The following is an 84027-nucleotide window of genomic DNA, read 5'->3' as shown; positions in this document are numbered from 1 at the left end:
ATGCTTCACTGGCCTCGGTAAACATTGCAAAGTTCATGCGGCAACAATACTATCCGTCGCTTTCCATCGGATTGCTAAAGGCCTATCTGAGTAATATTTATATGCTCAAAAGAATTTTTAGCAGGTCCGGTCTGAAACCGAACAGAACTTTTAATACTAAACTTATCAAAGAACTCTTTGGCATAGTGGCAGAAGCCGCTTAGCCGATATGGTGAATTTTTAACGGACTATTATAATTAACAACAAATCATCAATCATTTATGAATGAAGATCACAAAAAACGAGGACTAACACATAGCAAACTCCTCACAGCAGTGGCAATCAGCTCACTGTTATTAAGCAGCGGCAACGTGATGGCTGCACAAGCCAATCCTGATAATTCGCTTGGCGTAACAGAACAATTACAAGCTATCACTATCAGCGGTTTAGTTGTCGATGCAGCCGGCGAACCGATTATCGGTGCCAGCGTAGTAGAAAAAGGGACTACCAACGGCGGAATTACCGACTTAGACGGTAAGTTTACATTGACCATAACACCGGGAGCAACACTAAAAATATCATTTGTGGGCTATCAGACACAAGAAGTGAAGGCAGCCAAAACGATGAGAATAACTCTGAAAGAAGATACCGAGATGCTGGATGAAGTAGTAGTAGTAGGCTACGGTGTACAAAAGAAGGCTAACTTGACAGGAGCAGTTTCTACAGTGGACTTAAACAAGACAATGGCAGGTCGTCCACAACAAGATGTAGCCAAAGCATTGCAAGGGGCTGTTCCGGGACTAAGCATTCTCACCACAAGTGGTGCCATCGACGAGACAGCCTCCATGCGTATACGTGGTTTGGGGACATTGAGTAATGGAGAAGTCAGCAATCCACTCATTGTAGTGGACGGCGTTCCGATGGATGACATTTCTTTCCTCGATACGCAAGACATCGAAAATATTTCCGTACTGAAGGACGCTTCCGCTTCCTCCATTTATGGAACGCGCGCCGCTTTCGGTGTGATTCTAATCAATACCAAGAGCGCAAAGCCTAGCGAAAAGGTTACCATCAATTACAGCAACAATTTTGCATGGGATCAAGCTACTTACCTGCCGGACTATCCCGATGTACCCACACAATTAAAGATGGGTATCGAAGCCAGTATGAACGGTGGTGCCGGTATGCCTGAATTGTTCGGTATGTATTTCGACAAATTGTTACCTTACGCCGAAAAGTGGCAGCAACAGAACGGCGGCAAGACCGGCTACCGTCCTATGAACCTCTACCAAAGCGATAGTAACGTGGGTGACTATATCGTATTGGACGGCACTCCTTTTTATTATGCTGACTGGGATGTACAGGACATCTACTTCAACAAAGCTGCTCCTTCCATGAGCCACAATGTTTCTATACAAGGAACATCTGGTAAGACCAATTACTACCTATCTTTCGGCTACAACGAAAAGCAAGGACAGATGAAGATTCACCCGGACGAACTAAAAAAGTACAATGCCTCAGTCAATGTCACCACTAATGTTTACGACTGGCTACAGGTGGGTGCACGCATCAACTATAGTCGTAAGAACTATAAACGCCCGGACACATGGGCCAACACCTACCAATATTTGTGGCGTTGGGGTTCTTATTTCATTCCTTCGGGCACAATCGACGGCTATGACACACGCGTCATGGCCATGCAGAAGCAAGCTGCCGATCGTGAAGTGACAACAGACCTGACCCGTATGAACACCTTCTTGAAAGCTGAAATCGTTAAAGGACTGACCCTTAATGCAGACTTTACATATGCCATTCAGAATATGAACAGCGGTTCGCAGGACAACTCCGTTTACGGCATCAATTGGAGCGGGAAACCGGTACCCTCTTACATCGTCACTAAAGGCAATAGCGGCATCTGGAGAGACTTTTCCAAACAGAACACATGGACGGCCAACGCATACGTAAACTATACCAAAACATTTGCCAAAAAACACAACCTGAATGTAATGGCAGGTGTCAACGCAGAAGAAGAGGAATACAAATATCTGTATGGTACCCGCAATGTGATGTACGATCAAGAGGGATACCCCGAACTGAATATGGCTGGCAAGGATGGACAAGATTTGAGTTGGAATCATACATCCCGCGCTTCTGCCGGTTATTTCGGCCGTATCAATTATGACTACAAAGGCATTTATTTATTGGAACTGAACGGACGTTACGACGGTTCTTCCCGTTTCCCCCATACCGACCAGTGGGCCTTCTTCCCTTCTGCATCCATCGGCTACCGCTTCTCCGAAGAAGCCTACTTCGCCCCACTGAAACATATTGTCAGCAATGGTAAGTTGCGTGCTTCTTTTGGCGAAATCGGCAACGAGGCTGTGGGCGACTACATGTTCGAACAATTAATAAGCCAACGGTTGAACAATAAAAGTACCGGCTATATCTATTGGATTGAAAACAATAATGCCAACGCTAATCTCCTGACCATGTATAACATGCCGGATTTGGTATCAAGTACTTTGACCTGGGAGCGTATCCGCACCCTCAATATAGGTCTTGACCTGGGTCTCTTGAATGACGAACTGACTATAGGTTTCGACTGGTTCCAACGTGAGAATCGTGACATGCTGGCACCGGCACAAGTATTGCCGAACACTCTGGGTGCTTCTGCTCCTTATGAAAATGCCGGTACCTTACGTACACGTGGATGGGAGTTGAACTTGAACTGGCGCCATACCTTCGGCGACTTCGACGTATATGCCAACTTCAACATCGGTGACTCCAAGACTAAAGTAACAAAGTGGGACAATGATTCCAAACTGCTCAGCACCTATTACACCGGTAAAACCTACGGTGACATTTTCGGTTTTGAAACCGACCGTTACTTCGAGGAAAAAGACTTCACCAGCCAAAATGCAGACGGCTCATGGAATTATGCAAACGGCATTGCAAGCCAGGCAGGACTGGAATCCGGTAATTTCCATTACGGCCCGGGAGACGTCAAGTTCAAGGATTTAGACGGCAATGGCAAGATTGACGGTGGAAAAGGCACAGCAGACGACCACGGCGATTTGAAAGTCATCGGAAACTCTATGCCACGCTACGAATACAGCTTCCATTTAGGCGGAGCGTGGAAAGGTATCGACCTTGACCTCTACTTCCAAGGTGTAGGCAAACGTGAGGACTGGACGACTTCTTCCCTAAACCTTCCCGCCATGGTACATGCCGACGTAGCCATCTATTCCCACCAAACAAGCTATAACAAAGTGCTTTGGAATTCAGACTATACCGCCATTACCGGTTATGAGGTAAATCAAGGCAACCGTTATCCACGTCTTTATCGTGGTACAAATAATAGTGGAGGTACCGTATCCGGTATAGCTAACGGCTGCAACAACTACTATCCCCAATCCCGCTATTTGACAGACATGTCCTATCTTCGTCTGAAGAACGTAACTGTGGGATATACCCTTCCGAAAGAGTGGACACGCAAAGCCTACATTGAGAAAGCACGTATCTACTTCAGTGGCAGCAACCTCTTTCTGCTCCACAAAGGGAATGACCTTCCAGTCGACCCCGAAATCAGTACAGGCAATGGACTTACAGCTGGTGGATGGGGACGTATAGCTCCTATTACACGCACATTCTCATTTGGAGTCCAGGTAACATTATAACAACCTCAAAAACTTAAGAACAATGAAGAAATTATTTATATATGGGGTCACAGCGCTGGCGATGTTAACCGGTTGCAACGATTTGCTGGACAAATCCCCCTTGGATACCTTCACGAATACTCCGGCATACTGGAGCAACACCGATAATTTGGATAATCAGTGCAATACTTTTTATAACAACTTTACCGGCTTTGGCAACGGAGCCAGTGGAGGATGGTTCTACTTCAAAACAATAAGCGATGACCAGGTAGATGCAGAAAGCCATAACTGGACTTACACTAACGTGGTCGCATCTTCCACAAACTGGTCAGCCCCTTTCACAGAAATCCGACGCGCCAACTATATCATTGCCGGTGTACAGTCTTCCTCTCTTGATGAAGCAACAAAGGCCCACTATGAAGGTCTTGCACGCATGAACCGTGCGTGGGAATACTATCAGTTGGTCCGTATGTACGGCGATGTTCAATGGATAGACAAAGTTATCGACCCAGCCGACAACGAAGCCCTCTACGGACCACGCACCGACCGGGATGAAGTGATGGACCATGTGCTGGCAGACATCAATTATGCGTGCGAACACATTACCGCAAACAGCAATCGGCAACGTTTCAGCACCGACATGGCATATGCCATGAAAGCAGACATCACCTTATATGAAGGTACATACTGCAAATATCGCACTCAAGCAGAGAATGGCAAAGCCGCTGATGAGAGCCGCGCCAACAAATACTTGCAAGAATGTGTATCAGCCTGCGAATATCTTATGGCCAAAAACTACTCTCTAAGTAACAGTTACAAAGCCAACTATAATTCTGTCAGCCTGGCAAGCAATCCGGAAATGATTTTCTACAAGCCTTATGCACAAAGTTCGTTAAGGCACTCCACCATTGACTACACAATCAATACAAGTGGTACGCACGGCATTTCAAAGGACGCATTCGACAGTTTCCTTTTCCTTGATGGAAAACCGTTGGCAACAACCTCGAAAAACAAGGACGATGCAGCCGTATTGGATGCAGACAAAAATTACTCTATAAGAGAGGTTTTGGCCGTACGCGACAAGCGCCTGTCCGAAATTCTTGACCCGGTACTTTCTTTCAGAGGCCACGCCTACAGCCGTGCCGGTGTAGCAGCCTTCACCACATCGACCGGTTATGGCATCGCCAAGTATGATAACCCCGAAGAATTGAGTGTTAGCGACCGAAACAACATCGGCTACCAATACACCGACTGCCCGCTCTATTGGATTTCAGTTATTTATCTGAACTTTGCAGAAGCCAAAGCCGAAATGGGTTCTCTCACACAAGACGATCTCAACAACTCCATAAACAAGCTTCAGGCTCGTGCCGGCCTGCCGGCTATGACAACTACTCCAGATGCCGATCCTGCCAATAATATGGGAGTAAGCAATCTGATTTGGGAGATACGCCGCTGTCGCCGTTGCGAACTGATTATGGATAACTGGTACCGATATTGGGATTTAATCCGTTGGCACCAGCTCGACAAATTGGATTCAACCAAGTACCCGAACACCATGTTGGGCGCCAACGTAAGCAATGTGCCTGACTGTGAAGAAGCGACCAAGAACGGATATATAGATGCCTCCGATGCACAAATCCGTACTTATGAAGCCAAACATTATTTCTACCCGATTCCAACTACACAGTTGACCCTGAATAAAAACATGAAGCAGAATCCGGGTTGGTAATCAACTAAAAACAGCATATCGCGCTGTACCTCGTTTGGATTTAATTAAAGCGTTCATACATTCCATGTATCTAAATACAAATGTATGGACGCTTTTGTTATTCCCTTTAAAAGGTGTATAGAAACACGAATAGCACCTTCTAAAAGGAACCATAAATCAATATCATATACTTTCCCTTCGTTCATAACATACTAACAAGAAACATATCATGAAAAAGAAGAACATATTTTTCGTACTACTAATCTGCTTCATCAATAGTAGTTGCAACAAAGAAGAACAAACAGACGAGTTACAAGATAAGGATTTCTATTCTGATGTCACAACACGTGCTTCCTACATAAGCGGTACTATTACGGGCGAAATGAACCCCTATGTTAGTGATGGTTACTACACTTATGATTTAAGTATTCCTATACAAAAACAATCTGTAGGTATAAGAATTTCAGCAGTCGGTGGAGAAGCACGATTCAAAACAAACTACCAAGAACGATTCGAGAGTACATGGGTAACCCAAATTCCAGCAGGAAAAAACCATTTTCCAATAAATGTATTATGGACTAAAGCAGGTAGTAATTCTACCCTGATGGTACGTCCTGAAAAAAGTACAATCGAACTTACCGCAGATCTAAGAAACATCAATGTCAAAATGAAACCTATGCCAATCAATGCCCCTTCAACATTTGAATTGGGAGATACGATAACACTTTGGTGCAATTATTCCATAAACAAAGATACGGGCATAAAGTGGACTTACGATAAAAATCTATTCGCTGAAGTCTCTCAAAGTGCATCTGTCACACAAAGTAGATTCCAAATAAATTTGAAATCAAAGCAAGCCTTCAAGAACAGCGATGTCGGAGTAGAAGTCCATGATTTCTACATAAATTCTATCGGAGCAAAAGAGTATTTCATGGCTCGGAAAAGCAATATCAGTTTTCCCAATATGGGTCCTCAAATAGATGGCTACAGAAATATTGAACAATATAAAGAATACATATATTCCATCAATGACAGCAAGGCACATACATTTTATTGGACCGGGAAGAATATTAAGATAGTAAGTGGTCAGAACAGCTCTACGGTAACAATCGTACCGACACAACCCGGTAACGCAAGTGTCAAAGTGAGCTACAAATATAAAAATCAAACCGATAATTTTACCAATGAGCTACCTTTGAGTGTATCTAAGACATCAATGCAACTGATCGGCCCTGACGTAATCTGTGACAACGGGACATTCAGTATCAAGAATTTTCCCACAAAAGCAACAGTGGATTGGATTGTTGGCAACGATTTATATTCGCAATTAAATCAGGCATCACCTGCTATCACCCTGAATAATTTAGGGACACCCGGAGGCAGTTCCATTTATACGACCTTAACCGCAATAGTACACACAAAGGAATACACTGTTCAGTTTTCCAAACCAATTACTTTCAATGTATCAGGAATACAAGAAAATGACCATGACATTATATATGGCTATCTGTCACAAAGCGGAGGTGAATGCGGATTGAATCCTATTCCTGAAGGTGCGCATGATTTTCATTGGAGTGTTGACTGCGATTGGGAGGTAGACATGCAAGGATATTATTTCACTACTTTCAGCAGTCGGAACAGTCATGAAATTGAACGAGTTTGCGTAACGGTTGATTTCATAAATGCATGTGGAACCAGAACATACATATATAACTATTTCGACATCGGCTCAACAAATTCAGGAACTTATTCCACACCTAAAAACAGCCTTTCTCCAAAATAGCCCCAGACAGCTTTCACGAAAAAGCCCCCATCCATTTGCTCGTTACACAAAAGAAGCTTATATTTGCTTACTTAAAAACAGACAGCTATCATGGTACAGCAAGACATACGATGGATACAGCGTTTTGAATATACCCACGAACTGGCCTGGAAAGTGATGAAGGACTATGCAGAATATCAGGGGTATACCGACATCCGCAGCTCCCGTGATGCCATACGCAAAGCCCTTGAAATGGGATTGATTGATGACAAGCAATGGACGGAGACTATAGAAGCCCGAAATCTGACATCGCACAATCATGACAACGATGTAGTCTCTGAAGAGAAAATGCAATCCTTGAATACACCATCCTTATTCGATTGAGCTATGTACGGATTGACCGACAATGAACTGGAAAAGCTATGCAATCTCTTCCGGAAACATGAAGAAATAGAGCAGGCTGTTTTGTACGGCTCACGAGCCAAAGGAAATTTCAAGCCTTTTTCCGACATAGACATCACGCTGATGGGAGACAGACTTACGTATAATACTTTAAGTAGCCTTTCCGATGAAATAGACGACCTGCTTTTGCCTTACAGCGTAGACCTTTCCATCTATGGCAAATTAAAGAATGCCGACCTTTTGGAACATATACACCGTATGGGAATACCCATATTCAGCCGCCCATCAAACTAAACTAAATTTCACACATCCACCCTCACCACCCTCACCTTTCGCACGCATCGCCCTATTCATCGGCATTCAAGAGGTGGGTGAGAGCAAATTTAAAAAGTGAGGGCAAAATTTTCCCTCACCACAAGATTTCTTCGTTCAAAGTTATAAGTCACTCATTCTTACCATAATATCCAGGAGCAGGCACATAAATCGGCTGCTGTATTGTCCCTTCATTTTTCAACTTTCCTTCGGTACGCAGCCGACGGATATGCCGCATGGCGGTAGTACGCATCATGCCGCAAACGCTTTGAAAGTCATTCCGTGTCATAAAAGGGCGAGTGGCGAAATAGTTGGTCAGCCGACGGTCTATCTCTTTATCCGTCAGTTTAGCCGAATGCTCGTTTGCCTTCAAAGCCTTTGCCTTGATGGTACCAATTTCATTTTTCAGTTTTTGGTCGGCACGAAATTTCACACCCGCCATCTTCACCTTCGTCAACTTACGCTTGGTAGCAGCCACTACCGGTTCGATCGTGGTGAGCGACACGCGAAAGTAGCCGATGCCGTCGAGATGCACCTGCCTTCCTTCGGCAAGTTCCCTGCCCATGACGTGCGACACAGCATCAAGCACAGCCGTCACATCGGTTTCTGTCAATGAGCAACGTGCCTGGATGTCCCGCCGCAATTCATCGGTAGACCTGCTCCCATTTAGGCGGAGACGGGGATGAAGGATTTTATCTTCCGGAGATTTGTCGTACGAGTCCGGATTCTCGTACCAATCAAACAAAATAGCCATAGTTCAAACTGCGTTAAAGGGTTACATTATACGATAAAGCACTGCACGGAACACGTGCGAAGTACGTACGCAGTCTGTTGAAGTACCAAGGTTATATCACAGCCCAGCCCGTGAGCAGAACCGTTCACTGTAGTGAGCTGCTCCGTTCACTAATATGAACAAGAAAGACCACTTTAGTGGACTGTTCATAAACTCTGGTGTAAAAGTAGACAAAACTATGGGGATAAGCAAAGAAACGAACACCTTTTATAAAAGAAACATATAGACATTCCACCCCAAAAAAGAAGCCAATCGGAAAATAATCCTTGAAAAGCTTGTATCCACCCCTTTCCCGGCGTATCTTTACAAGAATATTACATACACGATAAAGAATGAAAATCACACTGATCAGAGAGGAACGCGAAAGCGGAAAAGAGGCCGTCAGCACACAAGAAACGGACATGTTGATGGAAAAGCTGAAAACCGAGAACAAGACCGGATACATTACGGAGCTGCGTAGCATCATCCCGCATTTGAAAGGGACCAACGCCCGATATGAGCATATCGACAGACTGCCGCGTCTCTATCCCGCCGTAGAAATGACCCGCACCAAAGCAGGAGAACACCGGATAAAGACTTACAACGGGCTGGTACTACTGGAAGTAAACAACCTGGCCGGGGTGGCCGAAGCCGAACTGGTGAAACAACAAGCCGCCCTGCTGCCGCAAACCTTTGCCGCCTTCTGTGGCTCCAGCGGACGAAGCGCCAAAATATGGGTACGCTTCACCCTGCCCGACGGAGGGCTTCCAAAGAATGAAGACGATATCGCCTTATTCCACGCCCACGCCTACCGCCTGGCAGTGAAGTGCTACCAACCCCTTCTCCCTTTCCCCATCACCCTCCGGGCTCCTTCACTCCTACAAAGCTGCCGGATGACCGTGGACGAACAGCCCTATTATAGCCCCACTGCCGTGGCCTTCTGCCTGGAACAGCCCTGCGCCCTGCCCTCGGAAGACAACTACCGCCAACGGAAACAGCAGGAAAGCAATCCGTTGCTGAGAATGACTCCCGGCTACGAAGTGGCGGACACATGCAACCTGCTCTTCGAGGCCGCCCTCGACCGCGCCTTCCGCGATTTGGACAACTGGCGACGGGGCGACGACCTGCGCCCGCTGCTGTCCCGCCTTGCCGAACATTGCTTCAAAGCCGGCATTCCTGAAGAAGAAGCGGTGCGCCAGACACTGATGCACTACTACCGGGAGGCAGACGAACCCCTTGTACGCCTGACGCTGCATAACCTTTACGGGGAATTGAAAGGCTTCGGCACCCGCAGCAGCCTGAACAAAGACCAGGAAACAGCTTTCCGGCTGGAAGAGTTCATGAAACGCCGCTACGAATTCCGCTACAACACCGTGCTTGGCGACTTGGAATACCGGCAGCGCGACTCCATCCACTTCTACTTCCAGCCTGCCGACCAGCGCGTACGCAGCAGCATCGCCATGAATGCGCTGAAAGAGGGGATACGCGTGTGGGACCGCGACATCACCCGCTTCCTCGCTTCGGACTACGTGCCGCTGTACAATCCCATCGAAGAATATCTTTACAACACCGGACGCTGGGACGGCAAAGACCGCATCCGCGCACTCGCCGACCTCGTGCCCTGCCACAACCCGCACTGGCGGGAACTGTTCTACCGGTGGTTTCTTGGCATGGTGGCACATTGGCGGGGAATCGACAAACAGCACGGCAACAATACCTCGCCCCTGCTCGTAGGTCCGCAAGGTTACCGCAAAAGTACTTTCTGCCGTATCCTATTGCCACCGGAACTGCGTTTCGGCTACACCGACAGTATCGACTTCAAGAGCAAGCAGGAAGCGGAGCGCAGCCTTGGCCGCTTTTTTCTGATTAACATCGACGAATTCGACCAGATAAACGCCAATCAGCAAGGCTTCTTGAAGCACCTCCTGCAAAAACCGGTTGCCAACCTGCGAAAGCCCTACGGTAGCACTATTCAGGAAATGCGCCGCTATGCCTCCTTCATCGGGACCAGCAACCAGAAAGACCTGCTGACCGACCCGTCGGGAAGTCGCCGTTTCATTTGCATCGAAGTGACCGGCCCTATCCAGACAAACGTCACTATCAATTATCGCCAGCTCTATGCCCAAGCCATGCACGACATCATGAAGGGTGAACGCTACTGGCTGGACGACACTGACGAAGCAATCGTAAAGGAGTACAACCGGGAATTCGAGCGGGTAGACCCATTGGAAGAACTTTTCCTTTGCCATTTCCGTGGCGCGGAGGAGAGCGAAGAAGGCGAATGGCTCACAGCCATGCAGATTTTCAACGACCTGCAACAGAAAACGAGGGATAAGTTGGCCATCAACCGGATAGCAGCTTTCGGGCGCACGCTCCGCAAGCTGGACATCCTCAACAAGAAATCGAACCGGGGAACACTTTATCATCTGGTAAGAATAGAAGAATGAACCGGCACTCCCGCCGATTGTACCAAAGTGAGGGCAAATTTTGCCCTCACTCTTTCTATTTGCCCTCACTCACCGCTCAAACACCGATGAATAAAGGGACAGAAGGGAAAAGTGAGGGCAGTGAGGGCTACATCAAGAAAATCGTATTAGTTTTGTCACTACCCTGACTGTTAAGGCGGCAACACGCTTTCTTCGCAAAAAGACAGTTCCATACAGAGTTTGGCAGGGAGCAGATGCAGTTCAGCCACTATTTAAATAAGGTGAGCCGTCGTTTATTTGCAAATTATGATTGATAATACTAAAAATACTCAAATAAGTGTTTTTGATATTAAAATAAAACGTATCTTTGTTGCAGACAACATCTTCCTTAACAATACTATTATGAAGAAACTGCTGCTTTTAGCCTTTGTGCTATGTAGTTCTTTACTGTGCCGGGCACAAGAAGAACGAGTTATTTTAGGTGATGAACAGACTTCCGAGTATTTTCCAATCCTAAAAGATAAACGGATTGCAATATTCTCCAATCATACAGGAATGATAGGAGACAAGCATCTGCTGGACATCCTGCTGGAAAACAAGTTCAACGTAGTAGCCATTTTCTCCCCTGAACACGGTTTCAGAGGAGATGCCGACGCAGGCGAACACGTGTCCAGCTCGGTAGACAAGAAGACCGGAGTACCTATCCTCTCGCTGTACGACGGGAAATCCGGGAAACCAAGCGAAGCATCCATGCGCAAGTTCGATATCCTTGTGGTAGACATCCAGGATGTAGGCCTGAGATTCTATACTTATTATGCCTCCATGTGCCGGCTGATGGACGCTTGTGCAGAATACAACCGAAAGGTGCTGATACTGGACCGCCCCAATCCGAACGGACACTACGTGGACGGCCCGATACTGGACATGAAATATAAATCCGGCGTAGGTTGGCTGCCGATTCCCGTGGTGCACGGCATGACGCTGGGCGAACTGGGCCTGATGGTAAACGGCGAACGCTGGTTGCCGGCGTCACGCACTTGCGACCTGACCGTCATTCCCTGCAAGAACTATACGCACCAGACCCTATACAAGCTGCCGATTCCCCCATCCCCCAATCTGCCGAACATGAAGTCCATCTATCTGTACCCCTCGACCTGCTACTTCGAGGCCACTCCGGTCAGCCTGGGAAGAGGAACCGACCTCCCCTTCCAGGTCTACGGGCATCCCAACATGACGGGCTACAGCTACAGCTTCACCCCGCGCAGTGTTCCCGGAGCCAAGAATCCGCCCCAGCTGGGCAAGCTTTGCCACGGTGTGAACCTGAGCAATATGAGCGACGAGGAAATCCGTAAACGCGGCATCGACCTGAGCTACGTGATAGACGCTTACCGCAATCTGAACATGGACGACCACTTCTTCCGTTCCTTCTTCGAGCTGTTGATAGGCACCGACTACGTGCGCAAAATGATAAAGGAAGGAAAGAGCGCCGAAGAAATCAAGGCAAGATGGAAAGACGACGTAGAGAAATTCAAGATACAGCGCAAGCCCTATCTGCTCTACGAAGAATAAAGGGATGTACGATTTGACGATTTACGATTTACGATTGAAAAATGAACGTGAATCGGAAGAGAACGTCAAAGCGTACATAGGATAATCAAAGTCGTACATATCATCAAAAGAAGTAATTTCAATCGTAAATCGTAAATCGTAAATCATAAAATCGTAAATATCCTCATGACTCCACTTTCCGTAATCATCACCATAGCCGCTTACTTCGCGATACTGTTCACGGTATCCTATATTGCAGGAAGAAAGGCTGACAACGCAGGATTCTTTGTCGGCAACCGCAAGTCATCCTGGTATGTCGTGGCGTTTGCCATGGTCGGTTCCGCCATTTCAGGTGTGACCTATGTATCCGTACCCGGCATGGTTGCCGCCAGCAGCTTCGGCTATCTGCAAATGGTGTTGGGCTTCATTGCCGGACAGCTCATCATAGCCTATCTGCTGGTACCGCTATTCTACAAAATGAACCTGGTATCCATCTATGAATACTTGGAGAACCGTTTCGGCATGTCTTCCTACCGCACGGGTGCCTGGTTCTTCTTCATCTCCAAAATGCTCGGTGCCGCTGTCCGTCTGTTCCTCGTATGCCTGACGTTGCAACTGCTGGTATTCGAACCTTTCGGACTGCCTTTCCTGCTGAACGTGGCCATCACGGTGGCACTGGTCTGGTTGTACACTTTCCAAGGTGGCGTGAAGTCCCTTATCTGGACAGACTCTCTGAAGACATTCTGCTTGGTGGTGTCGGTCGTACTCTGCATCTGGTACATCGCTTCCGACCTCAATCTGTCATTTACCGGTATGGTAAGCACCATTGCCGACAGTGACATGTCCCGCATCTTCTTCTTCGACGATGTGAACAGCAAGCAGTACTTCTTCAAGCAGTTCCTCGCCGGCGCCTTCACCATGATTGCCATGACCGGGCTAGACCAGGACATGATGCAGCGCAACCTGAGCTGCAAGAACTTCAAGGACTCGCAGAAGAACATGATTACCAGTGCCATTTCGCAGTTCTTCGTCATCCTGCTCTTCCTGATGCTGGGCGTGCTGCTCTACATCTTTGCCGCCAACCAGCAGATTTCGGTGGAGAAGAGTGACGAACTATTCCCGCTGATTGCCACCGGAAACTACTTCCCTGCCATTGTGGGCATATTGTTCATCATCGGCCTGATTTCTTCCGCCTATTCGGCCGCAGGCTCGGCACTCACCGCGCTGACCACTTCCTTCACCGTAGACATTCTGGGAACGAAAGGCAAGTCGGAAGAGACGGTTGTGAAGATGCGCAAGAAAGTGCACATCGGCATGGCGGTTGTCATGGGAATCACCATTTTCGTATTCAATCTTCTGAACAACACCAGTGTCATCGACGCTGTATATATTCTGGCAAGCTATACCTACGGTCCTATCCTGGGTCTGTTTGCTTTCGGCATTTTCATGAAACAACAAGTGCGTGACAAGTACATCCCGCTGGTTGCCATCGCCTCCCCGGTTCTCTGCTTCATTCTGCAGAAGAATTCCGAAGCCTGGTTCGGAGGTTATCAATTCAGCTACGAATTGCTGATTTTCAATGCACTGTTCACTTTCATCGGTCTCTGTCTATTGATTAAGAAAGATAAAAAGAACAATTAACTTAATACATCATCTATGAATGTAAGACGTCAGTTTTTACTTAGTCTGCTTGCCGCCTCCCTCTTCCCCCAATTGGGAGGTGCGCAAGGACTTCCGACAAATGTCTGCCAAGCAATCGAGAGATTCTTGGATGCCACTGCACGGAAAGAAATCTCAGTAGGTCGTATCAGCATCGACTCAGTAGTCGTGGAAGGAAATACGCTGCAACTGTTTGCCAACATGAACTGTGCCTATATTCCTTTCCGTGAGGACAATGTGGCCGAAATCTACCAAGGCGTAAGCGCCCTGCTGCCGGCGGAGTTTGCCAAATACAAGCTGCAAATCCGTACCAACAAGCGCAGCATCGAAGAACTGGTTCCCCAAGTCCTGCGTAGTAAAAAAGACAAAAAGACGAAGACATTCAATCCCGTCGCTTCCAAGCCTCTGGTTACCGACGTTTCCGCCCCCTACACCCCCACCAACGGCTTGCAGAACCGGCACATCGCCCTATGGCAAAGCCACGGCTGGTACTACGAACAAAAACTCGACCGCTGGGAATGGCAGCGTGCACGTATCTTCCAGACCGTGGAAGACCTCTACACCCAAAGCTACGTATTGCCTTTCCTCGTGCCGATGCTGGAAAATGCCGGTGCCAACGTGCTGCTTCCCCGCGAACGCGATTGCCAGACGGCAGAAGTCATCGTAGACAATGACGGTTGCCTGACCGGCCGTTCCGTCTATACAGAAAATTCCGGTGACAAGCTCTGGAGTCAGGGAGAAGGACAAGGCTTCGCCCACCTGCGCCCCCAATACATAGACTTTGAGAATCCTTTCAAGGAAGGCACCTACCGCGCCATAGAAACCATCAAGAAAGGAAACGCAAGCACCGCCGAATGGATTCCCGAAATCCCTTCGACCGGACAATACGCCGTATACGTCTCTTACCAAACCTTGCCAAACAGCGCGGACGATGCCCTTTACACCGTCTATCACAAAGGCGGCACCACGCAGTTCAAGGTAAACCAGCAAATGGGAGGCGGCACCTGGATTTATCTCGGCACCTTCGGCTTCAATGCCGGTCGGAACAATGAATGCAAAGTCGTTCTGAGCAACCTTTCCTCCAAAGTAGGAAGAATCATCACTGCCGACGCCGTGAAGATTGGCGGCGGTATGGGGAACATAGCCCGCTGCATCTCCAATGAGGGCGCTACGGAAAACCTGAAAAGCTCCGACAACCGTAACCTGCAAAATACCCATGCAGGCAACATCCAAGACCGTACAACCTCTACATTGTCCACTATCAACTATCAACCATCCAGCTATCCCCGCTTCTGCGAAGCCGCCCGCTACTGGTTGCAATGGGCAGGAATACCGGACAGTGTATATTCAGAAAGCAACGGCAGGAATGACTACACCGACGACTATAAATGCCGCGGCATCTGGGTGAACTACCTTTCCGGAGGTTCTGCCGTGAACCCTACGGAAAAAGGGCTGAACATCCCTGTCAACATGGCCTTTGCCTTCCACTCCGATGCAGGAACTACACTGAACGATTCCATCATCGGGACACTCGGCATCTACTATACCAACGCCTACAATGAGAAATTCGCCAACGGAGCATCACGCTATCTGAGCCACGACCTGACAGACTTGATTCAGTCCAACATCGTGCGCGACGTACGTACCCTCTACGAACCCCAATGGACACGCCGGGGCAAATGGAACCAATCCTACTACGAAGCCCGTGTGCCCCGCGTACCGACCATGCTGCTCGAACTGCTTTCCCATCAGAACTTTGCAGACATGCGCTACGGACTGGACCCGCGTTTCCGTTTCACCGTAAGCCGCGCCATCTACAAAGGCATGCTTCAGTTCCTCTGCTCGCAATACCACATGGATTATGTAGTGCAACCGCTACCGGTAGACCACATGGCCCTGCGCATGACCGGTGAAAATGAAGTGGAACTGACCTGGCAACCCGTGGCGGATGCGTTGGAACCGACTGCCGTAGCAGAGAAATACATTGTCTACACCCGCATCGGCGACGGAGATTTCGACAACGGAGTATTGGTGGACGGCAACAGTTACCGCACCACACTCCCCGCCGGCATGGTGTGCAGCTACAAGGTAACTGCTGTCAACAAGGGCGGTGAAAGTTTCCCTTCCGAAATTCTTTCTGCCGGACGGGCGTTCAATTCCAAAGGTACCGTATTGGTGATAAACGGATTCGACCGTATCAGTGCCCCTGCCGACTTTACGGCCCCCACCCCCGCCGACACCCTCCTTGCCGGATTTCTGGATGAGCAAGACCACGGGGTCCCCTATATCCGTGACATCAGCTACATCGGCAAGATGAAGGAATACCGCCGTTCCATTCCTTGGATGGACGACGATGCCTCCGGTTTCGGCGACAGTTATGGAAATTGCGAAACCCAAGTCATCGCAGGAAATACGTTCGATTATCCCGCCATACATGGTGCCGCTATCCTGAAAGCGGGATATTCGTTTGTATCGGTTAGCAACGAAAGCCTCTCCTCCGTAGGGAGGGGAGATAAAAATACCCCGGTGGATATGAGAGAGTATAGATATGTGGACTTGATACTGGGGAAGCAATGCCAAACCAAGATAGGACGGGGAGGCGTAAAACCGTTGGAGTTCAAGACTTTCAGCAAGCCCATGCAGGAAGCTATTGCCGCTTATTGCGAGCAAGGTGGAAACATCTTTGTTTCGGGCGCTTTTGTAGGAACGGATTTATGGGACAACCGCCTTGCAACCGCCGACGAAGCCGACAAGAAATTTGCGATGGAAGTACTGAAATATAAGTGGCGTGTGGGACAAGCGGCTACAATGGGTAAGGTGAAAAGCGTAGCTTCTCCGTTCCCCGCCCTTTCAGGAAACTATACCTATCACAATGAGCTGAATGCCGATTCGTATGTGGTGGAATCACCGGACGCCATTGAACCGGCAACCAAAGATGCACACACCGTGATGCGGTATTCTGAAAACAACCTGAGTGCCGGTGTGGCCTACCAAGGCGACTACAAGACTTTTGTATTGGGATTCCCTTTTGAATCCATACGTACTGACTCTGAAAGAGAGGCACTCATGAATGCTGTGCTGACATTCTTCAACGACAACAAATAATATCAACCAATCATCATCTATGAATAGAAAACAGTTAATAATCGTCCTGATGGCTTGCCTGCTCCCCCTAGGGGTACAGGCACAGCAAGGGACATTCCGTTTTGCCCAACTGACGGACATTCATCTGACCCCGAACAATCCGAACCCCACTGAGGACCTGCTGCGTTCCGTGGCACAGATTAATGCCACCGACAGTATCGACTTTGTCCTGGTGACAGGCGACCTGACCGAAGAAGGCGACCGTGCCACCATGGAAAAAGTGAAGTCGTGCCTTGACTTGCTGAGAGTTCCCTACCATGTAGCCCTGGGCAACCATGAAACAAAATGGAGCGACTCCGGCTGCACCGCTTTCGGAGAGATTTTTGGCGGCGAACGCTTCAAGTTCGAGCACAAGGGATTCCTTTTTCTCGGTTTCAACTCCGGTCCGCTGATGCGCATGGCCTACGGGCATGTAGTGCCGCAAGACATCCGTTGGATGACGGAAGAAATGGATAAAAACGGCAAAGACAAACCGGTGATACTTGTCACCCACTACCCACTGATGGAGGGGGATGTGGACAACTGGTATGAGGTGACGGATGCCGTCCGCCCCTACAACGTGCGTCTGTTTATCGGCGGGCATTATCACAGCAACCGGGATTTACGCTATGACGGCATTCCGGGCGTACTGATGCGCAGCAACCTGCGCGACAAAGAAGGGAAACCGGGATACGGCATCTATGAAGTAACCGGGGATTCCATCCGGGTATACACGCAACGTATCGGTGAACCCAAGAAGCAATGGACAACATTCTCGCTGACCGGACAGTATTACGACCGCAACGGAAAGGCAGAGAAATATCCCGACTTCTCGGTCAACAAAGAATATCCGCAAGTAAAGGAGCAATGGATGGTGCAGACGGGCGCAGGCATTTACTGCTCTCCCGCCGTAGAAAAAGATAAAGTGTTCGTAGGAGACGATATGGGACGGCTGACGGCCTACACCCTGAAAAACGGCAAAAAGCTATGGAGCTTTGAATCCGGCAAACGCATTGTCGGTACTCCGGCCGTAAGCGAAGGTGTCGTTGTATTCGGCTCTGCCGACCGCCACATCTACGGATTGAACGCCAAAGACGGCAACCTGCTCTGGACGGTAAGAGCTGCCGAACCGGTACTCGGAGCCGTGACCATCGCAGACGGTACCGCCTACATCGGTGCCAGCGACGCCACTTTCCGTGCCATAGACATCCATACGGGAAAAGTAATCTGGGCCTATACCAGCGTGAAGGGCTACATCGAAACCAAGCCGCTGGTGACGGAAGACAAAGTCATCTTCGGCGCATGGGACAATACACTGTATGCCCTGAACAAGGCAGACGGACGTGAACTATGGAAATGGACGGGCGGACTGACCCGCATGCACTTCTCTCCTGCCGCCGTATGGCCGGTGGCCGCCGACGGCAAAGTATTCATTACCGACCCGCAGCGCGCCATGACCGCCATAGACATCCATACGGGCAATACCGTGTGGCGCACCTTTCAGTCCATGGTGCGCGAGACCATCGGACTTTCCGAAGACGGTGAACGTATCTACAGCAAGACGATGAACGACAGCATTGTTTGCTATGCAGCCCGAGGAGATGCTCCGCGGGAGTTGTGGGCAACCCATGTAGGCTTCGGTTATGAGCATGCCCCCTCCATGCAAGTGGAAAAAGAGGGGGTAATGTTTGGCAGTACCAAAGAAGGACTTATCTTCGCACTGGAAGGAAAAACAGGCAAAGTACTGTGGAAACATAAAATAGGGAATTCACTCATCAGTACCGTAGTTCCGTTGAACGGTCACGAAGTTCTGTTCACGGCAACCAGCGGGGAAACGGGACTTCTGAGAATTAAAAATTGAGAATTAAAAATTAAAAGATATATCATGAATAAAATCAGTTGCTTTCTTCCCTACGCAGGAAAAGAACAAGTAGAAAAAACAGTAAACAGCCTACAGGCGACAGGACTTATAGAAGAAATCCGGTTAATTACGACCGATACCACTCTGGAATCGCTCCCGGGCTGCGAAATATTGTTTGTAGACATGCCCTACAGCAGTGCAACCCTCAAAGCTATTGCTAATGCAGCCAAGGGAGAATACACATTGCTTTATACCAAAGAAACTACCCTCGAAATGGGTATGTTTGCCCTGGAGCGTATGATACATATTCTTGAAGATTCAAGCGCCGGTATGGTATATGCCGACCACTACCAAATAGCAGACGGCAAGCAAAGCAATGCTCCGGTAATCGACTACCAATTCGGTTCCTTGAGGGATGACTTCAACTTTGGCTCCCTGCTTCTTTTCAACACCGAAAAACTAAAGGAAGCCGCTGGGCACATGAAGTCCGACTATAAATTTGCCGGCCTTTACGACCTGCGCCTGAAGTTAAGCCAGTATTCAGACCTGGTACACATCAACGAATATCTGTACAGCGAAGTGGAAAACGACACCCGCAAAAGCGGCGAAAAGATTTTCGACTATGTAGACCCCAAAAACCGTGACCGCCAGATTGAGATGGAGCAGGCATGCACCGAACATCTGAAAGAAATCGGGGGGTATCTGGCACCGGAATTCAAAAAGATTGAGTTCTCTGCCGGTAACTTCGAGTATGAAGCTTCGGTCATCATTCCGGTACGCAACCGCATCCGTACCATCCGTGACGCCATCAAATCTGTATTGATGCAGAAGGCAGACTTTAAATATAATCTTATCATCATCGACAACCATTCCACAGACGGCACAACGGAAGCCATCGACGATTTCAAGGACGACGAACGCGTCATCCATATCATCCCCGAACGCAGCGACCTCGGCATCGGCGGTTGCTGGAATATGGGTGTACACCACCCAAAGTGCGGCAAGTTTGCCGTGCAGCTGGACAGCGACGACGTATACAAAGACGAAAACACACTTGCCATCATGGTCCGCGCCTTCTACGAACAGAATTGCGCCATGGTGGTAGGCACCTATATGATGACGGACTTCAACATGAACATGATTGCTCCGGGCATCATCGACCACAAGGAATGGACTCCGGCAAACGGACGCAACAACGCCCTCCGCATCAACGGTCTGGGTGCCCCGCGCGCCTTCTACACTCCGGTGCTGCGCGAAGTGAAAGTACCCAATACCAGCTATGGCGAAGACTATGCGCTGGGACTGAACTTCTCTCGCCAGTACCAGATAGGACGCGTGTACGACGTGGTCTACCTCTGCCGCCGCTGGGACGACAATTCCGATGCGTCGCTGGATATTGTAAAGATGAACGGACACAACCTTTACAAAGACCGTATCCGTACTTGGGAACTCCAGGCACGCATAGAAATGAACAAAAAGAATGAAACAAAGCATTAAATGTCAACAGCTTGCACTCGCGCTTTTCAGGCATTGGTGTTTGACGTGACAGACACCGGTGTTTGACAGAACGCTTATAATCACTAATTTAAAAAATCAAATGAATCAAACGATACACAATCTTCTGACTGAACAACTGGCATCCTGGGAGACGGCACGCAACAACTATGCCGCCCTCTCCGGAGTGCGGGTGAAAGAGCTGAATGTAAACGGCATACCTTATAAGGTACAGTTCAACCCCGCACGCATCGTTTCCTCCGGTGCCAAGGTGGATACCAAGTCCATCCAGGCACGGAAATGCTTTCTGTGCCCGGCAAACCTGCCAACGGTACAGAAAGGCATCTCGTTTGGTGTACACTACCATATCCTGGTGAATCCGTTCCCCATCTTCCCCCGTCACCTGACGGTACCGGAACTGGCACATACCCCGCAACGCATAGCCACCCGCTTCACCGACATGCTGGAGCTGGCCGAGGCGCTGACGGATTACACCATCTTCTACAACGGTCCCAAATGTGGCGCTTCCGCCCCCGACCATGCCCATTTCCAAGCAGGAAACAAAGGCTTCATGCCCATTGAAAAGGACTGGCGCGGACAGACCGCCGGGAAAATAGCCGATTATAGGAAGGCAGTACTGTGGTATCTTGACGATGCCCCCAGAGCCACGCTTGTGATTGAGTCCGCCTCCAAGGAAGATGCGGCAGACCTGTTCGACATCGTTTACCGCTCTCTGGACACGAAACCCGAAGAAGACGAGCCGATGATGAACGTACTGGCCATGTACGAGGCCGACCGTTGGGTGGTCTTTGTCTTCCCGCGCGAGAAGCATCGTCCCACCTGCTACACCGCCGAGGGAGAAGCCAATCTGCTGAGCAGTCCGGCATCCGTCGACTTGGGAGGGGTCTTTATCACCCCCGTAGAAAAGGATTTCTTGAAAATCACTGCGGAAGATGTGGCACAGATATTAAGTGAGGTATGCCTCTCTGCCACAGACTTCCACAAGATACGGCAGCGTATCAGGGAAAAAATGTGACTTCTGAAATCCAAGAACTCTAATTTTAAAGAAATACCATTATGAAAGAGCCCAAAGTACAAGTAGGCATCCTGTTTGAACCGCAGATAGAATTCGTTTTGCTGAACCCGTATCGCATGGACGGAACGGAAGTCAGCGGCAAGCAGGTAGTGACCTATGACGAAGGAAAGATTCTTTGGAACGGACGCCGGTATGACGAACTGCTGTTCGAACCGCAACACGAGCAGACCGATGCCTTCGAACTATTGGACGTTACCATCGGCATCAATTTCCATTGGGAGCGCAAGGAAGACCAGCGTTTTCCGGGTGCCCTCAAAATCATCGTTGAGAATGGAAAGCTCACCGGCATCAACGTCATCCATGTAGAAGATTATCTGACCAGCGTCATCTCTTCTGAAATGAGTGCCACCGCTTCTCTGGAACTGCTCAAGGCACATGCTGTCATCTCCCGGAGCTGGCTACTGGCACAAATACAGAAGAATAAGGAAATCACCGAAGCCCAAGCCAACTACTCGGCCTTTACGCAGACCGACGAAGAGCTGATTCGCTGGTACGACCGAGAGGACCACACACGTTTCGATGTATGCGCTGACGACCATTGTCAGCGCTACCAAGGCATTACGCGTGCATCCACTGATATTGTGAAACAAGCCATCTCCGCTACCCGCGGCCAAGTGCTGACGTCCGACGGAAAGATTTGCGACGCCCGTTTTTCCAAATGCTGCGGCGGTGCTTTCGAGGAGTTCCAATACTGCTGGGAAGACATCAAATACCCCTATCTCACCCGACAGCAAGACAGCAAAACGCCCACCACGCTACCCGATTTGACGCAGGAAGCCGAAGCGAACCGCTGGATTCGCACCTCCCCCGAAGCATTCTGCAACACCACCAACAAGAAAATCCTCTCGCAGGTACTCAACAACTACGACCAGGAGACTACGGACTTCTATCGCTGGAAGGTGGAATACACCCAGGAAGAACTTTCAGCCTTCATTCTGAAACGTTCGGGCATTGACTACGGACAAATCATCGACCTTATCCCCATAGCCCGTGGAACCAGCGGACGCCTCTGGAAACTGAAAATTGTGGGAACCAAGCGCACGCTCACCATCGGCAAGGAGCTGGAAATTCGCCGTACGCTCTCTACTTCACACCTCTACAGCTCTGCCTTCGTGGTGGACAAGGAGGAGTTGTCCGCCGAAGGCATTCCCGGACGCTTCATCCTCACCGGTGCCGGTTGGGGACATGGTGTGGGGCTTTGCCAGATAGGTGCAGCCGTGATGGGTGAGCAAGGATATAAGTATGACGAGATACTGCTGCACTACTATATAGATGCAAGCATCGACAAACTGTATGAATAATCAGATAAAGCACAATAAATCAATATCATGAACTATACAAAAAACATATCACCATGGGCCTGGGTACCCACCTTGTACTTTGCACAAGGTATTCCGTATTTCATCGTAAACAACATCTCCGTGATGATGTTTACCAAAATGGGCGTACCGAACGGAGAAATGGCCTTGTTTACAAGCCTGCTCTATCTGCCCTGGACTATCAAACCCTTCTGGAGCCCGTTTGTCGACATCATCAAGACCAAAAGATGGTGGACTCTTTCCATGCAGATTCTGATGTCTGTGGCATTCATTCTGCTGACGCTCTCCATTCCACGACCGGACGAGGCGACTATGGCAGCCGGAACAACTCCCATCAGCATGTTCAGCATCACGCTGATGCTTTTCATCATTACGGCTTTTGCCTCTGCCACACACGACATCGCTGCCGACGGCTTCTACATGCTGGCACTGAAACAGAGTGACCAGGCAGCCTTCGTCGGCATCCGAAGTACGTTTTATCGGCTTGCCTCTATCTTCGGACAAGGCGTGCTCGTGGCCATTGCCGGTGCCATCGAACTGAAGACCGAGAACATTCCGCTGTCATGGACCATCACGATGCTGGTTACAGCCGTTCTGTTCAGCCTGGTGACGTTCTATCACCTCTTTGCAGTCCCTAAACCCGCCTCTGACAAGTCTACACTGGCAGCCGATGCCGCCACTGCAGGAGCCATATTCAGGGAATTCGGACGAACATTCGCCACCTACTTCACCAAACCGGGTGCATTGCTGGCCATCGTATTCATGTTGCTGTACCGCCTGCCTGAGGCATTCCTCATCAAAATGTGCATGCCCTTCCTGGTGGCCTCCAAAGAATCGGGAGGCCTGGAACTCTCGACTGCAGAAGTAGGTATCGTATACGGCACCATCGGAGTCATATTCCTCACCCTGGGCGGTATCCTGGGAGGGTTATTCGCGTCACGCATCGGATTGAAGAAATCCATCTGGTGGATGGCAGGATGCATGACTCTGCCATGCCTGACGTTTGTCTATCTTGCCATTGCCCAGCCCGACAATCTGTTTACCATCTCAACCGCCATCGCCATCGAGCAATTTGGCTACGGCTTTGGCTTCACGGCCTACATGCTCTACATGATGTACTTCTCCGAAGGCGAATTCAAAACTTCCCACTATGCCATCTGCACCGCATTCATGGCACTGAGCATGATGATTCCGGGTATGTTTGCGGGGTATATTCAGGAGGCTATCGGATATACCGACTTCTTCTGGTTGGTAATGATATGCTGTTTCGCCACGGTTGTGGTCACCCTCTTTGCAGACAGAAGAATAGACCCGGAATATGGGAAAAAATGATGAATGATGAATGTTTAATTATCAGTGATCAGTGATGAAAAAGATTATTGTAATATCCTTACTCTGCCTCCTCTGCGGAGGTGCGATGCAAGCACAGAAGATAAGAATAAAGACCGGTATCGAGGTACTGAAAGAACAGAATTTCCGATGCCTGGAAGGTAAGCGTGTAGGGTTGATTACCAACCCGACGGGAGTGGACAACCGGATGAAGTCCACCATCGACATACTGCACGAGGCGCCGAACGTAAATCTTGTGGCACTCTACGGCCCCGAACACGGCGTGCGCGGCGATGTGCACGCAGGCGACCATGTGACGGACATCAAAGACGCAACTACCGGACTGCCCGTCTACTCGCTTTATGGAAAGACCCGCAAAGCCACACCGGACATGCTGAAAGACGTGGATGTATTGGTATATGACATCCAGGACATCGGTTGCCGTTCCTTTACCTACATCAGTACCATGGGACTGGCTATGGAAGCCGCCGCCGAAAACGGCAAGGAATTCATCGTGCTGGACCGGCCCAATCCCGTAGGCGGACTGAAAATTGAAGGCAATCTGGTTGAAGATGATTGTATTTCTTTTGTAAGCCAGTTTAAAATTCCGTACCTTTACGCCCTCACTTGCGGTGAGCTGGCACTGATGCTCAATGGCGAGAAGATGTTGAAGGATGGGGAACAATGCAATCTCCACATAGTGGAGATGAAAGGCTGGAAACGCAAGATGGATTACACCCAAACCGGACTGCAATGGGTTCCTTCCTCTCCACACATTCCACATCCACATTCTGCATTCTTCTATCCCGTCAGTGGCATCTTGGGCGAGCTGGGATATATGTCCATTGGTGTGGGCTATACCATTCCGTTCCAGATGTTTGCCGCGCCGTGGGTGGAAGCGGAGAAGCTGGCCGGAAGCCTGAACCGTCTGAACGTACCGGGGGTTATCTTCAGACCGATGTACCTGAAACCGTTCTACAGTGTAGGCAAAGGCGAGTTGCTGCAAGGCGTGCAAGTGCACATTATGGATTTCGGCAAAGCACCGTTGAGCGACCTGCAATTCCTGGTCATGCAGGAAGTCGCCGCCCTCTATCCGGACCGTGCCGTGTTTGACCATGCCGACAAGGGACGTTTCTCGATGTTCGACAAGGTAAGCGGTTCGCGGCAGATACGCGAGCGCTTCTCAAAGCGGAACCGTTGGGAAGATATACGCGACTACTGGTATAAAGATGCCGAAGACTTCCGTAAGTTGTCGAAAAAGTATTATTTATATAAATAAATTTACAGATAAATAAGGAAGGGAAAAGAACCTGATACGAAGACTATTTCAGTCGTATACAGAACCACATTCAGTCGTATACTTAAATATACTCAGTATACGACTGAATGTACCCCCTCGTAAGACACGTTTACAGAGCACTTTGAAGCGAAGTGATGCAATAAAAAAAAGTGAACATGAAAGAGCATAGTTACATGGCTTTCCTGCAGGAAGCAAGCCAAATCATTCCGCAGGAAAGAATTTATACCGACGAACTTCGCCGACTGGCTTGGGGTACGGATGCCGGTTTCTACCGCCTGATTCCCCAGATTGTAATCCGTTCGAAAGACGAGGACGAAGTTTCACAACTGTTGAAACTGGCGAGCCGCCACAAACTGCCCGTCACCTTCCGAGCGGCAGGAACCAGTTTGTCGGGCCAAGCCATTAGTGACTCCATCCTCATCGTAGCCGGCAAGAATTGGGAAAAATACAGCATATCTGCCGACCATGAACAGATAACCCTCCAACCGGGCATCATCGGACAGCGTGTAAACGAGTTGCTGGCCCCCTACGGTCGCAAGTTTGCCCCCGATCCCGCCTCGGTGAAAAGCGCCATGGTGGGCGGCATCGTCATGAACAATGCTTCCGGCATGAATTGCGGCACGCATGCCAACAGCGACAAAGTGCTTGTTTCCGCCCGCATCATCCTGATGGACGGCACCCTGCTGGATACGGGAAATCCCGTCAGCCGCGCTTCCTTCGAAGTGACCCATCGCGACTTCATCCGCCGCATCTGCATACTGCGCGACGAAATACGCGCCAACGAAAAACTGGCCGAACGCATCCGTTACAAATACTCCATCAAAAACGTAACCGGGCTCAATCTGCTGCCTTTTGTCCGTTTCGACGACCCGTTCGAAATCATCGCCCACCTCATGGTAGGTTCCGAAGGTACTCTGGCGTTCCTTTCGGAAGTGACGATGAAGACCGAATATGACTATCCCTACAAGGCCAGCGCCATGCTCTACTTCAAGAGCATCAAAGAAGCGAGCCGCGCCGTGGTAGCCATGAAGAAGCTGGTCGACGAAACCGGCGAATGGACAGTAAAAGGGGCTGAAATGCTGGACTACAAGAGCCTTTCCTCCGTCAGCGACCCCGTATTCCTGAAATACAAAGGTGAAGTTGCCTCCTCTGCCCTCCCCGGCGTAGAGCCGGGTGACGAAACCGGACTGACCGCAGTGCTGACCGAAACCAAAGCCCGCACCCCGGAAGAACTACAACAGAACATATCTGCCATCGAAGCATGCCTGCAAGCCTTCACTACTTATATTCCGGTACGCTTCACCGACCGGCCGGAAGAATATTCCAAATACTGGGCCATCCGTTCCGGCATCTTCCCTTCGGTAGGAGGTACCCGCCGGCCGGGAACCACTTGCCTCATCGAGGACATAGCCTTCCACATTGAAGACCTTCCGGAAGCAACGGCAGAGTTGCAACAACTCATAGCCCGCCACGGATATGACGACGCCTGCATCTATGGCCATGCTCTTGAAGGAAACTACCACTTCATCATCAACCAATCCTTCAGTACCCAAGCTGAAGTGCGACGTTACGAAAACTTGATGAATGACATCAAGACCTTGGTAGTAGACAAATATGACGGTTCCCTGAAAGCCGAGCATGGTACGGGTCGGAATATGGCTCCCTTCGTCCGCCATGAATGGGGAGATGACGCCTACAAAGTCATGAAAGCCGTCAAAGAGCTGTTTGACCCGCAAGGATTGCTGAACCCCGGTGTCATATTCAATGATGACCCGCAATGCCATATCAAGAACTTCAAGCCGCTGCCCTTATTGATGGAAAATGGAAAAGGAAGAAATGACACAGTATCCCATTCCCAGCTATCCACTATCCACTCTCGGTTAAACAAGTGTATCGAGTGCGGTTTCTGCGAAGTCAACTGTCTCTCCTGCGGCTTTACCCTTTCCTCGCGCCAGCGCATCGTGTTGCAGCGCGAAATATCCCGGTTGAGACAAAGCGGTGAAGACCCGACACGCCTTGCACTGCTCGAAAAGCAATACCGCTATCCCGGCAACCAGACTTGCGCCGGAGACGGCCTCTGCTCCATGTCGTGTCCGATGGGTATCAATACGGGCGACCTTACCCATATAATCCGCCGGGAAGCATTGCCCAAAGGCAGCCTGGGATACAAAGCCGGAGACTTTGCCGCCAATCATTTCGCCGGTGTCAAGAGTGCACTGCGTCCCACATTATCCTTGGCCAACTTCAGCCACTCCCTATTAGGGACAAAGGCCATGAGTAGTATTACCAAAGGCCTGCACAATGCATTAGGCATACCTCTATGGACGCCGGCTATGCCAAAGCCCTTCCAGCCTCTCCCCCTTTATGATAAAGCAAAAGCATCTACTCACCCTCCCTACGGAGAAGGAGGCAAGGAGAGAGAGGCCGTAGTTTATTTCCCCAGCTGCATCAACCAGACCATGGGCCTGGCCAAGAAGTCTCCCGTAGAGCAGCCATTGGTAAATAAAATGGTGTCTTTGTTGCAAAAAGCCGGTTACGAAATCATCTTCCCGAAAGATATGGACAAGCTTTGCTGTGGCACCATTTGGGAAAGCAAAGGGATGCTGGACATCGCCGACCGCAAGACAGCCGAATTGGAGGCCGCACTTTGGGAAGCCAGCGAACAAGGCAAATACCCCATCCTCTGTGACCAAAGCCCTTGTCTGCACCGCATGCGCGAATGTATCAAGAAAATGAAACTGTATGAACCTGCAGAATTCATCTATGTCTTCTTACGTGACAAGCTGATTTTCACACCCATCAATCGCCCCGTAACAGTCCACATCACCTGCTCCATGCGGAAAATGGGACTGGCAGATACCATTATAGCCCTTGCACGCCTCTGTTCCAGCAAAGTCATCGTGCCGGAAGAAGTAGGCTGCTGCGGTTTTGCCGGAGACCGGGGATTCACCTATCCCGAGCTGAACTCGTACGCCCTACGCAAACTCCGTCCGCAAATAGAAGCGTCCGGAGTGAATATAGGCTACTCCAACAGCCGTACTTGTGAAATCGGATTGACAACAAACTCGGGTATCCCCTACGTCTCCATAGCCTATCTGGTAGACGAATGTACAAAGGCGGCTGATAGTTAGGATTAATAATTAACTTAACACACAAATATTACAATGAACAGTACCAAAGTAAGTAAACGCATCCTTGCACTCGACATTCTCCGTGGTATCACCATCGCAGGTATGATTATGGTAAACAACCCCGGTTCGTGGGGACATATCTATGCCCCCTTGCGGCATGCAGAGTGGAACGGCCTGACCCCCACCGACCTCGTCTTTCCTTTCTTCATGTTTATCATGGGAATTTCCACATACATTTCCCTGAAGAAATACAACTTCGAGTTCAGCTATGCCGCCGGTATGAAAATACTGAAACGTACCATCGTCATTTTCCTCATCGGCATGGCCATCGGCTGGTTCTCGCGTTTCTGCTATTATTGGGCTTCAGCTCCGGACGATCTCAGTTTCGGAGAAAAGCTATGGGCTTCCGTCTGGACATTCGAACGTACCCGTATCTTGGGTGTCATGCAACGGCTGGCGCTTTGCTACGGTGCAACCTCCATCATTGCGCTAACCATGAAGCATAAGCATATACCTTATCTGATAGCCGGCCTATTGGCAGGCTACTTCATCCTGTTGATGTGTGGCAACGGTTTCGCCTATGATGAGACGAACATTCTTTCCGTGGTAGACCGTGCCATCCTAACCCCTGCACACATGTACAAGGATAACGGCATAGACCCCGAAGGGCTGTTAAGCACAATCCCTGCCATTGCACACGTGTTGCTGGGCTTCTGTGTAGGACGGCTGATGCTGGATGGCAACAAGTCGGAAGACCGTGCTTCATTTCTCAATTCGCAGCTTATCACCTTGTTTCTGGCAGGTGTCATCCTTACTTTCTCCGGTTTCCTGCTGAGCTACGGTTGTCCTATCAACAAGAAAATATGGTCTCCTACCTACGTACTCGTCACTTGCGGACTGGCATCCAGTTTTCTGGCATTGCTTATCTGGATTATTGATGTGAAAGGCAATAAGAAGTGGAGCATGTTTTTCGAGGCATTCGGTGTGAATCCGCTGTTCATGTATGTATTGGGCGGCGTACTTAGCATACTTTTCGGCAGCATCAGTTTCTCGTGGGGAGACGGCAGCATCAGTGTACACAGATTCTTATATAATATAGTCCTCATGCCCGTTTTCGGTGAAACCGCCGGTTCCCTTGCCTTTGCCCTGCTGTTTATCGCCATTAACTGGTGTATCGGCTACCAGTTGTACAAACGAAAAATATATATCAAAATATAATGATTGAACATCCCCGTTAATCATTGAACATTAAACATCAATCATTGAACATTAAACATTATTTATATGATTCTAATAGCAGACAGTGGCTCTACAAAGACCGATTGGTGTGTTGTAGAGAATGGAGTACTTCTCCAACAGATATTCACGAAAGGGACGAACCCTTTCTTTCAGTCGGAAGAGGAAATCAGTAATGAAATAGCAACAGCGCTATTACCTCAGCTGAAGACAAGCGAACTGGATGCCGTATACTTTTATGGTGCAGGATGCGGATTTCCCGACAAGATAAGTATGGTGCACCGTGCCATTACCAAACACCTCAATGTGAAAAATGAAGTGGAAGTCAATACCGATATGCTGGCTGCCGCACGTGGCCTCTGCGGACATGACTCAGGCATTGCCTGCATCATGGGAACCGGCTCCAACTCATGTTGTTATGACGGGAAAAGCATTGTCACCAATGTATCTCCTCTGGGATTCATCTTGGGAGACGAAGGCAGCGGAGCCTGTTTGGGCAAACTGTTGGTAGGCGATATCTTGAAAAATCAGATGACACCCGAGCTTAAAGAGAAATTCCTCAAACAGTTCGACCTGACACCTGCCGATATCATCGACCGCGTCTACCGTAAACCTTTCCCCAACCGTTTCCTGGCAAGCTTGTCACCATTTCTTGCACAGAACCTGGGCGAACCTTGTGTACGCGCTCTGGTGCTGAACAGCTTTAAGGCATTCCTTAAACGCAACGTCATGCAATATGAAGACTATCAACATCAAAAAGTACATTTCATCGGTTCAGTAGCCTTCTATTACAAGGAAATTCTGGCAGAAGCTGCCCAAGAAATGGGTATCCAACTGGGTGCAATCATCAAGAGCCCCATGGAAGGACTCATCAAATATCACAACTGAAAGTGACAAATCGTAAATAGTAAATCGTCAAATAGCAAATAGACTATGTTCGTAAAAATCTCTGAGCAACCATCGCTCTACAATGACTTGGAAAAAAAATCAGTCCGTGAAATTCTGGAAGACATCAATACCGAAGACCAGAAAGTGGCGCTTGCCGTACAGAAGGCAATCCCTCAGATAGAGAAACTGGTAACCCAGATTGTGCCTCGCATGAAACAAGGCGGACGCATCTTCTACATGGGTGCGGGTACCAGTGGACGTCTTGGCGTACTCGACGCTTCGGAAATTCCACCGACTTTCGGTATGCCCCCCACACTGGTTATCGGCTTGATTGCCGGTGGCGACACTGCATTGAGAAATCCGGTAGAGAATGCCGAAGATGACATTCACCGCGGTTGGGAAGAGCTGACGGAACGCAATATTACAGACAAGGACACTGTCATCGGTATTGCTGCATCCGGCACCACCCCCTACGTAATCGGCGCCATGCACCAGGCACGTGAACACGGCATACTGACCGGCTGTATCACCAGTAACCCGGACTCGCCAATGGCGGCAGAAGCGGATGTAGCCATCGAAATGATTGTAGGGCCTGAATATGTGACGGGAAGCTCGCGCATGAAATCGGGAACAGGACAGAAAATGATACTGAACATGATTACCACTTCCGTCATGATACAGTTGGGACGCGTGAAAGGCAACAAGATGGTGAATATGCAGCTCAGTAACAAAAAGCTTGTAGACCGTGGTACCCGTATGATTGTAGAGGAACTCGGACTGGACTATGGCAAAGCCAAGGCACTGCTGCTGATGCACGGTTCGGTGAAGAAGGCAGTGGACGCATACAGAGCCCCTCGTGCCACTAAAGAGGAAGAAGAATAGTTTCAAGAACAATTAACCCGATTAATTATCCCCTTCCCCTTTCAAGAGTGTGTCAAAACCCCTTTCATAGGGGGGCGGGGCAAATCTTTTTATTATGAAAGCAATCTGTTTTTTTCTCTTTTCTTTTTGTCTGCAAGCTGCCACCGCGCAGCCTTTACAACGCGTAGCCCCCGAACAAGTGGGAATGGACTCCCGCAAGTTGATGTATGCCGACGAAGCGATTGAAACAGCCATCTCCAACAAGGACATTCCCGGTGCCGTACTTGCCGTAGTGCGCAATGGCAAGATGGCCTATCTGAAAGCATACGGCAACAAGCGTGTTTATCCCGATGCGGAGCCTATGACTGCCAATACGATTTTTGATATGGCGTCTTGTAGCAAATCCATGTCGACTGCCGTATGCACGATGATTCTGGCAGAACGTGGCAAGCTACGCATGCTGGACCCCGTCAGCCTCTACATACCCCATTTCAAGAATTGGGAAAGCGAAGACGGCAAAGAGAAGAAGGTAATCCGCATTGCCGACCTGATGACACACACTTCCGGACTGCCCCCCTATGCACCGGTAGCCGAGCTTGAAAAGCAATACGGTTCTCCCAATGCCGATGGCCTCATGGAGTATATCGCTACTTGCAAACGTGACTTCAAGCCACAGACAGATTTCCAATACAGCTGCCTCAACTTCATCACTCTGCAACATATCATCGAGACCATAAGCGGTCAGAGCCTGCGTGACTTTGCCCGTGAAAACATATTCGATGTACTCGGCATGGAGCATACCGACTATCTGCCCTGCCGACGTGACAAGAATGGCAAATGGATAAATACAACGGACGCAAACTGGGCAAGTATCACCGAAGGAGACTGGCACAATGCCATTGCGCCTACCGAAAAACAACCTGACGGGCAAGTCCTCTGCGGACAAGTGCACGACCCGCTGGCCCGTATCATGAACGGAGGCATCAGCGGCAATGCCGGAGTATTCTCCTGTGCCGAAGACATTGCCGTGCTCTGCGCAGCCCTGCAAAACGGAGGTGAATGGAACGGACACCGTATCCTGAGTCCGCTGGGTGTAAAAGCCATGCGTACCGTGCCACGCGCCACTGCCAGCTTGGGACGCACTCTCGGCTGGGACTGCTTTACAGCCTATGCTTCTAATAACGGAGACTTGTTCGGTCCCGGCACCTATAGCCATACCGGATATACGGGTACTTCCATCGTTATCGACCCGGACAATGACACTTCCGTCATATTGCTTATCAATGCCGTGCATCCGGAAGACGGGCATAGTGTGGTTCGTCTGCGTTCGTTGGTTGCCAACGCTGTGGCGGCTTCCATCTGCCCTATTCCACGTGTTTATACAGACCATTACTACAAACGTTTCCTGCAGTTTATGGACGAGCCTGCCATTACAAGCAAGGACATCGTCATGCTTGGCAACAGCCTGACTGAAGGCGGCGGTGACTGGTCGGCACGCCTCGGTAAGAAGAATGTACGCAATCGCGGCATCATCGGTGATGAAGTGATGGGTATTTATGACCGTCTGCACCAGATACTTCCCGGACACCCCGCCAAGCTGTTTCTGCTTATCGGAGTCAACGACATTTCCCACAATCTGACGCCGGACAGCATTGTAAGTATGATTCGCATGACGGTGGAACGCATCCGGAAAGAATCTCCCGATACGAAGCTATACCTTCAAAGCCTGCTTCCTTTCAATGAAAGTTTCGGACGGTACAAAAGTCTGACCGGAAAGACAGATATGGTTCCTGAAGTCAATCTTCGTCTGGAAGCACTTGCCAAAGAAAAAAATATTGCCTATATCAACCTCTTCCCCTTGTTTACAGAGAAGGGAACGAATGTACTGCGCAGCGAACTGACAACCGACGGACTGCATTTGAATGAGGACGGGTATAAAATCTGGGGAAAGGCCATCAGAAAGAAACTATAAAATCCCCGGCCTGTTTCTTATGAAGTATATAATAGGGACATTCAGTAAATAGCATAAAATTAGCCAACTGCGAATGAACTTCAGAATTAGTTGGCTTTTTTGTATCTTTAGGTATTCCCCCCGCAAATAAGGTTTAGCAGCCAAAACGGGGGAAATATCCGAACTAAGTAAGTGTAAGATACGAAATATTTCCGAAATCCACCCAACTTTGGGCTTTACAGAATTCGATATTCTGGAAAAATATCGCAAGAATTTTAATGAGAGTGAGCTTGGCAGGCTTCATTCCGTATTTCCATTTGATAGTATAGCAAAAGAAGCAGGTCTGTCAGAGCAACGGCTGGGACACAAGAACATTTTCAGTCCTTCTGCCAAGATTGCTCTTATGGTGCTGAAAGCCTACACCGGGATTCTCCGACAGGCAGTTGGTAGAACATCTTAACGGTAACATACACTATCAGATTTTCTGCGGAGTCATGATAGATCCTTTCAGCCCTATAACCAACGACAAGATAGTCAGTGCCATCCGTAATGAAATAGCATCCTGTCTTGACATTGATTCCCTTCAGAATATCCTTGCCTCATACTGGAAACCTTATCTTGAAAATCTTCAAGTGTGTATGACCGACGCCACATGCAATGAAAGCCATATGCGTTTTCCTACGGATATGAAGCTCCTTTGGGAAAGCACCGAATGGATCTACCGGCATATCTGCATGCATTGTAGGAAGCTCGGCATAAGGCGTCCCCGTAACAAATACACGGATATTGCGGAATCCTATCTTTCCTATTGCAAGAAAAGAAAGAGAAAAGTTTCAAGGACAAGGATGCTCAAGCATCGCATGATCAGACTCCTGGAGAAACTCATCATACAAAGAGATGACATTCACAGGAAATACGGAGCTTTACTCAAATATACACAGGATTATCAGAAACGACTTTCCATTATCAAGAAGATTCTTATACAGGAAAAGGCAATGTTTGAAGGTAGGAAGGTCAGTGACCGCATTGTCAGTACGCCCTATCGTAAGGGGTAAGGGGACAAAATCTGTCGAGTTCGGTACAAAGGCAGGCAACATACAGATAGATGGGATCTCGTTCATCGAACACATCTCTTTCAAGGCATTCAATAAGTGCATACGTCTGAAGGACTGTATCCGCATGCAGCAGAAGCCGATGAATGTGAGGGTAAGATGTGTTGCTGCCGATTCCATATACGCCAATAATGGCAACAGGAAGTTCTGTACAAATATGGGATATCGACATCCTTTGTACGCAAGGGAAGGGCTGCAAAGGACGAGCAGTTGAGAAAGGTTCTCAGAAGTGAACTATCAAAAGAGAGAGCCACCCGGCTTGAAGGCAGCTTCGGCACTCAAAAGCAACATTACTCACTCACTCTCAAGAATAAAAGCGCGGAACAGGAAGACGGAAATCCTCTGGATTTTCTTCGGAATACATACGGAAAGTGCCGTAATGATAATAGACAAGGGCAAAAAAGACTGAATAAAGCGGCATGACATGACTTTACAGACAAGATCAGAAGAGGTCATCAGACTTCTTCCGGAGCATCATCGCTTACCGGATAAGTTCACCTAATAAAATACCGAAAAATTACAACAAAAAAAATAGCATATGAAGGGATTATGGTCTATCATCTTCATATGCAATCTTATCTTTTAGGGACATTTACCGAATATCCCTCCCTTAATGTTTTCCAGAAACTTACTTTGTTTCAAAGGTTCCCTATCATCCATATCTCCAGAAGTAAGCATGAAATTGAGGATTTCACCTTTGATTATCAGATGTAACTTAAATCTGAAGAACCATCCCGCAGAACATTTTCCACACTCGGCAAGCCCCTCGAAAGTATTGTGAATCATTCTCTGGAGACGGCAAACACGTAAGGGAGTAGCACTTCCTTTTCCAATTCCACAAAACGGCTATAAGACACACATTGGGGAAACAAGTCTTTCAAATGTTTGCAGACATATTCCTTGTAATAATGCTCAAAACACCGAAAATCACCGGAATGAAACAGAATAAGAGTCACTATAATTTCAGCATCACTCATACCGGTTAGGTTTATTTCGCTGTTTAAACTTCTTATCTTCAATATTTCATCCTATCTCCGAATTGAGTTGTCAACTATCTAATAATCCACCCTAAATCAATCATTAGAAGAAAATTTATCATTCCAATGACTCGTTAGAATAAATTGTACATGAATATATCTTTCATTTTAATACTTATGGTGTTACACAAGCAGCATATACACGATAATATGGATTATCGTACAAAGTATATATACCATCAAGTTTATACCAACCAGTATAATCTCCTCCTCTAATATCAGGACCAGTATTTGAAAAATTTCCAATTGAAGGGCGCAAATAACGCACATAAAAATCTTGATAAGCATATGTTTTCGAACCTAAAGCGCTCTTTTCTGTTACCTTAAGGCCGATTCTCTTGATACCATCAATTATAAATGTATACTGTATTTTATCTCCCTTATCCCAAGGAGAGTAAATATCATTTAATTTCACCACGACCCCTCCAATAGTAGGATATCCTCTAATTAATCCTTCATAAATATCATTAAAATAGGTTTGATAAGATTCTGCTTTATCCATCACCCAATAAGAAAATCTACAATTAGAATAACCAAACATACGTAGCAAATAATAAACATCACAAACATATCTAGGTGGAACATTCACCCCATTTATTGAAGGATCTATTTCCAGTCCCAAAGTCATATATAAAGACCATAGCATTGTTGCTATTTCATTTGGTCTATCAAGTGAAGGTTGCATCTTACCTAAAGAAAGCAACATTTTATCATAATTATATCTCTCAGGATATCTATAATAATGCATATATTGCCCCATAGACACCAAAAACTCTGGCACTTCTGCTTTATGTGTTCCAAAGATTTGTTCTGTTACAACTGGCATTTCATAATGATATCCCCAACCAGTTCCCCATTGCGTCAAAACTAATGGTTCTACATTAACATAGTTAGTCTGCCTGCCTAAAGCATTGACATCAGTAACAAGTTCAAAAGATATCTCACTATTTGTCTTTTGTGCCAAAATTTTATCCCATAATTCTGAATAAGCATTATTGTTTTCTAAATGTTTAGTTCTCTTTTTACTCTCAATCATATTCTCAATCCATGCATTAGTTTTTGCATTTGAATCGAAACGTCCTTCATTATAAAAAGCTATGATTGGGAAAGTATTCCGTTCTGTAGATAAGACCAAATACCCCTGTCTATTTGAGTAATTAACAACCCACATTAGAGTATCATTATCATAAACAATAGGTGTAATTGTTTCAATATCTCTATGAGCACTTTCTTTTTTTTGAGTTGCACCAATTACAGACAGATTATCTGAAACACTATTCACAAACCTCATCAAATAATCAGGCATAGAATATGATACATTTTCATTTGAAGTCCTAGTTAATATAGGAACTGCTCCAACAGTAAAATCTTTTTCTTGTTCTGCTTCACATGATGTCAGAATAAGATACACTACTAACAGTACATATTTTCTCATTATATCAACATTTAGGGGCTATTCTATTACTTTATTTAAAACCACATCAAAGACTAAAGCTGAATATCCGGGAATAGTACCACTACCTTCAGAACCATATGCAGAATCCGTAGGAAGATATACTAACCAACGTTCGCCAACAGCCATATATTGCAAAAAGATTTTCCAACCCGTTCTCAATGTTGACTCTGTTATAAGAAAATCAGTAGACCAACTAAAAGGAGTCGGTTCTCGCCCAGGTGGATTTGGTATATTTTGATCCAATGCACCATAACCGTCAAAACCACCATCAAATTTCTCACCGGTAATAAGTGTACCGTAATAAAAAGCATTCACAGCTTCTGTCCATACAGGAATTTCACCCTCTGCATTCTTAACAAGTTTCTTACAATATATATACCGAGGATGCTTATCAGTGCTAACAAGATAGTCTTGAAGAATAAACATTTCACCGACTTCCACAGCCCTTATACCTTCTTCAGTAGCTACATATCTATCACCCGCAACATTTTTTATCGAATCAATGTATGCTTCGTTACGTGCCTGCCAATCATAATACTTTCCCTCATCTTCTACTTCTTCGCAAGACACTAATCCGCTTACAAGCAACAGCAGGAAAGGCAAAAACAAAAATCTTTTTCTCATTTTCATTAATTACAAATTATTCATTAATTACGAATTATAAATTACAAGAAACAAGTGGCATTCACTACGCACCCTCGTAATTTATAATTTGTAATTAATATTATTCTTATTGCAAGGTTTTCAGCAGTGATGTGATGCTTACGCGGTCTGCAATGATATTGTTCAGCTCGGAGATAGCCACGCGCTCTTGCTCCATGGTGTCACGATTACGCAGTGTCACACAGTTATCTTCCAAAGTCTGATGATCCACGGTGACACAGTACGGAGTACCGATGGCATCCTGACGGCGGTAACGTTTGCCGATGGAGTCTTTCTCGTCATACTGGCAATGGAAGTGGAACTTCAGGCTGTCGATAATCTCGCGTGCCTTTTCGGGCAGTCCGTCTTTCTTTACCAACGGCATCACAGCCAGCTTCACCGGAGCCAAGGCAGCGGGAAGTTTCAACACAACGCGCGTTTCGCCGTTCTCCAGCTTCTCTTCACAGTAGGAAGCAGACATGATGCTGAGGAACATACGGTCTACGCCTATCGAGGTTTCGATGACATACGGAGTATAGCTTTCGTTGGTTTCGGGGTCGAAATACTTGATGTTCTTGCCGGAGAACTTCTCATGCTGTGACAAGTCGAAATTTGTACGGCTGTGAATACCCTCTACTTCCTTGAAGCCGAAAGGCATCAGGAACTCGATGTCTGTAGCGGCATTGGCGTAGTGGGCCAGTTTGTCGTGGTCGTGATAACGGTAATGGTCGTCGCCGAAGCCCAGCGCCTTGTGCCATTTCAGGCGGGTAGCCTTCCAGGTCTTGAACCAGTCAAGCTCCGTACCCGGCTTTACGAAGAACTGCATTTCCATCTGCTCGAACTCGCGCATGCGGAAGATGAACTGGCGTGCCACGATTTCGTTACGGAAAGCCTTACCAATCTGGGCGATACCGAAAGGAATCTTCATGCGGCCGGTCTTCTGTACATTGAGGTAATTTACGAAGATGCCCTGTGCCGTTTCCGGACGGAGATATATCTTCATGGCACCGTCGGCAGTAGAACCCATTTCCGTAGAGAACATCAGATTGAACTGGCGCACTTCCGTCCAGTTCTTTGTACCGCTGATGGGACAAACGATTTCTTCGTCGAGGATAATCTGACGGAGTTCGTCCAGATTATTATCGTTCAAAGCCTTGGAAAAGCGTTCGTGCAAGGCATCACGCTTGGTCTGATATTCCAGCACACGTCCGTTGGTGCTACGGAACTGGGCCTCATCGAAAGCATCGCCAAAACGCTTGGCTGCCTTTGCCACTTCCTTGTTTATCTTGTCATCGTATTTGGCAAGCTGGTCCTCTATCAACACATCGGCACGATAGCGTTTCTTGGAATCGCGGTTGTCAATCAGAGGGTCATTGAAAGCGTCCACGTGTCCGCTGGCTTTCCAGATGGTGGGGTGCATAAAGATAGCCGAGTCGATACCGACAATATTTTCGTGCAGCAGCACCATACTCTGCCACCAGTATTGTTTAATGTTATTCTTGAGTTCCACACCCATCTGACCGTAGTCATATACGGCTCCCAGTCCATCGTAAATATCGCTGGAAGGGAACACAAAACCATATTCCTTACAGTGTGATACGAGTTTCTTAAAAACGTCTTCTTGTGCCATTTTCTGTTGTATCTAAATTAATTTGAATCTTATTTTCAGCTAAAAAGCGCCACAAAGATAGGGATTTATATCGTAAGTAGGACAAGGAGGGTATTAATTTATCTTATTACCAACAATAGAAACGGCACATATGCCTGTCGGTTGAATTGAATCAGGGAATATTTATCCGACCAATCGGACGATGATTAACGAAATTGGCATGTTGCACGAAGGTCATAACTGCGATTCTGCCAGCCACGCGGGAGAAAGAGCCCCGGCCTTGCGCCCACTCATATTATATTACAAATACGAGTATAATCCGCTTGCATTCACACATCTTCCCATCTCACTCGCTGAACGAACGTGATTCAGTCAGGGACTGAAAGCCTTTCACTCAGGGACTGAATGGCATTCAGTCCCTGAGTCATTGTACCCCCTCTCAGAAGGTATCAGGAAGGGGGGGTATAGCAAGCCACCCGACCCGCAAGAAGCGACAATAAAATTATAGGACATCGTCATCTAAAAGCCGGCATACTTCCCTGATTACTTCCTGCGGACAACCGCACTGCAAGCGGCCTATTCAAAGAAGCCATCCATAGTAAGGCCGCCAACAATCCGGTGCTGCAAAAGAACACAGAGCAAGGCGGCATCGTGACCGGAACCGGGCATTGCATGCTCATCAATATTCGCAACCGACTCTACTGTGTCTATCATGGACGCACCGAAACCACCGGCGACGAACGAATGGTATTCATCGACCCCGCAGACATCCAACCGGACGGGAAACTGGTGGTCTGCGGACCGAATACCGGCTCACAGCAAATTGAGCATTGAATGCAGCCAGGCAAACACCGGTGCGTCGAGGCATACTGCTAAAAAACTATCGCACCGGTTTCCTATATATAGAATTAAATTAGTATTTTTGCCTGCAACTGGAAAACCAGCAATATCATAGAATAGACAATTCCCGAACAAATATGAGCGAAGATTTTGAAGCACCGAAAGATGATCTGGACAAAGAACTCCCAACCGGAAGAGAAGAACATTCGGATTACAAACCTGCAGACGCAAAGGATGCCAACGTAAAGCACCAACTGAGCGGCATGTACCAGAATTGGTTTCTGGACTATGCCTCATACGTCATATTGGAACGTGCCGTCCCCCATATCATGGACGGTCTGAAGCCCGTGCAACGGCGTATCCTCCACTCCATGCGCCGCATGGAAGACGGACGCTACAACAAAGTGGCGAACATCGTAGGGCATACCATGCAGTTCCATCCGCATGGCGATGCTTCCATCGGCGATGCGCTGGTGCAGCTGGGACAAAAGGACTTGCTCGTAGATTGCCAAGGAAACTGGGGCAACATTCTGACGGGAGACAGCGCCGCCGCCCCCCGTTATATCGAAGCACGCCTCTCCAAGTTTGCATTGGACGTAGTATTCAATCCCAAAACCACCGAATGGAAACTCTCTTACGACGGACGAAACAAAGAGCCGGTGACACTACCGGTAAAATTTCCACTGCTGCTTGCGCAAGGCGTGGAGGGCATCGCCGTAGGCCTGTCGTCCAAGATATTGCCGCACAACTTCAATGAACTGTGCGACGCTTCCATCAGTTATCTGCACAACGAGGAATTCAAGCTCTACCCCGACTTCCAGACCGGAGGCAGTATCGATGTTTCCAAATACAACGACGGCGAACGCGGCGGTGCGGTACGCGTACGTTCCAAAATAGAGAAGATAGACAACAAGACACTTGCCATCAAAGAAATCCCCTACGGGAAAACGGTGGCCAGCGTATGCGACTCCATCGTAAAGGCCAGCGAGAAAGGAAAAATCAAGATACGTAAGGTAGAGGACCTGACATCCGGCAACGTGGAAATACTGGTGCATCTGGCTCCGGGCGTATCGTCGGACAAGACCATCGATGCCCTCTATGCCTTCACCGACTGTGAAGTGAGCATCTCTCCCAACTGCTGCGTCATCGACGAGCAAAAGCCGCACTTCCTCACCGTAAGCGACGTGTTGCGCAAATCAGTCGACAATACGTTGGCACTGCTGCGCCAGGAATTGGAAATCCGCAAGGGCGAAATACTGGAAAGCCTGCACTTCGCTTCGCTCGAAAAGATATTCATCGAAGAACGTATCTACAAGGACAAAGAGTTTGAACAAGCCAAAAACATGGATGCCGCCTGCGAACATATCGATGAGCGCCTGACTCCCTACTACCCGACTTTTATCCGCGAAGTGAGCAAGGAAGACATCCTCCGGCTGATGGAAATAAAGATGGCACGCATCCTCAAGTTCAACTCCGACAAGGCAGAGGAGCTGATAGCACGCATGCGAAAGGACGTAGAGGAGATAGACCGCCATCTGGCAAACATCGTGGAATATACCGTCGACTGGTTCCGTATGCTGAAGGACAAGTACGGCAAAGCCTTCCCCCGCCGCACGGAACTGCGTAACTTCGACACCATCGAAGCAACCAAAGTCATCGAAGCCAACGAAAAACTGTACATCAACCGCGAAGAGGGTTTCATCGGAACTGGATTGAAGAAAGACGAATTCATAGGCAACTGCTCGCCCATAGACGACGTTATCATCTTCTTCCGCGACGGGAAATACATCATCACACCGGTGGCCGACAAGAAATTCGTGGGCAAGAACATACTCTATGCCAACATCTTCAAGAAGAACGACAAACGTACCATCTACAACGTCTGCTACCGCGACGGCAAGGAAGGAACAAGCTATATCAAGCGCTTTGCCGTCACTTCCGTGGTGCGCGACCGCGAATACGATGTGACACAAGGTACCCCCGATTCCCGCATCACCTACTTCACCGCCAATCCCAACGGTGAAGCCGAAATCATCAAGGTGACCCTGAAACCCAATCCCCGCGTACGCCGCATCATCTTCGAGGAGGATTTCAGCGCTATCAATATCAAGGGACGGCAGGCCATGGGCAACATCCTCACGAAACTCCCCGTACACAAAATATCCCTGAAACAGCGCGGCGGCTCCACACTGGGCGGACGGAAAGTGTGGTTCGACCGCGACGTGCTGCGCCTCAACTACGATGGCCGCGGAGAATACCTCGGAGAGTTCCAAAGCGAAGATACCATTCTCGTCGTACAGAACAGCGGAGAGTTCTATGTAACCAACTTCGACCTGAACAACCACTACGACGATGGCATACGCGTATTGGAAAAATACGACCCGAACAAGGTATGGACTGCCGTACTTTACGATGCCGACCAGCAGAACTACCCTTATATCAAGCGTTTCTGCTTCGAGGCAACCGCCCGTAAACAGAACTATCTGGGAGAAAACAAGAACAGCAGCCTTATTCTGCTGACAGACGAATACTACCCGCGTTTAGAAGTCATGTTTGGTGGTCACGACAGTTTCCGGGAACCGATGATAGTGGAAGCCGACGAATTCATCGCCGTGAAAGGCTTCAAGGCAAAAGGCAAGCGACTGACCACCTATACCGTAGAAACCATCAACGAACTGGAGCCTACCCGCCAACCGGAACCCTCGCAGGCAACCGAAGAACAGGAAGCGGATGAAGAACCGGAAATTCTGGACCCCGACCACGGTAAAAGCGAAGGGGACATACTGGACGAGATGACAGGACAGATGAAACTGTTTTGATGGAGGACCGGATATGTACGTATACAAGATAATAATTTTATGCGGCCTGCTCTTGGGAAGTGCCGGACTGAAAGCACAAGAAGCACGATGCGGCATCGACCGGGAGCTACGGGCTGACTCCACCAACCGCAACCGTATCATCACCCGTGCCACCATGTATGGTGTCGGCCTCACCAACGTGTTCGACACTTATCTTTCGCCTCAGGAGTACAAGGGAATCGATTTCCGTATCTCCCGCGAAAGCATGCGGATGACGCGGCTGACGGGAGGCAACGTCTCTCTGCAAACTTTCTTCCAGGCAGACTTGGGGTACACACACAACAAAGTAGACAACAACAATACATTCTCCGGACTGGCAAACTGGAACTACGGTCTGCACTACAACTTCCCCATCACAAGCAACTTCAAGCTGCTTGCCGGAGGAGTCGGCGACCTCAACGGCGGTTTTGTCTATAATCTGCGCAACGGCAACAACCCCGCCCAAGCACGTGCCTATATCAACCTTGCGGCATCGGGAATGGCTATTTGGAACTTGCGTATCAAGAACCGTCCCATCACATTACGCTATCAGATGAATCTTCCCTTGGCAGGCATCATGTTCATGCCCAACTATGGGCAGTCCTATTACGAGATATTTACGTTGGGACATTGGGACGGAGTAGTGAACTTCACCTCCCTGCACAACCAGCCCTCTCTGAGACAAATGCTGACCGCCGACTTTCCGGTGGGGCATGCCCGGATGCGTTTTGCCTACATCTGGGATGCACAGCAGTCCAATGTGAACGAAATAAAGACACATACTTACTCGCACGTATTCATGGTGGGGTTCGTAAAGGAACTCTATCTGTTTCCCAACAAGAGAAAGTAAAAAGTGACAAGATGATAAATGATAAGGATAATGTGCATGAAAAGAAGATATCTCTTAAGAATTTGGAGCATCCTGCTCACGTTGCTGCCCCTATCGAGCGGATGTATTCGTGAGGAAGAGTTCAGCAATACCCCACAAGGCAATTTCGAAGCCTTGTGGAAGATAATAGACGAACAGTATTGCTTCCTGGACTACAAGCAAATAGACTGGGATGCCATCCACGACAAGTACCAGCCGCTCATTACCCCGGGAATGAGCTACGACGGTCTATTTGAAATATTGGGCAACATGCTCGCCGAACTGAAAGACGGACATGTCAACCTGTACTCTTCTTCCAACACGGCACGCTACTGGGACTGGTATCTGGATTATCCTCGTAACTTCAACGAAAGTATCATTGAAAAGTACCTGGGAAGAAACTACCGCATTGCCGGAGGCGCCAAATACACCATCTTGGAGGACAACATAGGATATATCTATTACGGTGATTTCTCCAGCGGCATCGGAAACGGCAACCTGGATGAGATTCTGTTATACCTTTCCGCTTGCAACGGCCTGATTATCGACGTGCGCAACAATGGTGGCGGCAACCTGACAAACGCCACCCGAATGGCACAACGCTTCACGAATGAAAAAGTACTGACGGGATATATTCAGCACAAGACCGGCAAAGGCCATAGCGATTTTTCAGATCCGACTCCCATTTATGTGGAACCCTCCAACAGTATCCGCTGGCAAAAAAAAGTAATTGTCCTGACCAACCGTCATTCCTATAGCGCAACCAATGATTTTGTCAATTCCATGCACTGCTTTCCCAATGTCACCCTGGTTGGCGATAAAACCGGCGGCGGGTCGGGTCTGCCATTCTCTTCGGAACTGCCCAACGGATGGGGAGTGCGATTTTCTGCCAGTCCGCACCTCGATGCAAAAAAGCAGCATATCGAATTCGGCATCGACCCGGACAAGAAAGTGGATATGAGTAAAGAAGATGAGAACAATGGCTTGGACACCATCATTGAGGAGGCAAGAAAGCTACTGAAAGTAAACCCATAAAAGACTTTATTCTTCAAACTGTTTGCCAAAATGAAAATTTTTCCTACCTTTGCCACCGCTAAATGGAATTACCCCGCGGGTGTGGCGTAATTGGCAGCCGCGCCAGACTTAGGATCTGGTGCCGTGAGGCGTGTAGGTTCGAGTCCTATCACCCGCACAAGTTTACTTTAGAGGATTTTTCTTCGGGAAAATCCTCTTTTTTATTTTCATAACTACTTGAAGCTCTCGCTATTACAGCGAGAGCTTCAAGTAGTTAAACAACACCTCAGGATTAAGAAGTTTTGGGGTACATCAGAAAACGCTGTACGCATACAAATCCATTGTGCGATAATCACTTACTGCTTAGTAGCAATAATCCAACGCGATATGAAATTAGAACGCAGCGTCTATGAAGTTCTCTAAATTCTCGGAATCTCTCTGACTGACAAAACACATCTCAGCAACTTGTTCGACAAATCGAATTTCAGAAATGTCAAAAACCGATATGATTCAAGTGAACCGAATTTATTCAATTTTTAACCTTGTCCATTTTTAGTGGACAGTAGTAAAAACCACGAGTTTCGTTGAAACAGGTATCGTTTTGCTCTGAGGGAATATAACTCACAAACACCTAGTTCAATCCGAAAAGACCTTTCAAGCGAACAACCCTATTGCTTGCGACCGCTTCAATAGGCGTAAAAAGAATTCCCCTTCCGGAATTCGCACTTCTTTCTTCTTTATGAAGGAAGGGTGATGCCGGAAGGGGAATTTTTCTTTTATGTCCGAAACAGAGGGCGTACCTGCAATTTACTCTCCGCCGCCCGAATTGCCGCCGCCACCTTTCACATCGTCATTGCTGATGGAACGGGCAGCTTTTTTCACACTGGCCTTCAACTCACCGAGGCGGTAGCTGACACTCATGCCGAACGAGCGGTTGGCATAACGGCTTTTACTGGCAGAATAGAAGTTTTCGCCAAAAGTCGTATTGTCGAAAGTCCTATACTTGGAGAAGAGATTCGAACCGTATACGCTGACTGTCAGACGGTCTTTCAGGAACGAACGATTCACGTTCAAACTGTAGTAAGAATAGCCGCTTCCTTTGCCCTGCAAAGAAATGTAAGGCGTGCTTCCGCCACCATTCAGACTCGCACGCAATTTCCACGGGAAAGTGTGCTGGATTCCTCCGTATATGGAGCCCTGCCAACCGTAATTATGCAATTCCTGTGCCGGACTCTTTATATCTGAATAATTTCCTCGTCCGTTGATATAAATACGCGTCTTCGGAGATGCATTCCAATTGAAGTAAAGACTCATATTCGTATTACGGCTCTTGCCTATATTGGCATAAGTGCTATAAAGAGCACCCTCAGGAGCAAAGTGGTCGCCGAAAGACTCACCCTCCGGACCTATCAGACGGCTCACACGTTCGATTCCATTGTTGTTGAACGAATGGCGCAAGGCCACGTTGATGTTGAACTTGGAAGAGAAACTGCTGTAGCTCAGGTTGAACGCATGGCTCTTCTCGCTCTCCAGTTCAGAGTTACCTTGGCTGATGAACATCGGATTGCGGTCATCGAAGTAAGGATTCAGATACCAGATTCCGGGACGGTAGATACGCATGTCATAACCTCCGCGCAGCGTCTGCGTGGGTCCCAGCTTGATGCCCAAAGAAACAGAAGGCACCACATCGTTGAAATTCACCTTGAAATCCTCTCCCGCCCCTACAAGATATCGTACATCCTGTGCCGTATGCTCATAGCGCACACCGGGCTTGAAAGTGAAATCTTTGTAGCGCAGCGTATACCCGAAGTAAGCTGCCAAGATGTCGTTCAGATGCTTGTAGTGGCTGCTACGGCCCTCGTTGTACTGATACTCTCCGTTGCCATCCTCACTCTTGTCTTCCGAAAAGTCGTTCTCGCTGACATTGTTGCGGATGATATATTTCACGCCCGCTTCCACGGTATGCAGTTTGCCGATAGGAGTCGTATAGTCTGCCTGAAAGGTATGTTCCGTCGTATTGGTTTTGCCGAATGTGTGCGAATTGTAGAGTTGGAAAACCTCAGGCACCTGATAACGGTCCAAGTATCGGTTGTAATAATCACTCTTGTCGGGCTGTGTGTTGATTTTATAGGAAAGCGTGAACATACGGTTCTTGTTCTTCTTGGAAATGCGTTGGTAGTCCACATTTCCACGGATGGAATACCACGATCCGTCACCTTCTGAGAGTGTGCGGTAGCTGTATGCCTTCTCGTCACGCGCCTCGTTCCACATTATGGTATTGCCGTTGGACTCACTGTCGTTGCCTCCCCCATACATGCCTACAGACATGGTGAGAAGCCGCAAAGTATCTATCTCATAACTGGCTTCCAGATTGCCATGCTGAAACTGTCCACTGTTATCCGAGGAGTTGGCAGATTCCAGATACTTCTGTTCGATAGACTGATAATCTTCACGATAGTTCTCCGAATAGCTGGTAGGCTGGCTATTGTAGCTATAGTTGTAGTTGCCCGTCAATGTCAGCTTGCCCTGCTTGATGGTGGCATAGGCGCCGCCACCCATTCCCATATTGCTGGCCCGTGCACTGAAAGTAGCGGTATATCCCTCGAAGCCACTGCCCACGGTCACGATGTTGAGGATGCCTCCCACTCCTTCGGCATCGTATTTTGCTCCCGGAGAAGTAATCACTTCTATATATTTGATTGTATTGGCAGGCATACTTTTAAGCACCTCTTTGGGATTGTTGCTCATCATGTTGTTGGGTTTTCCGTTGACGTGTACCTTGAAGCTGCTACTGCCATTTACTTGAATGTTGTCTTCGCCATCCACCGTCACAAGAGGCACTTTGCGAAGCATCTCTATCACGGAGTTCGTCTTGGAGTCGGGATCATCTTCAATGTTATACTCTATCTTGTCCACATCTACTTTCACCAAAGGCTTTTGGGCCACCACTTCCACCTGTCCCAATTCATTGGAGGCATCCACGACATAGAGCGTGCCGAAGTCCACCACTTTCTCTCCTGCCTTCACAGAGAAGTTCTTCACGATAGGAGTACGTCCCACGGAAGTGATGGTTATCACAAAGTTGCCAGTACCGGATACTTTTTCCTGAAACCGACCTTTCATGTCTGTTACCAGCATTTTCAAGGCTCGTGCAGGAGCCTCTTTCTTCACGATTTTAATGGTAGCATAAGGTTCACCTTCCTGAGTAAGCGAGTCGAGCAAAATACCTTTAACCTGGAAAGAAGTATTTGCTGTGTTTTGTGCCAGAGCCAGCCCGGATATCATCAACAGGTATAGCAGCACAGTCCATTTAATTCTCATTACATTTTTTGTTTTAGTGACTATTCTTGTTTATTATCTTGATATTAGACGTTTCTAATTCCGATTTTGTCACAATAGGTTTGGCAAAAATAACCTCTTTCCATACATTTACGAGATTCTCGGAGTTAAAAAAGCAAAAAGACAGCAATTTAGAGAAAATAGAAAAACAGCAACAGAGAGATGTTTGCGGCAATAACACAGCCGATTCCCCTCAATATCCACGGGCGCAAAGGGCTTTTCCCACCGGCAAAGAACAATGCGTAGCACATGTTTACCGCTATATTGCTGACAATAGCCTGCATGGTGCAAGCCGTAATCACCGGCACTGCCACGCTGCCCGTTCCTTGAAGCAGGTTCAGGATGAAAGGAGTGATGTCGCTGAAGCCCGAAACGAAGGAGAGCAGGTTCAGTCCGCCCGTGCCGGCATACACCAACGTATAGTGGGTCAGGATAGTGAACACCACAAACAGTATGGCAAAAATCAGCGCCACCTTAAACTCCAACGGGTTACTGCCCTCCTCTTCTTCCTCAGCCTGCGTGCCGTCGTCCGTCCGTTTCCGCTTGGAATGCAGATAGCATGCCACGGTGGCCGTCACCAGCGACATAATCAGCAGATAGGGATAGACAGCCAGCAACGTGTCCCAACTGAAAATGCCTATCAATATCAGGAAACGTAGGAACATCATGCTGACCGCCAGCAACATAGCTGCCACATATTCGGGAGCATCCTGCGCAGAGGCCTTGCGGCTCTTTCGCGCCAATACGGAAATAGTGGCCGTACTGCTGTACAAGCCTCCCACAATGCCCGAAACCAGAATACCCGATTCACGGAAGACGTAGCGCTTCAACAAATAGGAAAGATAGGAAATGCCCGACACGACCACCGTGGCCAGCCAAATGCTGTAGGGCGTCAGGTTGATGCCGGGAATGAGATTCTTGTCGGGCAGCATCGGAAGGATAATGCCGCTGATGGCAAGGAACTTGGCAAGCGTTGTCATCTCATCGTTCTTCATGCGCTGGGCCAGTTCCGTGAAGGTGTGCTTCAGCTCGGTGAAGAGCAGGACGGTCACTATGACCATGACGTAGAACCACGACGGCTGCGTGGCCACAATGGGGGCTATGCAATAGGTGATGAGCGCAATAATGATGGTAGTTACTCCGAACACATGGTACTGTGACTGCTTCACGTAATAATTCAGCCCGAGCAACAGTCCCAGCACGGCTCCCCCTCCCATGAACAGACGATAATCCGCAGGGTCGAGTATATAGAGCAAATAGCCCAGAATGCCTATGAAGGTGAAGGTACGGTCGGTGCCGAAAAGCGTAGTCTCCCCTTCGCGCTTCAAGCTGATTTTCCGCTGTGAAAGCCCGATGAGTAAAGAGAATACGGTGACCAGAAGGAAAGTAACCAATTCTCTCGGCAGGTAGTCGTAAAGTTTCTCCATGACGATTAAACAAGCACGACGTACAATTGGTTTGCTACCATGTGGTGAAAGGGTGCTTCATCAGTTGCGAGTTATAGTAACGGGCGTCTCCCGTCACCTCCCTTCCGACGAAAGCGGGTTTCACGAAAGGCTCGTCCTCCGAGGAGAGTTCCACCTCGGCCACGGTCAGCCCCTCGTTCTCGCCATAGAACTCGTCCACCTCAAAAGTATGCTGTCCGCTACGAACCAGGTAGCGGGTCTTGTCGATGATGCCCGGTTCGCACAGTTTCAGCAGTTCCCGCGCTTCGTCCAATGGGATTTCCTTTTCCCACTCGTAGCGGCTGGTTCCCGATTCGTTGGACGCACCCTTGATGGTGAGGAATCCCCGTCCGTCACGGATGCGCACCCGCACCGTCCGTCCACGCGCACTACTGATGTATCCCTGCACGATGCGGCTCTGTGCATAGGCTTGCGACTTGTATTCTCCCGTTACGAGGAATTTCCGTTCTATCTCCTGCGGCATGTTGTTTCCGATGGTTTTATCAGCCCCAGTAAGAATAGGCCACAAACATGGCGATGACCAGCACAATGGCTATCACTCCCATCGTCAGCATCACTTCCTTGGCCTGCTGCTCTTCCTTCTGGCTGTGCATTGCTTTCTTTTTACTTTTTCCCATGGCGTGTTTTTTAGTTTAAAGTTCAACGATGAACAAAGTAAAGGCAAATTCGGGAAGAATGCAAATGAAAGGGGAAGAATTTTCCGCAATTCTGCACGGCTTTTTCATTCAGAGGAGTTATCGGGAGTTGGAAGGAGTTATCGCCCTTCGGGCTTAGGAGTTAGAAGCCGGTACTCCGGCTGATGGGCTATACTATCGGCCTTTAACTCCCCGCTATGAATAATGCAGGTGTGAAAGCAGGCAAGCGTCCGGGAAAAAGTTTTCGTTTTGTGGAACGCCTTGCCCCGAAAAGCCCCGTCGGAGAAAAAAAATTGCCGTATCTTTGCAATGTCGTTAAGCTTAATACACAGAACACGAAATTATTCAAATCAAACACATTTAGAATTATGCCAGTACTTTACAAAACTATTCAATCCACGAAAGAGAACAAGGACGGAGCCAAGCTCTTCCATCCGCGCGTTGTACACACCGCCATATAAGAACAAACTTACAGCTAAATCCTGTTTCCATTTACACAAAATTTTGGACAGTGTCATAATTTTGGATTGGGGACTATAATAATGACTTTATTACTTATATGTATATCATGTCTCCTACTATCAAAGTCTTATAAAATAAGAACTGTATCATATTTGATATTATCTATATATTCCATTTTTTCATATTGGGCATGTCTGTTTTATGCTTGTTTACTATAAATATAGAACACCAAGTTTGGTATTATATCTCTATTATTATGATGACGGGAGTAAACGTTTTGATTTCTTTTAGGGGTTTGGGGATTAGTTAGAAGAAATGCCTTCCTTTGCCGTAAAAGGGATTTTGTTCCTATTGTTAACAGATTTGTTCTCTGTTGTAGCGGATGTTCTTCATCCGCTGCTTCCGAACATCAGAACCTCCGGATTCAATAACTGACTGATTAAAGTGTTTCCCATCTTTATTAAGAATGGGGAACTTTAATCAGTCAGTTTATCGGAAATACTCAGTGTAATAGCATTCAGGAGGGGAACATGCTATTCTCCGCTTCCCGCGAATTCCATCAGGTAAGCTTTGATGAAGCCGTCTATCTTTCCGTCCATCACACCGTTCACGTCGCTGGTCTGGAAATTGGTGCGGTGGTCTTTCACGCGGCGGTCGTCGAAGACGTAGCTACGAATCTGGCTACCCCATTCGATTTTCTTCTTGCCGGCTTCCACCTTGGCCTGCTCGGCCATGCGGTGCTGGAGTTCCTTATCGTAGAGCATGGAACGGAGAAGGCGGAGAGCATTCTCGCGGTTCTTAGGCTGGTCGCGTGTTTCGGTATTTTCAATCAGGATTTCTTCTTCCTCACCCGTATAGGGGTCTTTGTACTGATAGCGCAGACGGACACCGGATTCTACCTTGTTGACGTTCTGTCCACCGGCGCCACCGCTTCGGAAGGTATCCCATGACATGCGAGCAGGTTCGATATTCACCTCGATGGTATCATCTACCAAAGGAGTGACAAACACGGATGCAAAAGAAGTCATACGCTTACCCTGGGCATTGTAGGGCGAAACACGCACCAGGCGGTGCACACCGTTCTCACCTTTCAGATAACCATAGGCATAATCACCGGAAATCTCGATGGTACAAGTCTTGATACCTGCCTCGTCTCCTTCCTGAAGGTTGGCAATGGTAGCCTTGTAGCCGTGAGTCTCGGCATAGTGCAGGTACATACGCATCAGCATGCTTGCCCAGTCCTGGCTTTCCGTACCACCGGCACCGGAGTTGATTTTCAGCACACAGTCCATTTGGTCGGCTTCCTCGCGAAGCATGTTCTTGAGCTCGAGGGCTTCGACGGCAGCGATTGCCTTAGCATAGGCATCATCCACTTCCTCCTCAGTCACCAGTTCGTCCTTGTAAAAGTCGAAGGCCAACTGCACTTCATCGGCCAAAGTCTTCACCTCATTGTAGCCGGAAATCCATTGTTGCAGGCCTTTCACCTTCTTCATCTGAGCCTCGGCAGCCTTCTGATTGTCCCAAAAACCGGGAGCTTGGGTGCGAAGCTGCTCTTCTTCCACTTGTATCTTCTTTCCTTCAATGTCCAGATAGCGGTTCAACGCTTCGGTACGTTCTTTGATATCTTTCAGTTGTTCTGCGGTAATCATGAGTCTATTTACGATTTGACAATTTACGATTTGACGATTGAAGTTGGTATTATCAATCCGACTTCGGACGGCAAAGGTATGAAAAAAACGCATAATTTCGCAGCTATCAGTTCAATAAGTCGTGGTATAGAAGATGAATCCGTGCCCAGACCATTCAAAAGACAAGGTACCGAAAAAGCTTTCATTTCTTAGAAAAATCCTTGTCTACCATTGTCACATCCCATCCAGAAACGACATCGCCGTAAAGATAGTTGCCGTACTTTCATCGGTGGAGGAACCGAACGATACACCGTCTATCACATACAACGGCTGGCCACTTCCGCTTACAGAACAGTTACCACGGATAATCTCTGAAGAACCACCCAAACCGGATGAACTCTTATTGATCTGCACACCTGCCATCTTACAGGCCAACGCGTTCATCATGTTGAGGTCTTTCACGCGTGCCAATTCGTCACCGTTCACCACTTGAGTAGAGCAAGTCAGTGATTTTTCTTTCTTTGCAATACCCAATGCCATTACCACCACTTCATCCAGCAGCTTGGCATCATTCTTTAATATGACTCTTATCGTTCCCTGAGTGATGGGAACTTCTTGTGTTATCATACCTACGAAAGACACTTGCAGTGTCGTGGCACCTGCGGGCGCATCTGTAACAGTGAATTTGCCGTCTAAATCTGTTACGCCTCCGGTAGTGCTTCCTTTTACCAATACGGAAGTTCCGATAATCGGTTCATTGCCTTCAGCTGAAATAACGATACCGGTAATGGGGGAGGAGAGAATTTTGGGCTGCTGGCAGAACCGGTGCTTTATTGCATGGTTTTAAGCAGATTACGGCATCCCCCTTCTCTCCCTCGCCTAAGAGTGAGACTTTCATTATCTACAAGAGAACTCCTCCCCGGCAACGCGACAAAAGATGATTAGTTTCTTGCGTGCAGGGAGGGGAGTTTCTTTCTGTTCAGAAGAAGGAGATAAAAAACAGACCGTCCGGCCTGGAATGAAAAAGCTTCATCCCAGGTCGGACGGTTATAAACAAAAAAACAAAGTTCTATTCTTCGTACATCCTATCAATCAGTCCTTTGTAGTTCTTTGCCACAACAGAACGTTTCAGCTTCAGCGTGTTCGTCAGCTCACCGCGTTCCATACTGAATGGTTCGGGCAGAAGCGTGAAACGCTTCACTTGCTCATAATGGGCAAATTGCTGCTGCAAGGTATCGATACGGGCACGGAACAACGCCTGTATCTTGGGATGTTGCAACAACTCATCCATATTGCCGTATGCAATGCCTTTCTCTTTGGCATAATCCTCCACAAAGCCATAAACGGGAACTATCAAAGCTGAAACAAACTTACGCTCATCGGCAATGACAGCAATCTGATCGATGTAGCGGTCTATGGCCAGCTTCGTTTCCAATGCCTGCGGCGAAATGTATTTTCCGTTGGAGGTCTTGAACAAGTCCTTGATGCGTTCCGTCAGATACAGTTGTCCGTCCTTCAGATAACCGGCATCACCCGTGTGAAACCATCCGTCACCGTCAATGGCAGCAGCCGTTGCCTCCGGTTTCTTGTAGTAGCCGGTAGTGATGGTCTTACCACGAAGAAGTATCTCGTTGTTCTCGCCGATCTTCACCTCCACATCGGGCATTACCGTACCTACGGAACCAATCTCATACCCTTCGTTGAGGAAGCAGGATACGGTAGCCATAGACTCCGTCAGGCCATAACCTACCACCATGTTGATGCCTACCGAATGTACGAACTCGCAGATTTCATCGGGCACGGCAGCACCGGCTGTAGGGAAGAAGTTTCCGTTCTCGATGCCTATCGTCCTCTTCAGCAGGGCATAAATGGTCTTTTCGTAGAACTTATACTTCAAATGGAGCATCATGGGCGGTTTTTTGCCTAAACGCAAATAGTCTATGTTGTGCGCCTTGCCCACCTTGATGGCATCCAGCATCATAGCCTTACGCAAGCCGGTTTCCTGGGCAATCTTCTCCTGCACGCCGGCATAGACCTTCTCCCAGAAACGGGGCACACTGCACATCAGCGTGGGGCGTATCTCTTTAATAGTAGTCTGGATATCCTGCGGACGTAGATTGACACAGACCTGCACACCCCGGTGGATGCAGAGGTAGGTCCATGCTTTCTCGAACACATGCGTCAACGGGAGGAAGTTCATGGAAACATCCCGGTCTGTCATGAAAGGCAGGCGGATATCATGGATGCGGAAAGCTTCCCGATAATTGAAATGATGGAGCATGACACCTTTCGGTTCACCGGTAGTGCCGGAAGTATAAAGGATATTGGCGAGGTCGTCGTCCGAAGCGGCTGAGGTACGTTGCCCTACAACGGCATCGTGCGGCAATCCTTCACCCATTGCCATAAATTCATCGAAATAGACGGAAGTCATGTCGCGCGGGTCTTTCACCACAGCACGGTCGAAGATAATGAGCTGCTGCAGGGAGTGGCAGAAGCCGAACACACTGAAAGCGGCATCATACTGAAACTGCTCGCCCACAAACAGATAGCGTATCTGTGCATCGTTGATAATATATTGTGCCTGTGCCGGTGAACTGGTGGCATACAAAGGTATGGTCACCGCCCGGTTGGCAAATGCACCGAAATCGGTAAAGAGACATTCGGGTTTATTCTGCGAGAAGATACCTATGTTCTCTTGTGGCTCTATTCCCAAAGCTACCATGGCATTGGCAGTCTGGCGTACAGTCAGCGAGAACTCCTTCCATGAGACGGGTATCCATTGCGCAGTTTCATAGTCCCTATATTTCAGGGCTATTTTGTCTCCATACTTCTCTGCCTGGCGATGCACCAGAACAGACAAATGATGATAAGTCATAACTTTTGATATTGATAAATACGGCACAAAGGTAGTGGTTTCATTTGAAACTAATTCGATATTAACGGGTAATTATTCAATATGGGTGCTCCTTTCCGTTTTTTATTCGTAAGTTTGCAGCTGGATTATTTATTTACTGAATATGATTTACGATATACCGACTTTAACTTCCGAAGCAACCGGATTGCTCAAATCACTGATAGCCATTCCTTCCCTGAGCCGCGACGAGGAGAAAGCGGCGGATTATCTGCAAGACTATATCGAGATGCAAGGCATGGCAACAGGACGTAAAGGCAACAATGTGTGGTGCCTCAGCCCGATGTTTGACCTAAAGAAACCGACCTTGCTGCTGAATTCGCATATCGACACCGTAAAACCCGTCAACGGGTGGCGGAAAGCCCCCTTTACCCCCACGCTGGAAAGTAACGGAAAGCTCTATGGGCTGGGCAGCAATGATGCCGGAGCAAGTGTTGTCAGCCTGCTGCAAGTGTTCCTCACGCTGTGCCGCACCACCCAGGCCTACAATCTGATATATCTTGCCTCGTGCGAGGAAGAAGTTTCGGGCAAAGGTGGAATAGAGTGCGTGCTACCGGAACTGCCCCCCATACAGTTTGCCATTGTAGGCGAGCCGACGGAGATGCAACCTGCCATTGCAGAAAAAGGCTTGATGGTGCTGGATGTAACTGCTACCGGAAAATCGGGACATGCTGCCCGAAACGAAGGGGACAATGCCATATATAAGGTATTGGACGATATTGCCTGGTTTCGTGATTACCATTTCCCCAAAGAATCTTCCCTGCTGGGTCCCGTGAAAATGAGTGTAACTATGGTAAATGCCGGCACACAGCATAACGTCATTCCCGACCGTTGTACTTTTGTCGTAGACATCCGCAGCAACGAGTGTTATACTAATCAAGAGCTATTTGATGAAATACGGAAACACATCACGTGTGAAGCCAAAGCCCGCTCCTTCCGGTTAAGCTCCTCGCACGTAGCCCCGGAGCATCCGGTAGTGCAAAAAGCTATTGCCATGGGGTGTACTCCCTTCGGATCACCCACCTTGTCCGACCAGGCACTGATGCCCTTCCCTTCTCTGAAGATGGGACCGGGAAAAAGCGCCCGTTCACACACTGCCGACGAATTCATCTTTATCAAAGAGATTGAAGAAGCGATAGAGATGTATCTGAAGCTATTGGAAGGGACAAAAATATAAGAGGAAAGGGGTGAGCATTGTCACTTTTTATCCACACTGGGTCTCCATTTATAAACCATTGTTATCAAGCATACTGCAACAGAGGTATCTCAGTATACAATTGAGACTATCATCTGTTCAGCCACGGCTCCGGATTCAGTTTCTCCTTCTCTTTCCTCAATTGGAAGTGCAGCACCGTACGGCCATTGTCGGCCCCATCCGAGAAGATTTGTCCGAGAATCTGTTTGGTAGTCACATCATCACCCTGCTTCACTGAAGCCGATGACAAATTGCAATAAACAGATATATAATCTCCATGGCGGATAAGAACATTGAACAGCCCGTTCAGTTTAAAGACTGCTGCCACCTTGCCGTCGAAGATGGCGCGGGCTTGGGCACCCGGCTTTCCTTGTATATCGATGCCCTTATTGTCCAGCTTGACATTGCGCAAACCTTCCACAGAATACTGGCCGTAATGGCTGGTGATGATATACGCTCCGGTGATGGGCATCGGCAACTTACCGCGATTATTAGTAAAGTTCCCGGACAATTCACGGTCTGCCTTACTCATGGAGTAGGTTTCCAAAGGCTGTGCCTTCGACTTTGCGGGCGTAGAGGCAGTTGCTGGTTTTTCAGTTTTCTCACCAACCTTTTTACGTGCGGCAGCCTCACGGCGCGCTTCTTCTGCCGCACGCTTACGCGCTTTCTCTATCTCTTCCGCTATCAGGCGGTCAATACGTGCATTGAGCTGATTGGCTTCGCGGCGTTGCTTGTTCAGTTCGTTCTGCAATCCCCGCTGTTTCTTTTTCAGGTTGGCTACCAGCAACTTCTGTTCCTTCTCCTGTGCTTCCAGCTTGACTTTTTCCTCTTCACGTTCTTTCAGCAATCCCTCCTTGACAGCCTTCACCTGCTGAAGTTCAGTCTTCTTGCGGTTCACCTGTTCCTGCTTTTTCAACACCTCCTCGCCTTGCAGGCGTTGATAAGTAGCATATTCGCGTACGTAGCGCATGCGGCGGTAGGTCTGCGCCAGGCTCTTGGCAGAGAAGATGAACATGAGCTTCTCTTCAATGGAACGGTTCTTATACAAATATTGAACGGACGATTCATACCTCTGCTTCTTATCCTTCAAATCACGTTGCAAACGGGTCAGTTGGCGCTCCAATGAAGACAACTCGCGCTCTATGGACTCCACATCATTATTGATAGTCAGAATATAACGTTTACGTTCTTCTATCTGTCCGGTTAGTGCAGCAAGGCCTTTCAACTGGCTTCCCACATCCTTTTGGGTGGTTATCAACAGGGTCTCCGACTCCGCTATCTGTTGCTGCAAGGCACCACGCTTGCTTTCCAGTTCCTTAATCAGCTTGTTGGACTGGGCAAGGAGCGGAGAAACCGGCAAAAGGAGGAGAAAGAAGAACAGGAGAAGCTTCATAAGTTATGAGGGATTATCCAACAACTGTCAATTATCAACTAATCAAAGGTCTATCAGCATTTCCAGCAGTTCCTCCAGCTCCACCTCTTTATATTTCTGTGAGAGCTGGGTAGGAGTCAGTACAAAAGGCTTATCCGAGAAGTTGGAAAGTTCAATCTTTCCCTTTTCCAGAGAGGGTATACCGAGTTCCTTGCCGGTAAGCACCTTCTTGCCATTGGGCTTGGAAGCGGCATAAAGCAGTTTTTCCAGATGGGCAAAATCTGCCTTCTTGGGCAGTACATTCTTCAGTTCCTTACGTGTTGCACGGACATAACGCTTTCCCATACGATCGACCAGCAGAATCTCATCCGGGGTGACTTCCATACGTGCCACCTCCGTACGAAGTATCGGCATCAAGAAGGAGATCTGCATGCATTCTTTCTTCTTCAGCTTCATCGTACCGTTCACGGTAAGAGTGGCATCTTTATGAGGTACCGTCAGCTGCACTTTGGAGGAAAGGCAGGCCGACTCTCCGGACAGAGCACCCGAGTGGCTCGAAGTCTTGCAACCGGCAAGCCCCACAGCCAGCAACATCAGCAAAGACAAAAGGCGGCATGCCCTTGCTGCATCATTATTGTTCAGTAGGTTTAGTTTCATCTGATATATATTTCTTTTTTTGTATTTTCTGTTTCAACGTATCAGAGCGATTGCCCTTATCCCAGGCTTGCTTCCAATACTTCAAGGCACCTTCGGCATCGCCCGTCATGTAATAAATGTCTCCGCAATGCTCCAAGACCACGTCGCTGCTATCCTTGTCGTTCTTTATCGCCTCGTCTATGTAGAGACGCGCCTCGGCGTAATTGCCTTTGACAAACAATATCCATGCGTATGTATCGAGATAGGTGGAATTGGCAGGTTCGGCTTTCACTGTCTTGTAGCTCATCTCTTCCGCCTTGTCCAAGTCGCGGCGTTCTACGGAAAGGTAATATGCGTAATTGTTCAAGGCACCGATGTTCGAGGGATTGTACACCAAAGCGGAATCATAAGCCGCATACGCTTCTGCATGCAGGTTCTTGCTGTGACAGGCATCACCGATAATGGCATAGAAATCTGATACGACCTCTTTCCTGCTGTCGTCCTTGACGTGCGACAAGGCCTTCTGGCAGACAGCAAGGGCATCATCCGTCCGTTCCGCCTGGTTATAGGCAATGGCCAGATAGAAATAAAACTCCAGCATATCGGGATTGGATTCGACACCGGCTTCGCACAAGTTCATTATTTCCTTGTAGTCTTCCTGACGCACAGCCTCACCCAGCAGAGTCATACGCGCTGCCGTATTGGTAGGGTCTATGGCAAGTACCTGGCGCAAAACCGGCCAGGCCTCCTTGTTCATTCCCTTGGAAAGAAGATATTGGGCATACAGCAGGGGCAATTGTGCTTCATCGGGGTCTTGCTCCATGATGCGGTCGAAAAGGGTAATGACACGGGTGCTGTCCTTGCCGGCCTGCTCATTCTGCACGATGAACTGCCGCATCACGTTCAGTTTGGTGTCCGACGCCACTTTCTTGTTCAGCAACAGCGTGTCCAGTTGCTGTTCATGCAGCTCCTTCTGCCCGGTTTCTTCGTAATAAGAAGCCAATGAGTACATGGCCATTGCATTGTCCGGCTCTTCTGCCAGCACCTTCTTGTAAATCTCATAAGCTTCCTGCTTTTTCCCGTTCTGCATATAGACATCCCCCAGCACCACTTGATAGCGCCTGTCGTTGGGATACTCTTCTACCAGACTTTCTATTTCACGGAAGGCGCTCTTGTCGTCCTTCTTTTGCAGATAAATGCGGAACTTCTCCATGCTGAGCTGTTCATTCTTACCCATCCGCTCTTCGAGCTTGTTCAGTATGCCGATAACTTTGTCATACTCCTCCTGCCGGTTATAAATCTCGAGCAGGTTGTACAGCGGCTCCATCTTGTCCGAAAAACGTACCGCCATATCCTCCAGCAAGGTAGCGGCTTTCTCCGTTTCGTTTTGCTGCATATACAGATTGGCCAGTCCCTGGGCATACCAGTAATTGTCGGGAGCATTCTCCACCGCCTTTTCCAACGCGGCCAGCCCCAACGGCACCTGCTTGAGAAACATGTAGTATTGGGCCATCTCATACAAGGCCGATGAAGCGTTCGGATTTATTGCCAGGCAATGCTGCAGGATGTCGAAAGCCGCGTCATAGTCTTTCTGTACTTTCAGGCGGGCTGCTTCGAGAAAGAAGTAGTCGTAACGGCGCTGCTGTTCAGGGGTGAGTTGCGACGGAAGCTGTTCCGGTTTCCTGCCCGCCTTCTTCTTTTCCTTCTTGGCAGCGGCATGGGATGCGACAACGGGAGCCACCCCGGCCGTCATACCGCCAACGATTCCCCCAATCAATGCCCCGCAAGAGGTGAGCCAGGGAAAGGCCGCCAATAGGAGCATGAATATTTTCAGTCTGATTTTCATCTATTTAGCTACAAATTCTTAACTTAAAAATCCCGTTTGACAAGCACTTGTGTCTGACGTGACAGATACAAGCCTTTGTTGCGACAGACACCCGTGTCTGAGCCGACAAGCACAAGTGTCTGTCAAACGAGACAATATCCATTCATTTTTTACCTGTGTGTCCGAAGCCTCCGGCACCACGTTCCGTTTCATCCAGCACTTCCACTTCCTGCCAGACTGCCTGCTCATGACGCGCTATCACCATCTGGGCAATTCTTTCCCCATCTTCAATAACAAAGGTTTCCGCGGAAAGGTTGACGAGAATCACACAGACTTCTCCCCGGTAATCGGCATCGATTGTTCCGGGAGAGTTCAGCACGGTAATCCCTTTCTTGATGGCCAGTCCGCTGCGCGGACGCACCTGCGCCTCATATCCTTCCGGAAGAGCGATGTAAAGGCCCGTAGGCACCAGGCAGCGCTGCATTGGAGCCAGCGAGATAGGTTCATTAAGGTTTGCACGGATATCCATTCCCGCAGACAACTCAGTGGCATAAGCCGGAAGCGGATGCTTTGATTTATTGATGATTTGTACGTTCAGCATGATCTCATTTACGATTTGACGATTTACAATTGGAGCTACTTCTATTCTTACGGTTCGAGTAATTCAAGTTTCGCGATTCATTTGTGTTTCACTACGGTTCTTTCATTCAAAGAAGTTAGGGAGCTAACAGAAGCAACTCAATTGAGTTACCCCCTAATGACTCCTTTAAATGAAAGAGCCGTGGCATTTCACTACAAACTTGGGCGAAAATACGACTTTTTACACAAAATAGTGATACATTTGCAGTTAAATAATAGTAACTTCAATCGTAAACATCAAATCGTCAAATAGTAAATAGCCTCATGATGAATTGGAATACGCTCATATCTGCCAAACGTTTCGGACTGGAAGAGTTCCATCAGGAACGTCGTGAAAACCGCTCGGAGTTCCAACGGGACTATGACCGCCTCGTCTTCTCCGCACCCTTCCGGCGTCTGCAAAACAAGACCCAGGTATTCCCTCTTCCCGGTAGCGTATTTGTCCACAACCGGCTGACGCACAGCCTCGAGGTATCATGCGTAGGCCGTTCGCTGGGCAACGATGTATCGAAAGCCCTCATTGCCCGCCACCCGGAGTTGCAAGGCAGCTACCTCACCGAAATAGGCTCCATCGTTTCCGCCGCCTGTCTGGCACACGACTTGGGAAATCCCCCTTTCGGACATTCGGGAGAACGTGCCATCTCCACCTTTTTCTCCGAAGGAAAAGGAATGCCCCTGAAAGAACAACTGACACCCGCGCAATGGGAAGACCTTACCCATTTTGAAGGGAATGCAAACGCTTTCCGCCTGCTCACCCACCAGTTCGAGGGAAGGCGGAAAGGAGGGTTCGTACTTACCTACTCCACCCTGGCAAGCATCGTGAAATATCCCTTTTCATCAAGTCTTGCAGGCAAAAAGTCCAAATTCGGCTTCTTCATCACAGAGGAAGAAAGTTTTCGCCGCATAGCAGAAGAACTGGGCATAAAGAAACTGAACGACAGCCCGCTGAAATATGCCCGCCACCCGTTAGTCTATCTTGTAGAGGCCGCCGACGACATCTGCTACCAGATGATGGACATCGAGGATGCCCACAAGCTGAAAATCCTGACCACGCAGGAAACCAAAGAACTGCTTCTCTCCTACTTCTCGGAAGAACGCCAGGCGCACCGGCTGAAAACGATGGAGATAGTGAGCGATACCAATGAACAGATAGCCTATCTGCGTTCCAGCGTCATCGGGCTGCTTATCGGGGAGTGCGTGCAAGCCTTTATCGACAATGAAGAAAAGATTCTGGAAGGAGAATTTGAAGGAAGCCTCATCAACCATATATCCGAAGTGCCCGCCAATGCCTACAAGCATTGTGCAGACATCTCGATGAAGAGGATTTACCGCTCACGCGACGTACTGGACATCGAGCTTGCAGGTTTCCGCATCATCAGCACCCTGCTCGAGCTGATGATAGATGCCGTATGTTCTCCGGAAAAGGCCTATTCGCAACTGCTCATCAACCGCGTATCGGGCCAGTACAATATAAAAGCGCCTGTACTCTACGAAAGAATACAGGCGGTATTGGATTACATCTCCGGAATGACGGATGTATTTGCACTCGACCTTTACAGAAAAATAAACGGGAATAGCTTGCCAGCGGTGTAGGAGACTACACCCGACAAGCTAAAACTTTTTATAATGTTCAAATTCATCCATATATAATCGTTCCAAAGACTTATTGCCAACCGGGCTACCAACAAGCAGAACTTCCTTGTTCGCATTCAACAGGAAAGTTCCAAAGGCCTCATCAGAAGGCAATTGGTTCATTTTATTAAAATCTCCGTTTTTATCAATACAAACCGGATAACTGAAATCATCTCCCCTCAAAATCCATATCAATTCTTTCATATTTTTTGGCTGAATATAAAAAAGCAGTGATACCATTCCAGGATATTTCATTTCCAATCTATTCATAAAATCCTTCCATTCCAATGCCCGAAGCCTACACTCGACACAACCAGCAGAATCAATATAATTGACTATCGTATAAGGAAACTTTGGGAAACAGAACACAGTGTCTCTTCCCATACGAGTAAAAACTCCATCTGTTGGAAATTGAATCTCTTTTCCAATCCAACTTTCCACATCGGCAATTTTGCTTTCTTTTTCAACGTCCCGACAAGAGGTTAAGAGCATCATGCAAAACAACAAACCACAAATTCTCATTCTCTATTCTTAAATTTAAAGAGTAAAAGAACCGGATTGGCATCTTCTGGCAAAGCACGCAACTTTTCCACTTTCTTCGTATCAGAAATTGCATGAAGCACTTTTTCCGCTTTTTTATCTGCCGGATTAAAATAAGAAACAAAAGATTGTTCTGCTATCGCACAAACGCCCATAGCCGGAATGCTTGCCACATCTTTGGAACTCACATAATATTTCATTCCACTTTTCTTATCAATCATACCATAGCTGGCAGGAATTGATTGGAAAACAATAAAGATACAGTCATCAGTCTCATAGCAAGCAGACACATCCGCTATATATTGAAAACTTTTCTGAATCTGTTCTTCCGGATCGCTTTGCGCCCACAATTTCACCTCTTCTTCCGTTGGAATCTTCTTGGAAGAGAAACTGATACAGGAATCAGCCTTACCTTCCTCCAACCGATAAATATACGAATTAAAACGCTCATAATAATACACTTTATCATCTGAACGAAAAATATAATGTTTGGCTCTATAAGGCAATTTATTACCTTCCAGCAAAAGATTGTTCTTCAACACCATAGTCTTTTCTTTTTCCTTACTCCAAACTACCAAATTCTGGCGAGCCTCTCCTTCTTGATAGACAAGCCCCAGATAGACTGAATTTCCTACTACCGCAAAATCAAGGAAATATGCTCCTATCCGATTGACCTCATAATTATTTTCATCACCACTTCTATACATAATGATACTTTGGGTAGCCCAATCCGCCAAATAAATATTTCCTTCCCCGTCAACATCCATATCACACGGTTCGGTATATTCACCAGGTCCTTGCCCTATCTTATGAATGGATTTTAAGAAATTCCCCTGTCTATCGAACAATAGAACCTTTTTCCCTACTTTATCAAAGACATAAAACGTTTTATTGCAATACAACACCTTGTCTATATCAGCAATCAGCGATGCATCGTTCGTCTCCAAAGGAATACATTCCACATCTGTTATTTCCGGCAATAGCTGCAAGGCAGTATCCAAATTCATCGAATAAGCTGTTTGTAAGTCTTTATGTCCCTTATTACCACAAGATAAGCACATAAAAGGTGCTAACATTAAAAAAAGTAGATGCTTCATAAATATACAAATTTAAAAATGAAGGGTATGCCTTGATATCACAAGCAGCATACCCTCTATCCTTTCAACCACAACAAAGTCAATTACGGGGATTAGAAACTATAACATGAACCGTACCTGCATTACAAATCTGCGATGTTCCAGACATACAAGTTGTAATTTCATCAAAAGTCGTCACAGTTTCTGATACTTCGAAATTCACCTGGCGAACAATAGGAGTTCCCGTTTTAGCACTGGCAGCAGACAAGCTCTCCACATTTTGCTCAGCAACATTACCTCTTTGTGAAGAATAAACATTTGCTCCTACCAATATTAGCCCAGACAATGCAAACAAAACCTTCATAATGCTTTTCATAATACCTCCTTTTTAAAGGAATTAATATGACAAATATAAACAAAATAAACAAGATATGCAGATATTCAGACTATATTTTAAGATTGGCAATCCCATTACAAGCATTGGGAACACAATAAATAGAACATTCAGGTATAGGCGGATGATGCGCCCAGATTAATCGTCTGAGCCAGCCATTGATATTCATGATGTCTATCTGCTTGTGATAAATCATACTTGAAACCATACGGCACCTCTTTAAAACCTATTGAATCTCATCCCAACAACTTCTTAGGAAAAGTCACTTACCAAAACCGGTCGAGTCTGACTTTAAAACAGGAAAAGCGTAGCAAACGGCCTTTCAGCCGGTTTGCTACGCTTCACACTATTCTCTCTGATATTTCTTTCAAGAAACTACCTTATTCGCTCCCGACGTAAACTTGCACGCCTCCGGTTCGTTCGCTATGAATGACTCGATGTGACGGATACGCTTATCTGCCAGAATCTCGTCCACAGCAATCAAGATTCCCGTTTCCTCCACATCACCGAAACCGTAATTGATGGCTGTACCGAACATGCGCATGGTAGGGCTAAGACTCATATAGGCATTCACCAACGGAGGAATATTGTAACCCACCTTACGGATTTCACAATTCAAAATCTTATAGTCTTCCTTAAAAGATTCTTTACAGAAGAGAGCATCCAATTCATTCTCGTCCGATTCCAGAATCAACGGTTTCATCGGAGTAATCAAATTGTCCTTATCGGCAAAATGCTTCCGAAGGAAATAAAGAATCTTATCACGGCTCTGACGGTGATAGCTGGGATACATGGTCACCTTTCCGAAGAAATATTTCACATTGGGCATGACTACCGTCAATGCGCCCAAGCCATCCCACAGATTATCCAATGCAAACAGTCCCTTACTGTCGGTACGCGTAGACTGATACTCCAACGTAACAAAAGACCGCCCCAGCTCGATAGTCATAGGAAGATAATCCTTCAGGAACTTGTCCGAGAAGTTGAACATGTGGGCAGTGGCCAGAATAGGAGCTCCCTGCGCGTCGAAACGCACATCCGTACCCAAGATATAACGGTATCCTCCCAAGATTTCTTCGGCTTCCGGATTCCATACAATGAGCTGCTTGTACGGGTTGTCCATGATGTCATATTCGTCAATATCCATTGACTTGCCCGTTCCTCCTCCCGCAGCGCGGAATGCAATCTCGCGCAAACGGCCGATTTCCTTCATGGTATTCGGAGAGTCTTGGGCAGTAATGATATATATCTGGTTATGACTTCTATTAGTCATACGCAGGCGCTTCTCCTCAGTCAACTCCGCTTTCAGCAGTTCCTTGCTTATCGGTGCAATTACATCTTCCATATTTCTTTGTTAGTAGTTCTTCTTTAAATACAAATACAGTCTCTCTACAATTTATATACAATATCCTTCACATATTGCGCCCATCCGGCCGGAGTTTTCGATTTGTCGAAAGTTTGCCAGGGGATAGGTTTCCCTATGGTGATGGTAAATGTCTTATGACGGTTCTTCAGCATTTCATCTGCCAAGTAGAGCATGGCTATATTGAACTTGATGCCCAACATCTTACAAAAATTGGCAAGATTATAAAAGAAGTTGGAGTTCCGCCCCTCGAAGTGGATGGGAACTACATCACGGTGGGCTTCGACACTCTTCACGATAAAGGTCTTTTTCCAATCCAAGTCACGGATGACCCCATTCTGCCTACGCGAACAAAGCCCTGCGGGAAACATGATGAGCTGATTATCCGAAGCAAATCCCGCCTCCACCATCCTCGGGAAGTCCTTGGCCTGCTTTCCCGTCTTGTTAATGGGGATGCAGAGCGGTGCCAGTCCGTGCAGGTTCATCAGCAAGTCGTTGACCATATATTTCACCTTGCCACCATAAAAGGTGCCCAGGACATAACCCAACGCCACTCCGTCCTGCCCACCCAAAGGATGGTTGGATACAAAAGTATAAAGCCCTTCTTTAGGCAGATTCTCCTCCCCCTTTACCACAATATTGGCATCAAGGAACTCCAGACAAGCCTTCAGAAAATCTACACCGACTTTATCTTTCGACTCCCGCAAAAAGACATTCAATTCCTTTTGATGAACGATATGCTTCAAATAAGAAACCACGAACTTGGGGATATACTTAGACTGCTTCGGAGCCTTTTCCCGAAGTATTTTGTCTATGTCAATCAAAAATAAAGAGTCGTCAGCCATTCTTCTTTTGATGAAATGAATGCGCAAAATTAACTTATCTTTTTAATTAATCGCAAAAAAATGACAGAAAACTGCACCCAAAATCTATCAAATAGCACCTAAAAACTATCAATCGACAGTTTCTCCCCCCGAAAGTGTGTTCGAAATCCATCTGCCCGGAATTCAAGATTCCCTTCTCCATCATCGCCTCATCTCTTATATTTCGCGTATAAACTCATTCAAGCCGTTACGCTTCCACGATAATATTATATACAAAATCAGGATAGCTATTCTTGGTCGCACACCGGATTAAGTTCTATTTAAATTCCTTCATAACCAGCCGGCTGCAACTTACCCCCAATACAACAAGAAACCACAACAAACTGATAGATTTCATTTATAGGAATCAAATTGAAAGAAACGCATAAAAACAATGCACTGAAAACTAACTAAAACCACCCGAAAACTGCCAATTGTTAGATTTTAGCTCAAAAGAAGTTTGATTTCCACCTGCCAGAAAGAAGAATCACCCGTAGTTTTGCATCATCAATAAAACGAACTATAATTTTAAAAATATCCATTATGAATAACAGAACATTTACCCAAGACCTGCTCGGAGTTCAAAACGACTTATTACGCTTTGCATACAAATTAACCTCCAACCGCGAAGAGGCCCACGACCTGCTTCAAGAGACATCATTAAAAGCTCTGGACAATGAAGAGAAATATACACCTGATACCAACTTTAAAGGATGGATATATACCATCATGCGCAATATTTTCATCAACAATTACCGCAAAGTGGTACGCGACCAGACGTTTGTAGATACCACAGACAATCTCTATCACCTGAACACGCCACATGACCTCGCATTCGACAGCACAGAGAGCGCCTACGACCTGAAGGAAATGCACCGCATTGTCAATGCCCTGCCACGTGAGTACAAGATTCCTTTCTCCATGCACGTTTCCGGTTTCAAGTATCGTGAAATCGCAGAAAAGCTGGGACTCCCACTTGGAACAGTAAAAAGCCGCATCTTCTTTACCCGCCAGAAACTGCAACAAGAACTGAAAGATTTCAGATAAAAGAGTAGGACCAACAAAGAATTGTTTATCGATTGGCCGGATAAAAAGTAAACACGTTTATCTTGGGCAATCATAAGACACCAATCAAGATACCTAAAGAGAAACATATGCCTACACCGGGGATATCCATGCTATGTGGCTCCGGTGCACAGGTGCGACCCTACGTACAGTCTCAGCCAATGTGCGGTGCAGCAGCAGCCAAATGCCCGTGTGACCGCCTTTCCACCCGACACATCTCCTGCCTGCTTACTCAGCCTGATTTTCATCCTGAAAGCCATCATCTCCTCACTGTTTTTTTTAGAGAAACCGCACAAATCCCCCACCAGCAAAGCATTTCAAAAGTAGCTTCATTATCAAACGAATAAACTATCAACAAGGTGTTGAAAACTTCTTCTTAAGATTTTAGTCAAAAGATTGTGGGGAATTGTGGGGAAATGCGTACTTTTACCGTCGCTTATTATAATAAGGTAAAAAATGATACAATTCTTAGGCAACATCGAGGCTAAGGCAGATGCAAAAGGAAGAGTTTTCATCCCTGCTACTTTCCGGAAACAGCTGCAGGCCGCTTCTGAAGAAAGACTCGTATTGCGCAAGGACGTGTATCAGGATTGCCTGGTGCTCTACCCGGAAAGTGTATGGTTTGCCACTCAAAACCAACTTCGCCACCGGCTGAATAAATGGAACGCCAAGCAACAAATGATTTTCCGCCAGTTCGTAAGTGACGCGGAAGTCGTGACCCCTGACGGGAACGGACGCATCCTGCTCCCCAAACGTTACCTGCAAATGGCGGGTATACAAAGTGATGTCCGCTTCATTGGCGTGGACAACACTATAGAGATTTGGGCCAAGGAACGTGCCGACCAACCATTCATGACCCCCGACGAGTTCGGCGAGGCTCTTGAAGAACTGTTGGGAGACGAAAATATTTGTTGTGACGAAAACAAGCTATAAACAACAGATGATGAAAGAAGAAATAACATATCATACCCCCGTATTGCTGATGCCAAGCGTAGATGCAATGAACATCCGCCCGGACGGCACGTATGTAGACGTGACGTTTGGCGGAGGAGGGCATTCGCGCGAGATACTGTCACGTCTGGAAGACGGCGGCCGGCTGTTAAGCTTCGACCAGGACGAGGATGCGGAACGCAACATTGTGAACAACCCGCATTTTACATTCGTACGCAGCAACTTCCGCTACCTGCACAACTTCCTACGCTATCACGGCATTGAAAAAGTGGATGCCATACTTGCCGACCTCGGCGTATCTTCCCATCATTTTGATGACAGCGAACGGGGATTCTCCTTCCGTTTCGACGGGGCACTGGATATGCGTATGAACAAGCGTGCCGGCCTGACTGCTGCCGACATTGTAAATACTTGCGAAGAAGGGAAGCTGGCCGATATCTTTTATTTGTATGGCGAGCTGAAAAACAGCCGGAAACTGGCATCTGTCATTGTCAAGGCACGGGCAACGCAGAGAATTGCCACCATCGGTGAATTCCTGGAAATCGTTAAGCCACTCTTCGACCGCGAACGTGAGAAGAAAGAACTGGCAAAGGTATTTCAAGCATTGCGCATTGAAGTAAACCAAGAAATGGAGGCACTGAAGGAAATGCTATATGCAGCAACAAAAGCACTAAAGCCGGGAGGTCGCCTAGTGGTGATAACCTATCACTCCTTGGAAGACCGTATAGTGAAGAATATCATGAAAACCGGCAATGTGGAAGGCAAAGCCGAAAAAGATTTCTTCGGGAATGTGCTGACCCCGTTCCGGCTGGTCAACAACAAAGTAATCGTACCGGACAAGGAAGAGATAGAACGCAATCCGCGTTCGCGAAGTGCCAAACTGAGAATTGCAGAAAAAGTAATGAACAATCAGTGACTAGCAATGGAAAAGAAGCAAGAAGAAAAGAATACGGAGAAGGTGAAAAAACGCACCTCACTGAAGAACATCATCGGAGGCGACATACTGGCCACAGACTTCTTTCGCCGCCAAGCCGGATTGCTGTTCCTTATCATAGTGCTTATCATTATTTACATCAACAACCGTTACGAATGCCAACTGCAGCTGATTGAGATAGACAATCTTAAAAAAGAGCTGATAGACATCAAGTACGACGCCTTGACACGTAGTTCAGAATTGATGGAACGGAGCCGCCAATCGCGCATCGAGGAATATATCGCCACCAAAGAAAGCGATTTGCAGACTTCCACTAATCCGCCGTACTTACTAAAATAATGGAGAATTGAGAATAAAGTAATTTCAATAGTACATCTAAATCGTTAAATCGTAAATAACATTGGCTGTAAATCAAAAAAACATAATGAACCGTTACTTCTTCGTCGTCCTACTCATAGGGCTGACGGGGATAGCTATTGTCGTGAAAGGCGCCATGATTATGTTTGCCGAGCGACAGTACTGGCACGATGTAGCCGACCGCTTCGTAAAAGAGAATGTAACGGTGAAACCCAACCGGGGAAATATCCTGTCCTCGGATGGCAAACTGATGGCAAGTTCTCTGCCGGAATACAAGATTTTCATGGACTTCATGTCCAGCGAAAGAGATGAGAAGCGCCGCAAAAAGGACCAGCAGCGCAAGGATTCTATCTGGAAAGCCAATTTCGATTCCATCTGTGTTGGGCTTCATCAGATTTTTCCGGACATCAGTACCGCCACCTTCAAAAACCACCTGCGCAAGGGACGGGAAATGAAGAGCCGGAACTACAACATTCTTCCCAACCGCAACCGGCGCATCTCTTACATTCAGTACAAGGAAGCCAAACGGTTACCCGTATTCAAGATGAACAGATACAGAGGCGGTTTCCACGAACAGATATACAACCAGCGTAAAAAGCCGTTCGGTTCTTTGGCAGCCCAAACCCTGGGTCGTCTTTATGCCGATACAGCCATGGGAGCCCGTAACGGCATTGAGTTGGCCTTCGATACCCTACTGAAAGGACGGAACGGTATTACCCACCGCCAGAAGGTGATGAACAAATACCTGGACATCATAGACCTTCCCCCGATAGATGGTTGTGACATCATATCCACCCTCGACGTAGGCATGCAGGACATCTGCGAAAAAGCCCTGGTGGACAAGCTGAAGGAAATCAATGCCAACGTCGGAGTAGCCGTACTGATGGAAGTGGCTACCGGAGAAATAAAGGCCATTGTCAACATGATGAAAGCCGGGGACGGCAATTACTATGAAATGAACAGTAATGCCATCAGCGATATGTTGGAACCGGGCTCCACCTTTAAGACAGCCTCCATTATGGTGGCACTGGAAGACGGGAAAATAACCCCGGATACCGAAGTAGACACGGGCAACGGCATTATGAATATGTACGGCAGTAAGATGAGAGATCACAACTGGCGCCGGGGAGGTTACGGAAAGATAGATGTGACACGTATTCTGGAAGTTTCTTCCAATGTGGGTGTCTCCTACCTCATCGACAAGTACTACAAGGATAATCCGCAAAAGTTCGTGGACGGTTTGAAGCGTATGAGCATCAACCAGCCGCTTCATCTGCAAATACCCGGCGAAGGGAAGCCCAACATCAAAGGACCTAAAGAACGTTATTTTGCCAAAACGACTTTGCCATGGATGAGTATCGGTTACGAGACCCAGATACCTCCCATAAACATACTGACCTTCTACAATGCCATAGCCAACAACGGAACCATGGTACGCCCCAAGTTTGTGAAAGCAGCGGTAAAGGACGGTGAGGTAGTGAAAGAATATCCTACGGAAGTAATCAATTCCAAGATATGTTCCGACCGTACCCTGACACAAATCCGTGAAATCCTTCAGAAAGTGGTGTCACAAGGACTGGCAAAACCTGCCGGCAGCAAACAGTTCTCCGTATCAGGCAAGACGGGTACGGCACAGATTTCACAAGGAGCAGCCGGATATAAAGCGGGACGCGTGAACTATCTGGTAAGTTTCTGCGGCTATTTCCCTTCGGAAGCACCCAAATACAGTTGTATAGTTTCCATCCAGAAGCCCGGGTTGCCGGCTTCGGGCGGCTTGATGGCAGGTAGTGTCTTTGGGAAAATAGCGGAAAGAGTTTATGCCAAAAACCTGCGTTTTGACATACGCAATGCTATAGACAGTACCACCAATGTGATTCCTCCTGTGAAAGCCGGAGAGATGAACGAAGCACTCCTAGTATTGAACGATTTGAAAGTACCCGTTCAGAAACAGTTCTCCGGAGAAAGGAAAAAGGAACAATGGGGGCATACACGAGCTGCCCCGGCAGCAGTCATCCTGCAAGACCGGGAACCGGCCTCAGGCACCGTGCCCAGCGTGGTCGGTATGGGAGCGAAAGATGCTGTCTACCTTTTAGAGAGCAAAGGACTGAAAGTAAGACTAAGCGGAGTGGGACGGGTGAGGAACCAATCCATAGCAAGCGGTAGCCGGATAGTGAAAGGACAGACCATAGCCCTGACTCTACGTTAACATGAGAATAAACAAGATTTGGATACACATTATATATAATAAGGTATGAAATTAAGTGATTTGTTGAAAACAATACAACCGGTTCAGGTTATCGGAAATACAAGCATGGAAATAACAGGAGTGAATATAGACTCCCGCCTGATAGGAACCGGACATCTGTTCATGGCCATGCGTGGTACACAGACCGACGGACATGCCTATATCCCGGCTGCTATCGACAAAGGGGCTGTTGCAGTATTGTGTGAGGAATTGCCGGAAGAGCTCAGAACCGGCATCACCTACATTCAGGTGAAAGACAGTGAAGATGCTGTAGGAAAAGTAGCCACCACTTTCTATGGTGACCCTACATCCAAGATGGAACTTGTCGGTGTGACCGGAACCAATGGAAAAACGACCACCGCTACCTTATTATATAATACTTTCCGCTACTTCGGCTATAAAGTCGGACTGGTTTCCACCGTATGCAATTACATCGACGACCAGCCCGTACCGACCGAACATACCACTCCAGACCCTATCACCCTGAATCGTCTGCTTGGCAAAATGGCCGATTCCGGCTGTAAATACGCCTTCATGGAAGTCAGCTCCCACTCCATTGCCCAGAAGCGCATCAGCGGTCTGAAGTTTGCCGGTGGTGTTTTCACTAATCTGACCCGCGACCACCTAGATTATCATAAGACAGTGGAAAATTACCTCAAGGCCAAGAAGAAATTCTTCGACGAACTGCCAAAAGGAGCTTTCAGCTTGACCAATCTGGATGACAAGAACGGACTTGTGATGACACAAAATAGCCGTTCAAAGATATACACCTACTCCTTGCGTAGTCTCAGCGACTTCAAAGGCAAAATCCTGGAATCCCATTTCGAGGGAATGTTACTTGACTTCAACAACCATGAATTGGCAGTGCGTTTCATCGGAAAGTTCAATGCCTATAACTTATTGGCAGTATTCGGTACCGCCGTATTGCTAGGCAAGAAAGAAGAAGATGTACTGGTTGCCCTCAGCACGCTACATCCGGTAACCGGCCGCTTCGACACCATCCGTTCACCGAAAGGCTTCACCGCCATTGTGGACTATGCACATACTCCGGACGCACTGGTCAATGTATTGAACGCCATTCATGGAGTGCTGGAAGGAAAAGGGAAAGTTATTACCGTTGTGGGCGCCGGTGGCAACCGCGACAAGGGAAAGCGCCCCATCATGGCCAAAGAATCTGCCCGTTTGAGCGACCGGGTCATCATCACCTCCGATAACCCGCGCTTTGAAGAGCCGCAGGACATCATCAATGACATGCTGGCAGGTCTGGATAAAGACGACATGCAGAAAACCATCAGCATCACCGACCGCCGCGAAGCCATCAAAACAGCCTGCATGCTGGCACAACCGGGAGACGTAATTCTCGTTGCAGGCAAGGGGCATGAGAATTATCAGGAGATTAAAGGTGTCAAACACCATTTTGACGATAAAGAAATATTAAATGAGATCATGTGCTAATATACCAATGTGCCAATAGCCATGTGGTATTGTAGAAAACCGCATTCCTTATTAATTAGCATATCGGCACATTAAAACAATTAAATAATTAGAATCATGTTATACTACATATTTCAATGGTTAGACAAATATGACTTCCCCGGTGCGGGCATGTTCGGCTATACATCCTTCCGTTCGTTGATGGCAATCATTCTGGCATTGCTCATTTCGAGCATTTGGGGAGACAAGTTCATCAACCTGCTGAAACGCAAGCAAATTACCGAGACGCAACGTGATGCCAACATCGACCCATTCGGTGTGAACAAAGTGGGAGTACCCAGCATGGGCGGTGTCATCATCATTTTTGCCATACTCATTCCTTGCTTGTTACTGGGTAAATTGAGCAATATTTATATGATATTGATGCTGATTACCACAATCTGGTTAGGGTCGCTTGGCTTTGCCGACGACTACATCAAGATATTCAAAAAAGACAAGGAAGGGCTGCACGGCAAGTTCAAAATCATCGGTCAAGTAGGTTTAGGACTTATCGTCGGACTGACTCTTTACCTCAGTCCGCAGGTGGTTATCCGCGAGAACATAGAAATGGAGAAGTCGGACGGACAGATAGAAGTGGTGCATGCCGCCAAAGAAATCAAGGCAACCCAAACCACCATCCCATTCTTCAAAAGCAATAACTTCGATTATGCCGATTTAGTGAGTTTCATGGGTGAACATGCCCAGACAGTAGGTTGGATACTGTTTGTGATTATCACGATTTTCGTAGTTACCGCCGTCAGCAACGGTGCCAATCTGAATGATGGAATGGACGGAATGGCAGCAGGAAACTCCGCCATTATCGGACTGACCTTGGGAATACTCGCCTACGTGTCGAGCCACATTGAATATGCCGGTTACTTGAATATCATGTACATTCCCGGCTCAGAAGAGTTGGTAATCTTTATCTGCGCCTTTATCGGTGCGCTTATCGGCTTCTTGTGGTACAATGCCTATCCGGCCCAAGTATTCATGGGTGATACGGGCAGCCTGACCATTGGAGGAATCATCGCAGTATATGCCATCATTATTCACAAGGAACTGCTGATACCCATCCTTTGCGGTATCTTCCTCGTGGAGAACCTCTCGGTCATCCTGCAACGCTTCTACTACAAGGCAGGCAAGCGGAAAGGCGTGAAGCAACGCCTCTTCAAGCGAACGCCAATACACGACCACTTCCGCACCTCCATGAACCAGATAGAGCCAGGATGCAGCGTGGTATTCACCAAACCAGACAAGTTGTTCCATGAATCCAAAATCACCATCCGCTTCTGGATTGTGACGATTGTATTGGCAGCGATAACGATTATAACATTAAAAATCAGATAATGCGGGGTGCATCCGCACATTTCCCACATTGACATATTAGTATATAAAGATTATGAGTAGAATTGTAGTATTAGGAGCTGGCGAAAGCGGCGCAGGTGCTGCCGTACTGGCCAAAGTGAAAGGTTTCGACACGTTCGTCTCCGACATGTCCGCCATCAAAGACAAATACAAGGAACTGCTGGATAAATACGGCATTGCCTGGGAAGAGGAACACCACACAGAAGAGCTGATTCTGAATGCTGACGAAGTAGTGAAAAGCCCCGGTATCCCCAACGACGCTCCGCTCATTATGAAATTAAAGGAAAAAGGTACGCCCGTCATCTCTGAGATAGAGTTTGCGGGACGATACACTAATGCAAAGATGGTCTGTATCACCGGCTCGAACGGAAAGACAACAACCACCTCGCTCATTTATCACATCTTCAAAAGTGCAGGCCTGAACGTCGGCCTCGCCGGCAACATCGGCAACAGTCTGGCTTTGCAGGTGGCCACAGAGCAGCATGATTACTACGTCATTGAGTTGAGTTCCTTCCAGCTGGACAATATGTATAACTTCCGTGCCAACATTGCCGTACTGATGAACATCACTCCGGACCACTTGGACCGCTACGACCACTGCATGCAAAAATATGTGGACGCCAAATTCCGCATCACTCAAAATCAGACACCGGAAGATGCTTTTATCTTCTGGAACGACGACCCCATCATCAAACGCGAACTGGACAAGCATGGCCTTCGCGCCCATCTCTACCCGTTTGCTGCCGTAAAGGAAGACGGGGCCATCGCATACGTGGAAGACGGTGAAGTGGAAATCAACGAACCGATAGCTTTCAACATGGAGCAGGAGGAATTGGCGCTTCACGGTACACACAACCTATACAATTCGTTAGCCGCCGGCATCTCGGCCAATTTAGCCGGCATCCGGAAAGAATATATCCGCAAGGCCTTGTCCGACTTCAAGGGAGTGGAACACCGGCTGGAGAAAGTAGCCACCATACGTGGCGTGAACTTCATCAACGATTCCAAGGCAACGAACGTAAACTCCTGCTGGTATGCCCTGCAAAGCATGGCTGGCAAAACCGTACTTATCCTTGGTGGTAAGGACAAAGGAAACGATTATACGGAAATCGAAGACCTTGTACGCGAAAAGTGTTCCGCCCTGGTATATTTAGGATTGCACAACGAAAAGTTACACGACTTCTTCGACCGCCTGGGATTGCCCGTAGCTGATGTTCAGACCGGCATGAAGGATGCCGTAGAAGCAGCCTTCAAACTGGCAAAGAAAGGTGAAACTGTGTTGCTTAGCCCTTGCTGTGCCTCCTTCGATCTCTTCAAGAGCTATGAGGACCGCGGCGACCAATTCAAAGCATGTGTCAGGGCTCTATAAGTTACGGATGCCGTAACAAGAACGGCAACTTTTAATACTTTAATTATTAATTTTTAATTTGCGAAGCATTGGATTTATTAAAGAGCATATTCAAAGGGGACAAAGTGATTTGGATGATTTTCCTCTTTCTTTGCCTCATCTCCATAATAGAGGTGTTCAGTGCATCGAGCACGCTAGTCTATCAAAGTGGCAACCACTGGGGGCCCATCACGCGCCACACCATCTTCCTAATGATAGGCACCTTGTTCGTGGTGCTGTTCCACAACATCCCCTACAAATGGTTTCAAGGCATTCCTTACTTGCTGTTCATACCTACACTTATTTTCCTAATCATGCTGTTGGTGTGCAACGACCTAAGCATAGCCGGAGTGCTGGTTATCGAAAAGACCAATGATGCAGGACGATGGATAAAATTGCTTGGCATACAGTTCCAGCCATCTGAATTTGCCAAGATGACTGTGATGATAGCCACCGCCTACAACCTTTCAAGGGGACAAACCGAAGAGGGAGCAAATCCCAAAGCCTTCAAATACATCATGGGAATTACCGGTTTGTTCTGTCTGCTCATCTTCCCGGAGAACTTCTCCACTGCAGCGCTACTCTTCGGAGTGGTGTATCTGATGATGTTCATCGGACGCATTGCCGCCAAGAAGATAACGATACTGACAAGCATCCTCTTGGGTATCGCCGTGGCAGGTGTGCTTTTCCTGGAACTGACCAAGGACGTGGACAGCCGTTTCCTACACCGTTTCGACACTTGGCGCACACGCATCGAGAAATTTGTTAGCTCCGAAGAGGTGCCCGCAGCCAAATTCGACATTGACCGCGACGCACAAGTGGGACACGCACGCATAGCCATGGCAACCAGCCACATTTTGGGCAAGGGACCGGGGAACTCCGTTCAACGGGACTTCCTGAGCCAAGCCTACTCCGACTTTATCTTCGCCATCATTGTAGAAGAATTGGGGTTACTTCCCGCTGCCATCGTAGTACTGCTCTACATCATTCTGCTGATAAGGGCGGGACGTATCGCAAAAAAATGCAACCGTACCTTCCCGGCTTTCCTTGTCATAGGCATTGCCTTGCTACTGGTGACACAAGCCATGTTCAATATGATGGTGGCTGTTGGTCTGGCACCCGTTACGGGACAACCCTTACCGCTTATCAGCCGCGGAGGAACCTCCACCATCATCAACTGTATATATATCGGCATGATACTGAGTGTCAGCCGATATACAGCCAAGCTGGAAGAACAACGGATGCACGATGCACAAGTATCGATGCTGGTGGATGCCGGAAATACAGTCCCCCCGGAGCAACCGGCCGACAGCGAAGCACAGACTGCCGCCGAACCGACGGCAAAGGCACTGAACAATGATACGGAGTTTGAATGACGGTCTCTCCCCCCCAACCCCTCTCCCGTAGGGAGGAGAGAAAAGCATGATTTAGTAATGGAGAGTATGCCAATAATACAAAAATAACGAAAAACAAGAATATGAGTAAAGATGTAAACAACTATACCACCCAAAGCAACTCTACCCCCCTCCCTACGGAGAAGAGGTCGAAGGTGAGGCTTATCATCAGCGGTGGCGGCACCGGAGGACATATCTTTCCGGCAATCTCCATCGCTAATGCCATAAAAGAGCTGTGCCCCGACGCCGAAATCCTCTTCGTAGGTGCCGAAGGAAGAATGGAAATGCAGCGTGTTCCGGATGCAGGTTACCGGATTATAGGATTGCCCGTTGCCGGATTCGACCGCAAACATCTGTGGAAGAACTTCTCCGTACTGCTGAAACTGATACGGAGCCAGTGGAAAGCACGGAGCATCATCAAGGAGTTCCGCCCGCAAGTGGCCGTGGGTGTAGGTGGCTATGCCAGTAGTCCTACGCTGAAAACGGCAGGAATAATGGGTATTCCCACTCTGATACAGGAACAGAATTCCTACGCCGGTGTCACCAATAAGTTGCTAGCACAGAAAGCCTGCAAAATTTGTGTAGCCTACGAAGGCATGGAAAAGTTTTTTCCGGCAGAAAAAATAATCATGACCGGTAATCCGGTACGCCAGAACCTGCTCGGACATTCCATCCTGCACGCAGACGCCGTAAAGTACTTCGGACTGAATCCGGAAAGGAAGACTATCCTCATCCTGGGCGGAAGCCTGGGAGCCCGCACCATCAACCAGACACTGACCGCCAGTCTGGACGTTGTCCGTGCCCACCCCGACGTACAATTCATCTGGCAGACGGGCAAAATATACATTGACCAAGTCAGAGAAACCATTACGACCGCCACGGGAGAAGTCGTACGCAATCCGCACATCAGCACCATTCCGAATCTGTACGTAACGGACTTTATCAAGGATATGGCAAACGCCTATGCCGCTGCCGACTTGGTGATTTCACGTGCCGGAGCCGGCTCCATCTCCGAGTTCTGCCTGCTGCACAAACCGGTCATCTTGGTTCCTTCGCCTAATGTAGCCGAAGACCATCAGACCAAGAATGCACTGGCACTGGCGGATAAAGATGCAGCCATCTATGTGAAAGACGTAGAAGCGAAAGACAAACTATTGCCGATAGCTTTAGAGACCATTAGCAATCCCCAAAAGCTGAAAGACTTAAGTGAAAGCATTGCCAAGTTGGCATTGCCCAATTCGGCCACTGTCATAGCCAAAGAGGTATTGAAGTTAATTACCAACCCTAATCATCAATTAAAATAATGAATATCGAAACAATCAAATCCGTTTATTTCGTCGGTGCGGGCGGCATCGGTATGAGCGCTCTGATACGCTATTTCCTTTCCAAAGGAAAGCAGGTGGCCGGATATGACCGTACGCCGAGCGACCTGACCGAACGTCTGATTACGGAGGGTGCACAAATACATTACGAGGAAGACATCGACCTTATCCCTACATCGTGCAAAGACAAGACAAGCACGCTGGTAGTCTACACCCCTGCCGTACCGCAAGAACATGCCGAACTGACCTACTTCCGCGAAAACGGTTTCGAGATACATAAACGTTCCCAAGTATTGGGTATCATCACCCGCAGCAGTAAAGGCCTGTGCGTGGCAGGTACACACGGCAAGACCACAACCAGCACCATGGCTGCCCATCTGCTGCACCAGTCGCATGTAGGCTGTACTGCCTTCCTCGGAGGAATTGCCAAGAACTACGGCACTAACCTGCTGCTTTCCCCCACCAGTCCCTATACCGTCATCGAAGCCGACGAGTTCGACCGTTCTTTCCACTGGTTGTCACCCTGGATGAGTGTCATTACTGCCACCGACCCCGACCACCTGGATATATATGGAACCAAAGAAGCCTATCTTGAAAGCTTCCGCCACTACACAACGCTTATCCAGCCTGGCGGTGCTCTGATTCTGCACAAAGGACTGGAGATGCAGCCCGACGTACAGCCGGGGGTAACCACCTACACCTACTCACGCAACGAGGGTGACTTCCATGCCGAAAATATCCGTATCGGAAACGGTGAAATCTTCATCGACTTCGTAGCACCGGACACTCGCATCAACAATATTCAGTTGGGCGTTCCCGTCAGCATCAATATCGAAAACGGTGTGGCAGCCATGGCACTCGCCCACTTGAGCGGTGCCACTGACGAGGAAATCAAGCAGGGTATGGCGAGCTTCCGCGGAGTAGACCGCCGCTTCGACTTCAAACTGAAGAATGACAAAGTTGTATTTCTCAGCGACTACGCCCACCACCCGGAGGAAATAGCCCAAAGCGTGAAGTCCGTCCGTGAACTGTATCGGGACAAGAAGATAACCGTCATCTTCCAGCCTCACTTGTACACCCGTACCCGCGACTTCTACCGGGATTTCGCAGACAGCCTCTCCCTATCCGATGAGGTGATTCTGACAGAGATATACCCTGCCCGCGAGCAACCGATTCCCGGCGTGACGAGCCAGTTGATTTACGACAATCTCCACCCCGGCATCGAAAAATGCATCTGCAGGAAAGAAGATGTCCTAAGCCTTCTCTCTCAAAAGTACACCGAAGTAGTGGTAGTGCTGGGAGCCGGAGACTTGGATAACTATGTGCCCCAAATCAGCAAACTATTATCAGAGAAGTATCATGATTAAAAGGATTCTACTTTCTATCGTTCTGTTGCTTGTTATTGCCTATCTGGTGGTGGCTGTCACTACCTTAAACCGCAAACCGGCCTCCCAAGTGTGCCATGACATGGAGCTGGTGATAGAGGACACGATATATGCGGGCTTCATCACGAAGAAGGAAGTAGCTACCCTGCTGGAAAAGAAAGGCATCAGCCCCATTGGGAAAGATTTGAAGCGCGTGCGCACCAAGACTTTAGAACGCGAACTCGCCAAACATCCCCTCATCGACCAGGCGGAATGTTACAAAACTCCAAGCGGCAAGCTTTGCATCGAAGTGACCCAGCGCATCCCTATCCTGCGCGTGATGAGCGCCAATGGCGAGAACTACTATCTGGACAACAAAGGCACTGTAATGCCTCCCGATGCAAAGTGCATTGCACACCTTGCCATAGTGACCGGAAACGTAGAAAAGTCGTTTGCCATGAGGGATTTATATAAGTTTGGTGTATTTTTGCAGAAGAATTCTTTTTGGAATGCACAAATTGAACAGATTCATGTGCTGCCGGGCAAAAACATAGAATTAGTGCCACGCGTCGGCGACCATCTCATCTACTTGGGTAAGATGGCCGATTTTGAAAAGAAACTGAAACGTGTAAAAGCATTCTACGAAAGAGGATTAAACCAGGTAGGCTGGAACAAATACTCCCGCATTAACGTTGAATTCGATAATCAGATTATCTGCACGAAAAGAGAGAAGTAATGTAACATTTACAATGTATAAAGTACAATTCAGCCATGCGGCATAATAGTGCAACCCAATTGTACATTGTAAATGGTAAATGGTAAATTGTAAATGAAGATATATAATTAAATAAAAGATATGGCAACAACAGATTTCATCGCCGCTATCGAGTTGAGTTCTTCCAAGATTTCCGGTATCGCAGGAAAGAAGAGCAGTGACGGAAGTATCCAGGTGTTGGCTTATGCACGCGAAGAGGCATCCCCGTTTATACACAAAGGAGCCATCTACAACATTGACAAGGCTGCACAAGCACTGACTTCCATCATCAACAAGCTGGAAGGCCAGCTGAACAACTCCATCGCCAAAGTATATGTAGGCATCGGTGGACAATCATTACGCACGGTGAGGAATGCGGTAAGCCGTATGCTGGAGGAAGAGAGCATCATTTCGCAAGAGCTGGTAGACGAGATTTGCGACGAGAACCGTGATGTACCCCTGACAGACATGAGTGTGCTGGATGTAGCCCCGCAAGAATACAAGATAGACCATACACTGCAGGTGGAACCGGTAGGAGTTACCGGACGGCACATCACGGGTCAGTTCCTCAACATTGTGGCCCGCGCCTCACTGAAAAAGAACCTCGAGCATAGCTTCGAGCAAGCCAAAGTGGAAATTGCCGACGACCTGCTCGTGGCTCCCACTGCGTTGGCCAAAGCCGTGCTGACCGAAAACGAAATGCGTTCGGGCTGCGCACTTGTCGACTTCGGTGCCGACACCACCACCGTGCTGGTCTATAAGAACAATATCCTGCGCTACCTCAGCGTACTGCCGCTGGGCGGAAACAACATTACCCACGACATCACTTCCCTGCAAATGGAGGAGGAAGATGCCGAGAAGCTGAAACTGCAATACGGCGACGCCCTCTACGAGGAGGAAGAAGGCACCGAGACCCCTGCCGTATGTACGTCGGAAGACGGCCGGACTCTCGAAGTGGCCCTGCTGAACAATATCATCGGAGCCCGTGCGGAAGAAATCCTTGCCAACGTATGGAACCAGTTACAACTTTCCGGTTACGAAGACAAACTTTTCTCCGGTGTCGTATTCACCGGTGGAGGAGCCAATCTGAAAAATCTTGAGAAAGCTTTCCATAAAGTGAGCAAGATTGAAAAGGTAAAGACCGCCAAGTTCGTACAGGCCACCGTCCACACACACAGCGACGAGCCCAAGAAGGACGGCATGCACAACACTCTGCTGGGGTTGCTGGCTGCCGGCAACGAGAATTGCTGCCTGCAAGAGGTGAAGCCGGTACAGCAGCAGCCTGCCGCCAACATTCCCCCAAAACCAATCGACATATTCGTGGACGACGAAGCGCTGAAAGAGCAGGAAGCTGCCGCACGAGCCGCCAAGGCACAGCGCGAAAAAGAGGAGAAAGAACGCAAGGAGCGTGATCGCAAGAGAGAGCAGCGCGAAAAGGAAGAAAAGAAGAAGAAAAAGAAAGAAGGCACCAAGTGGTCTTTCGGAAAGGCTTTCGAAAAGACTTTCAGCAAAATCTCCAACGAAATCTTCTCGGACGACGATATGAAGTAACAATGTGATAATGTGCCAGAAAATTAAATTATTATGGAAGATATAGTACAATTCGATTTCCCGACCGATTCGCCGAAAATCATTAAAGTAATCGGTGTAGGCGGAGGTGGCGGAAATGCCGTGAACCATATGTACCGGGAAGGTATACACGACGTGACGTTCGTACTGTGCAACACAGACAACCAAGCGTTAAAGGACTCTCCCGTACCCGTGAAGTTACAGCTTGGAAAAGAAGGCCTAGGAGCCGGAAATCGCCCTGCCCGTGCCCGCAAGGCAGCAGAAGAGAGCATCGAAGACATCAAGAGTATGCTGAACGACGGCACCAAGATGGTATTCATCACTGCCGGAATGGGCGGTGGTACCGGTACAGGTGCCGCACCCATCATTGCACAAACCGCCAAGGAAATGAACATCCTGACCATCGGCATCGTCACCATCCCTTTCCGCTGGGAGGGCGACAAGAAGATAGACCAGGCACTGGATGGCGTAGAGGAAATCAGCAAGCACGTAGACGCCCTGCTGGTCATCAATAATGAAAAGCTGAGCGAGATATACAGCGAACTGTCCGTAGACGACGCGTTTGACAAGGCCGACGACACCCTTTCGGTAGCAGCCAAGAGCATTGCCGAAATCATCACCCTGCATGGAAAAGTGAATCTCG

The 84027-nt window shown here is 48.0% G+C and carries 61 protein-coding genes, 1 tRNA gene and 5 pseudogenes (1 of these 67 cut by a window edge); 45 read left to right on the top strand and 22 right to left on the bottom strand.

Going from position 1 to position 84027, the window contains the following annotated elements; genetic code table 11:
• The 6 genes and pseudogenes from HU824_RS19485 to HU824_RS02885 all read left to right on the top strand — a co-directional run.
• Nucleotides 1–203 (top strand): annotated as a pseudogene (locus HU824_RS19485) (transposase); the annotation flags it as partial.
• Nucleotides 204–260: 57 nt separating this feature from the next.
• A complete protein-coding gene (locus HU824_RS02905) occupies nt 261–3656 on the top strand; it encodes a TonB-dependent receptor (RefSeq protein ID WP_016272490.1) in 3396 nt (1131 codons plus the stop codon).
• 22 nt (nt 3657–3678) lie between these two features.
• Nucleotides 3679–5364 (top strand): RagB/SusD family nutrient uptake outer membrane protein, encoded by a 1686-nt coding sequence (locus tag HU824_RS02900; protein ID WP_005824940.1) that lies wholly within the window; start codon nt 3679–3681, stop codon nt 5362–5364.
• 208 nt (nt 5365–5572) lie between these two features.
• Entirely contained in the window at nt 5573–7126 is a 1554-nt protein-coding gene (locus tag HU824_RS02895; RefSeq protein ID WP_005824945.1) for a hypothetical protein, read from the top strand.
• Between the two features lie 90 nt (nt 7127–7216).
• On the top strand, nt 7217–7489 hold the full coding sequence (locus tag HU824_RS02890) for an HI0074 family nucleotidyltransferase substrate-binding subunit (protein ID WP_005824947.1): 273 nt from the start codon (nt 7217–7219) through the stop codon (nt 7487–7489).
• A 3-nt stretch (nt 7490–7492) separates the two neighbouring features.
• Entirely contained in the window at nt 7493–7801 is a 309-nt protein-coding gene (locus HU824_RS02885) for a nucleotidyltransferase domain-containing protein (protein ID WP_005824948.1), read from the top strand.
• Nucleotides 7802–7949: 148 nt separating this feature from the next.
• Here the strand turns inward: HU824_RS02885 and HU824_RS02880 are convergent, their stop codons facing one another.
• Nucleotides 7950–8573: an HU family DNA-binding protein gene (locus HU824_RS02880; RefSeq protein WP_176468028.1), complete on the bottom strand. Its 624-nt coding sequence runs from the start codon at nt 8571–8573 to the stop codon at nt 7950–7952.
• A gap of 371 nt (nt 8574–8944) precedes the next feature.
• Here HU824_RS02880 and HU824_RS02875 point away from each other — a divergent pair, with 371 nt between their 5' ends.
• From HU824_RS02875 to HU824_RS19635, 16 genes and pseudogenes are all read left to right on the top strand, one after another.
• Nucleotides 8945–11038 (top strand): BT4734/BF3469 family protein, encoded by a 2094-nt coding sequence (locus tag HU824_RS02875; protein WP_176468027.1) that lies wholly within the window; start codon nt 8945–8947, stop codon nt 11036–11038.
• A 381-nt stretch (nt 11039–11419) separates the two neighbouring features.
• The gene (locus HU824_RS02870) at nt 11420–12586 is read left to right on the top strand and encodes an exo-beta-N-acetylmuramidase NamZ domain-containing protein (protein WP_176468026.1); all 1167 of its coding nucleotides are present in this window, start codon (nt 11420–11422) and stop codon (nt 12584–12586) included.
• 165 nt (nt 12587–12751) lie between these two features.
• On the top strand, nt 12752–14206 hold the full coding sequence (locus HU824_RS02865; protein WP_176468025.1) for a sodium:solute symporter: 1455 nt from the start codon (nt 12752–12754) through the stop codon (nt 14204–14206).
• Between the two features lie 15 nt (nt 14207–14221).
• Nucleotides 14222–17329, top strand: coding sequence for a xanthan lyase (locus HU824_RS02860; RefSeq protein ID WP_176468024.1), 3108 nt, complete (start codon nt 14222–14224; stop codon nt 17327–17329).
• A 19-nt stretch (nt 17330–17348) separates the two neighbouring features.
• A complete protein-coding gene (locus HU824_RS02855; RefSeq protein ID WP_176468023.1) occupies nt 17349–19208 on the top strand; it encodes a PQQ-binding-like beta-propeller repeat protein in 1860 nt (619 codons plus the stop codon).
• A gap of 24 nt (nt 19209–19232) precedes the next feature.
• Nucleotides 19233–20705 carry a glycosyltransferase family 2 protein gene (locus HU824_RS02850; RefSeq protein ID WP_176468022.1) on the top strand — a complete coding sequence of 491 codons (1473 nt, stop codon included), beginning with the start codon at nt 19233–19235 and terminating at the stop codon, nt 20703–20705.
• Nucleotides 20706–20805: 100 nt separating this feature from the next.
• Nucleotides 20806–21738, top strand: coding sequence for a DUF4922 domain-containing protein (locus HU824_RS02845; RefSeq protein WP_176468021.1), 933 nt, complete (start codon nt 20806–20808; stop codon nt 21736–21738).
• Between the two features lie 41 nt (nt 21739–21779).
• Nucleotides 21780–23099, top strand: a complete 1320-nt coding sequence (locus HU824_RS02840) for a SpoIID/LytB domain-containing protein (protein ID WP_176468020.1) — start codon at nt 21780–21782, stop codon at nt 23097–23099.
• Between the two features lie 27 nt (nt 23100–23126).
• Nucleotides 23127–24449: an MFS transporter gene (locus HU824_RS02835; protein ID WP_176468019.1), complete on the top strand. Its 1323-nt coding sequence runs from the start codon at nt 23127–23129 to the stop codon at nt 24447–24449.
• 34 nt (nt 24450–24483) lie between these two features.
• The gene (locus HU824_RS02830; RefSeq protein WP_136008906.1) at nt 24484–25725 is read left to right on the top strand and encodes an exo-beta-N-acetylmuramidase NamZ domain-containing protein; all 1242 of its coding nucleotides are present in this window, start codon (nt 24484–24486) and stop codon (nt 25723–25725) included.
• 176 nt (nt 25726–25901) lie between these two features.
• Nucleotides 25902–28877, top strand: coding sequence for an FAD-binding and (Fe-S)-binding domain-containing protein (locus tag HU824_RS02825; RefSeq protein WP_176468018.1), 2976 nt, complete (start codon nt 25902–25904; stop codon nt 28875–28877).
• Between the two features lie 33 nt (nt 28878–28910).
• Nucleotides 28911–30095, top strand: a complete 1185-nt coding sequence (locus tag HU824_RS02820; RefSeq protein WP_136008904.1) for an acyltransferase family protein — start codon at nt 28911–28913, stop codon at nt 30093–30095.
• Nucleotides 30096–30161: 66 nt separating this feature from the next.
• Nucleotides 30162–31001 carry a BadF/BadG/BcrA/BcrD ATPase family protein gene (locus tag HU824_RS02815; protein WP_136008903.1) on the top strand — a complete coding sequence of 280 codons (840 nt, stop codon included), beginning with the start codon at nt 30162–30164 and terminating at the stop codon, nt 30999–31001.
• Between the two features lie 45 nt (nt 31002–31046).
• Nucleotides 31047–31883 (top strand): N-acetylmuramic acid 6-phosphate etherase, encoded by an 837-nt coding sequence (gene murQ / locus HU824_RS02810; RefSeq protein ID WP_136008902.1) that lies wholly within the window; start codon nt 31047–31049, stop codon nt 31881–31883.
• Between the two features lie 94 nt (nt 31884–31977).
• Nucleotides 31978–33834 carry a serine hydrolase gene (locus HU824_RS02805; RefSeq protein ID WP_176468017.1) on the top strand — a complete coding sequence of 619 codons (1857 nt, stop codon included), beginning with the start codon at nt 31978–31980 and terminating at the stop codon, nt 33832–33834.
• Nucleotides 33835–33907: 73 nt separating this feature from the next.
• Nucleotides 33908–35334 (top strand): annotated as a pseudogene (locus HU824_RS19635) (transposase).
• A 191-nt stretch (nt 35335–35525) separates the two neighbouring features.
• On the opposite strand, the pseudogene HU824_RS02785 reads toward HU824_RS19635, so the two are convergent.
• From HU824_RS02785 to HU824_RS02770, 4 genes and pseudogenes are all read right to left on the bottom strand, one after another.
• A pseudogene (locus HU824_RS02785) lies at nt 35526–35921 on the bottom strand (transposase); the annotation flags it as partial.
• A gap of 156 nt (nt 35922–36077) precedes the next feature.
• Nucleotides 36078–37397: a Spi family protease inhibitor gene (locus tag HU824_RS02780; RefSeq protein ID WP_176468014.1), complete on the bottom strand. Its 1320-nt coding sequence runs from the start codon at nt 37395–37397 to the stop codon at nt 36078–36080.
• 18 nt (nt 37398–37415) lie between these two features.
• On the bottom strand, nt 37416–38042 hold the full coding sequence (locus HU824_RS02775) for an FKBP-type peptidyl-prolyl cis-trans isomerase (RefSeq protein WP_176468013.1): 627 nt from the start codon (nt 38040–38042) through the stop codon (nt 37416–37418).
• Between the two features lie 106 nt (nt 38043–38148).
• Entirely contained in the window at nt 38149–39690 is a 1542-nt protein-coding gene (locus tag HU824_RS02770; protein ID WP_176468012.1) for a glycine--tRNA ligase, read from the bottom strand.
• A 576-nt stretch (nt 39691–40266) separates the two neighbouring features.
• On the opposite strand from HU824_RS02770, the pseudogene HU824_RS02765 reads away from it, so the two are divergent.
• The 6 genes and pseudogenes from HU824_RS02765 to HU824_RS19630 all read left to right on the top strand — a co-directional run.
• Nucleotides 40267–40503, top strand: a pseudogene (locus HU824_RS02765) (glycoside hydrolase); the annotation flags it as partial.
• A 143-nt stretch (nt 40504–40646) separates the two neighbouring features.
• Complete coding sequence (locus HU824_RS02760; protein WP_176468011.1) at nt 40647–43328, top strand: DNA gyrase/topoisomerase IV subunit A; 2682 nt, start codon at nt 40647–40649, stop codon at nt 43326–43328.
• A gap of 13 nt (nt 43329–43341) precedes the next feature.
• On the top strand, nt 43342–44196 hold the full coding sequence (locus HU824_RS02755) for a DUF3316 domain-containing protein (protein ID WP_176468010.1): 855 nt from the start codon (nt 43342–43344) through the stop codon (nt 44194–44196).
• Nucleotides 44197–44232: 36 nt separating this feature from the next.
• On the top strand, nt 44233–45249 hold the full coding sequence (locus HU824_RS02750) for a S41 family peptidase (RefSeq protein WP_176468009.1): 1017 nt from the start codon (nt 44233–44235) through the stop codon (nt 45247–45249).
• A gap of 75 nt (nt 45250–45324) precedes the next feature.
• Nucleotides 45325–45406: transfer RNA gene (locus HU824_RS02745), tRNA-Leu, on the top strand.
• 95 nt (nt 45407–45501) lie between these two features.
• Nucleotides 45502–45768, top strand: a pseudogene (locus HU824_RS19630) (IS4 family transposase); the annotation flags it as partial.
• Between the two features lie 267 nt (nt 45769–46035).
• Here the strand turns inward: HU824_RS19630 and HU824_RS02740 are convergent.
• The 4 genes from HU824_RS02740 to HU824_RS19625 form a co-directional block, all read right to left on the bottom strand.
• Complete coding sequence (locus HU824_RS02740) at nt 46036–48549, bottom strand: TonB-dependent receptor domain-containing protein (protein ID WP_176468008.1); 2514 nt, start codon at nt 48547–48549, stop codon at nt 46036–46038.
• Nucleotides 48550–48698: 149 nt separating this feature from the next.
• A complete protein-coding gene (locus tag HU824_RS02735; protein WP_176468007.1) occupies nt 48699–49994 on the bottom strand; it encodes a DUF4010 domain-containing protein in 1296 nt (431 codons plus the stop codon).
• A 34-nt stretch (nt 49995–50028) separates the two neighbouring features.
• The gene (locus HU824_RS02730) at nt 50029–50496 is read right to left on the bottom strand and encodes a CYTH domain-containing protein (protein WP_136008893.1); all 468 of its coding nucleotides are present in this window, start codon (nt 50494–50496) and stop codon (nt 50029–50031) included.
• A 19-nt stretch (nt 50497–50515) separates the two neighbouring features.
• A complete protein-coding gene (locus tag HU824_RS19625; protein WP_255260446.1) occupies nt 50516–50650 on the bottom strand; it encodes a hypothetical protein in 135 nt (44 codons plus the stop codon).
• 215 nt (nt 50651–50865) lie between these two features.
• Here HU824_RS19625 and HU824_RS02725 point away from each other — a divergent pair, with 215 nt between their 5' ends.
• Nucleotides 50866–51129, top strand: a complete 264-nt coding sequence (locus HU824_RS02725) for a hypothetical protein (protein ID WP_176468006.1) — start codon at nt 50866–50868, stop codon at nt 51127–51129.
• Nucleotides 51130–51663: 534 nt separating this feature from the next.
• Here HU824_RS02725 and prfB read toward each other — a convergent pair.
• The 3 genes from prfB to HU824_RS02710 all read right to left on the bottom strand — a co-directional run bounded on the left by prfB (nt 51664) and on the right by HU824_RS02710 (nt 55633).
• Complete coding sequence (gene prfB, locus HU824_RS02720; protein ID WP_136008892.1) at nt 51664–52779, bottom strand: peptide chain release factor 2; 1116 nt, start codon at nt 52777–52779, stop codon at nt 51664–51666.
• A gap of 213 nt (nt 52780–52992) precedes the next feature.
• Nucleotides 52993–53538: a carboxypeptidase-like regulatory domain-containing protein gene (locus HU824_RS19995; protein WP_289222636.1), complete on the bottom strand. Its 546-nt coding sequence runs from the start codon at nt 53536–53538 to the stop codon at nt 52993–52995.
• A gap of 289 nt (nt 53539–53827) precedes the next feature.
• Nucleotides 53828–55633: a long-chain fatty acid--CoA ligase gene (locus HU824_RS02710; RefSeq protein ID WP_176468005.1), complete on the bottom strand. Its 1806-nt coding sequence runs from the start codon at nt 55631–55633 to the stop codon at nt 53828–53830.
• Nucleotides 55634–55775: 142 nt separating this feature from the next.
• Here HU824_RS02710 and HU824_RS02705 point away from each other — a divergent pair, with 142 nt between their 5' ends.
• Nucleotides 55776–56846, top strand: coding sequence for a M20 family metallo-hydrolase (locus tag HU824_RS02705; protein ID WP_176468004.1), 1071 nt, complete (start codon nt 55776–55778; stop codon nt 56844–56846).
• Nucleotides 56847–56955: 109 nt separating this feature from the next.
• Here HU824_RS02705 and HU824_RS02700 read toward each other — a convergent pair whose 3' ends face one another.
• The 4 genes from HU824_RS02700 to dut form a co-directional block, all read right to left on the bottom strand.
• Nucleotides 56956–58257 carry a murein hydrolase activator EnvC gene (locus HU824_RS02700; RefSeq protein WP_176468003.1) on the bottom strand — a complete coding sequence of 434 codons (1302 nt, stop codon included), beginning with the start codon at nt 58255–58257 and terminating at the stop codon, nt 56956–56958.
• Nucleotides 58258–58299: 42 nt separating this feature from the next.
• On the bottom strand, nt 58300–58893 hold the full coding sequence (locus HU824_RS02695; RefSeq protein WP_176468002.1) for a DUF4292 domain-containing protein: 594 nt from the start codon (nt 58891–58893) through the stop codon (nt 58300–58302).
• Nucleotides 58868–60718: a tetratricopeptide repeat protein gene (locus HU824_RS02690; protein WP_176468001.1), complete on the bottom strand. Its 1851-nt coding sequence runs from the start codon at nt 60716–60718 to the stop codon at nt 58868–58870. The genes HU824_RS02695 and HU824_RS02690 overlap by 26 nt, the downstream gene beginning before the upstream one ends.
• Nucleotides 60719–60860: 142 nt before the next feature.
• Nucleotides 60861–61295, bottom strand: coding sequence for a dUTP diphosphatase (gene dut / locus HU824_RS02685; protein ID WP_176468033.1), 435 nt, complete (start codon nt 61293–61295; stop codon nt 60861–60863).
• Between the two features lie 305 nt (nt 61296–61600).
• Between dut and HU824_RS02680 the strand changes: the two genes are divergently transcribed.
• Nucleotides 61601–62929: a deoxyguanosinetriphosphate triphosphohydrolase gene (locus tag HU824_RS02680; protein ID WP_176468000.1), complete on the top strand. Its 1329-nt coding sequence runs from the start codon at nt 61601–61603 to the stop codon at nt 62927–62929.
• A gap of 18 nt (nt 62930–62947) precedes the next feature.
• Here HU824_RS02680 and HU824_RS02675 read toward each other — a convergent pair whose 3' ends face one another.
• The 5 genes from HU824_RS02675 to HU824_RS02655 form a co-directional block, all read right to left on the bottom strand.
• Nucleotides 62948–63490, bottom strand: a complete 543-nt coding sequence (locus tag HU824_RS02675) for a hypothetical protein (RefSeq protein ID WP_176467999.1) — start codon at nt 63488–63490, stop codon at nt 62948–62950.
• Nucleotides 63487–64605: a 6-bladed beta-propeller gene (locus HU824_RS02670; RefSeq protein ID WP_176467998.1), complete on the bottom strand. Its 1119-nt coding sequence runs from the start codon at nt 64603–64605 to the stop codon at nt 63487–63489. Before HU824_RS02670 ends, HU824_RS02675 begins: the two co-directional genes overlap by 4 nt.
• 79 nt (nt 64606–64684) lie before the next feature.
• Entirely contained in the window at nt 64685–64960 is a 276-nt protein-coding gene (locus HU824_RS02665; RefSeq protein ID WP_176467997.1) for a hypothetical protein, read from the bottom strand.
• A 385-nt stretch (nt 64961–65345) separates the two neighbouring features.
• Nucleotides 65346–66323: a GNAT family N-acetyltransferase gene (locus HU824_RS02660; RefSeq protein ID WP_136008882.1), complete on the bottom strand. Its 978-nt coding sequence runs from the start codon at nt 66321–66323 to the stop codon at nt 65346–65348.
• 44 nt (nt 66324–66367) lie between these two features.
• On the bottom strand, nt 66368–67186 hold the full coding sequence (locus HU824_RS02655; protein ID WP_136008881.1) for a 1-acyl-sn-glycerol-3-phosphate acyltransferase: 819 nt from the start codon (nt 67184–67186) through the stop codon (nt 66368–66370).
• Between the two features lie 561 nt (nt 67187–67747).
• Between HU824_RS02655 and HU824_RS02650 the strand changes: the two genes are divergently transcribed.
• Nucleotides 67748–68251 carry an RNA polymerase sigma factor gene (locus HU824_RS02650; protein WP_176467996.1) on the top strand — a complete coding sequence of 168 codons (504 nt, stop codon included), beginning with the start codon at nt 67748–67750 and terminating at the stop codon, nt 68249–68251.
• A 131-nt stretch (nt 68252–68382) separates the two neighbouring features.
• Here the strand turns inward: HU824_RS02650 and HU824_RS02645 are convergent, their stop codons facing one another.
• Nucleotides 68383–68532, bottom strand: a complete 150-nt coding sequence (locus HU824_RS02645; RefSeq protein WP_176467995.1) for a hypothetical protein — start codon at nt 68530–68532, stop codon at nt 68383–68385.
• Nucleotides 68533–68725: 193 nt separating this feature from the next.
• Here HU824_RS02645 and mraZ point away from each other — a divergent pair, with 193 nt between their 5' ends.
• The 13 genes from mraZ to ftsZ form a co-directional block, all read left to right on the top strand.
• On the top strand, nt 68726–69202 hold the full coding sequence (gene mraZ / locus HU824_RS02640) for a division/cell wall cluster transcriptional repressor MraZ (RefSeq protein WP_136008879.1): 477 nt from the start codon (nt 68726–68728) through the stop codon (nt 69200–69202).
• Between the two features lie 10 nt (nt 69203–69212).
• Nucleotides 69213–70136, top strand: coding sequence for a 16S rRNA (cytosine(1402)-N(4))-methyltransferase RsmH (gene rsmH / locus HU824_RS02635; protein ID WP_136008981.1), 924 nt, complete (start codon nt 69213–69215; stop codon nt 70134–70136).
• Between the two features lie 6 nt (nt 70137–70142).
• Nucleotides 70143–70493, top strand: a complete 351-nt coding sequence (locus tag HU824_RS02630) for an FtsL-like putative cell division protein (RefSeq protein ID WP_136008878.1) — start codon at nt 70143–70145, stop codon at nt 70491–70493.
• 85 nt (nt 70494–70578) lie between these two features.
• Nucleotides 70579–72717: a penicillin-binding protein gene (locus HU824_RS02625; RefSeq protein ID WP_176467994.1), complete on the top strand. Its 2139-nt coding sequence runs from the start codon at nt 70579–70581 to the stop codon at nt 72715–72717.
• Between the two features lie 45 nt (nt 72718–72762).
• Nucleotides 72763–74211, top strand: coding sequence for a UDP-N-acetylmuramoyl-L-alanyl-D-glutamate--2,6-diaminopimelate ligase (locus HU824_RS02620; protein ID WP_176467993.1), 1449 nt, complete (start codon nt 72763–72765; stop codon nt 74209–74211).
• Nucleotides 74212–74307: 96 nt separating this feature from the next.
• Nucleotides 74308–75576, top strand: a complete 1269-nt coding sequence (gene mraY, locus HU824_RS02615) for a phospho-N-acetylmuramoyl-pentapeptide-transferase (protein WP_136008875.1) — start codon at nt 74308–74310, stop codon at nt 75574–75576.
• A gap of 52 nt (nt 75577–75628) precedes the next feature.
• Nucleotides 75629–76963, top strand: coding sequence for a UDP-N-acetylmuramoyl-L-alanine--D-glutamate ligase (murD, locus tag HU824_RS02610; protein WP_176467992.1), 1335 nt, complete (start codon nt 75629–75631; stop codon nt 76961–76963).
• A gap of 68 nt (nt 76964–77031) precedes the next feature.
• Nucleotides 77032–78357 (top strand): FtsW/RodA/SpoVE family cell cycle protein, encoded by a 1326-nt coding sequence (locus HU824_RS02605; RefSeq protein ID WP_176467991.1) that lies wholly within the window; start codon nt 77032–77034, stop codon nt 78355–78357.
• A gap of 101 nt (nt 78358–78458) precedes the next feature.
• Nucleotides 78459–79679, top strand: a complete 1221-nt coding sequence (gene murG, locus HU824_RS02600) for an undecaprenyldiphospho-muramoylpentapeptide beta-N-acetylglucosaminyltransferase (protein ID WP_176467990.1) — start codon at nt 78459–78461, stop codon at nt 79677–79679.
• Nucleotides 79679–81064, top strand: coding sequence for a UDP-N-acetylmuramate--L-alanine ligase (murC, locus tag HU824_RS02595; protein WP_176467989.1), 1386 nt, complete (start codon nt 79679–79681; stop codon nt 81062–81064). The genes murG and murC overlap by 1 nt, the downstream gene beginning before the upstream one ends.
• A complete protein-coding gene (locus HU824_RS02590; protein WP_136008870.1) occupies nt 81057–81797 on the top strand; it encodes a cell division protein FtsQ/DivIB in 741 nt (246 codons plus the stop codon). Before murC ends, HU824_RS02590 begins: the two co-directional genes overlap by 8 nt.
• A gap of 120 nt (nt 81798–81917) precedes the next feature.
• Nucleotides 81918–83366, top strand: coding sequence for a cell division protein FtsA (ftsA, locus tag HU824_RS02585; protein ID WP_136008869.1), 1449 nt, complete (start codon nt 81918–81920; stop codon nt 83364–83366).
• 33 nt (nt 83367–83399) lie between these two features.
• Nucleotides 83400–84027, top strand: partial view of a cell division protein FtsZ gene (gene ftsZ / locus HU824_RS02580; RefSeq protein ID WP_136008868.1) — the beginning only. Its footprint extends 686 nt past the window's final position; the window shows 628 of its 1314 coding nt (coding positions 1–628); the start codon lies at nt 83400–83402; the stop codon falls past the right edge of the window.

The organism is Bacteroides sp. L10-4 (assembly GCF_013373675.1).
In the GTDB taxonomy this organism is placed as follows: domain Bacteria; phylum Bacteroidota; class Bacteroidia; order Bacteroidales; family Bacteroidaceae; genus Bacteroides; species Bacteroides muris.
Note: the sequence above shows the minus strand (reverse complement) of the source record. Positions and strands in the feature narration are given on the sequence as shown.

What these genes read in the sequence shown, in the direction of transcription:
- HU824_RS02905 (WP_016272490.1), top strand. Translation starts at nt 261, where the DNA reads ATGAATGAAGATCACAAAAAACGAGGACTAACACATAGCAAACTCCTC.
- HU824_RS02900 (WP_005824940.1), top strand. Translation starts at nt 3,679, where the DNA reads ATGAAGAAATTATTTATATATGGGGTCACAGCGCTGGCGATGTTAACC.
- HU824_RS02895 (WP_005824945.1), top strand. Translation starts at nt 5,573, where the DNA reads ATGAAAAAGAAGAACATATTTTTCGTACTACTAATCTGCTTCATCAAT.
- HU824_RS02890 (WP_005824947.1), top strand. Translation starts at nt 7,217, where the DNA reads ATGGTACAGCAAGACATACGATGGATACAGCGTTTTGAATATACCCAC.
- HU824_RS02885 (WP_005824948.1), top strand. Translation starts at nt 7,493, where the DNA reads ATGTACGGATTGACCGACAATGAACTGGAAAAGCTATGCAATCTCTTC.
- HU824_RS02880 (WP_176468028.1), bottom strand. Translation starts at nt 8,573, where the DNA reads ATGGCTATTTTGTTTGATTGGTACGAGAATCCGGACTCGTACGACAAA.
- HU824_RS02875 (WP_176468027.1), top strand. Translation starts at nt 8,945, where the DNA reads ATGAAAATCACACTGATCAGAGAGGAACGCGAAAGCGGAAAAGAGGCC.
- HU824_RS02870 (WP_176468026.1), top strand. Translation starts at nt 11,420, where the DNA reads ATGAAGAAACTGCTGCTTTTAGCCTTTGTGCTATGTAGTTCTTTACTG.
- HU824_RS02865 (WP_176468025.1), top strand. Translation starts at nt 12,752, where the DNA reads ATGACTCCACTTTCCGTAATCATCACCATAGCCGCTTACTTCGCGATA.
- HU824_RS02860 (WP_176468024.1), top strand. Translation starts at nt 14,222, where the DNA reads ATGAATGTAAGACGTCAGTTTTTACTTAGTCTGCTTGCCGCCTCCCTC.
- HU824_RS02855 (WP_176468023.1), top strand. Translation starts at nt 17,349, where the DNA reads ATGAATAGAAAACAGTTAATAATCGTCCTGATGGCTTGCCTGCTCCCC.
- HU824_RS02850 (WP_176468022.1), top strand. Translation starts at nt 19,233, where the DNA reads ATGAATAAAATCAGTTGCTTTCTTCCCTACGCAGGAAAAGAACAAGTA.
- HU824_RS02845 (WP_176468021.1), top strand. Translation starts at nt 20,806, where the DNA reads ATGAATCAAACGATACACAATCTTCTGACTGAACAACTGGCATCCTGG.
- HU824_RS02840 (WP_176468020.1), top strand. Translation starts at nt 21,780, where the DNA reads ATGAAAGAGCCCAAAGTACAAGTAGGCATCCTGTTTGAACCGCAGATA.
- HU824_RS02835 (WP_176468019.1), top strand. Translation starts at nt 23,127, where the DNA reads ATGAACTATACAAAAAACATATCACCATGGGCCTGGGTACCCACCTTG.
- HU824_RS02830 (WP_136008906.1), top strand. Translation starts at nt 24,484, where the DNA reads ATGAAAAAGATTATTGTAATATCCTTACTCTGCCTCCTCTGCGGAGGT.
- HU824_RS02825 (WP_176468018.1), top strand. Translation starts at nt 25,902, where the DNA reads ATGAAAGAGCATAGTTACATGGCTTTCCTGCAGGAAGCAAGCCAAATC.
- HU824_RS02820 (WP_136008904.1), top strand. Translation starts at nt 28,911, where the DNA reads ATGAACAGTACCAAAGTAAGTAAACGCATCCTTGCACTCGACATTCTC.
- HU824_RS02815 (WP_136008903.1), top strand. Translation starts at nt 30,162, where the DNA reads ATGATTCTAATAGCAGACAGTGGCTCTACAAAGACCGATTGGTGTGTT.
- murQ (WP_136008902.1), top strand. Translation starts at nt 31,047, where the DNA reads ATGTTCGTAAAAATCTCTGAGCAACCATCGCTCTACAATGACTTGGAA.
- HU824_RS02805 (WP_176468017.1), top strand. Translation starts at nt 31,978, where the DNA reads ATGAAAGCAATCTGTTTTTTTCTCTTTTCTTTTTGTCTGCAAGCTGCC.
- HU824_RS02780 (WP_176468014.1), bottom strand. Translation starts at nt 37,397, where the DNA reads ATGAGAAAATATGTACTGTTAGTAGTGTATCTTATTCTGACATCATGT.
- HU824_RS02775 (WP_176468013.1), bottom strand. Translation starts at nt 38,042, where the DNA reads ATGAGAAAAAGATTTTTGTTTTTGCCTTTCCTGCTGTTGCTTGTAAGC.
- HU824_RS02770 (WP_176468012.1), bottom strand. Translation starts at nt 39,690, where the DNA reads ATGGCACAAGAAGACGTTTTTAAGAAACTCGTATCACACTGTAAGGAA.
- HU824_RS02760 (WP_176468011.1), top strand. Translation starts at nt 40,647, where the DNA reads ATGAGCGAAGATTTTGAAGCACCGAAAGATGATCTGGACAAAGAACTC.
- HU824_RS02755 (WP_176468010.1), top strand. Translation starts at nt 43,342, where the DNA reads ATGTACGTATACAAGATAATAATTTTATGCGGCCTGCTCTTGGGAAGT.
- HU824_RS02750 (WP_176468009.1), top strand. Translation starts at nt 44,233, where the DNA reads ATGAAAAGAAGATATCTCTTAAGAATTTGGAGCATCCTGCTCACGTTG.
- HU824_RS02740 (WP_176468008.1), bottom strand. Translation starts at nt 48,549, where the DNA reads ATGAGAATTAAATGGACTGTGCTGCTATACCTGTTGATGATATCCGGG.
- HU824_RS02735 (WP_176468007.1), bottom strand. Translation starts at nt 49,994, where the DNA reads ATGGAGAAACTTTACGACTACCTGCCGAGAGAATTGGTTACTTTCCTT.
- HU824_RS02730 (WP_136008893.1), bottom strand. Translation starts at nt 50,496, where the DNA reads ATGCCGCAGGAGATAGAACGGAAATTCCTCGTAACGGGAGAATACAAG.
- HU824_RS19625 (WP_255260446.1), bottom strand. Translation starts at nt 50,650, where the DNA reads ATGGGAAAAAGTAAAAAGAAAGCAATGCACAGCCAGAAGGAAGAGCAG.
- HU824_RS02725 (WP_176468006.1), top strand. Translation starts at nt 50,866, where the DNA reads ATGAATAATGCAGGTGTGAAAGCAGGCAAGCGTCCGGGAAAAAGTTTT.
- prfB (WP_136008892.1), bottom strand. Translation starts at nt 52,779, where the DNA reads ATGATTACCGCAGAACAACTGAAAGATATCAAAGAACGTACCGAAGCG.
- HU824_RS02710 (WP_176468005.1), bottom strand. Translation starts at nt 55,633, where the DNA reads ATGACTTATCATCATTTGTCTGTTCTGGTGCATCGCCAGGCAGAGAAG.
- HU824_RS02705 (WP_176468004.1), top strand. Translation starts at nt 55,776, where the DNA reads ATGATTTACGATATACCGACTTTAACTTCCGAAGCAACCGGATTGCTC.
- HU824_RS02700 (WP_176468003.1), bottom strand. Translation starts at nt 58,257, where the DNA reads ATGAAGCTTCTCCTGTTCTTCTTTCTCCTCCTTTTGCCGGTTTCTCCG.
- HU824_RS02695 (WP_176468002.1), bottom strand. Translation starts at nt 58,893, where the DNA reads ATGAAACTAAACCTACTGAACAATAATGATGCAGCAAGGGCATGCCGC.
- HU824_RS02690 (WP_176468001.1), bottom strand. Translation starts at nt 60,718, where the DNA reads ATGAAAATCAGACTGAAAATATTCATGCTCCTATTGGCGGCCTTTCCC.
- HU824_RS02680 (WP_176468000.1), top strand. Translation starts at nt 61,601, where the DNA reads ATGATGAATTGGAATACGCTCATATCTGCCAAACGTTTCGGACTGGAA.
- HU824_RS02675 (WP_176467999.1), bottom strand. Translation starts at nt 63,490, where the DNA reads ATGAGAATTTGTGGTTTGTTGTTTTGCATGATGCTCTTAACCTCTTGT.
- HU824_RS02670 (WP_176467998.1), bottom strand. Translation starts at nt 64,605, where the DNA reads ATGAAGCATCTACTTTTTTTAATGTTAGCACCTTTTATGTGCTTATCT.
- HU824_RS02665 (WP_176467997.1), bottom strand. Translation starts at nt 64,960, where the DNA reads ATGAAAAGCATTATGAAGGTTTTGTTTGCATTGTCTGGGCTAATATTG.
- HU824_RS02660 (WP_136008882.1), bottom strand. Translation starts at nt 66,323, where the DNA reads ATGGAAGATGTAATTGCACCGATAAGCAAGGAACTGCTGAAAGCGGAG.
- HU824_RS02655 (WP_136008881.1), bottom strand. Translation starts at nt 67,186, where the DNA reads ATGGCTGACGACTCTTTATTTTTGATTGACATAGACAAAATACTTCGG.
- HU824_RS02650 (WP_176467996.1), top strand. Translation starts at nt 67,748, where the DNA reads ATGAATAACAGAACATTTACCCAAGACCTGCTCGGAGTTCAAAACGAC.
- HU824_RS02645 (WP_176467995.1), bottom strand. Translation starts at nt 68,532, where the DNA reads ATGATGGCTTTCAGGATGAAAATCAGGCTGAGTAAGCAGGCAGGAGAT.
- mraZ (WP_136008879.1), top strand. Translation starts at nt 68,726, where the DNA reads ATGATACAATTCTTAGGCAACATCGAGGCTAAGGCAGATGCAAAAGGA.
- rsmH (WP_136008981.1), top strand. Translation starts at nt 69,213, where the DNA reads ATGAAAGAAGAAATAACATATCATACCCCCGTATTGCTGATGCCAAGC.
- HU824_RS02630 (WP_136008878.1), top strand. Translation starts at nt 70,143, where the DNA reads ATGGAAAAGAAGCAAGAAGAAAAGAATACGGAGAAGGTGAAAAAACGC.
- HU824_RS02625 (WP_176467994.1), top strand. Translation starts at nt 70,579, where the DNA reads ATGAACCGTTACTTCTTCGTCGTCCTACTCATAGGGCTGACGGGGATA.
- HU824_RS02620 (WP_176467993.1), top strand. Translation starts at nt 72,763, where the DNA reads ATGAAATTAAGTGATTTGTTGAAAACAATACAACCGGTTCAGGTTATC.
- mraY (WP_136008875.1), top strand. Translation starts at nt 74,308, where the DNA reads ATGTTATACTACATATTTCAATGGTTAGACAAATATGACTTCCCCGGT.
- murD (WP_176467992.1), top strand. Translation starts at nt 75,629, where the DNA reads ATGAGTAGAATTGTAGTATTAGGAGCTGGCGAAAGCGGCGCAGGTGCT.
- murG (WP_176467990.1), top strand. Translation starts at nt 78,459, where the DNA reads ATGAGTAAAGATGTAAACAACTATACCACCCAAAGCAACTCTACCCCC.
- murC (WP_176467989.1), top strand. Translation starts at nt 79,679, where the DNA reads ATGAATATCGAAACAATCAAATCCGTTTATTTCGTCGGTGCGGGCGGC.
- HU824_RS02590 (WP_136008870.1), top strand. Translation starts at nt 81,057, where the DNA reads ATGATTAAAAGGATTCTACTTTCTATCGTTCTGTTGCTTGTTATTGCC.
- ftsA (WP_136008869.1), top strand. Translation starts at nt 81,918, where the DNA reads ATGGCAACAACAGATTTCATCGCCGCTATCGAGTTGAGTTCTTCCAAG.